The organism is Micromonospora sp. RTP1Z1 (assembly GCF_033804685.1).
GTDB lineage: Bacteria > Actinomycetota > Actinomycetes > Mycobacteriales > Micromonosporaceae > Micromonospora.
On record NZ_JAPFQV010000006.1, the window covers coordinates 56,339 to 149,474 of the forward strand.

At 70.7% G+C, this 93,136-nt stretch carries 68 protein-coding genes and 6 pseudogenes; 39 read left to right on the plus strand and 35 right to left on the minus strand.

The features are described 5' to 3' along the window. Positions 1–37: 37 nt before the first annotated feature. Positions 38–169, plus strand: a pseudogene (locus tag SLP03_RS05045) (IS5/IS1182 family transposase); the annotation flags it as partial. Positions 170–590: 421 nt separating this feature from the next. Here SLP03_RS05045 and SLP03_RS05050 read toward each other — a convergent pair. Then, positions 591–1,169 carry a TetR/AcrR family transcriptional regulator gene (locus SLP03_RS05050; protein WP_319459332.1) on the minus strand — a complete coding sequence of 193 codons (579 nt, stop codon included), beginning with the start codon at positions 1,167–1,169 and terminating at the stop codon, positions 591–593. A gap of 90 nt (positions 1,170–1,259) precedes the next feature. Here SLP03_RS05050 and SLP03_RS05055 point away from each other — a divergent pair, with 90 nt between their 5' ends. From SLP03_RS05055 to SLP03_RS05105, 11 genes and pseudogenes are all read left to right on the plus strand, one after another. Then, a complete protein-coding gene (locus tag SLP03_RS05055; RefSeq protein WP_319459333.1) occupies positions 1,260–2,219 on the plus strand; it encodes an ATP-binding cassette domain-containing protein in 960 nt (319 codons plus the stop codon). Beyond that, the gene (locus SLP03_RS05060; protein WP_319459334.1) at positions 2,216–2,902 is read left to right on the plus strand and encodes an ABC transporter permease; all 687 of its coding nucleotides are present in this window, start codon (positions 2,216–2,218) and stop codon (positions 2,900–2,902) included. The genes SLP03_RS05055 and SLP03_RS05060 overlap by 4 nt, the downstream gene beginning before the upstream one ends. Further along, on the plus strand, positions 2,899–3,060 hold the full coding sequence (locus tag SLP03_RS05065) for a hypothetical protein (RefSeq protein WP_319459335.1): 162 nt from the start codon (positions 2,899–2,901) through the stop codon (positions 3,058–3,060). The genes SLP03_RS05060 and SLP03_RS05065 overlap by 4 nt, the downstream gene beginning before the upstream one ends. 15 nt (positions 3,061–3,075) lie before the next feature. Next, complete coding sequence (locus tag SLP03_RS05070) at positions 3,076–3,723, plus strand: class I SAM-dependent methyltransferase (RefSeq protein WP_319459336.1); 648 nt, start codon at positions 3,076–3,078, stop codon at positions 3,721–3,723. Between the two features lie 36 nt (positions 3,724–3,759). Continuing rightward, complete coding sequence (locus SLP03_RS05075; protein WP_319459337.1) at positions 3,760–4,413, plus strand: class I SAM-dependent methyltransferase; 654 nt, start codon at positions 3,760–3,762, stop codon at positions 4,411–4,413. A gap of 274 nt (positions 4,414–4,687) precedes the next feature. Next, positions 4,688–4,861: pseudogene (locus SLP03_RS05080) on the plus strand (site-specific integrase); the annotation flags it as partial. A gap of 469 nt (positions 4,862–5,330) precedes the next feature. Next, positions 5,331–5,533: pseudogene (locus tag SLP03_RS05085) on the plus strand (cold shock domain-containing protein). A gap of 146 nt (positions 5,534–5,679) precedes the next feature. Beyond that, entirely contained in the window at positions 5,680–6,591 is a 912-nt protein-coding gene (locus SLP03_RS05090) for an acyl-CoA desaturase (protein WP_319459338.1), read from the plus strand. 208 nt (positions 6,592–6,799) lie between these two features. Then, complete coding sequence (locus SLP03_RS05095; protein ID WP_319459339.1) at positions 6,800–7,342, plus strand: GNAT family N-acetyltransferase; 543 nt, start codon at positions 6,800–6,802, stop codon at positions 7,340–7,342. A 137-nt stretch (positions 7,343–7,479) separates the two neighbouring features. Continuing rightward, positions 7,480–7,950, plus strand: coding sequence for a VOC family protein (locus tag SLP03_RS05100; protein WP_319459340.1), 471 nt, complete (start codon positions 7,480–7,482; stop codon positions 7,948–7,950). 133 nt (positions 7,951–8,083) lie between these two features. Then, the gene (locus SLP03_RS05105) at positions 8,084–8,821 is read left to right on the plus strand and encodes a VOC family protein (RefSeq protein WP_319459341.1); all 738 of its coding nucleotides are present in this window, start codon (positions 8,084–8,086) and stop codon (positions 8,819–8,821) included. A 689-nt stretch (positions 8,822–9,510) separates the two neighbouring features. On the opposite strand, the gene SLP03_RS05110 is transcribed toward SLP03_RS05105, so the two are convergent. After that, positions 9,511–10,710, minus strand: coding sequence for a low temperature requirement protein A (locus SLP03_RS05110; RefSeq protein ID WP_319459342.1), 1,200 nt, complete (start codon positions 10,708–10,710; stop codon positions 9,511–9,513). 402 nt (positions 10,711–11,112) lie between these two features. Between SLP03_RS05110 and SLP03_RS05115 the strand changes: the two genes are divergently transcribed. After that, positions 11,113–11,721 (plus strand): class I SAM-dependent methyltransferase, encoded by a 609-nt coding sequence (locus tag SLP03_RS05115; RefSeq protein ID WP_319459343.1) that lies wholly within the window; start codon positions 11,113–11,115, stop codon positions 11,719–11,721. A gap of 509 nt (positions 11,722–12,230) precedes the next feature. Beyond that, a complete protein-coding gene (locus SLP03_RS05120) occupies positions 12,231–14,444 on the plus strand; it encodes a helicase-associated domain-containing protein (RefSeq protein WP_319459344.1) in 2,214 nt (737 codons plus the stop codon). 229 nt (positions 14,445–14,673) lie between these two features. Here the strand turns inward: SLP03_RS05120 and SLP03_RS05125 are convergent, their stop codons facing one another. The 16 genes from SLP03_RS05125 to SLP03_RS05200 form a co-directional block, all read right to left on the minus strand. Next, entirely contained in the window at positions 14,674–15,903 is a 1,230-nt protein-coding gene (locus SLP03_RS05125) for a DUF6880 family protein (protein ID WP_319459345.1), read from the minus strand. A gap of 1,049 nt (positions 15,904–16,952) precedes the next feature. Then, entirely contained in the window at positions 16,953–22,610 is a 5,658-nt protein-coding gene (locus SLP03_RS05130; protein ID WP_319459346.1) for a non-ribosomal peptide synthetase, read from the minus strand. Beyond that, on the minus strand, positions 22,607–25,729 hold the full coding sequence (locus tag SLP03_RS05135) for an amino acid adenylation domain-containing protein (protein WP_319459347.1): 3,123 nt from the start codon (positions 25,727–25,729) through the stop codon (positions 22,607–22,609). The genes SLP03_RS05130 and SLP03_RS05135 overlap by 4 nt, the downstream gene beginning before the upstream one ends. A 55-nt stretch (positions 25,730–25,784) precedes the next feature. Beyond that, complete coding sequence (locus tag SLP03_RS05140; protein WP_319459348.1) at positions 25,785–25,973, minus strand: MbtH family protein; 189 nt, start codon at positions 25,971–25,973, stop codon at positions 25,785–25,787. Continuing rightward, on the minus strand, positions 25,973–26,926 hold the full coding sequence (locus SLP03_RS05145) for a TauD/TfdA family dioxygenase (RefSeq protein WP_319459349.1): 954 nt from the start codon (positions 26,924–26,926) through the stop codon (positions 25,973–25,975). Before SLP03_RS05145 ends, SLP03_RS05140 begins: the two co-directional genes overlap by 1 nt. A gap of 27 nt (positions 26,927–26,953) precedes the next feature. Beyond that, positions 26,954–32,437, minus strand: a complete 5,484-nt coding sequence (locus tag SLP03_RS05150; RefSeq protein WP_319459350.1) for an SDR family NAD(P)-dependent oxidoreductase — start codon at positions 32,435–32,437, stop codon at positions 26,954–26,956. A gap of 11 nt (positions 32,438–32,448) precedes the next feature. Then, positions 32,449–35,970 (minus strand): amino acid adenylation domain-containing protein, encoded by a 3,522-nt coding sequence (locus SLP03_RS05155; RefSeq protein WP_319459351.1) that lies wholly within the window; start codon positions 35,968–35,970, stop codon positions 32,449–32,451. After that, a complete protein-coding gene (locus tag SLP03_RS05160; RefSeq protein WP_319459352.1) occupies positions 35,967–38,273 on the minus strand; it encodes a lantibiotic dehydratase in 2,307 nt (768 codons plus the stop codon). Before SLP03_RS05160 ends, SLP03_RS05155 begins: the two co-directional genes overlap by 4 nt. Continuing rightward, positions 38,270–41,434, minus strand: a complete 3,165-nt coding sequence (locus SLP03_RS05165; RefSeq protein ID WP_319459353.1) for a thioesterase domain-containing protein — start codon at positions 41,432–41,434, stop codon at positions 38,270–38,272. Before SLP03_RS05165 ends, SLP03_RS05160 begins: the two co-directional genes overlap by 4 nt. Next, positions 41,431–44,883, minus strand: coding sequence for an AMP-binding protein (locus SLP03_RS05170; RefSeq protein ID WP_319459354.1), 3,453 nt, complete (start codon positions 44,881–44,883; stop codon positions 41,431–41,433). Before SLP03_RS05170 ends, SLP03_RS05165 begins: the two co-directional genes overlap by 4 nt. 255 nt (positions 44,884–45,138) lie before the next feature. After that, positions 45,139–45,480, minus strand: a complete 342-nt coding sequence (locus SLP03_RS05175; RefSeq protein ID WP_319459355.1) for a hypothetical protein — start codon at positions 45,478–45,480, stop codon at positions 45,139–45,141. 134 nt (positions 45,481–45,614) lie between these two features. After that, entirely contained in the window at positions 45,615–46,229 is a 615-nt protein-coding gene (locus tag SLP03_RS05180; protein ID WP_319459356.1) for a dihydrofolate reductase family protein, read from the minus strand. 271 nt (positions 46,230–46,500) lie between these two features. Further along, on the minus strand, positions 46,501–46,821 hold the full coding sequence (locus SLP03_RS05185; protein ID WP_413644395.1) for an integrase core domain-containing protein: 321 nt from the start codon (positions 46,819–46,821) through the stop codon (positions 46,501–46,503). A gap of 126 nt (positions 46,822–46,947) precedes the next feature. Beyond that, complete coding sequence (locus SLP03_RS05190; protein WP_319459358.1) at positions 46,948–47,199, minus strand: hypothetical protein; 252 nt, start codon at positions 47,197–47,199, stop codon at positions 46,948–46,950. Between the two features lie 300 nt (positions 47,200–47,499). Then, positions 47,500–47,916 carry a hypothetical protein gene (locus SLP03_RS05195; protein ID WP_319459359.1) on the minus strand — a complete coding sequence of 139 codons (417 nt, stop codon included), beginning with the start codon at positions 47,914–47,916 and terminating at the stop codon, positions 47,500–47,502. Positions 47,917–48,155: 239 nt separating this feature from the next. Continuing rightward, complete coding sequence (locus SLP03_RS05200; RefSeq protein WP_319459360.1) at positions 48,156–48,392, minus strand: hypothetical protein; 237 nt, start codon at positions 48,390–48,392, stop codon at positions 48,156–48,158. A gap of 205 nt (positions 48,393–48,597) precedes the next feature. On the opposite strand from SLP03_RS05200, the pseudogene SLP03_RS05205 reads away from it, so the two are divergent. Both SLP03_RS05205 and SLP03_RS05210 read left to right on the plus strand, forming a co-directional pair. After that, positions 48,598–49,686 (plus strand): annotated as a pseudogene (locus SLP03_RS05205) (IS630 family transposase). A gap of 400 nt (positions 49,687–50,086) precedes the next feature. After that, positions 50,087–51,421 carry a hypothetical protein gene (locus SLP03_RS05210; RefSeq protein WP_319459361.1) on the plus strand — a complete coding sequence of 445 codons (1,335 nt, stop codon included), beginning with the start codon at positions 50,087–50,089 and terminating at the stop codon, positions 51,419–51,421. A gap of 168 nt (positions 51,422–51,589) precedes the next feature. On the opposite strand, the gene SLP03_RS05215 is transcribed toward SLP03_RS05210, so the two are convergent. Continuing rightward, positions 51,590–51,793, minus strand: a complete 204-nt coding sequence (locus tag SLP03_RS05215) for a hypothetical protein (protein ID WP_319459362.1) — start codon at positions 51,791–51,793, stop codon at positions 51,590–51,592. Positions 51,794–52,535: 742 nt separating this feature from the next. Beyond that, positions 52,536–53,738, minus strand: a complete 1,203-nt coding sequence (locus SLP03_RS05220; RefSeq protein WP_319459363.1) for a hypothetical protein — start codon at positions 53,736–53,738, stop codon at positions 52,536–52,538. A 665-nt stretch (positions 53,739–54,403) separates the two neighbouring features. Here SLP03_RS05220 and SLP03_RS05225 point away from each other — a divergent pair. Both SLP03_RS05225 and SLP03_RS05230 read left to right on the plus strand, forming a co-directional pair. Beyond that, on the plus strand, positions 54,404–55,234 hold the full coding sequence (locus SLP03_RS05225; RefSeq protein WP_319459364.1) for an ArsR family transcriptional regulator: 831 nt from the start codon (positions 54,404–54,406) through the stop codon (positions 55,232–55,234). Then, a complete protein-coding gene (locus SLP03_RS05230) occupies positions 55,191–55,595 on the plus strand; it encodes a VOC family protein (RefSeq protein WP_319459365.1) in 405 nt (134 codons plus the stop codon). Before SLP03_RS05225 ends, SLP03_RS05230 begins: the two co-directional genes overlap by 44 nt. A 142-nt stretch (positions 55,596–55,737) precedes the next feature. Here the strand turns inward: SLP03_RS05230 and SLP03_RS05235 are convergent, their stop codons facing one another. Then, positions 55,738–56,160 (minus strand): DUF6223 family protein, encoded by a 423-nt coding sequence (locus tag SLP03_RS05235; RefSeq protein WP_319459366.1) that lies wholly within the window; start codon positions 56,158–56,160, stop codon positions 55,738–55,740. A 266-nt stretch (positions 56,161–56,426) separates the two neighbouring features. On the opposite strand from SLP03_RS05235, the gene SLP03_RS05240 reads away from it, so the two are divergent. The 5 genes from SLP03_RS05240 to SLP03_RS05260 all read left to right on the plus strand — a co-directional run bounded on the left by SLP03_RS05240 (position 56,427) and on the right by SLP03_RS05260 (position 62,234). Next, entirely contained in the window at positions 56,427–57,494 is a 1,068-nt protein-coding gene (locus SLP03_RS05240) for a sensor histidine kinase (protein ID WP_319459367.1), read from the plus strand. Continuing rightward, on the plus strand, positions 57,491–58,153 hold the full coding sequence (locus SLP03_RS05245) for a response regulator transcription factor (RefSeq protein WP_319459368.1): 663 nt from the start codon (positions 57,491–57,493) through the stop codon (positions 58,151–58,153). The genes SLP03_RS05240 and SLP03_RS05245 overlap by 4 nt, the downstream gene beginning before the upstream one ends. A gap of 572 nt (positions 58,154–58,725) precedes the next feature. After that, positions 58,726–59,283, plus strand: a complete 558-nt coding sequence (locus SLP03_RS05250; RefSeq protein WP_319459369.1) for a TetR/AcrR family transcriptional regulator — start codon at positions 58,726–58,728, stop codon at positions 59,281–59,283. A gap of 20 nt (positions 59,284–59,303) precedes the next feature. After that, positions 59,304–59,951 (plus strand): hypothetical protein, encoded by a 648-nt coding sequence (locus SLP03_RS05255; protein ID WP_319459370.1) that lies wholly within the window; start codon positions 59,304–59,306, stop codon positions 59,949–59,951. Between the two features lie 1,161 nt (positions 59,952–61,112). Beyond that, positions 61,113–62,234, plus strand: a complete 1,122-nt coding sequence (locus SLP03_RS05260; RefSeq protein WP_319459371.1) for a DUF418 domain-containing protein — start codon at positions 61,113–61,115, stop codon at positions 62,232–62,234. A gap of 6 nt (positions 62,235–62,240) precedes the next feature. Here the strand turns inward: SLP03_RS05260 and SLP03_RS05265 are convergent. Next, positions 62,241–63,109 (minus strand): annotated as a pseudogene (locus SLP03_RS05265) (IS5 family transposase). Between the two features lie 31 nt (positions 63,110–63,140). On the opposite strand from SLP03_RS05265, the gene SLP03_RS05270 reads away from it, so the two are divergent. After that, complete coding sequence (locus SLP03_RS05270; RefSeq protein WP_319459373.1) at positions 63,141–64,310, plus strand: ABC transporter permease; 1,170 nt, start codon at positions 63,141–63,143, stop codon at positions 64,308–64,310. Positions 64,311–64,975: 665 nt separating this feature from the next. After that, entirely contained in the window at positions 64,976–65,959 is a 984-nt protein-coding gene (locus SLP03_RS05275; protein ID WP_319459374.1) for a YncE family protein, read from the plus strand. Positions 65,960–66,233: 274 nt separating this feature from the next. Here SLP03_RS05275 and SLP03_RS05280 read toward each other — a convergent pair whose 3' ends face one another. Then, entirely contained in the window at positions 66,234–66,878 is a 645-nt protein-coding gene (locus SLP03_RS05280) for a TetR/AcrR family transcriptional regulator (RefSeq protein ID WP_319459375.1), read from the minus strand. A 145-nt stretch (positions 66,879–67,023) separates the two neighbouring features. On the opposite strand from SLP03_RS05280, the gene SLP03_RS05285 reads away from it, so the two are divergent. Further along, entirely contained in the window at positions 67,024–67,770 is a 747-nt protein-coding gene (locus tag SLP03_RS05285) for a hypothetical protein (protein ID WP_319459376.1), read from the plus strand. Positions 67,771–67,789: 19 nt separating this feature from the next. Then, entirely contained in the window at positions 67,790–68,380 is a 591-nt protein-coding gene (locus SLP03_RS05290; RefSeq protein WP_319459377.1) for a class I SAM-dependent methyltransferase, read from the plus strand. Between the two features lie 308 nt (positions 68,381–68,688). On the opposite strand, the gene SLP03_RS05295 is transcribed toward SLP03_RS05290, so the two are convergent. Further along, on the minus strand, positions 68,689–69,012 hold the full coding sequence (locus SLP03_RS05295) for a hypothetical protein (RefSeq protein WP_319459378.1): 324 nt from the start codon (positions 69,010–69,012) through the stop codon (positions 68,689–68,691). A gap of 235 nt (positions 69,013–69,247) precedes the next feature. Between SLP03_RS05295 and SLP03_RS05300 the strand changes: the two genes are divergently transcribed. Then, the gene (locus SLP03_RS05300) at positions 69,248–69,742 is read left to right on the plus strand and encodes a YfbM family protein (RefSeq protein ID WP_319459402.1); all 495 of its coding nucleotides are present in this window, start codon (positions 69,248–69,250) and stop codon (positions 69,740–69,742) included. Between the two features lie 226 nt (positions 69,743–69,968). Here the strand turns inward: SLP03_RS05300 and SLP03_RS05305 are convergent, their stop codons facing one another. Beyond that, a complete protein-coding gene (locus SLP03_RS05305) occupies positions 69,969–70,409 on the minus strand; it encodes a hypothetical protein (RefSeq protein WP_319459379.1) in 441 nt (146 codons plus the stop codon). Positions 70,410–70,696: 287 nt separating this feature from the next. On the opposite strand from SLP03_RS05305, the gene SLP03_RS05310 reads away from it, so the two are divergent. The 5 genes from SLP03_RS05310 (at position 70,697) to SLP03_RS05330 (ending at position 75,550) form a co-directional block, all read left to right on the plus strand. Further along, positions 70,697–71,674 (plus strand): hypothetical protein, encoded by a 978-nt coding sequence (locus tag SLP03_RS05310; RefSeq protein ID WP_319459380.1) that lies wholly within the window; start codon positions 70,697–70,699, stop codon positions 71,672–71,674. 158 nt (positions 71,675–71,832) lie between these two features. Beyond that, a complete protein-coding gene (locus SLP03_RS05315) occupies positions 71,833–73,053 on the plus strand; it encodes a serine hydrolase domain-containing protein (protein ID WP_319459381.1) in 1,221 nt (406 codons plus the stop codon). Positions 73,054–73,285: 232 nt separating this feature from the next. After that, positions 73,286–73,783, plus strand: a complete 498-nt coding sequence (locus tag SLP03_RS05320; protein WP_319459382.1) for a YcxB family protein — start codon at positions 73,286–73,288, stop codon at positions 73,781–73,783. Positions 73,784–73,867: 84 nt separating this feature from the next. Further along, positions 73,868–74,983 carry a hypothetical protein gene (locus SLP03_RS05325; protein WP_319459383.1) on the plus strand — a complete coding sequence of 372 codons (1,116 nt, stop codon included), beginning with the start codon at positions 73,868–73,870 and terminating at the stop codon, positions 74,981–74,983. Positions 74,984–75,292: 309 nt separating this feature from the next. Then, on the plus strand, positions 75,293–75,550 hold the full coding sequence (locus SLP03_RS05330; RefSeq protein ID WP_319459384.1) for a hypothetical protein: 258 nt from the start codon (positions 75,293–75,295) through the stop codon (positions 75,548–75,550). A gap of 48 nt (positions 75,551–75,598) precedes the next feature. On the opposite strand, the gene SLP03_RS05335 is transcribed toward SLP03_RS05330, so the two are convergent. Beyond that, entirely contained in the window at positions 75,599–76,801 is a 1,203-nt protein-coding gene (locus SLP03_RS05335; RefSeq protein WP_319459385.1) for an MFS transporter, read from the minus strand. Between the two features lie 357 nt (positions 76,802–77,158). Beyond that, positions 77,159–78,346, minus strand: coding sequence for a hypothetical protein (locus SLP03_RS05340; RefSeq protein ID WP_319459386.1), 1,188 nt, complete (start codon positions 78,344–78,346; stop codon positions 77,159–77,161). Positions 78,347–78,564: 218 nt separating this feature from the next. On the opposite strand from SLP03_RS05340, the gene SLP03_RS05345 reads away from it, so the two are divergent. After that, on the plus strand, positions 78,565–79,137 hold the full coding sequence (locus tag SLP03_RS05345) for a GNAT family protein (protein WP_319459387.1): 573 nt from the start codon (positions 78,565–78,567) through the stop codon (positions 79,135–79,137). A 271-nt stretch (positions 79,138–79,408) separates the two neighbouring features. Here the strand turns inward: SLP03_RS05345 and SLP03_RS05350 are convergent, their stop codons facing one another. Beyond that, positions 79,409–80,770: an MFS transporter gene (locus tag SLP03_RS05350; protein WP_319459388.1), complete on the minus strand. Its 1,362-nt coding sequence runs from the start codon at positions 80,768–80,770 to the stop codon at positions 79,409–79,411. Positions 80,771–81,008: 238 nt separating this feature from the next. Here SLP03_RS05350 and SLP03_RS31520 point away from each other — a divergent pair, with 238 nt between their 5' ends. Then, positions 81,009–81,293 (plus strand): ATP-grasp domain-containing protein, encoded by a 285-nt coding sequence (locus SLP03_RS31520; RefSeq protein WP_413644406.1) that lies wholly within the window; start codon positions 81,009–81,011, stop codon positions 81,291–81,293. Between the two features lie 472 nt (positions 81,294–81,765). Here SLP03_RS31520 and infA read toward each other — a convergent pair whose 3' ends face one another. The 3 genes from infA to SLP03_RS05370 form a co-directional block, all read right to left on the minus strand. Further along, positions 81,766–81,990 carry a translation initiation factor IF-1 gene (gene infA / locus SLP03_RS05360; protein ID WP_074311006.1) on the minus strand — a complete coding sequence of 75 codons (225 nt, stop codon included), beginning with the start codon at positions 81,988–81,990 and terminating at the stop codon, positions 81,766–81,768. 25 nt (positions 81,991–82,015) lie between these two features. Then, positions 82,016–82,786 carry a GNAT family N-acetyltransferase gene (locus SLP03_RS05365; protein ID WP_319459390.1) on the minus strand — a complete coding sequence of 257 codons (771 nt, stop codon included), beginning with the start codon at positions 82,784–82,786 and terminating at the stop codon, positions 82,016–82,018. A gap of 369 nt (positions 82,787–83,155) precedes the next feature. Continuing rightward, the gene (locus tag SLP03_RS05370) at positions 83,156–83,767 is read right to left on the minus strand and encodes a hypothetical protein (RefSeq protein WP_319459391.1); all 612 of its coding nucleotides are present in this window, start codon (positions 83,765–83,767) and stop codon (positions 83,156–83,158) included. A gap of 109 nt (positions 83,768–83,876) precedes the next feature. On the opposite strand from SLP03_RS05370, the gene SLP03_RS05375 reads away from it, so the two are divergent. The 4 genes and pseudogenes from SLP03_RS05375 to SLP03_RS05390 all read left to right on the plus strand — a co-directional run bounded on the left by SLP03_RS05375 (position 83,877) and on the right by SLP03_RS05390 (position 88,318). Next, a complete protein-coding gene (locus SLP03_RS05375) occupies positions 83,877–84,338 on the plus strand; it encodes a hypothetical protein (RefSeq protein ID WP_319459392.1) in 462 nt (153 codons plus the stop codon). A gap of 150 nt (positions 84,339–84,488) precedes the next feature. After that, positions 84,489–85,937: an MFS transporter gene (locus tag SLP03_RS05380; RefSeq protein WP_319459393.1), complete on the plus strand. Its 1,449-nt coding sequence runs from the start codon at positions 84,489–84,491 to the stop codon at positions 85,935–85,937. Positions 85,938–86,007: 70 nt separating this feature from the next. Beyond that, positions 86,008–87,122: pseudogene (locus SLP03_RS05385) on the plus strand (MerR family transcriptional regulator). A 650-nt stretch (positions 87,123–87,772) separates the two neighbouring features. Further along, positions 87,773–88,318, plus strand: coding sequence for a hypothetical protein (locus SLP03_RS05390; RefSeq protein ID WP_319459394.1), 546 nt, complete (start codon positions 87,773–87,775; stop codon positions 88,316–88,318). Between the two features lie 105 nt (positions 88,319–88,423). On the opposite strand, the gene SLP03_RS05395 is transcribed toward SLP03_RS05390, so the two are convergent. The 4 genes from SLP03_RS05395 to SLP03_RS05410 form a co-directional block, all read right to left on the minus strand. Then, on the minus strand, positions 88,424–89,335 hold the full coding sequence (locus SLP03_RS05395) for a GNAT family N-acetyltransferase (RefSeq protein WP_319459395.1): 912 nt from the start codon (positions 89,333–89,335) through the stop codon (positions 88,424–88,426). 234 nt (positions 89,336–89,569) lie between these two features. Continuing rightward, entirely contained in the window at positions 89,570–90,160 is a 591-nt protein-coding gene (locus SLP03_RS05400; RefSeq protein ID WP_319459396.1) for an SMI1/KNR4 family protein, read from the minus strand. 235 nt (positions 90,161–90,395) lie between these two features. Further along, entirely contained in the window at positions 90,396–91,316 is a 921-nt protein-coding gene (locus SLP03_RS05405; RefSeq protein ID WP_319459397.1) for a PhzF family phenazine biosynthesis protein, read from the minus strand. A gap of 171 nt (positions 91,317–91,487) precedes the next feature. Next, positions 91,488–92,963: a tetratricopeptide repeat protein gene (locus SLP03_RS05410; RefSeq protein WP_319459398.1), complete on the minus strand. Its 1,476-nt coding sequence runs from the start codon at positions 92,961–92,963 to the stop codon at positions 91,488–91,490. Positions 92,964–93,136: the final 173 nt, after the last annotated feature.

Below are 93,136 nucleotides of genomic sequence, written 5' to 3' on the forward strand. Positions count from 1 at the left end.
CCCGGCCTCTGGATGATCGCAAGGTGTTCTGTGGGATCTTGTTGACGCGGGCGGCATCCCCCTCGCCGTCACGCTGACCGGCGGCAACCGCCACGACGCCACCCAACTGCTGCCCCTGGTCGTCAAGATCCCACCCATCAAGGGCATCCGAGGACGACCACGACAGCGGGCGGCACACCCCGCCAACCTGCCCCGGCGCCTGCTTGCCCGCACCTTCCTCGTGGTACTGATCTCCCAGGTCGGCTGGTGGGGCGCGACCGTGATCGGATTCCTCAACAGCCGACCATGACCCACCCGCGGCACCGACCCACGGACGCGAACATTCACAGGCCCGGATCGGTCGGTCCCCGTGCCGCCTCCTAGCGCCTCTACTCTCGTGAGGCGGGGATCGGACGCGTCCGCTGTTCGCAGCGGCGCAGACGACGGTCAGCGACCAGCTCGCCGAACATGTAGATCTCAGCGGTGATTTCGGTGCCCTTCCTAGCGGCCGGTTTGCTGACTCTGTGCTGACTGGGCCGAACAGGCATTGGCACTGACCGCCAACCCCATAGAGATCACGCTGCTCTGTCATCGTCTGCGGCCGGACGTAGTCAGGCGCGCTGCGCGGCGGCGATCACGCCGTTGACCGCCTCGATGATCCGGTCGGCGGCACGGTCTGGATCGGGCTGACCCGCGTCGAGCCAGGCCGTGACCGCAGCAATGGCAACGGTCGGCACGAGCTGCGCGGCCCAGGCCGCCCACTGCAGGTCCGGGATGCTGCCGGCGAGGTGCTTGTGGGCGACGGTCGTCATGTCCACCCTGAACTGGTCCATCGCCTGCCGGAACTCCGGTTCCCGTGCGGCGTGGTGGAACAGCAGCCGGAAACCGGCAGGGTCCTCCGCCGCTGCGCGCAGCAGCCCCGGGATGCTCGCCTCGGTGAACTCGTCCGCTCCGACGGCAGCGATCAACCGGCCGCAGGCGCTGTCGAGGACCGCCTGGTACAGGTCGGTCTTGGAGTCGAAGTGGCGGTACAGGATTGCTCGGCTGACGCCCGCCTCGGCGGCGATGTCGTCCAGGTTGGTGGCGGCGAAGCCGGCGGCACCGAAGGCTCGTGTCGCGGCCGTGATGATCTGTTCCCGCCGTTCGGCCCGCGGCAGGCGTCGAGTCGCCTGGCTCACCTCTTCCGCCACGTCACCTCCCGCTGCCTGGTCTGCGCAGTTTACAACCAGTCATGTAAACGCTAGCGTCTACATTCTGAAGTCGACATGCGGGAGGTACCGATGGACGACCCGATCATCCTGGTCGAGGACGCGGTGAAGACCTTCCGCGGCGGCCAACGGGCGTTGGACGGACTGACCCTTCGGGTGCCCTCCGGCGTCGTCTACGGCCTGCTTGGCCCAAACGGCGCCGGAAAAACCACCCTGATCCGCGTCCTGGCCACCCTTCTCCCGCTGGAGACCGGCGCGGCCCGGGTCGCCGGGCTCGACGTACGCCGAGACCCGGCCGGCGTGCGGAACCGGATCGGCCTGGCCGGGCAGTACGCGGCGGTCGACGACTACCTGACCGGGCGCGAGAACGTCGAAATGGTCGGCCTCCTCTACGGGTTGACCCGGCGCGAGGCCCGCCGGCGGGCCGCTGACGTCCTGGAACGCATCGACCTTGCCGGCGTCGGTGACCGCCCTGTGCGCACCTACTCGGGCGGCATGCGTAGACGGCTCGACCTGGCCGCGTCCCTAGTCGGCGCTCCACCCGTGCTGTTCCTCGACGAGCCGACCGCCGGCGTCGACCCGGCCAGCCGACGCGACCTGTGGGACCTGGTCCGCGACCTCGTCGACGGCGGCACGACAGTACTGCTTACCACCCAGTACCTCGACGAGGCCGACCGGCTCGCCGACCGAATCGCCCTGATCGACCACGGCCGCATCGTCAGCGAAGGCACCACCGACCAACTCAAGGACCGCGTCGGCGACGCGGTGGTCGAACTCGACGTGGCCGACCACGACCGCCCCAACACGCTCGCCGCGCTCGGTGGCATCTACGCCGCGCTGCGGACCGACGGCCCGCGATCGCCCATCGTTGTCTCGGCGCCACACGGGGAACGGTCACTGCACGACGTGCTGCACCAGCTCGATGTTGCCGGCGTGGCACCGGTAACGATCGGCCTGCGTAAGCCAACACTCGATGAGGCCTTCCTTAGTCTCACCGGACCGTCGACCAGCACCGCGAGGGCTGCCCGGTGAATACCACCGCAGCCACCACCTCCGCGATTGCACACGCGCCGGGACTGCGTCGCGCCGCCCGCGACATCGTCGTGCTGACCAGGCGCAACCTGCTCCACACCGTACGACTGCCCGGCGTGCTGCTGGTCTCCAGCATCATGCCGGTCGTCTTCATCGTGATGTTCACCTACGTCTTCGGCGGTGCCGTGCAAACCGCGCTGCCGCCGGCGACCGGCGGGAAGTACGTCAACTGGCTCGTCCCCGGCCTGCTGGCGCAGTTCGCGCTCTTCGGCGGTGCCGGCACCGCGTCCGGGCTCGCCGACGACCTCGCCAAAGGCACCATCGACCGGTTCCGGTCCCTGCCGATGTCGCGGGTCGCCGTACTGGCCGGGCGCACCTTCTCCGACCTGGCCCGCTCGACCGGGACGCTCACGCTGATGGCCGGCGTCGGGTTCCTGATCGGCTTCCGCTGGCAGACCAGCTTCCTCGGCCTGGTCGCCGGCGTCGCGGTCGCCCTGTCCTTCGGGTACGCCTGGTCGTGGGCGATGGCGGTCCTCGGGCTACTCGTGCGCACCGCCGAAGCCGTCCAGGCCGCCGTGTACATCGTGGTGTTCCCGCTCGGGTTCACCAGCGCCGTCTTCGTACCGGCGCAGTCGATGCCGCATGGCTTCAACCCTTCGCCACCCACCAACCCGTCACCGTGACCGCGAATGCGGTACGCGGCCTCATTCTCGGCCCCGGGGCGCTGCCCGCCGGCCAAACCGTCGGCGCGCACGTCGGCCTGGCACTGCTCTGGGCCGCAGCCATCACCGCGGTCTGTGTGCCGCTGGCCGTCCGCACCTATCGCCGCACCGTCATCTGACCATCGGAGGCCACCATGACCGTCGATCCGCTCGACCGCAACCGGCGCATCTGGGACCGCATGGCCCCCGGCTACGACCGCCAGATGCGAAGCTTCGAACCCCTGCTCATCGGCCGCGACCAGCGGCCGTGGGTCTGCGCCCAGGCCCAAGGCGACGTGCTGGAGGTCGGCATCGGCACCGGCCTCAACCTCCCCCACTACCCGCCCGGCACCCGACTGACCGGTGTCGACCTCTCCCCCGCGATGCTCGCCGCCGCCGGCAAGCGCGCCGCCGACCTCGGCCTCAACGTCGACCTCGCCGAAGCGCCCGCGGAACAGTTGCCGTACGACGGCGCCTCGTTCGACACGGTCATCTGCACGCTGTCCCTGTGCAGCGTTGCCGACGACCGGGCCGCCATCGCCGAAATGCACCGCGTGCTACGCCCCGGCGGCCGCCTCGTCCTACTCGACCACGTCGCCGCCAACAACCGCCTCATCCTGACGCTGCAACGCCTATGGGAGAAGGCCACGCTCCGGTTCGCTGGCGACTATCAGACCCGCCACCCGCTGCCGCTGGTCCAGGACGCCGGCTTCGTCCTGGAGGAAAGCCAGCGTTCCAAGCTCGGCACCGTCGAGCGGCTCCGCGCGATCAAATCCACGCGTCAAGGTCGGCAGCGCGGGTAAGGGTGTGACGGGCCCGCGCGAGGCGCTCGGCAGCGTGTGATCCACGGCCAGACCGCCGTGGGCGAGTTCGCGGAAGGAACGACTGTGACTGCGGAGCATTGGACCGGCGTCTACGAGCAGAAGCGAACTACCGAGGTCAGCTGGTTCCAACCCGAGCCCACACTATCGCTGGAACTGCTCACCGCCACAGATGTCGGCGCAGACGACCCGATCCTCGACGTCGGCGCCGGCTCCTCCGTGCTCGTCGACCGCCTGCTCGAGCATGGGTTCCGCGACGTGTCCGTCCTCGACATCTCGCCGCCCGCCCTGAAAGCCGCACAACAGCGGCTCGGCCAGAACGCCCGCACAGTCGCCTGGATCGTCGCAGATCTGCTGACGTGGAAGCCTGAACGTCGCTACAAGGTCTGGCACGACCGGGCCGTCTTCCACTTCCTCACCAGCCCGGACGACCGCACCCGCTACCTCGACGTCCTTCACACCGCACTCCAACCGGACGGCTACATCATCATCGCGACCTTCGCCGCCGACGGCCCTGATCGCTGCTCCGGCCTGCCGGTCGCCCGCTACGCCCCGAGCCAGCTCGCCGAACACTTCCCTGGCTGGCGGATACTACGCGCGAACCGTGAACACCATCGGACCCCCGACGGCGGCATTCAGCCCTTCACCTGGCTGCTTCTCGCCAGGAACTAGCTAGCACAACCGCCTCCCGCCGGCACCCTATCCATACGGTCCTCGAAGATCAGGATGCAGTTCACCAACTACAGGTAAGGCGCTCAGGCTTCGACTGGTACGGGCATCGCCTACCGGCTGTGACCTGGGCGGGGTCCGTCGCCAGTGGTCGTCGTTTGTCGTCCTTGTTTGCCGCCCGACGGCCTGGCGGCGGCCTGATCATGGGGCAGTCTTCGGCCTCTCGCGCAGCCGACTGCTCCATACGAGTTCCAAGGTCGCCATGGCGGCAAGCGCCGCAGATGCCGGCGTACCGGTGCACGTCCTGCGAAAGATCGCCGGGCACGGGTCGCTCACCACGACCCAGCGGTATTTGCACCCCGATCGCCGATCGATTACGACCGCCGGAATGGCACTGAGTGCTCACCTGAAGGCTCGCCGGTCCCCAGGTGGTCCCCAGCTACGGGCGGTTCAGCTCGCCCATGCAGAATGTCGCCTCAACCAGTCGGGGGGCTACCGGCCTTCGCTGACAACTGCGTCGAGCGGCTGTCGGTGATGCAGGGCTACCTGTTCGCGCCGGCCCTCCCCGCCGAGCGGCCCCCGAGCGGGGCCGAGGGTCGACTGCCCGTGTGTACGCGGGCTGCGCGAACACGCCCTCCACACGACGCCGCTGAGTCCGGCGACCGTGCCCGCGCCCGAGTCTGTCCTCGTCACAGCGTTTCCAGGAGAGGGCCGAATCCGCCCGGGCGGGAATAAGGGCAGGTGTGGGAGAGTTGATTTCCTACAGGTCGTGATTTTGCGTGTTTCAGTAGTTGATCTTTTGACATCCGCGGATCAGGTAGCGCGGGTGGTTTCGTCTTCCTCTTCGGGCGGATGTGGCCGCCGGGGCAAACGGCTCGGATAGCCGCAGCGTGCGGCTCCCACTCCCAAGGACGAGACATATGGCACAGGGCACCGTGAAGTGGTTCAACGACGACAAGGGCTTCGGCTTCATCTCCGTCGACGACGGCAGCGCCGACGTCTTCGTCCACTTCTCTGAGATCCAGTCGAACGGCTTCCGCAGCCTCACCGAGAGCCCGCGGGTCGAGTTCGACATCGTGCAGGGCCAAAGGGCCCGCAGGCAGCGGGCGTACGCGTCCTCTGAGCAATCGTAACCATGGCCGGGAACCCGTCGTCCCGGCCATGTCGCTAACGGGCCAGCACGAACCCCACCACCGAATCTCAGACAGGAGTCGCATGGGCGCGACCAGTCCACCGGCGGTCGTCGATCGCCTCGATGTCCCCCGCACCGTGAACGAACCCAAGCCGCTGCTCGCCGCGCCGCAGACCAGAGCAGGTGCGGTCGCAATCTGGATCTTCGTGGTGACCCCGTTCATCGCTCTCCTCGCCGCCATGCCGGTCGCGTGGGGCTGGGGGCTGTCCGGCGTCGACCTGACCTTGGCGATCACCACCTATCTGATCAGCGGGTTCGGTATCGCGGCCGGATATCACCGCCACCTGACCCACGGGTCGTTCAAGGCGCGGCGCGGACTGCGCATCGCGCTGGCCGTGGCCGGATCGCTCGCCGTCGAGGGTTCGCCGACCCAGTGGGTCGCCAACCACCGCCGCCATCACGCCTTCTCCGACCGCGAAGGCGACCCCCACTCGCCTTGGCGCTACGGCACCAGCGTCACCGCGGTGCTCAAGGGCCTGTTCCACGCCCACATCGGCTGGATGTTCCGGCGAGAGCTGAGCAACCGGTCCCGCTTCGCCCCGGACCTGCTCGCCGACCGCGACATCCGCGTGGTCGACCGCCTCTTCGGGCCGCTGGCTGCGGTGTCCCTGCTCACGCCCGCACTGATCGGCGGCCTCGTCACCGGCACCTGGGCGGGCGCGCTGAGCGCCTTCTTCTGGGCCGGGCTGGTCCGCATGGCCGTGCTGCACCACGTCACCTGGTCGGTGAACTCCATCTGCCACGTCGTGGGCGACCGGCCCTTCGTCAGCAAGGACCGGGCCACCAACTTCTGGCCCCTGGCGATCCTCTCCTTCGGCGAGAGCTGGCACAACTCCCATCACGCCGATCCCACAGGAGCCCGCCACGGCGTCCTGCGCGGCCAGCTCGACCCCGCCGCCCGGCTCATCTGGATCTTCGAGAAGCTCCGGCTGGCCCGCGACGTGCGTTGGCCGGTGCCCGAACGGCTCGACGCGAAGCGCGCGCGGTAGGGCTGCGCTCTTCCTCGGTGGCCGTATGTCCGCACTGGTGCTTGCCTAGCGGTCTCAGCCTTGGCCAGGTATCCGGATCTGCCGCCGGTCGTGCGCGCCGACCCCGGGGCACCCGTCACCGCCTGTAGCCGGCCTGCGCTCGTGGGAACGCCCTGCTTTGCCGAATTGAGGATGCGACAGTACAGCCTTGTCGGATAGCAATATCGGCATGGCGATGCTGAGCTTGCCCACCGTGCGGCTACGCCGCTCGTTCCTCAGCGCGATGGCGGAGTTCCGCAGCGAAGGACGTGGTAGCGCCGCGGATGGCACCGTGATCGGTAACGAGATTCGTCGGTTCGGCCACTCGTGGTCCTCGGCGCCGGATGGGTTCGCGCGCTACGTCGACTGGCTCCTCGCCCAGGCTCGGGAGGACTCACCTCGTCCCGAAGCCTACGTACCGTCAACGACGCTGTGGTGGGTCGAGGACGACGAATACCTGGGTCGGATCGCGGTCCGGCACCGCTTGACCCCTCAGCTGTGCGAGGTGGGGGGTCACATCGGCTACGATGTCCGGCCTTCGGCGCGTCGCCTCGGGCACGCTACGACGATGTTGCGAGCCGCCCTGCCGGTGGCGCGCAGTCTTGGTATCGAGTTAGCGCTCGTGACTTGCGACATCGACAACGTCGCCTCGCGCAAGGCGATTGAGCGTAACGGCGGGGTCCTGGAAGATCAGCGTGGCGACAAGTTGCGGTTCTGGGTGTCGACCTGCTGATCAGAACTCCGGTGTCGCCATGTACTTACATGCCGCACTGCGCGCGCTAAGTAGCCGAGTTGTGGACGTTCGCACGGTGACGAGCGGCCTCCTCGGTTGGCCTAGGTACTGTGAACGCCGCCTGCCGTGGCAGATACATGTTCGATACGACGACGGGAGCACGGTCCATGTCATATGTACGACGCTTCGACCACGTCGGCATCACGGTCGCAGATCTCGATGTCGTGACCGCCTTCTTCGTGGCGCTCGGCTTGGAGGTCGAGGGTAGGGCGTTCGTCGAGGGCGAGTTCTTGGAGACGGTCTGCGGCATTCCCGACTCCCGTACCGAGATCGTCATGCTGAAGTCGCCCGACGATGGCGCCCGCCTGGAGCTCGCGAGGTTCGTGCGGCCCGACTCCGTGCCGGGCTCGCCGGCCGCCATGTCCAACGAGCTGGGATTGCGCAACGTGTCCTTCGAGGTCAACGATTTGCAGGCCGCTGTCGACTGGGCAGCGAGCGAGGGCTACGGACTGGTCGGTGGCATCGGCGAGTACGAGGGTGCTTGGCGGATGGCCTACGTCCGGGGGCCGGAAGGGATCATCGTCTCGCTGGCCGAGCGCGTCGGCTGAGCGCGCAACGGCCGGATCTGCCGCGATCCGCGCGCTACGCGGCGTCACGCCGAGCTGGCCCGGCTGCCGTCCGGACGTGCCGAGATCAGTTCGGCTGATCTTGATGTGCCAGGCTGCCGCTAGCATCGTCGGCATGGCAACGCGGCTTGTTCAAATCAACATGAAGGCTCGGGACGATTCCGCGCTGGGCGGTTTCTGGGCGGAGGCGCTCGGCTGGGGAGTCTCCAGCGAGGGACCCGGCGTGACCAACCTCGAACCCGAGGGCTTCGTCTACCCCGACCCCGCCGCCGTCTGCCTCGACCTCATCGCCTCCCCGGAACCCAAGACGGTGAAGAACCGCGTGCACGTCGACCTCGCCACCACCTCGGCGGCCCATCAGGCGGAGGTGGTCACGCGCCTGAAGGATCTCGGCGCAACACCCGCCGACGTAGGCCAGGGCGACGTCCCATGGACGGTCATGGCCGACCCAGAGGGCAACGAGTTCTGCGTGCTGGACCCCCGACCGCTTTACCGAGACACCGGACCGATCGCCGCGGTAGTGGTCGACTGCGCGGATCCGCGAGCCATGGCCCGCTTCTGGGGCAAGGCCATGGACTGGACCCTGCACGAGGTGACCGACCACAACGCGGTACTGCGCTCCGCCAAGGGCGTCGGCCCATACCTGCAGTTCCTCCGCACACCCGACGTGAAGACCATGTGGAACCGCGTCCATCTCGACGTCCGCCCATACCCAGGTGACGACCTAGAGGCCGAGGCGGCCAGACTGCGGACTCTCGGCGCCACCGCCATCGACCTAGGCCAGAGCGATGTCCCGTGGACGGTCCTCGCCGACCCGGAAGGCAACGAGTTCTGCCTCCTCGCCCCAGGCTGACCCAAACCCTCTTCATCCGCTCACTACGGCCACGAGCCCGGACTTTGCGACGCGCCCTAGGCGACCCCGCTGCGTCGCGAGCGCCAGCCCCAACATCGCCTTGACGCGGCTGCCTCGCGACGAGGCCGTGGTGGGGATGCGGCGCGCGCACCCTGGGCAGGCCCCTGGCCTGCCGGCGACGCCGGCCCGAGGGGTCGCAGAGGCTCCAGGGTCAAGGGCGGACCGCAGGGCCGTCGCGCAGCGACCCGAAGCGCCCTTGACCATGGAGGGGCGGCCCCGCACATTCCGCGCCGCATCCCCACCACGGCCGGCGGTGACTCGCCCTACGGCGCGGCGAGGCGACGGCCGCCGCGCCCCGGCCGGCTGCCGGCCCACCACCTACCGATCAACGGCCTGTCGTTCTGCGGTGGCCCTCCTGGCTCCCCGCCCTTCGCGCCAGCCGCCGGGCGTCAGGCGTGACGGCCGCAGAGCGCCAGCGGCAGCGGCCGGCGCGCGCCCAGGCGGCGGCGCGTGCGGCCCGTTCAGGGCCGCCTTGAAGACGTACAGAAACTTTGCACAACATCGCCGGCAGTCCAGCCGGCAGCCGATTGTCGTACTCCGCTTGATGAGTGACAGATTGGTTCCACATGATGCGCGACACTCCCGCCCATCGTGACGTTGACGGAGAGAGTGGCGCTCGGCGGTCCTGGTCACGTGTCGCTGGGGCGGTGGGGACCTGGTGGGGAGATCGGTGCGGGGTGCCGTCGTACGCGAATGTTGTCGGCGATGACGATGCCGGTGAGGACTGTGCCGGTAGCGAAGGCGTTGACGAGCGGTGGCAGGAGCAGCATCGGCGGCAGGAGGCAGGCGAGCGCGATCAGCCCGATGACGCGGCTGCTGGAGACGCGGCCGAATACCAGGTATTGCAGGAGGGTCCGACCGGCGAGGAACAGCGCGGTGCCGCCGAGGATGGTGACGGTCGCGGCCGCTCGTGGATGGCCGAACGGGTCGTTGATGACCAGTTGGGCGCCGACCGAGGTGACGACGAGGCCGGCGATCATGACCAGGTGGGCGTAGGACACCAGGGTGCCGAGCAGGTCAGGGTTGGCGGAGGCCTGGATGGCCGGCCCCATGTCTTCTCCGGCGCGGAAGATGTAGATCCGCCAGATCAATGCCGTGCCGGCGAATGTCACCACGAACGCCACGGTCTGGTCGGTGGAAAAGCCGCGACCGGTGAGGCTCGATCCGATGGCCAGGATTACTTCGCCGAGGGCGATGACGAACAGTGCGCGGTGGCGGTCGGCCATGTACTCGCCGCCGGCCGGCACCTGCGCACCGGCCAGGCGCCTGAGTCCTGGCAGGGGGTAGCTGAACCGTCGTGCGGCGTAGATGAGGACAACCGCGAGTGTCCACAGCGCCGTACGTGCTGTGCCCGAGGCGACCGCCCCGGCCAGCCAGGGCACCGCGGTGGCGGCATGCCAGATCGCCGCCCGGCGAGCAATATTTTGCAGCTCCTGGCCCCGCAACAGGAGCACGAGGAACAGGCTGCGGCCGATCTGGATGGCAAGGTAGGTGACCGCGAAGATCAAGCCGGTCTTGCCGAACGCCTCGGGGACCGCCGCGGAGAGCACCAGGGCACCCACCATGGTGGCGAGGACCAGCAGTTGTACCGGCGGCCGCCGCGGGTTCAACTGTCCGGTCACCCGCGCGGTGAGGGACCACACCCATCCGATGGCCAGCAGCAGCACCAGTGCCTGGAACGCGCCGGACCAGGTCAGATTATTGAACAGCTGCTGGGCGAGCGCGCGGAGCGCGAAGACGAACACCACATCGAAGAACAGCTCCAGGAACGACGCTCGCGCGACGTCCTCGAGCCTGCGAACCAGTCCGCCTGTTCCACTCGTCGTCACCGGCCCGCCCGCTCCTACCGATCCTGGGTCGGTATCAGCGTATGCGTCCGCTTTTGCTCATGCGGCCTAGTCCCGAGCTCTCCCTCAAGATCGTCTAGCCGGCATGGTCACGGATCATGTGACATCGATCCGTAACGCATCAACTGAAGCCCGACATGCCGGCAGCCGATCTTGTCCTGTCACACGACATGCTTGACGCTCGCGTCCCACCTGATGCCCGTCATGATCCTCAAGAGGAGTCGCGGAAGCCCTCACGGACCGCGACAGGGGCGCGCATCGCGGCTACCTGCGCATCTGACCTTGCGCTCGGATTGCCGGAAGCGGGCACCGCAAGAATCGACGCGCTTCCCTGCGCTGGTCCCGGGCCTGCTCTGCCAATCCAAGAGCTCATATAGTCACGCGGTGAACATGGAGCAGGTCCGGCAGGCATATGCGTCCGTCGCAGAGCTCTACATCGGGCTGTTCGGTACACGCGAGCAGGTACACGCCGACGACCTCGCCTTCATCGGGCGACATCTGGCGGGCCGACCTGGCACGGTGCTCGATCTGGGCTGCGGGCCTGGCCATATCACCGGTTACCTTCGCTCGCTGGGCGTCGACGCAACGGGAATCGACATGGTCCCCGAGTTCATCGCCCATGCGCAGGCGGCCCATCCGAGCGTTAGGTATCAACTCGGGTCGATGGAAAACCTCGACGTTGCCGACCACTCCGTCGCCGGCATCCTGGCCTGGGGCTCGTTGATCCATCTGCCGCCGCAAGATCTCGACGTCGTGCTCGCTGAGTTCCGGCGAGCAATGGCCCCAGGCGGAACGTTAGTGCTCGGTCTCTTCGACGGTGACGAGGTCGCCGCCTTCGACCACAAAGTCGTGACCGCCTATCGCTGGCCCGTCGACGAGTTCTCCGAGCGACTGACGCGAGCCGGCTTCACGGAAGTCGAGCGCCTGCAGCGGCCCAGCGAAGGCACTCATCGGCCGCACGCCGCCATCGCGGCAATCGCAACCGAAGGGTGAGCTGAATCGCGAGCCTCCGTGCTCGCTCATCGGCTGTGAGTGCGCCCCAGGCGCTCGGGTGTCACCGACTGTAGCCGGGTCGACTGAGCAACCAAGGCCGGCTGTCGTGCATGTGCTGGGACGGATTCGTCAAGCACGTGGTGGGACTAGACAGCCGGCAGCCGATCTGTGATCCGACAACAGATCGAGCCGTGGGGGTTCGTGTCGGAGGAGCGAGTTGAACCATACGCACACATGCCTGCCTGGATGACCTGGATCGAACGGCCGGCGTCCTGAATCGGCGTTCAGGAATACTCTGTGAGAGGCCAGCCGGGATCGTCGCATCCCAGCGTCACCGGCGCGGCCACCCACCGGCGGTCTTGGGCAGGCCACATAGCCACATCAACAGCACTGCGCACACCTGTGCAGCCGGAGTCGGACGTTCTCCGGGAGGGGGACCGCGCCCGGGTGTCTCTGAGGGTATGCCGTAGCGTCGCTTCATCGAGCCGACGGAGGACGGAGCCTGGCGCGTGCGGAGTCTCATCACCCACCTGGCAGCTCTGACGCCTGAGCAGCTCAGTGAGCTGATCGCCGCACGACCGGAGGCGCTGCTGCCGCCGGAGCCCGCGACGATGACCGAGTTGGCCGAGCGGCTGAGTGCTGCGCCGCTGATCGGCGTCGCGCTGCTCCGACTGAGCCGACCGGAGCTGCAGATCGCCGAGGCGTTGGCGGCACTGGGCGATGGATGCGATCGGGCAGAGTTGGCGGGGGCCCTCGGCGTGGCCAGCGACGACGCCGACCTGGAGGCGGCGCTCGTCCGGCTGGGGGAGGTCGCCGTGGCCTGGCCGGACGGTGACCGCCTGCGCACCGTACCGCTGGGGCACGTCTGGCCGTGCCCCCTGGGTCTCGGGGCGCCGCTGTCCGCGCTGCTCACCGAGCAGCGCGCCGATGACCTGCGCCGGGTCGCCCGGACGCTCGGGGTACCCGCGGGCACGCAGAAGGCCGTCACGGTACGGAACCTGTCCGCCTGGCTGGCCGACGGTGCGAACGTCCGGAAGATCAGCACCACAGCACCCGCGGACACCCAGGAGCTACTCCACCAACTCGCCTGGGAGGGCCCCTACCTCGACGAGCCGACCTACCGCTACGGCCGCCGGACAGGGCCAGCCCAGTGGGCGGTGGAGCACGGACTGATCCACGTCGCCGCCCACTGGGGCGCACCCCTACAGATGCCCTGCGAGGTCGCGCTGGCGCTGCGCGGACCCGACTACCGGCTGCCGTTCGACCCCGCGCCGCCGTCCGCACCGACCAGGCCGGTCGACGGGGAGTCCGTCGAGCGGGAATCCGCCTCGGCGGCGGCGACCGCGCTCGCCCGGATGGTGAACCTGCTGGAACAGTGCGGCCGGACACCCGTCGCACCCCTCAAGACCGGCGGGGTCGGCGTACGCGAGCTGCGCCGGCTTGCCAAGACCATCGGCGACAGCGCGGACCACGTCCGGCTCTGGCTGGAACTCGCGATGACCACCGGACTGCTGGCACCGACCGAGACGGGCCTGCTACCGACGGAGGAGTACGACACCTGGGGCGATCAGCAGCCCGCGGAGCAGCTGACCGAACTGCTGGCGGGTTGGCTGTCCAGCGAGGGGGCTCCCCTGCACCAACCGGCCGGCGCGGGGCAGCCGGTGCCCGCCCTGGTCCACATGGAGGACGGCGCGGCGATGCCCCTGCTGCGAGCCGCGGTGCTCAGGTTGGCCGCAGGGCTGCCGCCCGGCGCTGCCGCCGCCGACGTGGAGGCCCTCGTCTCGTTGGCCCGGTGGCGCAACCCGATACTGCTGGACCACCTCGACGACGACACCGGCCTGGTCGACGGCGTGTGGCGGGAGGCCCAGCTGCTGGGAGCAGTCGCCCACGGAGCAGTCAGTGACCTCGGCCGGGCGCTCGCCGCGGACCAGCCTGAACAGTTGGCGACCGTGCTGGGTCGGCTGCTAGCGCCGGCGGAAGAGACCGTCCTGCTGCAGGCCGACCTGACCGCCGTGGTCGTGGGAACCCCGTCGCGGACGCTCACCGTGCTGCTGGACGTGGCGGCGGACCGGGAGACCCGCGGAGGCGCGTCGACGTGGCGCTTCACCCCGTCCTCGGTACGCCGAGCGCTGGACGCGGGCAGCAGCGAGACCGAGCTGCTCACCGCACTACGGGACCGGGCCGCCGGTGCCCGGGTACCGCAGCCACTCGCATACCTCATCAGCGATACGGCCCGGCGGCACGGCGCGATGCGGGTCAGGCCGGTCGCCTGCTGCCTGCGCAGCAACGATCCGGTGCTCTTGAAGGAGGTCCTGCACGCCCGCTCACTGAGCACACTGGGCCTGACGCTGCTCGCGCCGACCGTGCTGGCCAGCACCGCCCCCATCGCGGAAACCCTGACCGCTCTCCGCAACGCCGGCTACGCACCCGTCGGGGAACACCCCGACGGCACGGTGGCGGTGGAACGCCCCACCCGGCAACGAGCCGTGCCGCTACCAGGGGCCTCCGACGTGGTCACGGCACCCCTGCCGCTTCCTGGACCACATGACCCGGGTGCGCTGGACCAGCTGCTCGCGGAGCTTTTCGAGGACGCCGACGAATCCCACCCAGTCAGCAGTTACCTGATCCCGACACAGCCCGGTCCGCTGTCCACCAGCGAGCCCGCAGACCTCGCCCGTCGCCTGCTACGCGACGCCGCTGCCCGGCGCACTTCGAGGCGGTGAATTCATTGCGAACCCCACCAAGCCGGCAAGGGGCCAGCATGCGGGACTGGCTGCACGTGATCCGACTGCCGGCCCACGTCCACGACCTCAACCCCACAGAACAGGTGTGGTCACACCTCAACCGCGGCATCGACAGCCTCGCCGGCCGCAGCGTCGATCACCTCCAGCCGGACGGCCGCGACCGGCTCAAGCGCCTCCAGTACCGAACTGACACCTCGGTCCACACCAGCTACAGCCCAGCGGCGTCGAGGGTCTTGAGGAACGTCGGTCGGCGCTTGTGCGCGATGCGCAGCTCCGCGAGGTACCGCCCGAACGTCGTGGGTTCTCCGGCCGCCTGGTACACCGCTCGCAGCGCGGTTAGCAGCGCGACCGCCCGCCGGTAGCGCCGCTTGTCGGCCGAGTTGAGGATCGCCTGCTCGACAAGGTCCCGGTAGGGCTGGATCACCTCCTTCGGATGCGTCGCGGCCCGCCTGTGCAGCAGGGTCTGCCACTGCGGCCCGCCGAGCCACCGCCGGTGGTGCAGGGCCTCCTGCCATGCCTCATCGTCACGACCCGCCGCCAGCAGCACGTCAACCAGCTCCGAGGCGTACGCCGGCTGCACGGTGATCTGGCCGCGCAGCACCTCCATCGCCCACGTCGTCGGATCGTCGCCGCCGGCCGTTCCCATAGTGTCGATCAAGGATCGGTACCGCGCAGCGGTGGGATGCCGTGCGAAATCCTCCCGCCGGACCCGCACGGCACCCGGCGTGTCGCCGGCGGCGACGAGCATGCCGACCAGGAGGTCACGGAGCCGGTCGGTGTACGGCGAGCCCGGGTCGGCGGCCACGCCCCGCCGGGCCCAGTCAACCGCCTCGTCCCGGCGCCCGGCGGCACGTAACGCCTCGACGATTCGCTGGTACTGCACGGCGTTGGTCAGGTGCTCGGCCAGCACGGCGACGTACCGGTCGACGTCGCCCGACACCTCGGCGAGCTGCTCGCGCAGGTCACGCACCGCGAACGCGCCGGTCCACGACTCCGGGTCGGTGGAACGGGCCCGCTCGGCGACCAGCCGCTGCACCTCGGCGATGCCCCGCTCCCCCAGCGCGGGAACGAAGTCGGCCAGCATCACGCGGGGCCAGCCGGGACCGTCGCACTCCAGCTTCACCAACCAGCCTGCCAGACTGACCGGATTCGGCCGTGCCGCTGCGCACGCCCGCGCGTACAAGCCCATAAGTTCCTGCAGGTCGTCTCCGACGATCCCGGAGGAATCGTCCATGTACATCAGGGCACGGGTGATGCGGTCGACGGCCTTCCGCAACACCGGCACCGCGAGATCCGCCCGACCCTCGCCGACCAACCGATCACACTCCTCGGCCACCTGGCGGGCAGCCTGCGAGTACTCCCGCCGACCCCGGTAGGGATCCCGCCTGCGATCCCAGCGCAGCCGGTCCACCACCACCGTCAGCTCGTCACCGGTCATCCACCCATCTCAGCAGACCTCGACCCGGACGTCGGAATGCGCTGCCCGCTGCCCTACCGTGTCGGGCGTGCCGAACGACCGGGATCTTGACAACCCGATCGAGCCGATTGTCTGCGACGCCTACGGCGTCGACGAGCAGTACAGCGCGTTCCTCACCGTGATCGAGGACGAGACTCCCCTACCCGTCCCGGCAACTCTGCCGGGCACCCCGGTCAGCGTCACCTCATTCGGATACCCGAACGAGGCAAGCGTCATCGTCGCCACCTGCCAGGGCCCGGACGGCGCGGGCGAGGTCGCCCTCGCCGACCTGACGTTCCCGCCGGACACGGTCACCACCTGGATCAGGGCCGCCTACCGGCGTCACCTCGGCCTCACTGGGTTCCCGGCCCGGCCACAACCCCCGAATGGACTTGGCCCACCACCTGACAGGCTGGGTCGCCCATTCAGCTGTGGATCCCACCGGGAACATCTGCGGGCCGGAGCCGGTGGTAGAGGACGGACCTCATCTCGTCTTCCGATATGTCATGCCTGGTCTCGCGGATCTTGTGAAGGATCCACTTCGGGCCTTGCTCGCGATGCTCGGCAGCCACTCTGAGGATCACCTGCGGTGTTGCCTCACTCACCTGTTCGATCGGCACGCGCTCCGCGAGTACGAGACGTTCTACAACGAGCACCGGTCCCACCGGGCGCTCCGAGCGGCGGCACCCCTGCGCCCGCTCCACCAACCGATCGCCGAACGCACCGACTCGGCCGCTTCGTTATCCGACGACGCGATGGACTCGGCGGCGTCCTCCACGAGTACCGACATGCCACTTGACCTGCATGGACGGGGTTTTCGGCACGCACACCGTCGGCGGACGACCTGGCCGACCCACCCGAGGCTGGCTGACCGGCGCGTCCCGTCGGCGACGCCGTACGCGGCCCGTCGGGCGGCGTCCCCGCCGCCGGCCCGTCGACCCACGGCCGGCCTCGACGGGTCACCTCGGCGGCGCCACCAGCCAGGTGCGGGTGGGGACCTCCGGACGCGCCGGAGGTCCCCACCCGTCGGGTCAGGCCACCACCGGCGCCGCCTCCCGCTCGCGTGCGGCGGCCCGGGCGGCGAGCCGCCGTTCCCGCTCCTGCGCACCAATCAGGTCGTCGGGGAGGGAGTCCTCGACCTCGATGTCGAAGCGGCGCAGCAGCCGGATCGCGAACCCGCCAAGGGTGATCAGGACGAGGATCAGCCCGAAGCAGACGTACGCGAACCCGATGCCGCGGCCCGGACCGGTGCCGATCACCGCGCCCACCGACCCGGCGAGCGAGCCGCCGGGGGCGAGCAGCGGCTCGAACAGCGCGGTCACGCCCGGAGCGAGCAGCGCGAACCCGATCGGCAGGGTCGACCAGGTGATGGTCTGGTTCAGGCTGAACACCCGGCCGTGGAAGCGCTGCGGCACCTTGACCTGCACGATGGTGGCGTAGATGGACTGTGCGGTGGTCATCGCCATGGCCAGCCAGAAGACGCCCACGCAGATCATCGCCACCGAGGCGTCCAGGCCGATCAGCACACAGCCGATCGCGGTGCCGAGGTTGCCGAGCAGCACGCCGATCATCCGCCGGTGGCGCGGGCCGCCCCAGACCGACATCAGCACACCACCGGCGACCGCGCCGAGCGCCTCCGCCAGGGCCACCTGGGCCACCTGGGTGGCGGAGCCGAAGGAGAGCACCAGCGGGGTGGTGAGCACGAGCGCCGGGGCGAGGAAGATGTTGCCCAGCGCGAAGTAGCCGAGCATCAGCCGGAAGCCGCGATGCTGCCAGGAGTAGCGCAGTCCGTTGGCAATCGCGAACAGCAGCCGTTCCCGGGGCTGCCAGCCGAGCAGGTCGGGGAAGCGGACCACGGCCAGGGTCGCCACCGCCACCAGGTAGCTCGCCACGTCGATCAGCAGGATGCCCTTGAGCTGGATCGCGGCGAGCAGGCCGGCGGCGAAGACCGGCATCAACAGCATCGCCACACCGGTGGAGAGCTGGGTGATGCCCATGGCGTGGCCGAGGTAACGCTTCGGCACCAGCTGCGGCACCGCCGACTGGAACGCGATCCGTTGGAACGAACCGGCGACCTGGCTCAACGCCACCAGGGCGTAGATGTGCCAGAGCACGAGGTTGTCCGTCCAGAGCAGCGCGGCGAGGCCGAGCTGGATCGTGCCGGCGACGCAGCTGGCGATCATCATGATCCGGCGCCGGCTGACCCGGTCGGTGATCGCCCCCGCCAGCGGCAGGGTCAGCACGCCGCAGATCAGCGCCAGGGACCAGAGCAGGCCCAGGTCGGTCACCGAGCCGGTCCGGGTGAACAGCCAGATCGGCAGGGCGAACGCGGTCAGCGCCGAACCGGTGCTGGAGACCAGCTGACCGGCGGTGACCGCCACGAACCGGCCCATGCTCGGCTGCACCACCGCCCGCTCCGGCCGGTCGTCGGCGCCGATCCGCCGGTGGTCGGCGACCACCCAGCCGGCGTCCTCGCCGCGCGCGGCGGCGGTCAGCGCCGAGACGTCGCCGGCCCGCACGGCCGGGTGCACCCGGGTGACGATCTTGGCCAGCTCCTCGGCGCGGTACTTGAGGAAGAAGTGCCCGGCCTGGTCGAGCACCACCAGTCCGAGGGTGTCGGAGAGGAACTGCCACTCCGCGTACCGCTCGGCGTGGTAGTCGGTGACCGGGTCCTCCGAGCCGACCACGGAGACGATCGGGGTACGCAGCTTCGCCGCACCCCGGTCGAGCAGGCCGGTGAAGTACTCCTCGGAGGCGCGGGAGTCGGCCCGCATGTTGCTGATGATCCGGTCGGCCTGCTCCGGCTCCAGCTCGTCGGTGTCCACCCCCATCGACTTGAGCCAGCTGGCGTAGTGCCGGTTGCTGCGCAGCTGCTCCAGCCGGTTGCGCATCGCCGCGAACGCGCCCTTCGGGCGGGCGAACGGGAACATCGCCCCGATGTAGAGCGCCTCCAGCTCCCGTCCGGCGGCCTCCACCTTGCGGGCCACCTCGGCGACGATCGCGCTGCCCACGCCGCAGTGGCCGTAGAGCGCGACCGGCCCCTCGATCCGCTCCAGGATCTCCTCGGCGACCCGGCCGGTCAGCTCGTCGAAGGGCAGCCCGTCCTCGGAGAGTCCGACGTCGTGCCCGGGGATGGCCAGCGACCAGAGGGCGTACCCGTCGGGCAGCGCGTCGGCCAGCGGCTGGTAGACGATGGCGCTGCCGCCGCCGTACGGGACGCAGACGTAGGTGAGCACCCGCTTCGCCGCCGGGATCGGCCCGGTCAGCTCGTAGAGCAGCCGGCGTGGCCCGTCGGCCTCGGCGTCGCCGGAGATGAACGCGGCCAGCTCGCGGATGGTCCGCTGCTGGAACAGGTCCATCACGCCGACCGCCCGGCCGCCGTGCTCCGCCTTGCGGATCTTCGCCACCACCTGGGTGGCGAGCATGGAGTGCCCACCCAGGTCGAAGAAGTCGTCGTCGATGCCGAGCGTCGCCACGCCCAGCACCTCCGACCAGATGCCGGCGAGCAGCCGCTCGGTGTCGTCGCGCGGCGCGACCAGCGCCACCGACGCCTCGCGGGTGACCACCGGGGCGGGCAGCGCCCTGCGGTCCAGCTTGCCGTTGGGGGTCAGCGGCAGCGCGTCGAGGGTGACGAACGCGGCCGGCACCATGTACTCCGGCAGCGTCTGCTTCAACGCCGCTTTCAGCGTGGCGTGCTCGGCCGCCCCCACCAGGTAGGCGGTGAGCCGCTTGTCGCCCGGGGTGTCCTCCCGGACGACCACCGCCGCCTCGGCCACCTCGGGCTGCTCGCGCAGCGCGCTCTCGATCTCGCCCAGCTCGATCCGCAGGCCGCGCAGCTTCACCTGGTGGTCGATCCGGCCGAGGAACTCGATGACCCCCTCGGGCCGGCCGGTCCCGTCCGGGCCGCCGTGAGGACCGCCTCCCGGGTGGGCGGTGTCCGGGTGGGTCGCGACCGCCGGGTCCGTCCCGCTGGTCGGGTCCGTCCCGGTGGTCACGGGGTCGGCCGCCCCCTCGGGTACGCCCGCAGCCGCATCCGGTGTGGCCGGGTCGACCACCCAGCGGGCCAGGTCGCCGGTGCGGTAGAGCCGGGCGCCCGGCTCGCCCGAGAACGGGTCCGGCACGAACCGCTCGGCGGTCAGCGCCGCCCGGCGGTGGTAGCCACGGGCCAGCCCGACCCCGCCGATGTGCAGCTCGCCGGCCACCCCGACCGGGCACGGGTTACCCCGGGGGTCCAGCACGTGCAGCCGCAGGTTGGCGATCGGCGCGCCGATCGGCACGCTGGTCAGTCCGGTCAGGACGGCCGGGTCGCAGTGCCACGCGCTGACGTCGATGGCCGCCTCGGTCGGGCCGTACAGGTTGTGCAACTCGCAGCCGGGCAGCCGGGCGGTGAAGTCCACCGCCGTGGCCAGCGGCAGCTCCTCGCCGGAGCAGATCACCCGGCGCAGCGCCGTCGCCGCCCCGCTCCCGTCCTCGGCGAGGAAGACGGTCAGCATCGACGGGACGAAGTGGGCGATGGTGATCCGCTCGGCGACCAGCAGGTCGCGCAGGTAACCGGCGTCCTTGTGGCCGCCGGGCTTCGCCAGCACCAGCCGGGCGCCGGTGCGCAGCGGCCAGAAGAACTCCCACACCGACACGTCGAAGCTGGCCGGGGTCTTCTGCAGCACCGCGTCGTCGGCGCCGAGCCGGTACGTCTCCTGCATCCAGTCGAGCCGGTTGACGATGCCCCGGTGGGTGTTCGGCACCCCCTTGGGCCGGCCGGTGGAGCCGGAGGTGTATATGACGTAGGCCAGATGCTCCGGGCCGGCCAGCGGGGTCGGGTCGGTGCTGGGCTGGTCGGCCCAGACGGCCACGTCGTCCAGCGCCAGCACGGTCGCGTCGACGGCGGGCAGCACGTCGCGCAGCCGCTCCTGCACCAGCACCACCAGCGCGGCCGCGTCGTCGACCATGAACGCCAGCCGGTCGACCGGGTACTCCGGGTCCAGCGGCAGGTACGCCCCGCCGGCCTTGAGCACGCCGAGCAGCCCGGCGACCAGCTCCACCGAACGTTCGGCGCAGACCCCGACCAGGGTCTCCGGGCCGACCCCGGCCGCGCGGAGCCGGTGCGCGATCCGGTTGGCGGCGGCGTTCAGCTCCGCGTACGTCGCCGACCGGCCGTCGATGGTAACCGCGACGGCGTCCGGGGTGTGGGCGGCCCGCTCCTCGATCGGCCCGTGCAGGGTCTGCGTGGCCGGGAAGTCGGCGGCGGTGTCGTTCCAGGCGGCCAGCAGCTCCCGTTCGCCGGCGGGCAGCAGGTCCAGCGCGGAGACCGGGGTGTCCGGGGCGGCGACGACCGCGCGCAGCAGGGTGCACCACCGCTGCGCCATCCGTTCCACGGTGTCCCGGCGGAACAGGTCGGTGTTGAAGACCAGCTTGCCCCAGAGCCCGTCGGTCGTCTCCACCGCGTGCAGTTCGAAGTCGAACCGGGTGGCCCGCAGCTCCATCGGGGTCCACTCGAAGGTCACGTTGGTGGCGTCGGAGGCCTCGGTGAACCGGCCCATCTCGTAGTTCTGCAGCACGAACATGGCCTGGAACACCGGCGAGCGGCTGACGTCGCGGGGCAGGCCCAGCTCGTGGACCACCTTCGCGAACGGCACGTCGGCGTGCTCGAAGCCGTCCAACACACTGCGCCGGGTGCGCACCAGCAGCTCGGTGAAGGTCGGATCGCCGGCCAGCTCGGCGCGCAGCGGCAGCATGTTGATGAACATGCCGACCACGTTCTCCAGCTCCGGGGCGGACCGGCCGGCCACGGAGGCGCCGACGGCGAAGTCGTCCTGGCCGGCGTGCCGGGCCAGGAGCACCTGGTACGCGGCGAGCAGGGTCATGAACAGGGTGCCGCCGGTGGCCCGGGTGAGCGCGGTGAGCCGCTCGGTCTCCGCCGGGTCCAGCTGGAACTCGACGAAGTCTCCCCGGTAGGTCTGGGTGGCCGGGCGGGGCAGGTCCAGCGGCAGCTCCAGCGGGGTGATCCCGGCGAGGCGGGAATTCCACCAGTCCAGGTGCGTCCGGGCGGCCGGCCCGTCCAGCTCCCGACCCTCCCAGACGGCGAAGTCGCCGTACTGGACGGGCAGGGTGGGCAGCTCGCCGCCCCGGTAGAGGGTGATCAGGTCGCGCAGCAGCACGTCCACCGACCAGCCGTCGCCGACGATGTGGTGCTTGCCGAGGAAGAGCACGTGGTCGTCGTCGGCGAGCCGGATCAGCAGCGCGCGCAGCAGCGGGCCGGCGGCCAGGTCGAACGGCTCCGCGGCCGCGGCGTCGACCAGTGCCCGGGCGGCCGCCTCGCCCGGGGCGTCCACGATGGTCAGCGGCACCTCGACGGTGTCCGCGACGACCACCGTGGGCCGGCCGTCGGCGTCGGCCGGGAAGCGGGTCCGCAGCGACTCGTGCCGGGCGGTCAGCCCGGCGAGGGCGGCGCGCAGCGCCGTGACGTCGAGCGGTCCACGCACCCGCAGCGGCACCGCGATGTGGTACGCCGCCTCGCCCGGAGCGAGCTGGTCCATGAACCAGACCCGCTCCTGGGCGTACGACAGGGGCACCTCGGCGCCCTCGGGACGGGGCGTGACGCGGGCGGCCGGCGTGGCCTGTCGCCTGCGCAGCCGCTGAGCGATCAGCGCCGCGCGGGCGGCTTCCCGGGCGGGATCCATCAGGTCCGTCATGCGGGGCTGTCCTTCTCCGCCGCCAGCAACGCGGCGACCTCGGCGTCGGAGAGCTCGTCGAGCTCGGCGGCGATACGCTGCTCGATCTGGGCGGCCAGGTCGGCCACCACCGGGCTGCTGAACAGCGCCCGCATCGGCAGGTCGACGTCCACCTCGGCGCGGATCCGGGCCATCGCCCGCATGCCGCGCAGCGAGTTGCCGCCCAGGGTGAAGAAGTCGTCCAGCGCGCCGACCTTCTGCACCCGGAGGATCTCGGCGTACACCTCGGCGACCAGGTTCTCGGCGTCGGTGCGGGGCGGGAGATAGGCGTCCGCCGGCACGGTGTCCGGCGGGGCGGGCAGGGCGGCCCGGTCCAGCTTGCCGTTCGGGGTGAGCGGCAGCGCGTCGAGCGCGACGAGCGCGGTCGGCACCTGGTGGGCCGGCAGCTCCCGGGCCAGCTCGGCGGCGAGCGCCGCCGGGTCGGCGGTGCCCACCAGGTAGCCGACCAGCGCCGACTCCCCCGAGTCGGTACGCACGGCCACGGCCGCCTCACTGACCTCCGGGTGGGCCAGCATGGCCGCCTCGATCTCGCCCAGCTCGATCCGCATGCCGCGCACCTTCACCTGGTCGTCGCGGCGACCCAGGTAGTCCAGGGTGCCGTCGGCGCGCCAGCGGGCTAGGTCGCCGGTGCGGTACATCCGCTGCCCCGGCGGGCCGTACGGGCACGGCAGGAAGCGCGCGGCGGTGAGCGCGGGCCGGCGCAGGTAGCCGCGGGCCAGCTGGTCGCCGGCGACGTACAGCTCGCCGACCACGCAGGGCAGCACCGGCTGGAGCGCCGCGTCGAGCAGGTACACCCGGGCACCGGCGGTGGGCCGCCCGATCGGCACCGGGCCGGCGGCCACCGGCTCCCCCGGCACGATCCGGGCGGCGACGCAGCCGACGGTCGCCTCCGTCGGGCCGTACTCGTTGACGATCGCCACGCCCGGGTGTGCGGCCCACCAGGTCTCCAACTGCTCGCCGGTGAGCGCCTCGCCGCCGATCACCAGGTCGGTGGTGGGCGACAGCTCCGCGTCGAGCAGCGGCAGGTGGCTCGGAGTGACCTTGAGGAAGGTCGGCGGGCCGCCGGCCCGGGCGGCCGGGGAGTCGATCCCGGCCAGCCGGACGGTGCCCCCGGCGGTGAGCGGGCCGAGCAGGCCGGTCACGGTGAGGTCGAAGGAGACCGGCGAGTGCAGCAGCGCCGTACCCGCCAGACCCGGGTAGGTCTCCCGCGCCCAGGCCAGGTACGCCGCGACGGCCCGGTGCTCCACCACCACGCCCTTGGGGCGGCCGGTGGAGCCGGAGGTGTAGAGCACGTACGCCGGGTGCGCGGGGCGCAGCGGGGCGACCCGGTCGGCGTCGGTCAGGTCGGTGTCGGCCCGGTCGGCGCCGACCTCCCCGTCGAGCACCAGCGCGCCGGCCGGGACCAGCGCGGCGGTCTGCGGCACGGCGAGCACCAGCGCCGGTTCGGCGTCGGCGAGCAGGTAGGCGATCCGCCCGGCCGGGTAGCCGGTGTCCACCGGGACGTACGCGGCGCCGGCCTTCAGCACGGCCAGGATCGCCACCAGCAGCTCGCAGGAGCGGGGCAGGGCGAGCGCCACCCGGGACTCCGGTCCCACGCCGTGCTCCACCAGCACCCGGGCGAGCCGGTTGGCGGCGCCGTTGAACTCCGCGTACGACAGGGTGACGTCGTCACAGACCAGGGCGGGGGCGTCCGGGGTGGCGACGGCCCGCCGCTGCACCTCGTCGACGACGGTCGGCAGCGGGCCGGTGGCGCCGGTGCCCGGCCAGGCGCCCAGCACCAGTTCGCGCTCCGCGTCGTCGAGTAGCGGCAGCGCGGAGACCGGCAGCGTCGGGTCGTCGACCGCGGCGGCGAGCAGCCGGACGTAGCGGGCGACCACCGTCTCGGCGGTGGCCCGGTCGAACAGCGCGGTGCGGTAGACCAGCCGGCTCTGTCCGGCGGTGATGTCGAAGGCCAGGTCGTCCTTGGTGGTGCCGAGCTCCGCCGGGTCCAGCCCGGAGTCCGGGATGAAGTTCAGCGCGGTCTGGAAGATCGGCTGCACCGACGGGTCCCGCTCCGGGGAGAGCGCCTCGACGATCCGCTGGAACGGGGTCTGCCCGTGCTCCATCGCGTCGACCAGGCCACCGCGGACCCGGTCGAGCAGCACGGCGAAGGTGGGGTCGCCGCCGGTGTCGCAGCGCAGCGCCACCGGGTTGACGAACATGCCGATCAGTGGGGTCAGCTCGACGCTGTCCCGGCCCGCCGTGGAGACGCCGACCACCACGTCGGGGTCGCCGGAGATCCGGGACAGCAGCGCCGCGAACCCGGCCAGCAGCACCATGTACGGGGTGGCCGACGAGCCGGCGGCGAGCCGGCCGACCCGGTCAAGCAGCCCGTCGGGCAGGTCGAAGCGGACCTCGTCTCCGGCGAAGCCGAGCTGGGCCGGGCGGGGCCGGTCCAGCGGCAGCCCGGTGACCGGCGGCGCGCCGGCCAGGTGGTCGGTCCAGAACGCGAGCTGCCGGTCCAGCTCCGCGCCGGTGAGCTGACCGCGCTGCCAGACCGCGAAGTCTGCGTACTGGATGGGCAGCTCGGGCACGGCGGCGGGCGCGCCGGTCACCGCGGCCCGGCTGAACGCGGCCAGCTCGGCGCGCAGCAGCACCGCCGAGTGGCTGTCGAAGACGGCGTGGTGCACCACGAAGAGCAGCGTCCAGGCGTCGCCGAGGTGGATCAGCCGGGCCCGCCACAGCGGCGGGGAGTCCAGCGGGATCGCGGTGCGGGCCAGCTCGTCGCGGAGCGCCACGTACCGGGCCGCCCGCTCGTCCTCGGGCCGGTCCCGCAGGTCGTCGACGGGCAGGTCGACCGGCTCGTGCTCCCGCACCACCTGGACCAGGACTCCGTCGTCCACCCGCAGGTGGGTACGCAGCGCCTCGTGCCGGGCGACGACCTGGTGGAACACCGCGGCGGCGGCCTCGGTGTCCAGCTCGGCGGGGAAGCTGAACGGGGTGGAGATGTTGTAGACCGGCGAGGCGGGGTCGAGCTGGTTGGCCATCCAGATTCGCTCCTGGGCGAAGGAGGCCGGGAAGGTCCACTCCCGGGTCGTCATCGCTGCTGCCTTTCGTTTGCGACCACGGGGCTCCGCTGCGCTGCGCTCCTCGCGCTCACTGGATGGCCTCCCGTACCGAGCGGGGACGCATGTCGGTCCACACGGTGTCGACGTGGGCCAGGCACTCGTCGCGGGTGCCGGCGAAACCGGCCTCGTGCCACCCCGCCGGGAGCTCGCGGTCGGCCGACCAGATCGAGTACTGCTCCTCGTCGTTGCGCACGACCAGGAATCGGGCTTCGGCCATCACTTCTCTCCTGCGCTCTCGGGGGTGTGCGGCTCGGCCATCGCGACGGCGATCCGGCGGGGCCCGGTGAACGGCTCCCGGCCGTGCGCGGCGGTCATGTTGTCCACCACCAGCACGTCGTCGCGCTGGTAGTCGAAGCGGACGCGGGCGGCCCGGTAGGCGGCGCGCAGGTGGTCGATGACGTCGGCGGGGATTTCGCCGCCGTCGCCGTAGTAGGTGTTCGCCGGCAGCCCGTCGGCGCCGAACATCGCCAGCAGCCCCTCCTGGTAGTCCTTCGGCAGGGTGCTCACGTGGAAGAAGGTGGCGTGGTTGAACCAGCGCGGGGTGTCCGAGCCGGGCCGGTGGTGCACCACGTCCCGCACCGCCCGGGTACGCAGCCCGTCCGGGCCGACCCACTCCAGTGCGATCCGGTTCGCCGCCGCGTACGCCTCGACCTCGGCCCGGTCGTCGGTGCCGAAGACGTCCTGCCAGCGGGCGCCGAAGCCGGCGTGGAAGTTGCGGACCAGCATCCAGCGCCGCCGGACGAACTCCTCGCGGACCGCCGGGTCGATCTCGGCGTACACCCGGCGGATGTCGGCGAGCGGGGTGGCGCCGAGGGAGTCCGGGGCGGTGATGCAGTAGAAGAACAGCGTCAGCGGCCAACGCGCCTGGTACGAGTTCTCGTTGTGCAGGAAGATCTCCTCGTCCGGCGGGTAGTCGGTGGAGGTGTAGACCTTCCCCTTGATGGCGTGCCGCGGTGAGGACCGCTCGGTGTAGGCCAGCGGCTCGCCGGAGAGTGCCCGGACCACCGTGTCGAAGCCGTCCACCCCGCCCACCCCGAAGCCGCGGAAGAGCAGCCCGCCGTGGTGGGCGAGGGTGGCGCGCAGCTCCGCCCGCCGCCGGTCGATCAGGTCGGTCAGCGGTGTGCCGTCGTTCTCGACGACCACCGGAAGCGTGGCGATCGTGTCGCTCATTGCTCTGTCACTCCTGTTTCTCGGCCGTCAGGCGCGGGGTAGCCGCGGGATGGCGGGGATGGCGGCCGGGGCGGCCGGTTCGTCGGCGGGGGCGGCGGCGCGCAGCTCCTCGATCCGGGCGGCGAGGCCGGCGATGGTCGGGGTCTCGAAGAGGCTGCGCATCGGCAGCCGCACCCCGGTCGCCTTGCGCATCGCGGCGATCAGCTGCACCGCGACCAGCGAGTTGCCGCCGAGGGCGAAGAAGTCGTCGTCGACGCCGACCTCGGTGACCCCGAGCCCGTCCCGCCAGACGCCGGCGATGGTGGCCTCCAGCTCGGTGCGCGGCGCGGCGGAGCCGCCGCCGGTCGCCGCCGGGGTGTTGGCCGCCGTCTCCTGGTCGCCCGCGAGGCTGTCGGTGGTGACCCGGGAGGCCCGGCGGCGGATGTCCGCCACGGTCCGGGTGGCGATGACGACCTGGGCGCCGAGGCCGGCGGTGAGGCTGCGCCGGAACGCCTCCGCGCCGTCCACCGGGCGGATGTCCTCGGTGGCCGCCCCGGCGGCCGGGTCGGCCTGCTCCGCCGGGGCGCCGGCCGCGGCCAGCCCGCCGGTCACCGCGCCCTGGTCGACCCGGCGCAGCACGAAGTCGCTGATCGCGACGAGTTCCCGGCCGTCGGCGTCCACCAGGGACAGGTCGGCGGCGACCACCTCGTCGGTCGCGCTGTCCCGGTGCCGCAGGTGGCTGTGGAACACCGCCGGCAGCGACCCGCGCACCACGATCCGCCCGTACGACAGCGGCAGGTAGGTGCCGGAGCCCTGGCCCCGGCCGAACGCGGTGGCCACGTCCAGCAGCGCGGGGTGCAGCCCCCACGCGGGCAGGTCGCCGGCCGCCTCGGCGGGCGCCTCGACCCGGGCCAGCTCCTCCCCGTCCGCCAGCCGGTGCTCGGCCAGCGAGGCCCAGCGCGGACCGAAGGTGAGCATGCTGGTACGGCCCCGGCCGAAGGAGGCGTCGTCGTCGACCCGCCGGCCGTCCACCACGGGGATCGTGGCCGGTGGGGCGGCCTCGGTGGTCCAGCCGGCCGCGCCGCGGACGTGGGTGCGCAGCTGACCGGCAGCGAGGCTGCGGACGGCGAAGTCCACGCCCTCCTCGGTGGGGGTCAGCTCCACCCGGTACTGGGCGACCGTGCCGTCCGGTACCGGGAACGGCTCCAGGAAGACCACGTCGCGCAGCTCCACCGCGGCGCCGTCGGCCGGGGCGGACAGCGCGGCGACCACCGCGGCGCGCACCGACTCCAGGTGGGCGGTGCCGGGCACCACCGGCACCCCGCCGATCCGGTGCTCGTCGAGCAGCCAGTGGGTGCTGGCGGAGACCAGGCCGTGCAGCACGGTCCCGGCCGGCCCGACCACCTTCGTGGTGAGCACCGGGTGGATCACCGGGCTGGTGACGGTGTCCCGCCCGGCGGCCCGGAACCCGGCCGGGGAGTCGGTCTCCACGGCCATGCCCACCTCGGCCCAACCACCCCAGTTCTGCGACACCACCGGCGCCCGGAAGCCCCCACCGGACCGGGCGTACGCGTCGAGGAAGGCGTTCGCCGCGCAGTAGTCCACCTGGCCGAAGCCGCCGATCACCGCGGTGATCGACGAGCAGAGCACCACGAAGTCCAGTGGCTGGTCGCCGAAGACCTGGGCCAGCGCCTGGGTGCCGGCGAGCTCCGGTGCGTGCACCCGCTCCGCCTCGGCGCGCTCCTTGACCTCGGCCATGCCCCCGCCAGGCAGGCCGGCGGCGTGCACGATGCCGTCGATCCCGCCGTACGCGGCCTCGGCGGCCGCCCGGACCCGGCGCAGGTCGGCCGGGTCGGTCACGTCGGCGGCGAGCACCAGCACCTCGGCCCCGGCGGCCTCCATCCGGCGGATCGCGGCAATCGCCCGGCCGGCCCGATCCGCGCCGCCGTGCACCGCGAGGTGGTCGTCCCACTCCTCGCGGGCGGGCAGCCCGGTGCGGGACAGCAGCACCAGCCGGGCCCGGAACCGCCGGGCGAAGTCCTCGGCCAGGGTGATGCCGATGCCGCCGACGCCGCCGGTGACCAGGTACCGGCCGCCGTCGCGCAGCGCGCCCGGCTCGCTCTCGGCGTCCACGGTGACCTGCTCGTACCCGGTCACCCAGCGCCGCGGGCCGCGCAGCGCCACCTCGGCGCGGTCCGGGTCCACCGGCCGGCGCAGCTCGACGGCGACCGCGTCCGCCCCGGTGGCGGCCGGGTCGGCGTCGACCAGCCGGACGGTCAGTCCGGGCAGCTCGACCGGGAGCACCCGGGCCAGGCCGGCGAGGGTGGCGTGCTCGGGGCGGACCAGGTCCGCCCCGGTGACGTCGCCGACGCCCGAGGTGACCAGGTCCAGGGTGCGGGCGCGCTCCTCGGCGGTCAGCCCGGCCCCGGCGAGCGCCTGCACCAGGTGCAGGGCACTGAAGAAGCCACGCTCCTGGGCGGCCCAACCGGCGGTGAGGTCGGTGCCGGCCGGCTCCCCGTCGAGGGCGAAGGCGTGCACCAGCCGCTCCGGCAGCCCGTCCGCGGCCAGCGCCGCGACCAGCGCGTCGTGGTCCTCCCGGACGCCCGGACGCAGCCGGTAGCCGCCGTCGACCGCGGCGAAGCCGTCGCCGGCGCGTACCACGACCGGCTCGTCGCCGGCGGCCCGCAGCGCCGCGACCAGCGCGTCGCCGCGCGGGCCGTCGGCGAGGACCAGGCAGCGGCCCAGCGGCGCGGTCCGCGGCTCGGCGGCGGCCTGCCGCCACACCGGCACGGCGAACCACTCCGGCAGCGGACGCGGACCGGTCTCCACCGGCGCGGCGGCCGACTCCTCCACCGGGTCGGGGTCCACCCAGTAGCGGCGGCGTTCGAAGGGGGACGTGGGCAGCGACACCCGCCGGGCGGCCGGGTCGGCGTCGAGCCGGACGCCGACGCCGGCGCACCAGAGCGCGGCGGCGCTGGTGAGCAGGGTGGCCAGGTCGCCGATCGGCTCGGCCGGGCCGGGCAGGCTGCCCAGCGGGGTCAGCGCCCGCTGCGCCGGGTCGGCCTTGGCAACCTGCATCCGGGCCAGGTTCGCCAGCTGCCTGCCCGGGCCGCACTCCAGCAGCGCCCAGGTGCCCTCGGCGAGCAGGGTGGCCACGCAGGCGCCGAAGCGCACCGGCTGGCGCAGGTGCGCCGCCCAGTACGCCGGGTCGGTGGCCTGCGCGTCGGTGATCCAGGTGCCGGTCACGTTGGACAGGTACGGGATCGCCGGCGGGCGCAGCGACACGGTGGCCATCAGCGCGGTGAACTCGGCGAGGATCGGTTCCATCATCGGCGAGTGGAAGGCGTGCGAGGTACGCAGCGCCTTGCTCTTGTTCCTGCCGCCGAGGCTCTCGGCGAACGCGGCGACGGCGGCGCTCTCGCCGGCCACCACGCAGGTGCCCGGGCCGTTGACGGTGGCCACGGAGAGGCCCTCGGGCAGCCTCGGGGCGACCACCGACTCGTCCAGGGCGACGGCGAGCATCGAGCCGGCCGGCCGGGACTGCATCAGCCGGCCCCGGGCGGCGACCACCCGCAGCGCGTCCGGCAGGCTCAGCACGCCGGCGACGGTGGCCGCCACGTACTCGCCGATCGAGTGGCCGAGCATCGCGGCGGGTCGCACCCCGGCCCGCTGCCAGAGCGTGGCGAGGGCGTACTCGACGACGAAGAGGGCGGGCTGGGTCCACCGGGTCTGGGTGAGCTTCTCCCCCGCCTCCGGGTCGCGGCCGAGGATCAGGTCGCGGATGTCCAGGTCCAGGTCGGCGCGGAGCAGCTCGGCGCACTCGTCGACGGCGGCGGCGAAGGCCGGCTCCTCGGCGTAGAGCTGCGCGCCCATGCCCGCGTACTGGGAGCCCTGGCCGGAGAAGAGGAACCCGACCCGCGGGGCGGGACCCTCGACGGCGCCGGACTGCCGGCGGCGCGGGGTCCGCAGCGCGGTCACCGCGTCGGTGAGGTCGGTGGCGACCACCGCCGCCCGGTGCGGGTACTGCTGGCGACCCATTCGCAGGGTGTGCGCCACGTCGGCGAGCAGTTCGGGCCCGCTGTCGGTGACCCCGGCCAGGTGCTCGGCGAGCCGCTGCACGGCGGTGTCCAGCGCGGTGGCGGTCTTCGCCGAGACCTGGAGCAGCTGGGCCGGGCGGACCGGACGGTCGGTCCGGTACGCCGCCGGCGCCTCCTGGAGCACCACGTGCGCGTTGGTGCCGCCGATGCCGAACGAGCTGACCCCCGCCCGGCGCGGCCCGCCGTCGGTGTCCCACTTGGTCAGTGTGTTCGCCACGTAGAACGGGGTGTCGGCGAATTCGATCGCGGGGTTCGGTGTCTCGTAGTTGATGGTGGGCGGGATCAGTCCGTGCTCCATCGCCAGCACCGTCTTGATCACGCTAACGATGCCGGACGGCTGGCTGAGGTGGCCGATGTTCGACTTCACCGAGCCGATGCCGCACCAGCCCCGGTCGTCGGTGTTCTCGGTGTAGACGGCGGAGAGGGCGGCCACCTCGATCGGGTCGCCCATCGCGGTGCCGGTCCCGTGCGCCTCGACGTAGCTGATCGTGCGCGGATCGATCCCGGCCATCCCGACCGCCTGCGCGATCGCCTCCATCTGGCCGTCGACGCTGGGGGCGGTGAAGCCGACCTTGCCGGCGCCGTCGTTGTTGATGGCGTTGCCGAGCACCACCGCGCGGACGGTGTCACCGTCGGCGATCGCGTCCGAGAGGCGCTTGATCAGGGTGACCCCGACGCCGCTGCCCCAGACGGTGCCGTTCGCGCCGGCGTCGAGCGGGCGGCACCGGCCGTCGGGCGAGGTGAAGCCGTCCATGCCGAGATAGCCGGCGTGCGGCAGCTCGACGTTCACCCCGCCCGCGAGGGCCATGTCGCACTCGCCGTTGCGCAGCGCCTCGCACGCCAGGTGGAAGGCGACCAGCGAGGTGGAGCAGGCGGTGTGCACGGTGAGGCTGGGCCCGCGCAGGTCCAACCGGTACGACACGTTGGTCGCCACGTAGTTGGGCGAGTTGCTGGTGGCGATGGAGACGGCGCTGTGCGGGTTGCCGCCGACGCGCCTGTTGCGCAGCACGTTCTTGTTGAGGTAGACGGCCGCGCCGGTGCCGGCGTACACGCCGACCGCACCGTCGTAGCGGGACGGGTCGTAGCCGGCATCCTGCAGAGCGGTGTAGCAGGTCTCCAGGAACAGCCGGTGCTGCGGATCGGTGACCTCGGCCTCGCGGGCGGTCATCCCGAACAGGCCGGCGTCGAACTCGTCGTAGCCGTCGATCAGCGGGGCGCGGTTGACCCAACCCGGGTCGTCCACCTCCTCCGCGGGGACGCCCCGGGCGAGCTGATCCTCCCGGGTCAGCTCGGTGACCGACTCGACGCCGTCGACCAGGTTGCGCCAGAACTCACCGACGTCGGCCGCGCCGGGCAGCCGCGCGGCGAGCCCCACGATGGCGATCGGTTCGATGCCGTCGGCGGCGGGCAGGTCCGGAGCGATCGGGTTGTCCATCTGCGTGTCCTTCATTGCGCGGTGCCGCCGGGGCGGCGGGGTGGGTTGCGGCGGGTACGGCTGCGGCGGGCGGCGGCGCGCAGGGCGGCGCGGGCCAGCTCGGGTCGGTCGACGGCGCCGTCGAGGCTGGCGGCGAGCGACCGGACGGTGGGGTGGCGGAACAGGTCGAGCATGGTGATCGAGCGGCCGGTGGCGGCGGTGAGCCGGGCGTGCACCGCGGCCAGGGCCAGCGAGTGCCCGCCGATGTCGAAGAAGTTGTCGGCCACCCCGACCCGGTCGCGTTCGAGGACCTCCCGCCAGATGCCGGCGATGAGCTCCTCGGTCTCGGTGAGCGCGTACGGGCCGGCCGGCACCGCGGTGCCGCGCGGCGCCTCGGCGGCGGCCACCGTCATCGCGCCGAGCGCCGCCACCCGGACGGTGGGCCGGGGCAGCTCGACGGCGACCGTGTCGGCGGGGTTGTCGGGGTCGGCGGCGAGCGCGCCGACCAGGGCGGCCAGGTCGGTCAGGAGCGTGTCGACCCGGTCGGCGTCGAAGAGGTCGGGGTTGTGCACCACGTCCACCCCGAACCGGCCGTCCCGCTCCACCACGTAGACGGTGATGTCGAACGGTGAGCCGGGCTTGGGCACCGGCACCGGCGCGCCGGTCAGCCCGGTCAGCGCCAGCCGGGGCGGGGCGAAGTTGAGCACGTTGAACAGGACCTGCACCAGCGGCGCCCGGGAGGTGTCCCGGCCGACGCCGAGCGCCTCGACGATCCGCTCCAGCGGCGCGCCGGGATGGGCGGTGGCGTCGTGCAGCTCGGCGGCGCACCGGTCGACCAGCTCGGCGAAGCTCACGCCGCCGGTGCGCAGCCGCACCGGCACGGTGTCGATGAAGAAACCGACCACGTCGTCGAAGGCGGCCAGCCGGCGGTCGGCGACGATCGCGCCGACCACGTGGTCGGCGGCGCCGGTGAGCCGGCGCAGCAGCTCGCCGAAGCCCGCCAGCAGCACCGCCGCGACGGTGGTGCCGCGCCGTGCGGCCAGGGCGCGGACCGCCTGGTCGGCGGCCTCGGACAGCCGCACCGCGACCTCGGCGCCGGCGTAGGTCTGCACCGCCGGGCGGGGCCGGTCGCGGGGCAGCTCCAGCACGGTGGACACGCCACGCAGGTGGTCGGCCCACCAGGCCAGGTCGGTCGGGCCGCGACGCCGGTCCCGCTCGGCCCGCCACACCGCGTAGTCGGCGTACGTGGCGGCCAGCGGCGGCAGGGCCGGATGCTCGCCGGCGACCGCCCGGGCGTACGCGGCGGCGAGGTCGTCGTAGAGGACCGCCTCGGACCAGCCGTCGAAGACCGCGTGGTGCATCGTCATGGCCAGCACCTGCTCGTCGGGTCCGAGCCGGTAGACGGTCACCTGCCAGGGCGGCCCGGTGGCCAGGTCGAAGGCATGCGCGGCGCCGGCGGCGAGCATGGTGGCCAGGTCGCCCTCCGGGTCGGCGACGCCGGTCAGGTCCACCACCGGCACCGCCACGTCGGTGGGTTCCTCGCGGACCGCGTACGGCACGCCGGCGGTCTGCGGGATGCGCCAGCGCAGCACGTCGTGCCGTTCGGCGACCGCCCGCAGCGCCGCGCCGAGCGCCGCGGTGTCCAGCGGGCCGCGCAGCCGGTGCGCGACGGCGATGTTGTACGGCGCGCTGGAGGGGGCGATCTGGTCGACGAACCAGAGCCGGCGCTGCGGCGGGGAGAGGGTGGGCGGGTTGCCGGTGGTCAGCCCGTCGGCGGCGGCCGGGGCGGCGGCGCGCAGCCGGGCGACCAGGCCGGCGTGGGTGCGCCCGGCCAGCACGTCCCGGGTGTCCACGTGCCGGCCCAGTTCGGCGCGGAGCGCGGCGACGAGTCGCATCGCCACGATGGAGTTGCCGCCGGCGGCGAGGAAGTCGGTGTCCGGGTCGGGGACGGCGCCGAGCAGCCGGGTCCAGGTCCGCACGACCGCCCGCTCGACCGGGTCGGCGACGTCGGTGACCTCGTCCGCCGGGTCGTCGGTCGCCAGCGCGGCGCCGGCGAGGGCGCGCAGCGCCGGCCGGTCCAGCTTGCCGGTGGTCGCGCTGACCGGAAGCTCGTCGCGGCGCAGCACCCGGGCCGGCAGCATCGCGGCGGTCAGCCGCGATCCGGCGTACGCCCGTAGCGTCGCGTCGTCCGGCGCGGCGGCCGGGGTGAGGAACGCGACGAGCGTGGTGCCGGCCGGAGCGGGCACCGCCTCGACGGCGACCCGGTCGACGCCCGGCGCACCGGCGAGCACGGCCTCCACCTCGCCCAGCTCGATCCGCTGCCCACGGACCTTGACCTGCCGGTCGGCGCGGCCGAGGTAGACGATGCGGCCGTCGTCGCGCTGCCGGACCAGGTCGCCGGTGCGGTAGAGCCGCTCGCCGGGCAGGCTGGAGAACGCGTCGGGGACGAACCGCTCGGCGGTGAGGCCGGGCCGGTCGAGGTACCCGTCGGCCAGGCCGGGCCCGCCGATCAACAGCTCGCCGGTCTCCCCCGGCGGCACCGGGCGCAGCTGCGCGTCCACCACGTACGCCCGGTGGTTGGGCAGCGGCAGCCCGATCGGCACCGGGTCGGTCTCGTCGGCGGCCAGCGGGCCGCTGACCGCCAGCACGGTGGTCTCGGTGGGGCCGTAGCCGTTGAGGAAGCGCCGCCCGGGCGCCCACCGGCCGGCCAGCTCGGCGGGGACCGCCTCGCCTCCGCAGAGGATCGTCCGCCAGTCCGGCACCTCGGCTGGGTCCAGCATGGACAGCACGGTGGGGGTGATGAAGCCCCAGTTCACCTCGTGTGCAGCGATGAACCGGGCGAGCCGGGCCGGGTCGGACCGGTCGTCCGCGCCGAGCAGCTGCACGCTGCCCCCGAGCAGCAGCGGGACGAAGAGGTCCATGGTGGCCGCGTCGAACCCGAGCGAGGCGATGCCGAGGCTGCGCACCCCGGCGTCTGCGCCGCTGAGCGCCGCGCAGCCGGTGACGAACTCGACCACGGTGCGGTGGGTGGTCAGCACCCCCTTCGGCCGGCCGGTGGAGCCGGAGGTGTACAGCACGTACGCCGGGTCGCCCGGGCGCGCCGGGCAGGGCGCCAGCGGGGCGGGGCCGGGCGGGGCGACCACCTCGACGCCGGGGATGTCGGCGAAACCGGCCGCCGCCGCGTCGCCGACCACCAGGGACACCCCGGCGTCGGCGGCGATCTCGCGCCGCCGCTCGCTCGGGCCGCCCGGCTCCAGCGGGACGTAGCAGCCCCCGGCGAACAGCACGCCGAGGACGTCGACCATCAGTTGGGGGCGGCGTTCGCCGCAGACGCCGACCCGGGTCTGCCGGCCGACGCCCCGGGCCCGCAGCGCCGCGGCCAGTCCGGCCGCCCGGCCGACCAGTTCCCGGTAGGTGAGCCGGTCGTCCCACTGGCGTACCGCGACCGCGTCCGGGCAGCGCGCCGCCCGGGCGGTGATCAGGTCGGCCAGCGTCCCGTCCGGCCAGGGCAGCGGCTCCCCGGCGACGGCGCTGATGGACAGGATGTCGGTCACCCGTTCTCTCCCCGGTAGGTGGCTGGATCGGTGATCTGGAGGCGCAGTTCGCCGACGTAGCCACGGCCGGCGGCGTCAGTGATCCAGGCGTCCGCCGGTCCTGGCAGGAGCTCGCTGACGACCAGGGCGACGTCCGGGCCGGTCTTCGCGGCGGCGTCGACCATGGCACAGAGCGACTGGGCGTACAGCGGGCCGGTCAGGTCGACGTAGCAGGGCTTGACCTCGGTGCCGACCTTCACGAAGACCTGCTCGGGCAGGCCGAGCCGGTCCCGCCAGCGGCGGACCGCGACGAACCGCTCCGCCTCGCCGGTGACGCCGGCCAGCCCGGAGCCGCCAACCGTGGTACGCCAGGTGCGGCGGGCCACGACCAGCCGGTCGATGGTGATCCGGGGCGTGTGCGGCGCCGGGTCGAGCAGCTTGAAGCTGTCCAGCAGCAGCACGCCGAGGAGGCTGCCGAAGACCTCCACCAGCGGGCAGCGGTCGCCGCCGGGAAAGACCGCGATCAACCGTTCGCCGTCGAGGTCGACGCGGACCGCGGTGGCCGGGACGAGCCGCTCGGCGTCGGCGCCCCGGGCGGTGTCGATGCCGAGCTGGCGGTCCCTCGGACCCGTCAGCGCGTACGTGGTGCGGGTGGTCTGCCGGGGGAAGCTCGCCGGGTAGAGCACCCGGGTGCGGGTCGGCCCCAGGTCGGCGTCGAGCCCGGCGCGCAGCGCCGCCGGGTCGGGGTGGAACGGGGTGAACACGACGCTGTCGAAGGGCGTGGTGGCCGGGTGCAGCTCACCGAGCACGAGCAGGAACTCGCCCCGGTGCACCGCGTCCACGCTGGCCGCGCTGATCTGCACGTCGGGGCTGTGGATCCGGGCGGAGGGCCAGCCGGGCGCGTCCGCCGGGAAGACCCGGTCGACCCGGGCGGCCAGGTCGGCGCTGTCCAGCCGCAGCTCCGGCCGCCCGTCCGGGAGCGCGTCGAGCCCGAACAGCTCGGCCCAGCGGGCGGCGAATCCGGCGCCGGCCGTGACGACGGGCCCGCCGGGCGCCAGCAGCAGCCCCTGGGCCAGCGACCAGAGATCGGCCAGCCGGACCGGCCCCTCGGCGGCCAGCTCGCGGTGCAGCTCGGCGAGGACCCGGTGGCAGGCGTCGCCGATCTCAGCGGTGAGCCAGCGGGCGGCCCGCAGGAGCACCGCCAGCGGCGCGGCCAGCGCCTCCAGCACCGCGCCGCCGACGGTAACGTCGAGGTCCCGGGCGGTCTCCTCGTAGACCACGGTGCGGCCGGCGTACATCTCGCCGCCGCGCCGGGTCGGGGCCTGCCCGGTCAGCGCGGCGAACGTCGCGTTCAGCGCGGCCAGGGCGGCGCCGAGCCGGTCGGGGTCACCGGCGGCGGCGGCCACCGCCTCCCGGGCCGCCCGGAGCCGGTCGAAGCCCGCGGTGACCTCGGCCCGGACGTCCGCGTCGCCGATCGCCGCGATCCGGTCGGCCAGCACCTGCTCGGCGCGCGGGCTGTAGGGCAGCCCGGCATCCCAGTCGAGCTGGCCGCGGGCGACCAGCCGGTCGAGCAGCAGGTAGCCGTCGTCGACGCTGCGCAGGCCCGACGCGTCGTCGGCGTGCACCTCCCGCACCACGGCCACCGCCGGGGTACGCCCGTCGCAGGCGGCCAGCAGCCGGGCCTCGACCGGGGAGAGCTCGAGCGTTGGGTGCAGCGGCCGGCACAGCCGGCGCCCCTCGACGCTCAGGTGCGGTGGCAGGGCGGGCGCCCACCACCGGCGCACCGTCAGGTCGGCGGCGAGCTTGTCGGCGTACGCCACCAGCGCCCACGCCTCGAGGTACACGGCCCGGCGGGTGACCAGGCCCGGCCCGGGCACCAGCCGGGTGGACCCGGCCGGGTCGACGGTTCCCCAGCAGACCGGCCCGAAGAAGCCGATCGTCTCGGCCTTCCCGCAGTAGCGCTGCCAGTACCGCAGCAGCGCGGTCTCGCGGCTGCGCCGGCGCCAGTTGCGGGCCGCCGGGTCACCGGTCACCAGACCGTCCAGGGCGACCAGCATGCCGGGGTTCTGCCAGGTGACCGCCTCGCGCAGCAGCGGGTCGGCGGCGATCCGGGCCAGCCGCACGGAGGCGTCCAGGACGGCGTCCCGGAACGCCTTGTGGAACGCCTCGGCGCTGCCCTCGCCGGCCAGCAGCGCGTCGGCGGCGGTGGCGGCCTCGGGCGCGGCGAAGGCGGCGAGCCCGTCGGCGGGGAACCCCGCGGTACGCAGCAGGACGTCCCGCCACACCGACCAGCCGGTGTCGCCGAGCGGCAGCAGGTGGCTCATCGGCCGGCCTCCGGCCCGGTGGCGTCCACGATGTGCAGGCGCAGTTCGCTGAAGTATCGCGCTCCGGCGGCGTCCGGCACCCAGGCCTGGTCCGGGGTGGGCAGCATCTCGCTGACCACCAGGGAGGTGGCCTCCCCGCCGTCGGCGCGGGCGGCGCGGACCATCGCGCAGAACATGTTCGCGAAGGCGGGGCTGCTCAGGTCGACGAAGCAGGGCTTGGTCTCGGTGCCGAGCTTGACGTAGACCTGCTCCGGCAGGCCGAGCCGGCGGCGCCAGCCCCGCACCGCGCGGAACCGCTCCCGCTCCCCGGTCACGGTGCCGAGGCCGCACCCGCCGACCGTGGTCCGCCAGGTCTGCCGGGCCACCACCAGCCGGTCCAGCGTGATCCGGGGCGTGTAGGGGGCGGCCGCGACCAGCTTGAAACCGTCGACGGCGTGCGCGCTGAGCAGCTCCGCGAAGACCTCGGTGAGGGACCACCGACGGCCGTCGCGGGCGGTGGCGACCAGCCGGCCGTCCTGCTCGGTGACGGCCAGGTCCACCGTGGGCAGCACCCGGCCCGGCTCACCGCCGGGCGCCGGCTGGAACGCCAGGTGCCGGTCCGTCGGGCCGGTCAGCGTCTCGGCGGTACGGCTGGTCCGCCGCGGCCAGTCGGCGGGGAAGAGTAGCCGGACCCGGTGCTCGCCGAGGTCCTCGGCGAGCGCGGCGCGCAGCCGCTCCACGTCGGGGTGCGACGGGGTGAAGACCGCGCAGTCGAAGGAGGACCAGGCGGCGTGCAGCTCTCCCAGCACCACGGTGTACTCGCCGCGGCGCAGCGCGTCGGCGTCGGTGGCGCAGATCTGCAGGTCGGGGCTGTGCATGACGGCGTTGGACCAGTCGGGCCGGGTGGCCGGGAAGGCCTGGTCGACCCGGTCGGCGAGGTCGGCCACCGGCAGCCGCACCTCGGTGGTGCCGGCAGGCAGGTCGGCCAGCCCGAACAGGCCGGCCCACCGGGCGGCGAACTCGGCGGCCACCGCGTCCACCGGCCGCTCACCGGTGCCCCAGAACAGCCCCTGGACGAGGAACCACAGGTCGGACAGCGCCACCGGGCCGTCGCCCGCCTCGGCGCGCAGCTCGTCGTAGAGCTCCCGCAACACCGCCGCGTACGCCTCCGCCAGGGCGGTGACCATCCACCGGGCCGCCCGCAGCAGCACGTCCAGCGGGGCGGCGAGCTCGGCGAGCAGCGGCGCGCCGAGGACGACGTCGAGGTCCCGGCTGGTGTCCTCGTAGCAGATCGTCCGACCGGCGTACATCTGTCCCAGCCTGCGGTGGGGCGGCTGGCCGGTCAGCTCGGTGAAGGTGGCGTCGAGGGCGTCCAGGCGGTCCCGCAGCCGGTCCGGGTCACCGGCGGCAGCGGCGACCTCGTCCCGGGCGGCACGCAGCCGGTCCAGCCCGGCCCGCGCGGCCGCCCGCACCGGTTCGTCGCCGATGCCGTCGATCCGGGCGAGCAGCACGTCCTCGGCGGCTGGGCTGACCGGCAGGGCCGCGTCCCAGGTGATCAGCTCCCGTTCGACGAGCCGATCCAGCAACGCGTACCCGTCCTCGGGGCGGCGCAGCCCGACGGTCGGGTCGGTGACCAGCTCGTGGGCGGGGCGGCGGCCGTCCGCGGCGGCGAGCAGGGCGGCCTCCACCGGGGAGAGCGGCACGGGTGGGCGACCGGGACGCAGCACGGTGCGGTCGCGCACGCTCAGGTGGGCGCAGAGCATCGGCGGCCACCAGCGCCGCGCCGCCAGGTCGGTGCCGATCTGATCGGCGTACGCCGACAGCGCCCAGGACTCGAACCACACCCAGCGGCGGCGGGTCAGCCCCGGCCCGGCGGTGATCCGGGCGACCTCCGGCTGCTCCGGGTCCAGGGTGATCCAGCAGCTCGGCCCGAAGAAGCCGACCGTCTCGTTCTTGCCGCCGTACCGCTGCCAGTACTTGAGCAGCGCACGTTCCCGGTCCCGCCGGCGGACGTTGCGGGGCGCGTCGCCGCCGCCGCGGGCCAGCCCGTCGAGCGCGACCAGCGCGCCCCGGTTCTGCCAGGTGATCGCCTCGCGCAGCAGCGGGTCGACGGCCAGCGCGCTGAGCCGGTGGGCGGCGGCGCGGACGGCCTCGTCGAACTCCTTGTCGTACTGGCCGTCGTCGGCACCGGCGGTGAGCAGGTCGTCGGCCGCGGCGGCGGCCCGTGGGGCGGAGAAGAGCGCCAACCCGTCGGCCGGGAAGCCGGTGGTACGCAGGATCGCGTCGCGCCACACCGACCAGCCGGTGTCGCCGAGCGGCATCCGGTGCGCACCCCCGGCGGTACCGGCGTCCCGGCCGGCGACCGTCGCGGCGGCAGAGCCGACGGCCGACGGGGCGACGGCGGACGGGACGGCAGCGGGCTCGGGCGACGCGACGACGGTGGCGGACGGCGCGACCGCGGCGGTCAGATCGGCGTGGAGGGCGGCGAGCAGGTCGGGCAGCCGGTCGTGCAGGAAGAAGTGCCCACCGTCGATCTCGCGCAGGCTGAACCCGGCGGCAGTGTGCTCCGCCCAGGCGGCGCTCTGCTCGCGGCCGACGGCCCGGTCCCGCCGGCCACTGAACGCGACGATCGGCACCGGGAGCGGCGCCTCGGGCCGGTACCGGTAACTGTCCACCCGGCCGAAGTCCGCGCGCAGCAGCGGCAGCAGCAGCCCCACCAGCTCGGGGTGCGCGAGCAGCTCGGCGGGGAGCCCGCCGCCGTCGGCGAGGCGGCGCAGCAGCTCCTCGTCGTCCACCCGGGACAGCCCGTCGAAGAGGCTGGGCGCGGTGACGTGCGGCGCGCGGGCGCCGCCGACGTACAACCGCAGCGGCAGCGTCCGCCCGGCGCGGCGCAGCTCGCGGACCACCTCGAAGCCGACCCGGCCGCCCATCGAGTGCCCGTAGATGGCGTACGGCCGGTCGGCGCGCCCGGCGATGGCGGCGGCCACGTCGGCGACGGCGAAGCGCGGGTCCTCGCTGATCCGGTTCTCCCGGCCGGGCAGCTGGACCGGCAGCACCTCGACGTCCGGCCCGATCCCTTCCTGCCAGCGCCGGAACGCGCTCGCGCCGGCGCCGGCGTAGGGCAGGCAGAACAACCGCACCGGCGCCTGAGGTCGGCTTCCGGCGGAGACGAACCAGTTCACCGCGGACCTTTCTGCACGGGGTCGATCCAGTACCGCTGGCGCTGGAACGGGTAGGTGGGCAGCCCGGTACGCCGGACCGTGCCGTCGGGGTGCAGGAACGCCCAGTCGACGTCCCGCCCGGCGACCCAGTCGGCCGCCAGCTCGCGCAGCGCGTCGCCCTCCCCCGCGATCCGGGCGTCGCCGTCGAGCACGGCGTCCAGCGCGGCGAGCGCGCCGGGCAGGTCGGCGGCGACCACGGCGGCCCGGTGCGCGAAGGCGCGCCGGCCGAGCGCCAGGGTGGCGGCGACCTCGGGCAGCGCCGGGGCGGCGCCGGCCAGGTGGGTCCGCAGCCGGGTCAGCGCGGCCCGCAGCGCGGCCGGGGTACGCGCCGACACCGGCAGCAGCCACGGCCCGGCGTCCGGCGCGTCGACCGGGTCGACCGGCGGCGGCTGTTCCACCACCACGTGCGCGTTGGTGCCGCCGAGCCCGAAGGCGCTGACCCCGGCCACCCGGCGCGGCCCCTCCGGCCAGTCCCGCGCCTTGGTGGGCACGTAGAACGGGCCGGCGGCCAGGTCGATCTCCGGGTGCGGGCGGGTGAAGTGCAGGTTCGGCGGGATCACCCCCTGCCGGACGGCGAGCACCGCCTTGATCAGCCCGGCGATCCCGGCGGCGGCGTCGAGGTGCCCGATGTTGGTCTTGACCGAGCCGAGCGCGCAGGACTCGACCGGTGCCACCCCGCCGTACACCTCGTGCAGCGCGGCGACCTCGATGGCGTCGCCGAACGGCGTACCGCTGCCGTGGCCCTCGATGAGGCGGACCTCGCCGGGGGCGACGTCGGCGGCGGCCAGGGCGCTCGCGACGGCGGCGGCCTGCCCGGCGGCGCCGGGGACGGCGAAGCCGGCGCGGTCGGGGCCGTCGTTGGTGACCGCCCAGCCGGGCAGGATCGCGTGGATCCGGTCCCCGTCGGCCTGGGCGTCGGCCAGCCGGCGCAGCGCCACCACCCCGACGCCCGAGCCGAAGCCGGAGCCGTTCGCGCCCTCGTCGAAGGCCCGGCAGCGGCCGTCCGGGGAGCCCAGCCCGCCCGGGGTGTGCCGGTGGCGCGGCCAGGTGACGGTGACGCCGCCGGCGAGGGCGATGTCGCACTGGTAGTCGGCGAGGCCCTGCGCGGCGAGGCAGACCGCCACCAGGGAGCTGGAGCAGGCGCTCTGCACGGCCAGCGCCGGGCCGGTCAGCCCCAGCCGGTACGCGACCTGCCCGGGCAGGTGGTCGGTGAACTGCCGGCCGACCAGCCGGGCCTCCCAGTCGTCCGGGTCCACGTCGCCCACCACCGCCGGGTTGTCCATGAGATGGAAGAGGAAGTAGCGGTTGGCGGAGGTGGCCGAGTAGACCCCGATCAGCCCGGGGAAGCGGTTCGGGTCGTGCCCGGCGTCCTCGACGGCCTCCCACGCGGTCTCCAGGAAGAGCCGGTGCTGCGGGTCGGTGCGGGCGGCCTCGTCGGCGCCGAAGGAGAAGAACTCGGCGTCGAAGTCCGCCACCCCGTCGAGGCGCCCGACGGCCCGGACATGCCGCGGGTCGGCCCGCAGCGCGGGTCCGACACCGAGCGCGGCCAACTCCTGGTCGGTGTGGTCGTGGATCGAGTCGACCCCGGTGCAGAGGTTCCACCAGAAGGTGGCCACGTCGGCGGCGCCCGGGAATCGGCCGGCGAGCCCGACCACGGCGATCTCGTCGCCGTTGTACTCGCGGGCGGCGGTGGCCGGCGCGGCGGGCGCGGGCAGCAGGGGCGCGCGGACCGCCTCCGGCGGGGTGTCGAGCAGCGCCGCCTGGGCGGCCACCGTGGGGTGGTCGAGGAGCCGCAGCATCGGCAGTCGCACCCCGAACCGCTCGGCGATGCGCTGCTGCACCTGGCCGAGGAGCAGCGACTGGCCGCCCACGTCGAAGAAGCTGTCGGTGCGGCCGATCACCACCCGGCCGAGCACCGCGCACCAGATGTCGTGCACGATCCGCTCGGTCTCCGACGCCGGGCCCGGCCCGGCCGGCACCACCGCGGCCGGGTCGGGCAGCGCCCGTTCGTCGACCTTGCCGGTGACGGTGAGCGGGAACTCGTCGAGCAGCACCACCGCCCGGGGCAGCGCGTACTCGGGCAGCCGCTCGGCGAGGGCGGCGCGCAGCGCCGCCGCGTCGGGCGCGACGCCGGCCGGCCGGACGTAGGCGAGCAGCTCGCCGTCGCGGGCGATGGCCCGGACGCCGGCCACCCCGGGCTGGGCGCCGAGCACCGCCTCGATCTCGGCCAGCTCGACCCGGTGCCCGCGGACCTTGACCTGCCGGTCGAGCCGGCCGAGGCAGACCAGCTCGCCGGTGGGGAGCCGTCGCCCCAGGTCGCCGGTCCGGTACGACCGCGTCCCGTCGGCGTCCATGCCGAACCGGTCGCTGTCCTGGTTCAGGTAGCCCGGGGCGAGGTGGGGGCTGCGGACCACGATCTCGCCGTCGGCGGCGAGACGCAGCTCGTACCCGGGCAGCGCCACACCGATCGGCAGCGGGCCGGTGGCGGCCGGATCCACCTCGGACAGCCGCAGCGCGTGCCGGGCCGCGAAGGTCATCTCGGTGGCGCCGTAGCCGTTGACCAGCTCGCAGTCGGGGCGGACCCGCTCCCGGCCGCGGGCGGCGTCGGCGTACGTGGCCTGCTCGCCGCCGAGCAGCACCACCCGCACCGCGTCGAGCCGCCGCGCGCCGAGGGTGTCGAGCAGGAAGCGGTAGACCGTGGGCGTGCCGTGCAGGACGGTCACCCGGTGCCGGTCCAGCTGCTCGGCGGCGCGCGCCAGCCCGTGCCGGCGCAGGTCCACGGGGACCACGGCGGCGCCGGTGAGCAGCGCCGGGTAGAGGTCCGGGATGGCCGCGTCGAAGCTGAACGAGGCGAGCAGGCTGAGCCGGTCGGCCGGGCCGATCGCCAGGGCGCCGATCTGGTTGTCGACGACGTGCGCCAGGTTGCGGTGGGTCTGCCCGACCGCCTTGGGCACGCCGGTGGAACCGGAGGTGAACAGGACGTACGCCAGCGCGTCCGGGTCGACCGGGGTGGGGCGCAGCGGTGCTGCCGGCACCTCGTCCAGCGGTACGACGGTGCGGCCGGCGCCGAGCCGGTGGGCCAGCTCCCGGTGCTCGGCGGCGCAGGCGATGGCGCGTACCTCGGCGGCGGCGAGCAGGTGACGCAGCCGGTCGACCGGGAAGCCCGGGTCCAGCGGCACGTACGCACAGCCGGCGGCGAGCGTGCCGAGGATCGCTGCGACGGTCGGCGTGCCGTGCGCGGTGAGCAGGGCGATCCGGTCGCCGGGCCGGGCGCCGGCGGCGACGAGCGCGGCGGCGTGCCCGCCGGCCGCCCCGGCCAGCTCGGCGTAGCTGACCTCGTGGGTCTCGCCGAGAATGGCCGGACGATCACCGTGACGCGCCGCGAGTTCGCCGAAGCGGTTGATGATCATCGGTATGCGTCCTGTCAGGAGAATGGCGTGACTCCACAGCTGACATGCCACGGAAAATCGACAACCGTGCTCATGATCAGCCCAGGACTTCCACACTGGATGCAGAATAAAGCTCGATACGTCGATGGAAAGTGCATCGATCGCGGTCGAGCCGAAGGGGGGACGGGGGGCTGGAATCTCGGACGGCGGAATACGTCCGATCATCCCTCTAGCGCGAAGACCATCTTCGTCGTAGGGGTCTACCAGCCGGTAATTTTACGGTAAAATACTTTGCCACCGTGAAATTTTCCGCGGCGGCGGCGCCTGCGGCCGCAGCTCAACCCGGCCGCCGGGGAGCTTCTCAACATCGTACGGCAGGCCGGGGATCCAGCCCAGGGCGCGCAGCAGCGGGCGGGCGGTGATCCGGCCTGCGGCATCGGGGCGGGCCACGTCGAACAGCATGCCGTCGGATGCCCGGCCTGCGGGCGGGGGCATTGTCGGCATGGGCGCCGGCTCGGGCGGCGCGACCGGCAGCGGGGCGGGCACGAGCACATCGACGTCGACGCCCCTGCCGTCATCGGCTGTCGCCGACAACGGCCCCAGCAGCCGGAACTGCATCGATCCCCCGCATCGCAGCCGATCAGTCGGCACATCACTTCGCACTCGCTCCGCCCATGCGCGAAGGTGACGGACGATCACATCGCTGACCGACGGATGTGGCGCCGATACGGCGATCCTCCCCGCGAAGGCGGCTATTTCCCTCCGCGTACCTGGTCCTTGACCTCGTCGTAGCCGACCTTGGCGGGTGCCGCAGCCGGCGAGTAGATCACGCGGATCACGCCCGTCGGAAACACGTCCGTCGCCGTCATTCTCAGGTGGTACGGCGCGTCGCCGTCGTCGAACAGCTTGCGGCCCTTACGCGCCGCCACCGGATGCACCAACAGGCGCAACTCATCGACCAACCCAGCGGCGAGCAGTTGCTGCACCACGGAGATCGACCCGGGGATGAGGATGCCTCTGATGCCGGCATCGGCCTTGAGCGAGGCGACGGCGTCGAGAAGATCGCCCTCGATCAGCTCGGTGTTGCGCCAGGAGAACTCCAGCGGCTGGCGCGAGACAACCACCTTGCGCACGTCCCCGAGCTGCTTGGCGAACGGCGCGTCGTCCCCACCCGCGGCCTCGCGGTCGGGCCAGGCTCCGGCGAAGCTGTCGTAGGTCACGCGGCCGATGAGCAGCACATCAGCGGTGGCATAGTCCTCGCCGACGGCGCGGCCCATGTTCTCGTCGAAGTACGGGAAGTGCCAATCGGGGTCGATCTCGGCCACACCGTCGGCCGAGATGAACAGCGTGGAGATGACCTTTGCCATTGGGGTGTCCCTTCGAGTCAGTTGGTGTCGGTAGGTAGACCGGCACAGCATCCCAAACTCATCGGCCGGCCACAGATCCGTCCCGACGGAGAGTCGGCATTTCGAGCTCGTCGTGATGCATCGGCACAGACTGCAGCGCGGTGCGCCTGGAAACCGCCGCGCTACAGCCGCAGCCGGGTGGCGCGGGTGTACGTGTCGGCCGGGTCCTCGCCCTCGGTGAGGTCGACGTCCTCGACGACCCTGCCCTTGCCGAAAACCTCGTCCGCGCAGCTCACGCGGCATGCTCGTACCCGTGGAGGATGCCGCTGAGGCGCTCGCGTCTTCGTATGTTGAGGTAGACCATTTTGTCTGGATCGACGATCGGCTCCGGCAAGGGGTGCAGTGGGCGGGCGTTGGCTATGCCCTGGTGGGGCCGGTGGAAGTTGTAGGAGCCTTCGAACTCCCGTAGAGCGTGGAGGAGATGGTGCTGGATCCAGATCAAGGTCCGGTCCAGGAGCTCGCGGCGGCAGGTCTGCACCCACCGTTCTATGATGGAGTTCATGCGGGGCAACCCGGGGTCAAGGTTCCCGACGCCCCGTACACCGGCTCCCACCAGGCCGGATGGGGTTTTCGACAGGGGCAGGGTTCTCGCCGTGGGTCACGGTGTCGACGTCTGTCATCGTCCGCGCCGGTGCGCCGGTTTGCCTGCTCGCTTGGCTGCTCTTACAAGGTGAGAAGCTCAGCGCTGTCCGACATCCCTGAGGGCACGTGTTGTCCTGTCGAGAATGTCGTCGCGTTGCACTGCCAGCTCCTCAGGCAGGCTGGATCCCCCTCGACGAGTCCGGTCGAGCAGGCGCGCGACGTTGGTCAGGATCTCACCACTGGTGGCGCCGTACAGCACAGCGTCCTCGAGCGATTGTGGAAGCGTCTTCAGGCCGCTCCGCCGCAGGCACCGGACGAACTCGTCGATGTCGCCGTAGAGGTCGCTCATCGACTCTGCTGCTCCAGTTGGACATGACTGAGTCTACGAGCAAGCTCAACTCGGGGTCCACGACCGCCGTCGCTCCGCCAGCCCCATGCCCCAGACCCCAGTCGCGGTCAGGACATCTCGCTTACAAGTTCTGCGCGCTTCGTCCGGCGGCATCCGTCCACGTTGCTGACCTGGAATGATCGTCCGTAGTCCACTCGCCCTGGTCGTCTCCGTCCCAGCCTGTTGCTGTCGCCGTTGCTGTCGAGGGCCCTGGCAGTAACTCCCACCCGGGTCGTGGCGGCGTCGGGAGTACCCCGTCGGCTACACCGGGTAGCGCGACGGCAGCAGTGCGGTCAGTCCGGCGGCGAGGCCGAAGGCCGTTGCACCCTGGAGGCCGTAGACCCAGGCGGGCGAGTGGTGAGGACCGGTGTTGTGGCCAACCCGCAGGACGACCGTGAGCAGCAGTTCGCCGAGCAGGACCACCAGCCACGGCCGGGGCAGCCCCAGCAGCCAGCAGGCGACGCCGGCGCAGACCGGCAGCACCAGCAGGTACGCGAAGGCCGCCCAGATCATGACGTCCAGTCGGTCGAAGTTTGGCCCGGCCTCGGCGTCCCGCTTTAGCAGCACCGCCGCGGTCGGAGTCACCAGCGCGAACGCGACGACCGCACCGAGGACGGCGGCGCGCAGCGTCCGACTGGCCGGATGCCGGGTCTGCTCACTGCGGTCTGCCCGCCCCATGTCGCCTCCGTCAGCTGTACGGCACGCTGCGCTCATGGTGCCGGCCGCAAGCCATGCGCCTGTCCTCTCGCATTGGAGCAGTTCCGACCTATGACCCCCGTCGGGGGGAGCCTGGTCGCGGTTGTCATTCAGTGTTAGCAGGCATCGTCCTGCCCGCTCAGGCACGGGCCGTCCAGTCGCTCCTTCCCGTCCGTCGCCGTCGTACAGCAGCCTGTTTGCTGACTCGCTGCTGACTCCGCCTACCGGTGCGGATAGGCGCGCGCGCCGCCGTCCGGTGCGGTCGCTTTCAGCTTTGCTGTCGACAGCTTGATGGCCGACCTACTTCGTGGGCGAGGCCTGAGGTCCTCTGCCTGCGGGCGATGCGCGGGCCGGTAGGTCACGACCTGGGCGTGCCGGTCGCCGAGGTGATACCCAGCGATCAGGGCGCAGAGTTCGTCGATGAGGTTGTCGGCTGGGAAGCGGGGCGGCGGCTGCATGGCGGCTCCTTCAGGGGCGCTGAGAGGCGCTCAGCTTACGCGCAAGGCCCGCCCCCAGCCGGCCTTGCGGGCAGAGCTGGACCCCTTCGTCCCGAACGCGGCTGGCTGACATCAACGGCCAACGGCTGGTGTCGTCCCGTACACGTCGCCGCAGGAAGCTAGTGTCCTGAGTCGTCAATTCGCCGGCAGATAGTAGGCTGTCGGGATGGCTGGTCGTCCGCGTGGTGTGGTGGAACTGACTGATGACGAGCGTGCGTGCCTGACCCGGTGAGCGCGGCGGGGTAAGTCGTCGCAGGCGTTGGCGTTGCGGTCGAAGATCGTGCTGCTGTGCGCCGATGGCCTCGTGAACACGCACGTCGCGGAGCGGTTGGGTGTCACGCGGGACATGGTCGGCAAGTGGCGTAGCCGGTTTCTAGCCCGCCGGTTGGAGGGGTTGACCGACGAACCACGGCCTGGGGCGCCTCGCCGGATCACCGATGACCGGGTCGAGGAGGTCATCGTCCGGACGTTGGAGCAGCAGCCGTCCAACCTGGATAGTCACTGGTCAACGCGGTCGATGGCCAAGGCCGCCGGCCTGTCGCAGACAGCGGTGTCGCGGATCTGGCGGGCGTTCGGCCTCAAGCCGCATCTGGTGGACACGTGGAAGCTGTCGGCTGATCCGCTGTTCGTGGAGAAGGTCCGTGACGTGGTGGGCCTGTATCTCGACCCGCCGGTCAAGGCGATGGTGTTGTGCGTCGACGAGAAGTCGCAGATGCAGGCCCTGGAACGAACGCGACCGATGCTGCCGATGATGCCCACCGTTCCCGCCCGGCAGACCCACGACTACGTCCGCCACGGCGTGGCCAGCCTGTTCGCCGCGTTCGACGTCGCCACCGGCACGGTCATCGGGCAGGTCCACCGCAAGCACCGCCACCAGGAATTCCTCAAGTTCCTGAAGACCATCGACGCGAACACCCCCGCCGAGCTGGACCTGCACCTGGTCCTGGACAACTACGCCACCCACAAGACCCCAGCGGTGCAGCGGTGGCTGGCCGCCCATCCCCGCTTCCACCTGCACTTCACCCCGACCTCGGCGTCCTGGCTCAACCTCGTCGAACGCTGGTTCGCCGAACTGACCAACCGGAAACTCCGCCGATCCAGCCACCGCAGCCTCGCCGAACTCGAAACCGACGTCCGCACCTGGATCGACGCGTGGAACACCGACCCGAAACCGTTCGTCTGGACCAGAACCGCCGACGACATCCTCAACAGCCTCGCCACGTACTGCCGGCGAATTAACGACTCAGGACACTAGGCGTTCCGTGTCGTTCGTCGCCATCGGTTGTCGACGCGTTCGCTGCCTCCTGGCTGCTCCGGTGCGGCCGGGCAGACATCTTCCGGGTCAAGGAACAATCACTACTCGATGAGCTGCGGGAAGATGGGGCCTGACCTGCCCGAACGGTGCAGCGCCCACGGGCGTCCGTCGTTGTGCGCGTCCGTCGTCACCTGGTCGGTCACTCAGTCGGGAGCGTCAGACGTTGAAGCGGAGCTGAGACGGGCTTGCGGTCACCGATGATTGACCTGGCCGAGGTAGCCACCGGGGTGGGGGCATTCGGTGGCCACCAGGAAGGGGACATTCGCATGGCCCGCTGACAGGTGATAAGAACATCGCCATGGTCGGGAACCGATGGTGGCGTGTCTGGCGTATGAGGTGGGTGGGCGGGCTCGCGTTACTGGTCGTGGCGACAATCGGCGGCTTCGTCCTATTTGGTTCTACCGACGCGGCAGTGACCGCGTCCCCGTCCCTGCCACGCCACCTCGGTGCGCCGGGCGTCTTTACGCCAGACGCACGTCATACGCCGATCGGGGCCGCCAGCGTCGTGTTTACCAGCGGGGCGTGGGGTCTGGACGGATCGGAATTCGACATTGCCCTCACCGGCTTGCGCAGCGATGCATACCGGACGCTACCGGAATCGTTCAACTCCACCGCGGGCATTAACGCCATCCTCTCCCCGAACGGGACGCAGCTCGCGGTCGAGAACGGGATCGTAAACCTCGCCACCGGCGCGACGACGCGGTTGCCGCCGGACGGCGGCGACTACCGCGCCCCTGAGGCGTGGTCACTGAACGGCCGGTATCTCGCGACGGTGACCTACACGCAGCCGGACTTCGTGGCGCCGGAGACGTTCGGCGGTGCATGGACGTCACCGGTGACGCACGCGGTGCTATCGGTTGTTGACACCTCCGACGGGCATGAGACAACGATCGCTGACGTCGACATGACAGCGAAATTCGACGGTTGGCTCGCCGCGTTCTCACCGGACGGCACGAAGCTCGCGTACCAGTCCGGCAACCGGATCGTCGTGGTTACGCCGACGGGCGCCCCGATCGCCGCGTTCGCAGTTCCCGCCGGCACCCGCATCGCGGGCAAGGGCGCGTGGACCCGCGACGGGAGCGCGCTCGCCGTGGTCGCTGAGCGGCCGTGCGGCTGTGGGCGGGCGTACGACGCGCGATGGACGCTCACTACAATCGATGTGTCGACCGGTGCGACCATGGGCACGGCCTATGTCGTGGATGGCGTGGTGGCGCTCCGGATCCTCGGCTGGGCACATACCGGCCGCCCAGTGGTGGCGACGTATGACGCGGGGACTGCGGCCGACCTGGATCCGTCATATCAGATCGTGGATTTCCAGCCGCATAGCGACGCCGGGATCGATCAAACAGGCCTGTACATGTCGGGCGTCGAGAATCTCGACAATGTCTTCGGGACCCGCGTCCTTGTCCTGGCCGCGGCGGGGCCGCCGCAGGTGCTGCTCGCATCCAGCTCGCCCGGCGCGGAGTCGGTGGACGTCGCCGACGATGTGGTCACCGGCAGCCTCAGCCGCGCCGGCCATCCGCCTCTGGCCACCTTTGATCATGTCGTCGAGGGAGCCGCCTGCGCTGTCGCGGCCGTCCTCTTCGCCGGCCTTGTCGCGGCGATCATCGTGATCGTTCAGAGGCTCCACAGGTCTCGACGGCACCGCCGTACGGGTCTCGCGTCCGGGTCCTGACACAGCCCCCGAACGGTGGCCGCGACCGGCGGGTTGTAGACCTCTAGTTTGTAAGTTCTAGTACTCCAACGTCACTTGATCTTGACGCGGCAGTCTCAAAAATTATCCGGCGGCGGTCCGACGAGGGGTTCGCCAATGTCCGGCAGTCTACGGCTGCGTGGACGAAGGTCACTTCCCCAGCGTGCGCACCGCAGTCGAAGACACCGCGGCCAGTTCGGGCTGCGCACGCCGGTGGCGCGCCTCGAAGTCCGGTCCCGGCCGCACCCGCCGCAGCGCCCGGTTCACGGCCCGCAGCCGGCCGGCGTCGGCGTCGGCCCGGGTCTTCTCCGCCGACAGCACCCTTTTGAGCTGGTCCACGTCGATGTTCGCCATAGCGGCCCCCTCCCGCCCATGCTCGCCACCGGCGCGGCAGACGTCAATGTCGCCGGCGTTTACCTCGCGCTGTACGCGAAAGGCCGCCGACCTGTCGCGGGGTCGGCGGCCTTCGTCCTCGGACCGGGGTCAGCGCTCACTGGTTCGATCCAGTATCGCCCACCATAGATATACCCAGGTAGGAAGCCCGTCACCGGTTCGACTGGTAACGGGCTTCCGCGCTGTTGCCCCTTAAATTGGGAGCAGATCGGGAGCACGGCGTCCGGCTCTGGTTCCGACCGCCCTGGGCCGCCGGCGGTGGTACTGGATCACCGGTCCAGATCGGGCCGGCCGGCTGATCGAGGAGCTGGACGTACCGGTCCGGCACACCCGGATCCGCCCGACCTCCCGCCTGCACTACACCCGCGACGTCGAACGCGTCCTGATCCCCCACCTCGGCAAGTACCGCCTCGCCGACCTCGACGCCCGGCTCCTGCGCACCGTCTTTGACCAGGTCGCTCAGACCACCAGCACCAAGGGCTGCCAGTCCGCCTCCGCGACTCCACCAGAGTCGAGGCCGTTTACAAACCACCAACAGCACGAAGGCGGGGAAGGTCCCTCGACAAGTCCTCACGGAACTTGACAGGTCGGGCGCGCGAAGCGCCGACATACGAGGCGACCTTCCCCAACCAACGATCCTCCAACCAGCCGACCTACACGGTCAACCGAGCCGCCACCTTGACAGGCGATCCCAGATTGGGAATCACCTGACGCCGTCGAACTGGTTCAAGGTCGTCATCAGGGTGGCCACCGTCGAGGCGCAGTCGCTCTGCACCGGATTCGACTCCCGCAGGGCCGTCAGGACCGCATCGATCTGGTCGTCGAGTTGGTGCCATTTGGCGGAATCGCGCGGCTTGAGCCCCGCCTCGGCGTCGTCCCATGCCACCTCGAGATCCTTCACCCGGGCCTTCCCGCCCACCAGGTCGTTCTTGGCGACCTTCGCATTGACGTCGGTGACGATGACCGCGAATTTGCCTAGGTTGCCCAGCTTCGAGGTCGGATGAGCTTGCCGCGGGGGAGCTGCGGGGGCACCGGCCTGGGCGCCGGGCTGTGCGTTCGTAATGACCGCCGGCTCGGCGGTCTGCGTCGTGTCCCCGGCCGGCCGCAGCGCCCACCCGGCCAGCGCGACAGCTACGACGGCCGCAGCGGCCCAGATGTAGTCCTGCCGGTGGCCCCCGAGCGGCCCCGCGCCCTTGACGGCCACACCATGGCGGCTGACCAGAACTTGCTCGCGGATGACGAGGACCAAGATCGTGGCGAAGAACAGCAGACTGGTCACGCTCGCGCCCAGCCCCAGGCCGCCGAAATCCTTGTCCTGCGTCAGCAGGTCACCAAGCGAGGCGCCGAGCGGGCGGGTGAGCACGTAGGCGATCCAGAACGTCAGCACCTGTCCAGCGCCCAGATGGTAGGAGACCCACGTCGCGAGAATCAGGCCGCCGAAAATCAGCACCCCGTTGCGGAAGCCCAGGCTGAGCGCCTCGGTTGCAAGGTCGCCAGCGGCGGTGCCGAGCGCGAAGGTGGTGAGGATCGCGCCCCAATAGAACGCCTCGCGGCGCGGAGTGTCGATGGAGGCGATCGCGAGGGTGCGTTCCTGGCGATACCAGACGGCGAACACGACCGCGAGGACGACCGCGAAAACGGCGGTGCTGATGTACAGGCTTACGCCCAGCGTGTCGGTGAAGAAGTCGGTCAACTGCGTGCCGACGATGCTCACCAATACCACACACAACCAATAGATCCACGGCGTGTATGCGCGGGTCCGGAATTGGATGACAAGCGCGACGACGAGCACCGCGATCATTACCGCATCGGTGACGGCAGGGCCGAGGCCGACGTTCACGGTCAGATAATCCGCGAACGTCTCTCCGATCGTCGTCGACAACACTTTAATGACCCAGAACGTCATGGTAATCGCCGGGACTTTCGTCAACCACCCGCGCGTACTTACCAGCCGGTCAGTGGCAACGGACACAATTCTCCCCTTCGTCAAGGACACTCAGGAGAGCATGGACCGCCAATCCTGAGATCTTGCTGAAGACCTCATCCGGGCTCTTCGAGGTTTCGCGGGGCTCGCGGGCAGGGCCCCGGCAAAGTCGTGGCGCGGGTCCGGCTTGAGTTGGCCCACCGCGCGAGCATGCTCCACCACCTGGGCGACAGTCTGATCGTCGACCCTGTCTCGCGCCGGTCCACGCTTCGCCACCTGGCCGATGTCGACCTTGGCGATCACGACACTCCGGCCGCGAACTGCATGCCGGGCAGGCTACACAGCTTCCGGCGTACAGGTCGACTCGTCCGTCGCCCACCAGGTCAGCCGCACCTACCTAGCGGCTGACCTGGTGTTTCATCGGTTGCTGCCGGTCTTCGTTGGTCGTCATTGGTCGGCACTTGACGGCCCGGTGACGGCCCAAATGGCCCAGAGACGGCCCAGGCGGGGTTGTCGCTCTGCATCTCGGCCGGGCAGCTGTTCGCAGCGGGCTCCGACCCCCTTATTTGTAAGTTCCGGGCAGCCTGCCGACCCCGTCCAAGTCGGCCTGCTACTCCATCAAGCCCATTTGATGTAATCTGCTGATTGTGGTGTTGTCGAGTCAAGCTCCCCCGCAGTTCGTGCGCTTGGCCGCCCATCCGCTGCGGTGGCGGCTGCTGACCGAACTCGCCGAGAGCGACTACCGGGTCCGGGAACTGGTGACGCTGGTGGGTGAGCCGCAGAACCTGGTCTCCTACCATCTGCGGCTGCTGCGTGACGGCGGGCTGGTCACCGCCACGCGCAGCAGCTTCGACGGCCGCGACAGCTACTACCACCTGGCCCTGGATCGCTGCGCAGATGCCCTGGCCGATACCGGCGCCACGCTGCACCCGGCGCTGCGCCGGGATTCTTTACCCCACATACCCCCGGTGGACCCGCGGCGCTCGCCTCGCGTCGGCGTGCTGTTCGTGTGCACCGGCAACAGCGCCCGCTCACCGATCGCCGAGGCCCTGCTACGCCACTGCACCGGCGGCCAGGTCGAGGTGGCCAGCGCCGGCAGCCGGCCCAAGCCCCGCCTTCACCTCAACGCCGTACGGGTGCTGCACGACGAGTTCGGCATCGACATCACCGATCGGCGCCCACGGCACTTGGACACGTTGACCGGCCGCCGGTTCGACTACGTGGTCAGCCTGTGCGACAAGGCCCGCGAGGCCTGCCCTGACTTTCCGGACCATCCCCGGCGGGTGCACTGGAGCATCCCCGACCCCGCCACGGCCGGCGACACCGACCAGACCAGCTACCCCGCCTTCCAGCACACCGCGAACGACATCGACTCCCGCATCAGGCACCTGCTGCCCGTCCTCACCGCCACCCGCTCTGGAAGGAGATTCAGTCGTGACCACATTCGACCAGTACGCCAGTGTCCGTTACCTCGTTGATGACGTCCAGACGGCCGTCGACTTCTACACCACCCATCTCGGCTTCACCCTGAACACCAGCGCCGCGCCCGCCTTCGCCGACGTGGTACGCGGCCCGCTGCGGCTGCTGCTGTCCGGACCAGCCAGTTCCGGAGCCCGCGCTACCCCTAACGACGCCACAAGTCCGGGCCGTAACCGCATCCACCTCACCATTGAGGACCTGGACGCCGAGATCGACCGACTCCGTGGCGCGGGACTCTCGTTCCGCAGCGAGCCGGTCTCCGGGCCCGGCGGGCGCCAGATCCTGCTCGCCGACCCCGCCGGCAACCTGATCGAGCTGTTCCAACCCGCCCACAATTCCCCCGCCACACCAACCACCTGACCGCAGCCCGCCGTGAACGATCCGCCGGCGTTCCTGCCGGTTGTCATGAGGCTGGGACGGGCGCGTACGGCGCGCTGGAACTTGGTGCGGCGGTCTTCTGGCAGACCCGAACGCGGCGCTCGTATTCGCTGCGGTCAGCCGGTCAGACGGTGCGGCGGGAGCGGGCCAGAGCGAGCCAGCCGAGGACCGCGGCGATCAGCCCAATCACCAGGGCCACGAAGCCACCGACTATTCCGTAGCCGGTGCCGGGACCACCCTCGGCGGCGGCCACCACCAGCCCGCCGATGACCATGCCGGTCAGCCCCGCCACCAGGGCCACTGTGGCCCCCCTTCTCCCGTTGCCCTCTCCGATACGACCGGCGGAGCGGGCCAGAGCCAGCCCACCGACGACCACGCCGGCCAGCGCCACCAGTGCGGCGACGGTGCCCACGAGTCGCCCGGTGGTCAGGGTGTAAGCATCGACGGCGGCCGACTGGGCCGAGACGTGCGCGGCCGCTGGTTTGGCAAGCCCGAACCCCCCGAGCAGGGCGGCTGCGGCGGCGGCAAACAGGTGACGGACGGACATGAGTTGCTCCTTCTCCTCATACGACTGGACGTCGTCTGATCCTGTCCGCCGGACCCACCACCTGTCGTCCTGCTGACGCGGGCACTTCACGCTGCCGCAAGCGGCGCATCCGGCTGCCGCGGATGCCGCAGAAGCCGGGAAGGTACCGCGTGTGCGGTACCCGGCCGATCATCCGCGCGCAGGAGTCGCCCGGGCAGGCATCCAGTTAGGGTGCGCGCATGAGCAGGGGACGGATGGGTGTCAGAGACTGGGCGATCGCCGCCGGCGTGGCGGCGATCCTGCTGGTCACCGGGCTATCCGGGCAGCACTCCGCCACCAACCTCGACCTGCTCGGCTACGCGCTACTGACGGCCGGTGGCCTAGCGCTGGCCGCGCGCCGCCGCGCTCCGGTTCCCGTCCTGGCCGTCACCGGGCTGTGCGCGGTGGGTTACCAGGCGGCCGGTTTCGACGTGCCTGCCGTCGCATACCTGTTCGCGGTGTACGCCGCCGTGCGGGCGGGACACCGCAATATCACGGTGGCGGCGAGCGTGATCATGCTGGCCGGTCTCCCCCTCGCGGCAATGGCCTCGGGCCTGCACGACACGGGCGAGGCGTTCGCGCAGGCCCGAGGTGCCCTCGAGCTGGCCTGGCTGATCGCCGCCGGCGCGGCGGGTGAAGCGCTGCGACAGGCCGAGCGCCGGGCGGACGAGGCCGAGCGCACCCGCGAGGAGACCGCGCGGCGCCGCGCCAACGAGGAGCGCCTGCACATCGCGCGGGAGCTGCATGATTCGCTCACCCACCAGATCTCCGTCATCAAGGTGCAGGCCGAAGTCGCCGTCCACCTGGCCCGCAAGCGGGGTGAACAGGTGCCGGAGGCCCTGCTGGCGATTCGGGAGGCCGGTCGTGAGGCGGCCCGGGAACTGCGAGCGACCCTGGAGGCGCTGCGCGACGACGACAAGAACCCACCGCGTGGACTCGACCAAGTCCCGGAACTGGTGCAACGGGCCCGGACGACCGGCCTGGACGCGAAGCTGACGATCGAGGGACACCGAAACGACGTGCCGGCCGCGGTGGACCGGACCGCTTACCGGATCGTTCAGGAGTCGCTGACCAACATCGCCCGTCACGCCGCCGCCGCTACCGCGTGGGTCCGGATCGACTACCGTCCCGACGCTCTGGTCATACGGGTCGATGACGACGGCAAGGCTACGTCGGACACCGCGCCGGTGCCCGGCGTCGGGCTGCTCGGGATGCGCGAACGAGTCACCGCCCTCGGAGGTCACCTGCGGGCGGCACCGCGTCGCGAGGGCGGCTTCACCGTCCAAGTCGAACTTCCCGTGGATCAAATGTCATGATCCGTGTCCTGCTGGTCGACGACCAGCCGCTCCTTCGCAGCGGATTCCGCGCGCTCCTTGACGTCGAGGACGACATTGAGGTGGTGGCCGAGGCCGCCGACGGCAGCGAGGGCCTGGCGCTGGCCAAGGAACACCTGCCCGACGTCGCGCTCATCGACATTCAGATGCCGGTCGTCGACGGCATCGAGGCAACCCGGCGCATCGCCGCAGACCCGACCCTGGCCCGGGTGCACGTCGTCATCCTGACCAACTACGGCTTGGACCAGTACGTCTTCGACGCGCTGCGCGCCGGCGCGGCCGGATTCCTCGTCAAGGACATCGAGCCGGAAGACTTCCTGCACGCCGTACGGGTCGCCGCGCGCGGCGACGCCCTGCTCGCACCATCGATCACCCGCAAGCTGATCAACCGGTACGTCACCCAGCCACTCAACACCGGCACCGACACGGGGCTGGAAGAGCTGACCAACCGCGAACGCGAGGCGGTCGCCCTGGTCGCGCAGGGCCTGTCCAACGACCAGATCGCCGACTGCATGGTGATCAGCCCGATGACCGCGAAGACCCACATCAACCGAGCCATGACCAAGCTCCACGCCCGCGACCGCGCCCAACTCGTGGTCCTCGCCTATGAATCAGGCCTGGTAGCCCCGCGCAACTCCTGACTCCAAGGTTTCAGTGGATCGCCAACCTGCGCGGCTGCCCACGGTTGTCGGCCACTCCGACCAGGACTTCAACGGCTTCGCGGGCCGGTTCGAGCGGGTGGAGCCGCGTCGTGCGGCGGCTGAGTTCGTGACCGGGCTGTTGACCGATCTTGAAGTGAAGACGTTGGCAGTTGGCCGAGCGGGCCGGGCACGCCCGGCCGGATGCGATGCAGCCGCTGTTGTACCGGACGGTGTGGGACGCTGACGCCGTCCGTGACGACCTGCGACAGTTGATCCACGTGCGACATCGGTATCAGGCCGGTCTGGCGTCACTGCTTCCTGCCGCGCTCGGCCTTGAACGAGATTTCCTTCGCGGTCGGCTCGGGCTCTCCCACCTTGCCGTGATCTCAAGGATGCCGACGGCGAACGTCGCGGCGAACGTCGCTCTTTCGTACGGGCCAGCAGCGGAACGGTCCGTCTCAACACCACCCTTGATCCAACGTTGACGGCCTCGGCTATTCGGCGTAGCCTTATGGCTATGGAGATTAGCCACGCCCTCTCCCAGACCCGCTCCGGCGGCCGAAAGCGCGTTCATGCCTAGGGCCGGGCTGTCCACCGCGGCCGTCGTCGACGCGGCGCTCGACCTCATCGATGATCGGGGCCTGGATGCCCTGACCTTGGCCGCGGTCGCCGAACGCACCGGAGTCGCCGCACCCTCGCTGTACAAGCACGTCGGCGGCCTCGCTCAGCTGCGGACACTGATGGCCGTACGGATCATGGAAGAACTGACCGAACGCTTCACCACCGCGTTGGTCGGCCGCAGCGGCGACGACGCCGTCGCCACCCTGATGCGTACCTACCGTCGCTATGCGGTCGAACATCCGGCCCGCCACGCCGCGATGCCGCCGGATCCACTGCACGACCCTGCCCTGGCGAGCGCCGGCGCACGGCTGCTTGAGGTCTTCCTCGCGGTGCTGCGTGGCTACGGACTCGAAGGCGAGGCCGCCATCCACGCCACCCGCTGCCTGCGGGCGATCGTTCACGGCTTCGCCTCGATCGAGGCGGCCGGCGGCTTCGGCCTGCCCGAGGACCTGGACACCACCCACGAGCAACTGATCCAGATGTTCATCGCGAGCCTGCCCCACACCTGATCTTGACGCTGGAGGACACGATGCCCACCTCCCCCGCCCGCACCCGGCTCGGCGCCCTCGCCCTCGCTGTCGCCGGCGTCCTGTTCGCCCTCTACCCGGCGACCCGACCGTGGCACGACGAATCCACGGTCGACGGCGCGACCCGGGCGATGAGTTCCAACTGGTGGGTCGCCTCGCACCTGTTCGCCATGATCGGCTTCATCCTGGTGACGCTGGGTCTGCTCGCCGTACGCGACGCGGTCAGGCACACCCGAGCCGAGCCGCTCGCCTTCGCCGCCGTCGTGACCGGTTGGATCGGCGTGGGACTCGTCCTGCCCTACTACGGCGCCGAGGACTTCGGCCGGCACGCCATCGCCAGCAAGTACGCCGCGGGCCAGCCTCTCGACCTGCTCGACCTGGTCGACACGGTCCGATACAACCCGGTCGCGATCACGACGTTCGGGCTCGGCCTGATCGCGCTCGGGGTGTCGGCCGTCCTGACCGCCGTCGCGGTCTGGCGCTCGGGGGTGCTGCCACGCCCCAGCGGCATCCTCTTCGCACTCGGCTTCACCCTCTTCCTTCCGCAGTTCTACACGCCCGCAGCCGTCCGGGTCGCACATGGCCTGCTCGTCGCGGTTGGCTCGGCCTGGCTGGCGCTGGCACTGTGGCGGGCGAGGGCTGATTCCTGACGTTTCCGGTGCCTCCTCGGCGAGGCCACGAAGCGTTTCACAGTCCATCGCACGGGTTGTCGCCCACCGTGCACTCCTCGGGCGCCTGGGCGAGCGGGGCGTGGACGTCGCCTAAGGTCTGCGATTGTCCGGCCGGTACGGGTGGCCCGGTGAAGGTGACCGCCTGCCCGTCCTGCCGCCACTCGGCCCCGCTGGCGCTGGCGAACCTGCTCCCCCTCGGACAGCGTGACGATCGCACTCCAGTCCTGTGCCACGGCGGTGCCCTCGTTGTCGAGTTCCACCGCGCGTGTAGCCCAGCGCCTGGGTCGAGGCGGCCTCTGGCGGGCAGTCATGGCAGAAGCCGGCCGCGGAACCGAGGCGGGGCGTACGCGAGGGCTTCGCTGGTGGGAGTGCGGCTCGGGCGGGGGATGCTGGAGTGAGCGGCTCGCGGCGGTTGCGGCGGTCGGCACGGGCAGCGGGTCGGTCCGGCCCTGCATACCGCCGCACCTGCACTGATACGGGCGGCAGCCGCCGAACACGTGTTCCGCGGCTGCCGCTCGTATCCCTGAATCTGCCACCCGCGCCGCGTGGGCGTTCTGGCCGTTCTTCTTCGGCGTCGTGGCGGCAGGTCGCCTACCTCCGACGCTCCGCTGCGGCGTATGACGAGGGCGCCACCGGCGAAGCGTTTTCGGCTCGCGACGACAGTTCGCGTTCTCTGCCACCACACCGCAAGCAGCCGGTCCCTGTGGCGCTGTTGCATTAAGGGCTCATCATGATCACTTGCCGCAAGTCTTCCTGCAAGATCGAACTTGGCGCACAGCCTTGATCTCTAGAATCGTGACAAAAGGGTCCCACTGCTTGAGCTCTCCGGTGGCCGGTTGGCTGGCCTGCCGCCGTCTGGAACGTCGTAACGGAAAATCTCCGGCGCCGAGAGCACCCGATGCCCTAATGCAACAGCGCCGGCTGGACGGGTGAACGATCTTGAACCCTTGTTGATGCCCCGTTATGTCGACATCCCGGGACGGGAAGAAAGACCGGGGTGACAGGGACCGGCCGTTGTGAGGCGGCAGGCGGCGGCCCGTGGATCCCGCTCGGGCCGTGGTGAACACCGCTGTCCCCGGGGTAAAGAGGCCTATGGCTCGGACGCCACCGAGCAGTGATGCGTTCGATCGGATCCTGGACGTGGACGCGCTGCGGGGATTCGCGTTGTTCGGCATCCTGCTGGTCAACATCTGGTACTTCGCCTCGGGCTACGCGTTCCACCGCTTCCCTGACCCGGCGTACCCCTCCTGGCTTGACCATGGGATCCGCGACAGTGTGGCGCTGCTGTTCGAGATGAAGTTCTATCTGCTCTTCTCATTTCTGTTCGGCTACAGCTTCACGCTCCAACTCGACTCGGCGCGGCGCCGGGACACCGCCTTCCGGTCGCGATTCCTGCGTCGGATGGCCGGCCTGTTCGTGCTTGGCGGACTGCACGCCGTGCTGCTCTTCCACGGCGACATCCTCACCACCTACGCCGTACTCGGGCTGGTTTTGCTCGCCGTACACCGGATCCGGCCGCGCACGGCGGTGATCCTGACCGGCCTGCTCGTGGGGGTCGTCGTACTCTTCTTCGGCTCGATGGCCCTGGCGGCGGTGCCGTCGCTCGACCAGTCGGCCGCCCTCAGGGCCGGGGAAAGCGTTACAGCTGCGCTGGCCGACGGACCGGCCTCCGTCATCGCCCAGAACGTCCGTTCGATTCCGCATATGATCATCGGGACGGCGATGCTGCAAGGACCGGTCGCCCTGGCCATGTTCCTTCTGGGGCTCGCCGCCAGCCGCCGCCGGATGCTGGTCGACGTGTCGGCACACACTCGCGGTCTGCGCCTGATCCAGCGCGTTGGATACCCGGTTGGTCTCGCCGGCGCGTTTGCCGTCGTAGCCCTGGGCGGCCGCACCACGGACGAGGGCCTTGCCTTAGCCACCCTCACCGGGACGGCCCTGGCGGCCGCGTACGCCGCCACGATGCTACGGCTGTTCCACACACCGACGGGGCGTCACATATCGGCCGCGCTCGCACCGGCCGGCCGGATGGCGTTGACCAACTACCTGAGCCAGTCCCTGATCTGTGCTCTGATCTTCACCGGGCTCGGTCTCGGGCTGATCGGCCAGGTACCGCCGGCCGGCGTACTGGCCATCGCACTTGGCATCTTCGCCGCGCAGCTGGTACTGAGCGCTCTCTGGATGAGGACTCACCGGTACGGCCCGGTCGAGTGGATCCTCCGGGCGGTGACCAACGCCGAGTGGCCGGCGTGGCGCCGATAAGAGGTCCTAACAAAGTCGTACGACGTGTCGGTACGTGATGATGCAGGTCGCGAGGCTGAGGAAGGCTTCGTGGATGTCGTCGCGGCGTTCCCACCGGATGCGGAGCCGTTTCATGCCGTGGTACCAGGCGATTGTTCGCTCGATCACCCACCGGTGGACGCCCAGCCCGGAGCCGTGTGGTGTGCCGCGGCGGGCGATCCGCGGGCGGATGCCCTTGGCCCGTACCGCTTTGCGGTACTTGTCGTGGTCGTAGGCCCGGTCGGCGAACAGTTCGTCGGGGCGCCGGCGGGGCCGGCCTCGCCGGCCACGGACCGGTGGGACCTTGTCGATCAGCGGCAGCAGTTGGGTGACGTCGTTGCGGTTGCCGCCGGTCAGCGACGCGCACAGGGGGATGCCGGCGCCCTCGGTCAGGATGTGGTGCTTCGAGCCCGCTCGGGCGCGGTCGACCGGGCTCGGTCCGCTTTTGGGCCGCGTCTGGCGGCACGGACGTGGGAGGAGTCGATGACCGCCCGGGACCAGTCCAGCTTTCCCGCGGCCTGCAGCTCGGCAAGCAGCAGTTCGTGCAGCTGCTGCCATACCCGGGCCCGGTTCCACTCCTCGAGCCGCCGCCAGCAGGTCATCCCGGACCCGAACCCGAGCTCCTGGGGCAGGAACTCCCACTGGATGCCGGTGTGCAGCACGAACAGGATCCCGGACAACACCCGCCGATCCGGGATCCGTTTCCGTCCCGGACGCCGGGGATCGCGGAGCACAGGCTTGGGCAGCAACGGCTCAAGGCGCTGCCACAACCCGTCCGGCACGATCCACGGCGGCTGCTCACCACGCCTCACGGCCAGACATCGTAGATCACCGTCCGCAAAGGACGGAAGAGGCATAGATCACTTCTGTTAGGAACTCGCCGCCGTCATGGCACTACTCATCCTGGGTATCGTCATCATCGGGCCGTGGCTGACCACAGGAGTCGGCAAGGTGCTCATATGGACCAGCCGCCGAGCCGCGACGACGCTCGCCGGGCATCGCCTGACCGCGGACCCGTCCGCGAGTTTCCGATCGATCAGCGGCCTCGTTCTGACAGTCTTCCTGGTAACCGTGATCAGCGCGCTGTCGGCGTCGACTCTCGCCCGCTTGCCGGACCCGGGCCGGATCGTGCTTCTGCCCGGCACGGTCGGCACGAACTTCGCCGACCACAACGCCGAGCCGCTGTCCGCCGACCGGACCAACGCCCTCGTCGCACAGTTGCACACGATTCCCGGTGTCACCGCCGTCGTCGACCTGCGCACCAACGCCGGCTCGCTGCCGGCGAGCCACAACGACCCGGTCCGCGTCGTCACCCGCTGCGCCAACCTCCGCGCCGCCGCCCTGGCCGACTGCCCGGACCCGGCCGCCACCGTGTCGGTCGACGCCCGCGGCCTCGCCGGCGGAGACGTCGGCGACGTCCGCATCGACACCAGCGCCAGTCCGGATTCGCTGCCAATGCGCGGGCTGCTCGTGACCACAGACGCCAGCGCCGCCGCCATCGAATGGGTACGGACGACCATCGAGTCCGCGACCACCGACGACGCACCGAAACTGCCGTGGACGGTCGGCGAACTCAAAGGACAGAACGACCATCAGGTGGACCTGATGAACCGCATTGGCAACAGCGTCCTGCTCATCACCCTGGTGATCGCCGGGTTCAGCCTGGCAGTGTCCGTCACCGGCGGCCTGGTCGAACGTAAACGACCGTTCGCGCTGCTGCGACTCGCCGGGATGCGCTCCCGCGACCTGTCCTGGGTCCTGATCGTCGAGACCGCCGCACCACTCATCGGCATCGCCGCCACGAGTGTCCTGCTCGGCCTCGCCGCCGCGGCCGACGTGCTCCGCGTCAACCACATGCCGTGGGAACCGCCAGGATCCGGCTACTGGTGGACCCTCGGCGCCGGACTCACCACCGCGCTTACGGTCGCGCTCGCGGCCACCATGCCGCTACGCCGCATCACTTCTCTGGAAACGGCACGTTTGAATAGCCGCGACCAAGGAAAACTGCGCATGTCGCTCCACCTGTCCCGCACGTGCCCCAGTTCGGTCTCGCTATAGGAATCGACGCAACCGGCGGCAGCGCCTTCCGTCCGATGCTGCGTGCGGCGACCCTCGCCACGTTCCGGCCGAAGAGAGTGAGGAACCAGGGCATACCGGCGGCCATGTAATCACCAACTTTTCCTGGGAAATTACCTTCTCGCCCCACGGCGGGTCGGACGCGATCTGGGCGGGGCGATTCTGGCTACTGTCGGCAGGCGAGCCGCACCCCGGTACCAAGTGGTTGCTGGCCACGATGACCGCCAGGCCCGATGCTGCCGATCCCGTCCGCTGCATCGACCAACTACTTGACCGCTCGCTTCCCGCGTCGAGCCGTTACGAGGCGATGTGGCGCCTGTGGGGCTGGTCGACCGGCGCGCCTACCGGGCCGGGGTGTCCTCCCCCTGTTGGACGGCACGCCGTTCCTGTCGTGAGCCTGGGTGCGGCGATGTCCAGGGGGCGCCTGGACAGCGCCGCATCCCGACCAGGCGGAGGAGTCAGCCGGCTCGTGCCGAGGCAGCGAGTGACCACGCCCGGGCCGCGATGCGCACCAGCACGCGGGCCCGGTCGTATGCGCGTCACCGTGATCCGGCCGTCAGCCTCGGGCGTCGGCTCCGAGGTCTCAATTGGACATAAGTCCGGTAATCCGATGTACCGGGAGAGCCGCACCCTGTAGGCATGAGGGCATGCGTCGTGTCGTGGCCGTCAGTCTGTCCGTCCTGCTCGCTGTCACGGGTTGCGCGTCGAAGCCGACCACGGCACCGCCGGCGAGGTCGGCGCACCCCTCCACCGGCGGTGCCGAGCTGCCCGCGGCCGGCGAGGTCGTCCGGCGCGTACCGGTGATGCACCAACCGGATGGCCTGTCCGCGACTCCGACCAGTCTCTGGGTCGGCAGCTACGGCAGCGCCGCCGTCGCTCAGATCGACACCCGTACTGGCACGCTGGCCCGGACGGTGCAGCTGTCCGGGATGCCGATCCCGCTGTCCGTACATGCCGACAGCACCGGCGTCTGGGCGGCCGCGTACGGGGCGTCGGCCGTCCTGCGGATCGACCCGGTCACCGGTCGGCCCGACGCCACCATCCCGGTCGGCTCCGGCCCGAACGGCTTCGCCGAGGTGGCCGGACAGCTGTGGGTGGTCAACCATTACGACTCGACAATCAGCGTGATCAACCCAGGCACCAGGAAGGTAGTCCGGACGATCGCCGTGGACGGCCTCCAGGGTGGGTTCCCGGTCGCCTACGGCGGAGCGGTCTGGGTCGCCGACCTGGAAGGGTCCAGTAACCAGCTGTGGCGGATCGACCCGGCGAGCGGTCGGGTAACCGCCAAGATCCCGGCGGGCCCTAACCCAGCCGAGGTCGCGTTCGGCTTCGGCTCCGGCTGGGTCACCGACCGGGAGGGGCTGACCCGGTTCGACCCGGCCAGCGGGGCGGTGCAGAAGCGGTTCACCAACCTCGGCCGCCACCTCTTCGGCATCGCCGTCACCACCGGCTCGGTCTGGGTCGGCAGTGTCGACGACAACCAGCTCGTCCGGATCGACCCACAGAGCGGCGAGATGACCGGCCGGGTGACCGACATCAAAGGCCCGCGCCAGATCGCGGCGGTGGACGGCCAGCTATGGGTCACCGAGTTCAACGGCAACACGGTCGCGCAGATCAAACCGGCCAACTAGCGGTGTGGTACGACGGCGGCGGACTCTTTGACCAGGTGACCAACGCCGCACGAGCACGTAGCCCCGATGTCTCGCCTCACGACCGCGTGGTTGCCCCGCTTCGCAGCGGAACGGTGTCGCCGGGCGGTCCCACGGATGCCGGCCATCGACGAGCAGTCGGGGCGCCGTGGGGGAAGACGGTTCTGCCGAGCCGGTCGACCGGGCGCTTCCCAGCAGGCCTTGGCCGCCGGTGCCGCACGTGGACAGCTCTCGTCGGCACCGCCCGATTGCCAGTTCACTCGGTGGGAAGGTCAGTGTCGCGGTGCGATGGTGTTGTCGGCGGGGTGTCCGAATGTGGTAGGTGTCCGATGGCGGCCACGATTCCGGGGTTGGCCATCGCGCCGTACATCTGCGCCACGTGAGCTGGCCCGTGCGGGAAGCCTTGGTTGACCCACCAGGTGAGGATGCCCAGCAGTCCGGAGGTGTAAAACTCGGCCATTGCCTCGGCCGGGATCGGTGAACCGCTGGCGGCCAGATGCGGGGCGAGGTGCGTGCGCAGCGCGGCGGCGAGAAGCGTGTGCAGGTGCCCGTAGACGATGTTGCCGCCATGTCGTCCGCACAATGCCCGGTAGACCCGGCGGTGCCGGTAGGCGTGCGCGAACACCACGATTGAGGGCTGGCCCGAATCGTGCAGCTCGACGCCAGGCGTCATCGCGTCGAGGTCCCGCCGCAAATCGTCGCGCAGGTCGTCGAAGCACGACAGCAGCAGGGCTTCCTTGTCCCGGAAATGTGCGTAGAACGTTGAACGGCCGATGTCCGCACGGTCCAGGATGTCCTGCACGGTGATCGCGTCGTAGCCCCGTTCGAGGATCAGGTCGGTCAGGGCCTCGGCGAGGTTCCTGCGGGTGCGCCGCACACGGCGGTCTCCGACCTCCGTCATGGTTCCTCCTCCCGTTCCCGGACGGTTTCGCGGTTCTGTTCGGTACCGCACACGGGCGCCGCTTTGCTTGTTGACGGCCGATGCCGTCCCACCCAGATAATCGAACACAGTGTACGGAAGCGAACTCCTTGTTTGGGAGGCTGTCGTGGCTGATCTACCGCTCTACATGTGGGCGCTGGTGCTCATCGGAGTCATCGGCATTCCAGTCACCACCGCCATGGGGCTGTTCCGTTCGACCATCCCCGGGGTCGGGAACCGCCGTGTCGCCGGCACCGTTGCCGCTGGCTTCGCCGCGGTCTGGGCGGCGTGGATCATCGTCAGCGCGATACTCGCCGACGATGGCGCATACCACCAGTCCGCGTCCCAGAACCGCCCATGGATCGGCGTCGCCGCAGGTGGTGCGCTCGCCGCCGCGCTCATCGGCACCGCGATCCCCGCCGTGGGCCAGGCGCTGCGCTCGCCTGGATCGCTCGCCCGGCTCACCCTCCCGCAGACCTTCCGCGTGGTCGGCGTCGCATTCATCATCGCCATGGCACTCGGCAAGCTGCCGGCCGCGTTCGCCGTGCCCGCCGGCCTCGGCGACATCGCCATCGGTATCGCCGCCCCATTCACCGCCCGTCGACTCGCCAGCGGCGACCGCACCGGCGCGACCTGGTTCAACATCCTGGGCATCCTCGACCTTATCGTCGCGGTAAGCATCGGATTCCTCGCCGGCCTCGGCCCCAACCGGCTGCTGGACATCTCCCCGTCGACCGCCGACATCGCCTTGCTGCCACTGGCTCTCATCCCCACCACGGCGGTACCACTCGCGGTGGCACTGCACATCACGTCACTGATCCGTCTGCGCACCGCACCCGTGCGAGCCCCACACACTCCGGCCGTGCCGGCCTGACCCACCAAGGAGACTCCCGATGCGGCATGCCCGTGAGCACATGCTCGGCCTCACCACCCGCCCAGCCCGTTACCAGCGCCTGACCCGCCGCCCATTCCGCGGCGTCCACACCCGGCTCCTCGCCGACATCGTTGCCGCGAACCTGCCCCCGGGCAGCCGGATCCTCGACGTGGGCACCGGACCGGGCACCATACCGATCGAACTGGCCACAGCCGCACCCCAGGTCACCATCGACGGCATCGACCTGTCCGCACAGATGATCGGGCACGCAACCGCGGCAGCGCGAGCCGCCGGCTGCGACAACCGCGTCACGTTCATCGCCGCCAACGCCAGCGACATGCCGTTCCCGGACAGCTCGTTCGACCTGATCGTGTCCTCAATGAGCCAGCACCACTGGTCAGACGTACCGGCCGTCGTCCGCGAAATACACCGCGTACTGCGACCCGCCGGCCGCGCGTGGATCTACGACGCCCGGCTCATGCTGCACCGCGCAGAACACGCGGCGCGGCGAGAATTCCCGGCCGCTGCCGTACGCCGCATCCCGGTCCGCACCGGTCGGCTGCCGCTGCACCTGTTCGCCCGGCTGGCAATCGATCAGGCGCCAGCCTGACGGTACCGCCCCAAGTCCCCGCGCGGAACATCGCTGAACTGCCGGCGTCAGCGCGCCCGCTTGTGCGCCCTGCGGCCGCAGGCAGCTCGATAAGCTCTCGCGACGGAGTGGGCCGTTTCCCCCGTGACGGCCGCTCCTTACTTCAGGTCGTCACCCCCGCCCACTTCCGTTCCGTCGACCTTCTGATCCGTAACTCCCGGCGAAGAAGTCGGCGCAGGCTGGTAGGGCGTCAGCAAGCCTCATCGAGGTCTGTCGGGGTCGGTTCGGTCGCTGGCGTTGCTGAACTCAGCTGCCGTTGGACATCTCGCTTACAAGTTCTGCGCGCTTCGTCCGGCGGCATCCGTCCACGTCGCTGACCTGGAATCATCGTCCGTAGTCCGCTCGCCGAGGACGAACCCGTCCTGTTGACCGGTCCCGGTCGGGTCGATGGCGTGCTCACCGGGGTCGCCCGGTTCCTCCAGCAGCATGATCAAGGCGCGGGTGCCGTTGCTAACGACAGCGAGCAGTCGACCTCGGTCGTGCTCGAACCACGTTTCGAGCATTCCGTGGTCGATTCGTCTCCGAACGACGTCAGCAGCCTGCGCACCGCTCAACGGCGCGTGACGATCCGGCTCGCGCCAGTGGTCATTCATGGGCCGGAACGGTATCGGCTACCCGCTCGTGAAGCACTCTTCTAATGCCGCCGACATGCAGGCCGGGCTCAGCCGAAGCGGTCACGCTGGTGGTCGTGTTGGCTATCGGTGAGGTCGCCCGTGGGGACCTGCTGATCCTCAAGGGCAGATAGAGGTTGCGGTACGGCCCCGCTTGAGAGAACCGTCGGCCGGCGTGACAGCACGCCGCCGATCGAGGAGGGGCCGCTTCGTGGGCATGGTGTTGATCGGGCGCCGGTTGTCGGCCGAGGAGTTGGCAGGGGTGCTCGCCGACCCGACGGCGGTCGACACGCTGCTTTACGGCGACCGCGACGACGATGAGGCCGAGATGCCCGAGCCCGAGCTGGACCTGGACAAGTCGTGGCACGGCATCCATTACCTGCTCACCGGCACTGCCTGGCAGATCGGCGAGGGTGCCGGCGCGGCGATCCTCGGCGGCGACGAGATCGGTCAGGATGGTGGCTACGGCCCGGCCCGGCTGCTCGACCCGGACACCGGCCGCGCCATCGCCACCGCGCTCGACGCGCTGGATGTGGAGACGCTGCGCACCCGCTTCGACCCGGACGCCATGACAGCCGCCGACATTTACCCGGATATCTGGACCAACGGCACCGACGAGTTCGACTACCTTATGTCGCACTTCACCGAACTGCGCCGGTTCTACCACGCCGCAGCCGTGAACGGGCAGGCCGTCCTGTTGGCCATCACCTGACGCCGCCCGGCTGTCTTCGGGTGCCGGTGTCCGAGGGGATCAGGTGCCCGCTTCTGCCGCGATCCGCGCGTTCGGTCGCGCACTCAACTGCCGCTGAAAACGCGCGAGCGGCTTGCTGCCGTCGACGCACTGTGAGCGGCGGGGTGTCGTGGGTGGCGAGCAGCGCTGGTGGTGGCTCGGGTCCGGGCTGCCCTGGTCGGCGGCGGCCCGCCGACCAGGCAGCCGGTCAGCGGCGGCCGGTGGCCAGGGCGACGAGGTACTGTCCGCCGCCCGCCTCGACGCTTGCGGTCACCGGCAGTCCGGGCACCAGCCGGGAGAACCGGTCGACCAGCCAGTCCGCCGCCTCCTGGGCGTCCTTCTTGCTCGGACAGCGGGCGACCAACTCGCGGCCACCCTTGCGTTCGAGCCGCTCGGCGACGGTGATCAGCGGCGCGGGCTCCACCACGTGCAGACGGTCCGGCCAGGCGATGACCACCTTGACGGCGCCCTTGCGGGTGTTGCAGGCACGGTGCGCAAGTCGCTCGGCGACCTTGGCCTTCTTGTCGGCGGTGCGGCTGTCGACGCTGGGACCACGCGCGTCGTTCACCGACATGTCGGCGTCGACCGGCTCGTCGCACACCCAGCATCGCCAGCTGTCACGCCTCGCGACGTCATCGAGGAGACTCATCCGAGCAAACTAGCCTGTCAGCCCCCGGCGAACGACAGCCCCGACCGCATCGAGCGCCGCCAGTCCAAAAAGGGTGTCGCCGCCCGCCACGCCGACCCGCGAACCACCATGCGCTACGACCGGGCCCACAAGAACCTCGACCGGCACTCTAACTACATCCTGGCCGCGTACATGGCCTCCGGGACATAGCCAGCCCCTCGCGGCGTTGCCGAAGGGGCCGCACTGACGCAGTGGCGTGGTTGGAGCGGCCTTGCCATCATCAATGCTCTCTTGGCGACGCGGGGGCGATGATGACGGTTGACTGGTGGGGGCTGCGGCACGCGTACGGCCGAGCGACCGACGCCCCGGGGCATCTGCGCGCGTTGGAGTTCGGCGATGCCGCAGCCCGCGAGGAAGCGCTGGACCATCTCCAAGTCGCGGTGCTGCACCAGGGTTTCTTCGAGACAGCCACCGCTCCGGCCGTTCGGGCCGTGACCGCACTGCTCGCCGAGGGCCGGACGCACCCGGACGCGGTCACATCGCTCGTGGAGTTCCTGGGGGACGCGGCCTTGAGCGTGACCAACCTGGCAGAGAGCCCTCACTTCGCCGAGGAACTGCCAGACGTTGCTGATGCTGTGGCGGCGGCATACCCGGTGGTGCTTCCGCTGCTGGAGACATCGATCCCGGACTACGCTCTGTTCTACGCGGAAAATCTGGTGGTGATTGCCCAGATGGCGCCTCTGGTCGACCGGCGCGAGGCACTCGCCGCCCTGATTCAAGGCTGGTTGCAACGCGGCTCTGGCCCTCGATCCCCGCGGGTTTGCTGCCTCGGCAGGCTCGGCGTCGACGTTCGTGGCCTGCTCTCCGACCCAGACCCTGCGGTCCGGCTGCGGGCCGCGCTAGCCCACGAAGACGATCCGCGCAGCCAACAGCTAATCCTCGCCGCGCTGGGGGATCCGCCGCCACCAAGCCTGCACCAGTTCGAACTCGTCGCCGCAGCGATTCGCGTCGCCCCCACCTTCGACACGATCGCCACGGCCGCTTGCGAGGTTGCCAGACGGGACAATTGGACCGGATTCGAGAAGGGGTGGGGCGCCTTGGTGCGCTTCGCCTTCGCCGAGCCGTACGGACAGCGCAGGCCCTTGACCGACTCGCAGCGTGCGCTGCTTCGGGCTCTGGTCGCCAACCACCAAGTCTGGGATCCGAAGAACGGGAGCTGCGGGCTGGTCTTTACGCAAGCTGGACTACCACGCAGCCGGGTTGCGTGCCGCCAGCTTGCCTCGTGATGAACCCTCAGGAGTCAGGCGTCGTGATCTACCGCCGACCGCTGCGCTGCCGCTGTCCACGGGTGGCGGCGCGCGGTCGTGCCGATGACCCGTACTGCTCGGACGGGGTCTCTTCCTAACGTCCTGGCGGAACGTGCGGTCGTCGCGCAACGTGTAACTTGCGAACGGACGAGATGAGGAGGAGACAGGTGACTGCCGGTGGCTTCTCGTCGAAACGACTGGCTCGAGTGCGAGAGCTGCTCGAGCGTCACGTCGAGTCCGGCTTCGTCCCGGGTGTGGTGGCCGTCCTCGCCCGCCACGGCGAGGTGCACATCGAAGCAACGGGCAATCTCGCGTTCGAGGGCGCAGGGTCGCAGACGCCGATGGCAGGCGACACGATCTGTCGCATGGGCTCGATGACGAAGCCGATCGTCGCCGCGTGTGCGATGACGCTCGTCGAGGACTGCACCCTCCGCCTCGATGACCCGGTCGACGACCTCCTCCCGGAGCTGGCGGACATGACCGTGCTCGCCGATCCCCACGGGCCACTGGAAGACACCGTCCCGGCGAAACGCCCGATAACGCTGCGGGATCTGCTGACCTACACCCTCGGCACCGGCATGGTCCCTGCCGAGCCGGGAACGGTCCCGATCTCCGACGCGCTGAACGCACTCGGCCAGCCGCCGCCGGACGAGTGGATACGCCGGCTCGGCACGCTTCCGCTCGTCCACCAGCCGGGTGAGCGCTGGATGTACGACATCGCCGCGAACGTTACCGGCGTGCTCATCGCCCGGGTCACCGGCATGACCTTCGGGGATGCCTTGCGCGAGCGGATCTGCGATCCGCTCGGAATGAAGGACACCGCCTTCAGCGTGGGCGACGAGAGCATCGGCCGGTTGGCGACGGCGTACGAGCGCGACAATGCCGCCACCGGTGAGCCGGTCGTCGAAGACGCCCCCGACGGGCAGTGGAGCCGGCCGCCGATGTTCGAATCAGGTGGCGGCGGGCTCGTCTCGACCGCCGACGACTACCTCGCCTTCGCCTCGGCTCTGCTCGCGGGCGGCACCCACCACGGGGAGCGGGTGCTCTCGCGGCCGTCGGTGACCCTGATGACCAGCGACCACCTGACCCAGGCGCAGAAGGCGGTCTCCGGGTTCTGGCCTGGGTACTTCGACACCATGGGCTGGGGTTTCGGGATGTCGGTCCGCACCCGCCGCACGCACCTCGGCCCATCGGTCGGGAACTGCGGATGGCCCGGCTTCTACGGCACCGCCTGGTACAACGATCCCGCCGAGGACCTGACAACGATCTTCATCATGCAACGGGCGCACGCGGGCGACCAGAGGCTGCCGATGTGGCACGACTTCTGGACCGCTGTCTACCAGGCGATCAACGACTGACCGCAGGCTCCGGAGACCACCGAGCCGGGCAGCGGCGTCCGCACGCGCCGCCCGCAGACCGGACCAGTGACCTACTCATTCGAAGGCGTTCTCCCGGCTTGGGGCGGGACCTGCCCGCCATGACGACCAGCCGCACTCTCATCCGCTGACAACGGGCGGCCCTCGACGTTCCGGCCAGCGGGGCGCGAGTCAGGCGCTGCCCGGGGGCGGGTGGGGGCACTATCGTTCTGGCGTGCACATCCGTTTCGACGTCCCCGCCGATCCCGCGTACCCGGGCCGCGTGGCCGCTGCGCTCAGCAGTGTTCGGCTGCGCAGGTACCGCGATATCGGCGCGGTGCTGGCGGCGGTCGGGGCGATCGGCCTCGCCGTCTCGTGGGGGTTCGCGTGGGGCGAGCGGACCTCGCCGCTGTGGTTGTCGATGGTCGTGGCTGGCCTGCTGTCGATGCTGTACTCGCCGTGGGTGCGGTTGCGCGCCCGGCACCGCTCCAGTCGCTACGCCGTCGAGGGCGCCTACGACATCACCGACGACAACATTTTGCTGCGCAGCGGCTTGGAGTCCGGCGGCATCGCCTGGGACGGGGTCACCCAGGTAAGGAACACCCCTGAGTTCTGGATCGTCTACGTCGGCCGGATGCCGGCCACCGTGATCCCACGCCGCTTGATGACCGCCGAAGACGCCGAGACGTTGCGAGCCTATATGGCCAAACGTGGGCTGCTCCAGCTTCGGTGAACTCATTTGCCGCGATCCGCGCGCTACGCGGCGTCACGAAGTGCTGACTCGGCCGGCATACGCACATGCCGACGAGCCCGCATCATGGATGTCGTGCATGTTCTGTTTGATGATCGCGTCTCTGTCGAATTCCACGTGTTCCGCTTGGGGGGCGATGTGGCCGCCCACGCGGTCGGTGACGGGCAAGGCGGTCAGGTCAACGGGCTGTGCGGAGCCGCCGAACCGGGCGCGCTCGTGTTCAACACGGGATTGCATACCGGCTATGTGCCGCTGCGCATCGAACGGCACGAAAGCGAGCCGCTGCTCGACCCAGTCTGGACCGAGGTAGTGGAGGCGTCGTACACCCGCCCGGAGCCGGACGTGCTGCTCCTGACGGGCGATCACAGGTTGACCGTCCGGCTCGAGTTGGACCAGGACACCTACCGCGTACGGTTCTGCGCGATCGGCTACGACAACGAGGATCGCGTTGTCGACGACCCGCCCGAGCGGTACCTGCTGCAGTTCTGGCCCGCGAAGGCGGGGCCCGACCGGATCGTCCGGCAGATCTCGACGGTCGCTGCGAACCGGCACCGCGTCGCTCAGAAGACGCCGCCGCGGCCGACCTACGCGGAACGTGTCGACGCGGCCCGCCGGCAACAGGAGGAGAAAAAGAGGCGGGAGAGGGAGTATTTCCGCGCGCGGGCGACGCGTGACTGGGGCGGTCGCCTGCCGGACAGTGACCGGCTCCGCCAGGTCGGAGCGTGGGCGAAGGACGTGGCCCGCGTCGACCGCGACCTGGTCGATGAGATCGCCGCCGCCGAGCCGGCGCAGCAGCGTGCCATGGCAGCCTGGGCCGCCCGGTCAGCTGCTATCCAGGCTGGTGCCGCCGAGCTGGACTGGGTTGCCGAGGCACTGGATGCCCTCGACCTGGGTGACCCGCCGCCTCCCTCGTTCACCGACTGCCGGACGGCGCTCAACCGCTTGTGGGATGTGCCGGAGGAAACCGCCGTGCACAGCTCTATTTCTTCCTTCATCTATAGCCCTACCTCGATCGGGAAGATCGAGCTGCCCGCGATGGAGCCACAGGCGCAAATGGTCTTCGCGATAGTCGCCGCCCGTGAGGAGGATCCGCTCGTCGCCGCTCTGAGCACGCTCAAGTCCGCGCTCGAGATCGGCCCGGTCGATCTCGCTGCCTTCCGAGCCGTGTTCACCCAGAAGTAGCTGCCGCTCGCAGCCTCACCCTGTCTCCTTCCACCTTTCGAGCAGGCGCTAGACCTCCACTTCTGCCGCTGATCGCGCCCCGGAATGTGACTGGCAGCCAACGTACTGATTTGCGGCTGTCCGCGCGTTGGCCCCGCCCGGCGCAGTGCGCTGTCGTGCCGATGACAGTGCATCGCGGATAAGCGGCCGACATCGGATCGTGTGCGACCATCACGTCTTGCGTGAGACGTCATGCCGATGAGGATGTCGCGGGTCCAGAGCTGGTTATGGATCGATGGGAAGGATCGAAGCCACCTAGCAGCTCCGTCGATGAAGCCCCCGATAAGCACGAGCAGCGCCGCCGCGAGGTTGAACGGCGCCAGCCGCACCGCCGGCACCGACGGCGGATTGCGTGAACAGGATCAGATGGACGGAGATCACCACGAGGTAGCCCAGGCCGAAGACCACTCCCGTTTGGTCGAAGGCGTGCGGCACCCCACCGTCGCCACGAGAAACCCGGCCATCCCCGCGAAAAGCAGCAGCTTCTGCGAATGCGGCACGCCGGGGTGCTGCAACCCCGAACGCTGAGCCTGGCAGCCGGTAGCCGGCGGCGGCCGTTACATCCGTGGATCGCGCCTACGCCGCGGCTTTCGGCGCGGGATCGGACGCGGCGGCCAGCGCCGGCTCGTGCCTCGGCGTTGCGACCCGACCGGAACGCCAGGCGAGCACGCCGGCCCCGATGGCCGCGACCGCGCACAACGGCCAGAGCGCTGCGGGGGCGACGCTGTAGACGAAGGCGCCGACGGGTGGGGCGAGCATGCTGCCGCTGGTCGCAGCGCCGGTGTAGAGCCCCTGGTACTGGCCGACCAGGTGCGGCGGGGCGGCGTCCAGCACATGCGCGGTGGCGGTCGTCTTGTAGAGGATCTCCCCCACCGTGAGCACGACCATCGCGGCGACGGCGAGCCAGCTGGCGGTGCCGAGGCCGAACAGCCCGAAGCCGAGTCCGACCAGGGCGTACCCGGCACCGATGATGCCCAGCGCCGGCAGCCTGCGCAGCGCCACCGTCGCCGGGATCTCCAGGATGAGGATCATGCCGGAGCCCAGAGCGATGAGCGCCGCGTAGAGGCCGATGGGCTGACCGTGGTCGCGCAGGTAGACTGGCAGGGTCGAGTAGAGCTGCCGGTAGACGATGTCCACGACCACGATCGCCGGCAGCAGGAACAGCAGGGCGCGGTCCGCGCGTACGCTGCGCCACAGGCCGTGGGCCTGGACTCCGCCGGGGGCCGGCGGCGGCTCGGTGGGCAGCAGCCACGCGGTCGCCGCCCTCACCAGCAGGGTGACGGCGCCGTCGATTACGAAGAGCCAGGTGAAGTCGTACGCCGAGAGCAGCGCGCCGAGCGGTGGCCCGATCACGCAGCCGGCGTTGAAGGCGGCCCGGGTGACCGCCACCGAGCGCCGGCGGTCGCCGGCGGGCACGGCGAGGGCAACCAGTGCGCCCTGCGACACTCCGGAGGTCGCGCCGGCGTAGCCAAGCAGCGGCATGCCCACCGCGAGGACCGCGGTCGGCAGCCACGGGATGGCCAGGGTGCTCAACCCGACGAAGGCCGACGAGACCAGCAGGACCCGGCGGTGACCGAAGTGGTCGCCGAACCAGCCGCTGGTGAAGTTGCCGACCAGCATGCCCGCACCCAACCCACCGCTGATCAGCCCCGCAAAGCCGATCGGCAGGTCACGGGGGCCTGTGAGATACAGAAACAGGTAGAAGTACATGAACGTGCCAGCGGCGTTGACGAAACGACCGGCGGCGAGGGTCCAGACGATGCGGGGGATGTCACGCACGCGTACTCCTTCTCAGCCTCGGCAAGAGACACACTGTAGGCGGACCGGATCACGAAGCCCAGGGAGCCGGCTGGTTGCCGGGAGATGGAGGATCGAGGGCGAATTGGCTGGGCCGCCTGTATGCCGAAGGGGGCTTGCTGCTGGCATCGCCCGGCAAATGGTCATGACCCGACAGGCGACGACGGCATGAGTCGGCAGGCTGCACCGACGCGGGCTCGCCCCTGCGCAGCCAAGACCAAGCACAATGTCATGACCGCGAGGCGCGCCGTCATGGCCGATGTGAGTGCGCCCTTTGGACGTGAGTGTTAGCCACAGCGCTCGTTGACGAACGAGTCGCGTGACACCACCTTGGAACGGTCAGGCGTTAGCCACCAGTGCAAGGGCGAGCAAGGGCGGCACCGGATCGGCTGCCTGGATCGCGGCAACGACCTGTGTCAGTTGCTGGTAGTCGCCGCCGGCCGCCCTGATGAGGGTGTCCGCATCGGCGTGGTTGCCGAGGTAACACTCGGCGATGGCCCGCAGGAGAAACGCGACGCTGCATAGGTCCGGCGGGTCAACACCCGGCCAAAGGTCGAGAAGCAGCGACCGCGCATGCTCCGGCCGCTGGTTGAGCAGGTGAGCCAGGCTCATGGCGAGACGAGCGGTCAACATGTGCGGCTGCACGTGGAAGGCGAGCTGGGCCAGTTCCGAGATCTCCAACACCTCTTGGTGTTCAACCGGCGATCCGTTCACCACTGCGGCGTACAGGTACCACAACCCGAACTGGACGGTAAGCACCTGCCCGATTGCGGCGGCGGCCATGGGATCGGTGCTGTCGGCGCGAGCCAGCGCCGCGAGCCGCTCGGCGTCGGCGATGAAGTCCGCCGCCGACTGCGCGTGTCCCGTGCTCCAGCGCCGTTGGAAGGCAGCGAGCGCGAGTCGCGGGTCGTTGCCGTCGCGAACCGGATCTCCGAGACGATCGTCGTCAACCTCCCCTCGGGCAATCGTCCGCAACGTCCTGCTTACCTCCTCCTGGTAGTAGCCCGCCCATAGCGCGGCGCGGGTGGCTGTTGGCGCCAAAAGCCAGCGAAGCAGGTTGCGGCCGTCACTGCGGGGCGATATCCCGGGAATGAGATTGACCACCCCGAGCAGCGCCGCAAAAAGCGCTGCGCCGAGCAGTGCGACGCGTGTCAACGCCGTGCTCGTCAACGCCGTTGCGGTACCGAGCACCGTCGCAGTGCACAGGTTCGCCATCGGGCCACCGAGGTAGAACAGCACCATCCGCAGCGGCAACGCGGTCGCCGACGGCGCCGGCCGGACCCACACTTCGCTCCGCCACCCGGTAAAGGGTGCGATGCGGACCGCGATGACCGGCAGACGCAGCAGCTTCGCCACGACGAGGTGCCCGCACTCGTGCAGGACGACGTGCACCCACAACGACACGCAGGTGAAGCCAACGGCGGCGATCGCACCCGTCACGGACTCGGTGACGAATAGCGCTAACGCCACCGCCTCCAACACCAAGAGGATGGACGCAGCGACCAGCCGTCGGCGGGGGGAGATCACCGGGAGATAGTACGGCCGGACAAGTAGAGGCCCAGGTACTTACCGTACGCACGCCGCACACCGCGACGCCGGTCCACGTTCGCGATGCCCGCCAGGCTTCGCCATCCTCTTCTGCCGCGATCCGGGCGGTCGCCCAACCCGCGAGAAGCCGGGTGGTGAGTGATCGGCATCGCGTGCGGTTGCGCGGCCACCACTTCATGAGAGGCAACATGGCACCCATGTCCCTACCTACCCCCACGCTGCAGACCGCTCGCCTGCGACTGCGTCCGTTCAACGACGCCGACGCGAACGCCCTCTTCGCGCTGCACAGCAGCGCCTACGTGCTGCGTTACTGGGACGCGCCGCCCTGGAGCGAGCGGGTGCGCGCCGAGCGGTTCATCATGGCTTGCCGGCAGATGGCAGAGGAAGGCACCGGGACACGGCTGGCCATGGACCGTGTTTCCGACGGGGCGTTCATCGGCTGGTGCAGTCTGACCCGGTGGAACCCGGACTACCGCAGCGCGTCGCTGGGCTACTGCCTCGACGATGCAGCATGGGGCCACGGCTACGCGACGGAGGCCGCGCACGCCTTGCTGCAGTGGGCATTCGACGCGCTGGACCTGAATCGAGTCCAGGCCGAGACCGATACGCGCAACGCGGCGTCTGCCCGCGTCCTGGAGAAGCTCGGATTCGTGCGTGAAGGGACGTTGCGCGAAGACTGCGTCGTGAACGGCGAGGTCTCGGACTCGTGGGTGTACGGGCTGATCAGGCGCGAGTGGCGGCCGTCGTCCGAGGCGGTTCCCGCCCGCTGAGTCCTCCTCGCTTGCGAGACGGCGCCGCCTCCGGCTGCTTCGCTGAGTTGATGGGGCCGACGCAGTGCACTCTCTGCCGCCGACCGCGCCCTAAGCTGCCCCGGGGAGCTCAGGCCGCCCTGAGCCAGCGGCCATGGATGTCCTCCTAGCGCAGCGGGTCTACGACGGCCGGGTCGTCGAGGAGGGTCACCAGCAGGGCGCCGTTCGGGAGTCGGCGCGTGCGCGCGCCGCCCGTGACTCAGGGAATCGGTCAAGTCAGCTAGGGCGTGGCCTAGCGGATCAGGCCACCGGTGGACTCGGGCAGCGGCTCGTCGGTGTTGATGAGCGAGGGCGGCCTGGCCGCGATGCCCTCCTCGGGTTCGCGGCTGGAGGCACGGGCGTCGGCTAACACCTCGGCAGGGACGTGCTGCTCGAGGAATCGCCGCGCCAGCCGGGTCGACGGGTGCACGCCGATGGTGGCCACCACTATGATGCCGGCGATCATCAGCCAGCCGACGGCGCCCCAGTTCATCGCGAGAAAGGTGTACACCGCCGGTGCCCATACCCGGCCCAGGGTGCTGCTCAGCTCGGCGGCGCCCTGGTAGGCGCCGCGCTGACGCGGGTCCATCAGCTCGGCCTCGAAGGACCAGCTGGCGGCCGAGAGGTAGAGCTCAGCCCCGGTCACGGTGACGTGACCCAGCCAGACCAGCGAGATCGTGACCCAGCCGACGGTGTCGTGGGTCGCCAGCGTGATCAGACAGGAGAGCACGAAGAAGCTGGACGACATCCGAATCGCATATAGCGCGGTCGGCACGTCCTCGACTCTGCGGGCCACCGCCATCGGCAGGAAGATGCACATCACCGTGTTGGTTCCGAACAGAAGGGCCAGCAGCACCCGCGGGGCGTCGGTCTTCTCCACCAGCCACAGCGGAATCACGATGTTGAGCAGCACCTGGTTGGTCCAGAAGACCCCGCTGAAGAACGTTGTGAGGAGCCAGCCGGGGTTGCGCAGCGGTCCCGGCCCGGCGATCTTCGCCTTGCGGTCCTGCGGGGTGCGGTCGTCGTGCGAGGCCCGCGGTAGCCGGCTGATTGCGGCAGCGTTGACCAGAAAGACCACAGTGGTGAACCAGGGCAGCGCGTGGAGGACGTCGTTGGAGTGGAACGCCAGCGCGAAGCCACCGATCAGGGAGCCGAGGGTGAAGCCGACGTTGAGCGCGGAGTACATGTAGGCGCGTGACTTCACCCGCTCGTCCGGCGGCAGTACGTCGATCGTGTACGCGCCGTGCGCCGCGTTGCCGAGGGCACCGATGACCTCCATGCCGACGGCCATGGCGATGTAGCCCTTGAAGTCGGTGATGAGCGGCCACATCGCGAACATCGCCGCCTGCCCGGTCGCGCTGACGGCCCACATCTTCTTTGGCCCGAAGCGGTCGACCAGCTTGCCCATTGGCAGTGCGGCCAGGAAGGCGGCGATGCCAGCGCACGTCAGGCCGAGACCAACCTGGGCGGCGGACAGCCCGACGATCTTGGTGAAGAATACCGCCGATCCGGTCATGAAGGTGCCCTCACCGAGGGCGAAGAGGAGTGACTGGGCAGCGAGCTGGCCGGCGAGGGGCGACGGGGGGCGCGCTCGGCGGGGGACGGCGGCGAACATCACCGGGGATTCTCCGGAACCTCACGACAATTGTCGTGCGATTTTCCGGCGCGGCGGCGGTGGCGCTACAGCATCCCCCCGGCCATGACTGCCCACTCCGAACAGGCCCGGCCGGCCGTGACCCTGCCGTCGACCACGCCGACCATGCTGGTCATCGCCGCTGCTTGGTCCGCCGTCGAGGTGTCGTACCTGAAGGCGTGTCGCGCGGCGCTGGGCGAACGGCTCAAGGTCGCGCCACGTGGACTGCGGTCACCAGGTCCACCTCGAACGAGCGGACGAAGTCGATGAAGCACTACTGGAACGAGGCCGCGTTCATCACGGACATCGCAGATGGGGACGCCGCGCGCGGGCCGCCTGCCGGCTCCGGCAGCTGCGCGAGGATGACTTCGTCGGCGGGCTCGTGCTACGCGAGTTCGAGGCGTTCACCTCGGCCGAGGTGAACGACTGGTGGCTGGACGGTCGCTGCGTCCTGGTCGGGCCGCACCCGGACTACACCGCAGGACCACCCGCCGGGCGAGATTGACCTGGGCTGGCTCGCCCTCCTGATCGCCGCACTGGACCTGCCGTTGGTGACGGCGGACCTGGCGCTGCGCGCCCCATCCGCTTCTGCCGCCGAGCGGTCACCACGTTCCGTGACGATGCGTGGTGGGGCCCGGCCGGTGAGAGTGCGTGCATATTGACCATCTGCGACGGATCATGGGGGCGCGTAGGAACCCGGTCGCCATCCCGAAACGTACGAGAAGTCCAGACCGCCATCCGCCCAAGAAGAGCGGATATTCCATTCGGGCTGGGCGAATTCCGGCCGAGGCGACGATTCGGCGAAGGTTCATGGCAGTGTCCTCTCCTGCGGGTTGCCCCCTGCGCGAACTCACTGCCACCACGACCCCGACCGCGACCGGGTTCACGGATCCACCGACGTCACCCGATCATGTCAGGGGATCCAGCGGTGCGGGCGACCGGCGGGAGGCGGGCTGCCCGCACCGCTGGGGACGAGGCTAGCTGCGGTAGCGGAAGAGGATTCGGCCTCGGGTCAGGTCGTAGGGGCTCAGCTCTACGAGCACCCGGTCGTACGGGAGGATCTTGATGTAATTCTTACGGATCTTTCCACTGATGTGGGCCAGCACCTTGTGGCCGTTCTGCAGCTCCACCGTGAAAGTGGCGTTGCGCAGGCATTCGAGGACGGTGCCCTCGAGTTCGATGCCGTTTGATGTTCTCGCCATGGTCAGCGACTCCTCTCGTTCGCGGTCAGCGGAGGACCAGTTCGAGGTTGCTGCCGGTGCGCCGGGCGCCGATGCCCTCGAACAGCGCCGTGGCGGCCACGTTAGATTCGGTCACCTCGGCCGAGGCCGTTTCCTTGCCGATGCGGTGCAGCCCGCCCAGTGCGTGGGCCAGCAGCGCCCGGGCGATGCCGCGGCGTTGGCGGTCGGCCCGGACGGCGATCAGCCCTATCCGTGGCAGCCGGGTCACCATCGCTACCCTCAGTAGACCCACGTATTGGCCGGACTGCGCCGCCACGGCGTATTTCGACGGGTCGAGCACGGGAAGGGCCAGAACTTCGGCCGGCATGTCCTGCCATCCAGGGCCGGCATCCACCTGGTCGCGGATCGTGCGGTCCAGGGCGCGTAGCGGGGCCTCCTCCGCACGGCCGAAGGCCTTTATCGTCACGTCCGGCGGTGGCAGAGCCGAGTCGAGGCCCGTGGCGCGGGGGTCGGTGGGTACGGCATACTCCCACTCCCGACGCCGTGTCGTGAAGCCGGCTCGCTGCCACCGGGCGGTCAGGTCGAGGTCGGCCTCGTCGACTACCGTGTGCAGCTGCCTCGGCAGAGCCGCCAGCATGGCCTCGGCCAGCCGGTCGAAGGCCATGCCGTGCCAGGCGTCGATACTGACGAACATCCGCCCGTCGGGCCGGCGCGACGCCTCGCCGCGGCCGACTACGAGGTCGTCCTCCAGCGCATGCCATTGCCCGGACGCGACGCGCGAAATCAGCACGGCGTGGCTGAATTCCACAGGATTCATAGGTTGGTGCCTTTCGGAATCGCCTTGTTAGGGCGCTCCCGGCGACACCTATGTCAGTGGCCGGCCCGTGACGGCGAGGGGAGCACCCACATCGATACAACGTTCACGGGTCTCACCTCCTCGGTCAGTGTCACGGCTCAAGGGAAGCTACCAGCCGGCGCGTCGCACCGTCCAACCATTTCCAGCGAGTGTGCGATGCTGCACCTCTTCATGATCAAAGGGCGAACGGCCGTGTCCCACGGCCATCGCGCGGCAGATCGCGGTCGGCCTGCCGTCGCCACAGGCTGGTGAGCCAGTCTGCCGTCCGTACAGCACACGGCGCCACGGCGCGGGCCCGCAGACGCGGATGTGCCGATGAGCGGATGCTGGTCATCGGTGTGGGTAGACGCCCGGCGCCAGCTCATCGGTGACGATCTGGCGTAGCAGTGGCCGGATCTTGTCGAAGGTGGCGACGGGATGTGTGGCATCGCCTGGCAGGACGACCCCGATGCACTTGACCAAGAGTGCGTTCGAATCTGACGACGCGGGATTCGGAAAGGCCACGAACGCCGGTGCGCCGACGAATCCGCGGTCAGCGCTGCCGAGAAGGGTTGGGACGCCGCCGCGCATGTCCATGCGGGCCACCGCTACGCCCGGCGGCCGGTTTCGTTGGCCTGTCGGATGTCCGATGACCAGGACGGTGTGCTGCACCTCACCGAGCTCGGCGATGTCGTGGGCGGTGGCGGCGAGACCATCCGTGACCTCCTGTGTCGACCCGGCCCATCCTTTGCGTGCGGAGTAGTCGCGCAACACCGCCATGGGCATCGCCGCAACGCCGATGTCCGGGAAGTACTTCCTGGACGCACTGCTGGCCGCCGTGGCTGCCTTCGCCGTCAACGGCAGCATCACCGACCTCTGAATCAACCTCGCGAGCAATCGGACGACGACGACTGCAACCGCACCGTGATCCACGCCTGTCGTTTGAATCAGCGCCCGACTCAACGTCCTCTTCTAATGCCGCAGACAACGAGCGGACGCGCGCCCTCGCGGAGCGTAGTGGGCCGCCTGCGCGCTGCAGATTCACCGGGCCGAGGCTGGCTAGACTTCTCCAGTGGTCGACTCGCGTGACGTTGCCTCGCGGGACGGAGGGTTCGAACCCGTCTACGTCGAGCTCGATTGGTACGACGGGCCGCGAGGCGGCCTGGCTGACATCGGCGGAGTGCCGCACTACTTCCGGGCGCTTAACGACTACGCCCGCCCCGGCGATCCCGACGACGACCACTTCGTCTGGCCAGCCGGCCAAACCGCCCTGGCCTGGGAACGTGAACAGTGGGCCATCTTCGTCGAGTGGAACGCGCGGTACGAGGCTGGCACCGCCACGCCGGACAGCCACCCCGGCCACGGTGGTGTGAACATCCGCTACGACGAGCTGACCAGGCTGCTCCAGTCGCACCGCATGATGCCGACGGACGCCCGTCGGATGAAGGTCGAGTGGCGCTGGGACCCCTCTCCGACGCGACCGCGATACCACACCAACGGCCCTGGCTACCGCGCCAACTGGCGCCCGACGTAACAAAGCCGCCTCCATGTACGCGTGCATGGCCTCGACGTCCGACTCTGTCCTGTCATGGCACCGAGATGAGTGCGCCGAGGTCGGCTGCCGACGCCCAGCAGATGGCATCGATCACGCGTTGATCGTTGTCCTGTTCTGGATGGAGGACTGGTGCTGGCTCCGCTGCGGTATAGCGCCTTCCGATACCTGGCTGCTGGCCGGCTGGTCAACATGCTGGGCAACGGTGTCGCGCCCATCGCGCTGGCCTTCGCCGTGCTCGATCTGACCGGCTCGGTGCGCGACCTGGGCCTGGTGGTCGGCGCGCGATCGCTGATGACCGTGCTGTTCGTGCTCATCGGCGGGGTGGTGGCCGACCGGATTCCGCTCCGGCTGGTGCTGGTCGTCGCCAATGTGTTGGGTGCGCTGACCCAGGCGGCGGTGGCCGCACTGGTGCTCACCGGCACGGCGACGATCCCGCTGCTGCTGGCGTTCGGTGCGGCCAACGGCATCGTGAGCGCCCTGTCCCAGCCAGCCTCGACCGCCGCGACGCCGCAGACCGTGCCGCCGGAGCTGATCCAGCCGGCCAACGCGCTCATCCGGCTCGGCATCAACGCGGCCATGATCGGCGGGGCCGCGCTCGGCGGCCTCCTGGTGGCCGCCGTCGGGCCGGGGTGGGGCCTCGCCATCGACGCGCTCACCTTCGTTATCGCGGCTGTCGCGTTTACCGGAGTCCGGGTCGCTGCATCGCCGGCGAAGAGCACCCGCACGAGCATCGTCGCCGACCTCCGGGAGGGCTGGACGGAATTCACCGCGCGGACCTGGGTCTGGGTCGTGGTGCTCGGCTTCATGATCCTCAACGCGGCCCTCGCCGGCGGCGTGAACGTGCTCGGCCCGGCCGTCGCCGACGAGACGATCGGCCGTAGCGCCTGGGGTGTGGTGTTGGCGGCGGAAACCGCCGGCATGGTCGTGGGCGGGTTGATGGCCCTGCGGATCCGGGTTCGCCGGCTGCTGCTGCTCGGGGTGGCCTGCATGTTCGCCAAGTCGTTCCTGCTGCTGGGGCTGGCCCTGGTGCCCACCATCGTCGTGCTGCTGGCGGCCGGAGTGGCGGTCGGCATCGCCGTCGAACAGTTCGCGGTGGCCTGGCACACGTCGATCGCGCAGCACATCCCGGCCGACCGACTGGCCCGCGTCTACTCCTACGACATGTTGGGATCCTTCGTCGCCATCCCCCTCGGCCAGGTGGCGGTCGGACCGGTCGCCGCGGCGATCGGCACCCGCGACACGCTGCTGATCTTGGCGACATTGGTGGTGCTCGCCGTCCTCGGCATGCTGGCCAGCCGGGACGTCCGCCGGCTGCAGGCGGGTAGCCCCCGTCCGCGCTGCCGACGCAGCGCAGACCGAGCCAGCCGACAGTGGACCGAGCGACAGCCCTACCGGGTAGCCCACCGAACCCGCCGCCCGCGCCTGACTCGGCATTGGACTTCCTCGACGCCAGCCGCACCCTCAATTCGAAGAGCAGGATCAGCCGCCGCCATGTACTGCGGCTCACTCTTTGCCGCGAAGCGCTCGTCACCGAAGGTGACGTCGGCGCCGGTCGCCGGCGTCCGGACGTGCCGATGATCGGAAACTCGATCATTCCAGCAGCGAAGCGCTTGCCCCTCACGCGGCGTCATGCCACATAGTCGATGGCGTGGAGGAGCACCTGACCGTGGGGCGTGTGGCGGAGTTGGCCGGCGTAAGCGTCCGCACACTGCATCACTATGACGAGATCGGCCTCCTGGAGCCGTCCACGCGGACCGCGGCTGGGCACCGGGCCTACTCCGCGGACGACGTGGAGCGACTCCGGGAGGTGCTCGCCTACCGGCGGCTCGGCTTCGGATTGCGGGACATCGCGGATCTGGTTGACGATCCGGCTACCGACGCAGTCGCGCACCTGTGCCGGCTGCGCGGCCTGTTGATGGACCAGCGCGACCGCGCTGCTGCCATGGTGACGGCCATAGACAGGGAACTGGAGGCACGAGCAATGGGAATCAGGACGACGCCAGAGGAGCAACTGAAAGTGTTCGGCGCGCGGTTGTACGATGCCATCGGATCCGCTTATCCAGCGACGCGGCGCACTGAGCCACGGATCGCCGCGCGCATCTGGGATGCGCTGGGGGATGCACAACGGTACTGAACGTCGGGGCCGGCACCGGCTCCTACGAACCACCCGACCGCGACGTCACGGCGGTGGAACCTTCGGCGGTCATGCGGGCGCAGCGTCCCCCGGGCGCGGCGCCCTGCGTGGCCGCCGCTGCGGAGAGTCTGCCGTTCGAGGACCAGTCCTTCGACGCCGCGATGGCGGTCAGCACCGTTCATCACTGGCCGGACCCGGTCGCCGGGCTGCGTGAGCTGCGGCGTGTGGCCCGCCGCGTGGTGGTGTTCACGTACGACGCCGATGACACCGGCCGGCGTCAGCGGTTCTGGCTCACCCGCGACTACTTACCTGAGTTCGCAGACCTCCTCGTCGGCTGGCCGTCCCTGGCCGACCTAACCCGCGCGATCGGAGGACGCGCGGAGCCGGTGCTCGTCCCGTGGGACTGCGCTGACGGCTTCTTCGAGGCATACTGGCGCCGGCCTGAGGCGTACCTGGACGAACATGTACGCCGCGCGGTTTCGGTATGGACCAGACTCGGACCGCAGGCCGAGCAACGGGCAGTCAGCACACTCCGCGAAGACCTTTCCTCAGGCCGGTGGGCCGAGCGCAACCGCGACCTCGTCGCCCTCGACACGGCAGAGCTCGGCTTCCGCCTGCTCGTAGCCTGAATTACCGTGCGCGAGAACGCCGCCAGAGAGCTGCACCGCGCAGCCATGGCTGCTGAGCATGTGCGATTGCTTTCCCAGGTCACGACGTAGCGAGCCGGGGCGGTTCGGGCACCGCCACATTCGGAATCATGTTTTCCCAGTTCACGTGCTACAGGTGGACCGGATGTGGCAGAACCCGAACCGCTTTCACGCTGTTCAGGCCGGTCGTGACGCTGTCAGCCGTTCGCCGACACACCCCCAGACCCGCTCAGCTCGCGTCACCCCCCGCAGCGCCGCCTGACTGATCCGATCCGCGAACAGCACCGGCGCTGCGGCCCTGGCCACCACCTGGCCACCCGACCACCACTGTGAATCATCACGGCAAGCGCGGTGACAGCCTGCTGCCGAACCTCGGCCGACATGGGCGCCGTCCTCGGTTCTCGCACCACCACGAAGGACGTACGACGCCTAACCTCCCGACACGCTCAGAGCAACGAGGCCCCCGGCCGTCTGGAGACAAGGCCGTTCAGTCCCCCTCGGAAGCTCCTACGCGCGCGAGGGTGCACTGACATGCCGATTTCAGTGCGGTGCGCGAGCCAGCCGACGGTCAGGCTGATGAATAGCACACCGTGCGGCTACGCTGCGGGGCCATGTCGACAAGAGAGGACCAGGTGTTTGATGCGGTGGTCCGACGGATCGCCGGCGGCGGGTACATCGACGAGGTGCCAGCCAGCCGGTTGGCGCCCCTCCGACCCGCGCCGCCTGCCGCAGTCGCGGAGGCCGAGGAACTTGCCGGCCTGTCGATGCCTTCGCTGCTGCGCCGACTCTACCTGGAGGTCGGTAACGGCGGCTTCGGCCCCGGTTACGGTCTCCTCGGCCTCAGGGACGGGCACCGAACCGGCGGCCTAGACGCGCTGACCGGGCTCAAGGGCGGTGTCCTCACCCTGTGCGACTGGGGTTGCGGCATCAGCAGCGAGCTCAACCTCGCCGACGGCCAGGTCTGGGGCTGCGACCCGAACCCGGCGCCGGACGGCGTGTCATGCACGTTCCCGCAGCACATGACGATCGTTGACTGGTTCTCTAAGTGGGTAGAGGGCACGCTGTACCAGCCGTGGCTGGTCCAGGACCCGACGACCGGCGAAAGGCGCGGCGCAACGGACGCCGAGTACGCGGAGATGATCGAGGAGGCGTTTGACCCCGGCGGTCCGGATGGCTGACCGCCGGGCGCTGAGGGCCACAGCGTGCCAGCGTGCCAAGGCCTAATAACGGGCACGGTTCGATCCCCAGGGCCGCACGCACGCTATGCCGCGATGCATTCGGCGTCAGCGGACGATGACAAGGTTGGCCATGTCGACGACCGGTCGGTAGCCGAGGGCGGCGTAGATCTTGTTCGAGGTCGGGTTTGCTTGGTCGGTGAACAGGCAGACCCGCGCACCCTCGGCCTGGATTCGCCAGGAAACCTCGGCGACCGCGTTGCTGGCCCAACCACGCCCGCGCTGGGCCGGCGGCGTGTACACCGGGCCCATGCGGGCCACCCCGAACGACGGTGGGTTGGCACCGGTGAGGTGCACCGGCTCCCCAGTCTCGTCGACCCAGAACCACAGCCGTCCGGCTTGGAGCCGGCGCAGCATCTCCGCGCGGTCGGGCATTTCGTGCGCACTGGTACCGCGCGGGCGGCCCGCCTGTTCGTCGGCGTCGCCCATGAACGCGGCGAACCACTCCGTGACCAGTTCCACGTCGTCTTCGGTCGCGACCACCAAGCCGCCGGGCACAGGCGGCGGCCACGCCAGCTCGCCGAGCTCGTGCAGCCGCGTGTGCTGGCTGACCTGGACTCGGCCCCCGCCGAGCCGGGTTAGCTCGGCGGCGGACAGTTCAACGGCGGGCAGGGCCCCGTTGACCGCGAGTACCTCCTCCTCGCGCTCGTGCAACGCGTGGACCAGCGCCACGGCCGCCTCGTCGGGCATCGGCAGCAGGAATGGCGGGTAGGGTGCATACGGCGCCGTGCGCATCCCGGCACCGACCACGGCGCCGGAGTCGTCGCTGACCACCAGCCACCAGTTACGGTCGGGCTGCGAGATCCCCTCGGCCCGCTGCGACAACAGCCGGTGCGCGACGGTGGTCACGACCGTGCTGACGACCGGATCGGCGCCCAGGTAGTCACCCGCTGCGGCCAGGAACTCGCCGGGATCGGTGAAGTACCGCAGCCGCAGTCCGGCCATCGGGATAGTGCTCATCTGCGTACGCTAGCCACCGCCGTGCCACACCGGCACGGGAATTTTGCACGGCCGAGGACCTGCAAGCGCTGAGCCAGCCGACATCCCCGGCCGCACGGAAGCCAAACGCCGCAGCCTTCGACGTCCGCATCTGCCGCGATCCGCGCACTACGCAGCGTCACGCCGAGCTGGCCCGGTTGCCGTCCGCACGTGCCGATGTTCCGTAGTCTCCCGGCCGGGCTCGCGTCGAGACGGTCATGGTGTGGGACTTCCGTCGGTACGGTTCGCCCACGCGTTCCACTCCTCCACCGTGGTGATCTGCACGCCCTCGGGCAGCAGGAACGGCCCCGCTGTCGTGGCGGCCACCGTGAATGGCTTGAAGTCGTGATCCGTGAGCATGTGGTAGATGAACTCCGACATGCTCATGTCGTATCGGTGCCACGGTTCGGCGCCGTCCGTGCGGGCGACCACCGGCCACGCCGCCGGATCGGTCTCCGCGTCCGCGAGCCAGTAATACTCACCCTCGGTTTGATCGCGACCCCAGCCGAGCAGACCCGGCCGCCCGGGACCGCCGTACAGGTCATACGGCGCGTAGAGACTCGCATATTCCGGATGGAATACCCGGTCCCACCGCCAGGGGTAGAACAGGCCCTCCGTCGCCGCGTCACTGCGCGGCTGCAGGAGCCACAGGAATCCAGAGTAGTAACCGCCGCCGAGCAGCGACCACAGCTCGCGGTAGTCGGGCGGCAGTGTCGTACCCAGCTCGGTCTCGACCGGCTTCCAGTCGATGTCACGCGGCTCCGGCCGCGCGCCGGTCGCCTCGATGATCCGCTGCGTCCATGACATGATCGTCATCCTGCCAAGAACGTTGGGAACCGTCGCACGTGTCCTCTCTTGCCGCCGACCGCGCGCCTCTGACGGACCGTCGAGTCCGCCCCGCCGTCCGGCTGAGTAGTAACTCGGTGTAACAGCGACAGCCCATCGCGGGGGAACCCGTCACACGTCAAGTGGAGCCGATGTGTCACCCATCAAGTGGAGCCCGACATCGCCGGCAGTCCGGTGTCGTACTCCGCTTGACGCGTTACGCCGTGGCTTCACTTGATGCGTGACACGATGCGCTGGCTCGTTGGCTACGCGCTGTGAACGCGGGACGGCCGGAGAGGGTTGGCCCATCCGCTTCTAGCCGATGAGCGGGCGATCGCACCGCGCGGGGGCCTTCAGAGCTCGATGTGGCCCTCGAGGTAGAACGCGCACGAGCCGTGCAGCTGCACCCGGTCGCCGACGAGCCGGCAGGCCAGCTCACCGCCGCGCCGCGACGCCTGGTACGCGAAGAAGGTGTCCTTGCCCGTCCGTGCCGCCCAGAACGGCACCAGCGCACAGGCGCTCCGCCGGTCACCGGATCCTCGGGGATGCCCTTGGCCGGTGCGAAGTACCGGCTGACGAAGTCGTGCGTGTCGTCACCGGCGGCGGTCACCACGACCCCGGTCCGGTCCAGCCGGGCGATCGCGGCGAGGTCGGGTTCGAGGGACCGGACGTCGTCGGCCCCGGGGAGCAGGGCGAGGTAGTTGTTCCCGTCGATCGCCGTCTCCACCGGTGTGACGCCGAGCGCGGCCGACAACGCCGGCGGCACCGGCACGGCGCGCACCGTGCGAGCCGGCAGTTCCATCCGATATCCGGTGCCCTCGCGGTCGACCGTCAGCGGCCCGCTGGCGGTGTCGAATGTGACGCTGTCGCGGCCGGGCTCCAGCCGCTCGACGACAACGGCGCCCGCCGCCAGGGTCGCGTGCCCGCACAGCGGCACCTCCACCGTCGGTGTGAACCAGCGCAGCCGGTACCGGCCCTCGGACGGCACGACGAACGCAGTCTCGGGGAGGTTGTTCTCCGCGGCCACGGCCTGCAGCAGAGCGTCATCGAGAAACCGGTCCAGCACCACCACGGCGGCCGGGTTGCCGGCGAAGCGGCGAGTGGTGAAGGCGTCGAGCTGGAAGATCGGGACCCGCATGGCCCACAGCGTAGGGAGCGCGACATCCGCAGGACGACACCGGTCGCCGTCCGCTCACTGCGCAGACTCTTCTGTCGGCGGTCTCGTCGGGCACCGTGTCTGGTGCCGGCGATCTCGGGTCGTCGGCGCACCTGGTCTCCACCGGGCCACCGCGCAACGGCAGTCGGGCGGTCAGCCGGCGTAGCGGGGCTCGCTGAGCCGGCGGCGGAATTCCGCGTGAGCGGTCTGGAAGACGTCGTTGAGCCGCTCGAGCTCGGACTCGGTCGGTTCTCGCCGCAGCCCGACATCGATCTTGAAGTCGCCGTCCACGATCGCCACGTCGAGGCGGTCGAGCAGGTCCGCAGGAAGCCTGGTAATGACGAACTCGCGGAACGCGTCGGCGATCGTGCCCGCCATGTCGCCGCACCCGCAGGTGCGGCCATCCAGGACCGCACCGAGGTGGCTGCGGCCGATGATCGCGTCCGGGTGCACGGAATCCATGACGGTCAGGCCCTCCTCCAGGACCGTGCGGGCCTCCGACAACCGCGCCTCATGCTGGAGGAACAGACCGAGCGCGATACAGGCCCGCCCGACCGTGTCATCGTCTTTGCCGCGGCGCGCCTGGCTCACTGCCTCGGTCAGCCGTTGCTCCGCCGGGCCCACCTGGCCGGCCTCCTTCAGCGCCAGACCCCAGTTGCGCAGGACCTGACTCCGCAGCTCCGGACGACCGATGCGCTCCGCCCTCGCGTGCGCCGACGCGTACGTGCGCAGCGCCGCCTCGGCATCGCCGGCTTCGTCCTGGGCCATCGCCAAGCCGAGCGCTGCCATCAGCGCCTCCTCCTGCCGGCGCTGGCGGTCGTACGAAGCGAGCACGCGCTCGATCGCATCAACCCGCCCCGCCTGGTCACCGACAGCACGGCCGAGGTTCGCCAGCGCGGACAAGGCGTTGAGCGTCGCCTGGTGGTCAATGCCGAGCCGCTCCTCCAACGCGGCGACCAGGGAGGCAAGCAAGGGCTTGGATGCCGGATCGTCGTGGTCCAGCATCTGGGTGACGACTCGCCCGACCTGCTCGACGACCTCGTCCGGCAGTTGGTGCAGGCCCACGAAGAGCTGCTCGCGGATGCCACCGGCGTGCACAATCGCTGCTCGCAGCGCCAACGCGGAGGCCACCCGCTCGTGCCCGTTGCGCCACAGATTGGCCACCGCCTCCTCGACGACCTGCCGGGCACCTGCCACGTCGCCACGCTGCCGCAGCAGGTCCGCCAGCGGTTCGAGGCCGAACGCGTACCCGGCATGCTCGCGACCGTAGAAGGCGAGCCGCTCCTGAACGCCCCGGCGTAACTCCGTCTCGGCCTCGTCGAGTCGTCCGGCCATGCGCAACGCCAAGCCCAGATTGAGTCGGTGGGTCAACTGGTCCTTGCGGGACTCGTGATCGCGCGGCGTCGCGGAGACTGCGCGGCGGTAGCACTCGATCGCGCGGTCGCGTTGATCGGCGTTGAGCAGCACATTGCCGAGGTCACACTGGGCCGAGGCCCATTCCGGGCTGCCGTGACCATGCTTGTCCGTGACGGCCTGCAGCTCGCGCGTCATGAGGTTCTCGGCGTCGCCCATACGGCCCTCCCGCAACAGCGCGAAGGCCACCTCGACCGGAGTGAGGGGTGTCGTCACGAGCCGCAAGTTTAGGGCCTGCCTACCAGGGTTGGCGTACCCCTGGGAACACCTCGAGCGAGGCCCCGCCCGGCGCGATCAACCAACCATGATCGGACATCCGCATCTGCCGCGATCCGCGCGCTACGCGGCGTCACGAAGTGCTGACTCGGCCGGCATACGCACATGCCGAG

Coding starts and splice junctions, on each gene's coding strand:
- SLP03_RS05105 (WP_319459341.1), top strand. CDS start 8,084: ATGGCAACGCGGCTTGTTCAAATCAACATGAAGGCTCGGGACGATTCC.
- SLP03_RS05280 (WP_319459375.1), bottom strand. CDS start 66,878: ATGACGGAGGTCGGAGACCGCCGTGTGCGGCGCACCCGCAGGAACCTC.
- SLP03_RS05325 (WP_319459383.1), top strand. CDS start 73,868: ATGGATGTCGTGCATGTTCTGTTTGATGATCGCGTCTCTGTCGAATTC.
- SLP03_RS05250 (WP_319459369.1), top strand. CDS start 58,726: ATGCCTAGGGCCGGGCTGTCCACCGCGGCCGTCGTCGACGCGGCGCTC.
- SLP03_RS05245 (WP_319459368.1), top strand. CDS start 57,491: ATGATCCGTGTCCTGCTGGTCGACGACCAGCCGCTCCTTCGCAGCGGA.
- SLP03_RS05145 (WP_319459349.1), bottom strand. CDS start 26,926: ATGAGCGACACGATCGCCACGCTTCCGGTGGTCGTCGAGAACGACGGC.
- SLP03_RS05150 (WP_319459350.1), bottom strand. CDS start 32,437: ATGGACAACCCGATCGCTCCGGACCTGCCCGCCGCCGACGGCATCGAA.
- SLP03_RS05140 (WP_319459348.1), bottom strand. CDS start 25,973: ATGGCCGAAGCCCGATTCCTGGTCGTGCGCAACGACGAGGAGCAGTAC.
- SLP03_RS05195 (WP_319459359.1), bottom strand. CDS start 47,916: ATGGGGCGGGCAGACCGCAGTGAGCAGACCCGGCATCCGGCCAGTCGG.
- SLP03_RS05220 (WP_319459363.1), bottom strand. CDS start 53,738: ATGACGTTCTGGGTCATTAAAGTGTTGTCGACGACGATCGGAGAGACG.
- SLP03_RS05190 (WP_319459358.1), bottom strand. CDS start 47,199: ATGAGCGACCTCTACGGCGACATCGACGAGTTCGTCCGGTGCCTGCGG.
- SLP03_RS05215 (WP_319459362.1), bottom strand. CDS start 51,793: ATGGCGAACATCGACGTGGACCAGCTCAAAAGGGTGCTGTCGGCGGAG.
- SLP03_RS05160 (WP_319459352.1), bottom strand. CDS start 38,273: ATGAGCCACCTGCTGCCGCTCGGCGACACCGGCTGGTCGGTGTGGCGG.
- SLP03_RS05395 (WP_319459395.1), bottom strand. CDS start 89,335: ATGAGCACTATCCCGATGGCCGGACTGCGGCTGCGGTACTTCACCGAT.
- SLP03_RS05270 (WP_319459373.1), top strand. CDS start 63,141: ATGGCACTACTCATCCTGGGTATCGTCATCATCGGGCCGTGGCTGACC.
- SLP03_RS05400 (WP_319459396.1), bottom strand. CDS start 90,160: ATGTCATGGACGCAGCGGATCATCGAGGCGACCGGCGCGCGGCCGGAG.
- SLP03_RS05175 (WP_319459355.1), bottom strand. CDS start 45,480: ATGCAGTTCCGGCTGCTGGGGCCGTTGTCGGCGACAGCCGATGACGGC.
- SLP03_RS05310 (WP_319459380.1), top strand. CDS start 70,697: ATGATGACGGTTGACTGGTGGGGGCTGCGGCACGCGTACGGCCGAGCG.
- SLP03_RS05130 (WP_319459346.1), bottom strand. CDS start 22,610: ATGACGGACCTGATGGATCCCGCCCGGGAAGCCGCCCGCGCGGCGCTG.
- SLP03_RS05235 (WP_319459366.1), bottom strand. CDS start 56,160: ATGTCCGTCCGTCACCTGTTTGCCGCCGCCGCAGCCGCCCTGCTCGGG.
- SLP03_RS05405 (WP_319459397.1), bottom strand. CDS start 91,316: ATGCGGGTCCCGATCTTCCAGCTCGACGCCTTCACCACTCGCCGCTTC.
- infA (WP_074311006.1), bottom strand. CDS start 81,990: ATGGCGAGAACATCAAACGGCATCGAACTCGAGGGCACCGTCCTCGAA.
- SLP03_RS05070 (WP_319459336.1), top strand. CDS start 3,076: ATGACCGTCGATCCGCTCGACCGCAACCGGCGCATCTGGGACCGCATG.
- SLP03_RS05095 (WP_319459339.1), top strand. CDS start 6,800: ATGGCGATGCTGAGCTTGCCCACCGTGCGGCTACGCCGCTCGTTCCTC.
- SLP03_RS05305 (WP_319459379.1), bottom strand. CDS start 70,409: ATGAGTCTCCTCGATGACGTCGCGAGGCGTGACAGCTGGCGATGCTGG.
- SLP03_RS05100 (WP_319459340.1), top strand. CDS start 7,480: ATGTTCGATACGACGACGGGAGCACGGTCCATGTCATATGTACGACGC.
- SLP03_RS05365 (WP_319459390.1), bottom strand. CDS start 82,786: ATGAATCCTGTGGAATTCAGCCACGCCGTGCTGATTTCGCGCGTCGCG.
- SLP03_RS05300 (WP_319459402.1), top strand. CDS start 69,248: ATGGTGTTGATCGGGCGCCGGTTGTCGGCCGAGGAGTTGGCAGGGGTG.
- SLP03_RS05170 (WP_319459354.1), bottom strand. CDS start 44,883: ATGATCATCAACCGCTTCGGCGAACTCGCGGCGCGTCACGGTGATCGT.
- SLP03_RS05350 (WP_319459388.1), bottom strand. CDS start 80,770: ATGTTCGCCGCCGTCCCCCGCCGAGCGCGCCCCCCGTCGCCCCTCGCC.
- SLP03_RS05345 (WP_319459387.1), top strand. CDS start 78,565: ATGTCCCTACCTACCCCCACGCTGCAGACCGCTCGCCTGCGACTGCGT.
- SLP03_RS05200 (WP_319459360.1), bottom strand. CDS start 48,392: ATGCAGCCGCCGCCCCGCTTCCCAGCCGACAACCTCATCGACGAACTC.
- SLP03_RS05330 (WP_319459384.1), top strand. CDS start 75,293: ATGAAGCCCCCGATAAGCACGAGCAGCGCCGCCGCGAGGTTGAACGGC.
- SLP03_RS05125 (WP_319459345.1), bottom strand. CDS start 15,903: ATGACCGGTGACGAGCTGACGGTGGTGGTGGACCGGCTGCGCTGGGAT.
- SLP03_RS05295 (WP_319459378.1), bottom strand. CDS start 69,012: ATGAATGACCACTGGCGCGAGCCGGATCGTCACGCGCCGTTGAGCGGT.
- SLP03_RS05275 (WP_319459374.1), top strand. CDS start 64,976: ATGCGTCGTGTCGTGGCCGTCAGTCTGTCCGTCCTGCTCGCTGTCACG.
- SLP03_RS05055 (WP_319459333.1), top strand. CDS start 1,260: ATGGACGACCCGATCATCCTGGTCGAGGACGCGGTGAAGACCTTCCGC.
- SLP03_RS05290 (WP_319459377.1), top strand. CDS start 67,790: ATGCGGCATGCCCGTGAGCACATGCTCGGCCTCACCACCCGCCCAGCC.
- SLP03_RS05255 (WP_319459370.1), top strand. CDS start 59,304: ATGCCCACCTCCCCCGCCCGCACCCGGCTCGGCGCCCTCGCCCTCGCT.
- SLP03_RS05180 (WP_319459356.1), bottom strand. CDS start 46,229: ATGGCAAAGGTCATCTCCACGCTGTTCATCTCGGCCGACGGTGTGGCC.
- SLP03_RS05135 (WP_319459347.1), bottom strand. CDS start 25,729: ATGACGACCCGGGAGTGGACCTTCCCGGCCTCCTTCGCCCAGGAGCGA.